Source organism: Sphingomonas sp. Root720 (genome assembly GCF_001428605.1).
In the GTDB taxonomy this organism is placed as follows: Bacteria; Pseudomonadota; Alphaproteobacteria; order Sphingomonadales; family Sphingomonadaceae; genus Rhizorhabdus.
In genome coordinates this window covers 166017-279673 of record NZ_LMID01000001.1, presented here as the reverse complement: position 1 = coordinate 279673, position 113657 = coordinate 166017, and the positions used below count along the sequence as shown (strand labels likewise).

Below are 113657 nucleotides of genomic sequence, written 5' to 3'. Positions count from 1 at the left end.
CGGCACGCACACATCGCTGGAAAAAGCCGGCGAACCAGGCATTAGGCGAAGACATGAATGATAGGCCGCGTGGCGGGCCCGCCAAAGCGCTTGACGACCGTCTGGATCGGAAGCCCAATGGACCGCCTCGGCCCCGTTTTCTGCCGCCACCTGAGCCAAAACCCGTGTTTCCGACTGTACCGCATGTGGTGCTCCGGCCAATTCGATGAACAAAGTGATTCGTTCCGGAAGATCAAGCCTGTTGTCGCGGTTGCAGGCGGCGATGGCGATCTCATCCAGAAACTCGATGCGGGATGCGGATATGCCGAGTTGGACCAGCATCGTGACGCATTCGACCGCAGTTCGTAGATCGGCGAAGCAACAGCGCGCTACCGACATGGCCTCCGGGATCGCGTGGAGTCGAACCGTCAGGTCTACGATTATGCCCAATGTCCCCTCCGAGCCGACAATCAATCGAGTCAGGTCATATCCCGCGGATGATTTACGGGCGCGTCCTGCCGTCCTGACGATCTGAGCATTACCTGTGACGATCGTCGTGCTGACGACATTCTCCCGCATTGTGCCGTAGCGCACGGCATTGGTTCCCGAGGCCCGCGTCTCTGCCATACCGCCGAGGGTGGCATCCGCGCCCGGATCAACAGGGAAGAAATAGCCGCTGTCTCGAAGCTGGGCGTTAAGTTGCAGGCGGGTCACCCCCGCTTCGACGGTAGCATCCTGATCCTCCGGTCGCAGCTTTAGAATCCGATTCATGCGGCTGAGATCCAAACAGAGACCGCCGGCAGGCGCCGTCACTCCGCCTTCGATCGACGTGCCCGCACCGAACGGGATAATCGGGATTTGCGCTTTTCGGCAGATATCTACCGTCTGACACACCTGATCAATCGATGTCGGGAAAAGGACGGCATCTGGCAGCGGGCCGTCATAGTGATGCTCCCCGCGAGCATGTCGCGCGCGGATTGCTTCGACGCAGGTCAACTCGGCACCGGTATCGGCGAAAAGTGCCAACCAATCCCGAGCCATCGCAAAACTGCCTTCACTCACAACAACTCCCATACGAGACTACTTGCAAGACGGATTATGTCAGGTTAGGATATGTTTTACAACTAAAGGAACTAGGTGTGGCCGCTGCGTTGGACGTCAGCCTGAAGGAACGGGGAGCAGGGCGCGAAGGTCGCCTGTTGGCCGTGCTTGCGGCTATCTACGTCCTATCCTTCGCCGATCGCACCGTCCTCAACCTTTTCGTCGACCCGATCCGGGCGGAGCTGTCGCTGTCCGATACCCAGATGGGTATATTGATCGGACCTGCGTTTGCGGCACTTTACCTGGTGCTGAGCCTGCCGCTTGGCATTCTGTCGGATCGGCTGCCCCGGGCGGCGCTGATCTGTTGCGGCTGCCTGCTCTGGAGCGGGGCGACGATCTTCTGCGGCCTGGCTACCAGCTTTGAGGCGCTGCTGGTCGGCCGGATGTTGGTCGGCGCGGGGGAGGCGGTACTTGCCCCTGCGGCTTACGGCCTGATCGCCAGCCATTTTCCGCGACACAAGGTGTCGAGCGCGCTGTCGATGTTCTCGGCCGGCGTGTGGGTCGGGGTCGGCGCCGCGCTGATCCTTGGGGCGGGCAGTTTCGTGTCGCTGCAGAGGGGCGATACGGCGGGGCCGCATTTCAGCAACTGGCGCGTGGTAATGTGCGCGGTCGGTGCTGCCGGGCTTCCGCTCGCGGCGCTGGTGGTCCGGTTCCGCGAGCCACGGCGGCCGAAGCCCGAGGCTGGTTCCGAGACGCGTGCAACCGGTGCCTTCGCCTATCTGCGCGCCAATCGACTCTTCTACATCTGTCATCTGATCGGCTTTGGGCTGTTCGCTCTGGCGGCGCAGGCAGTGATCGCCTGGACGCCAACCGCGTTGGCCCGCGATCACGGCTTCTCGCTCGGTCATGTCGGCCTCGTGCTGGGCTGTCTGCATCTGACCTTCAGCGTCGCCGGCATTGTCGTAGCGGGCGCGCTGGCCGATCGCGGGGTGTCGCGCGGTCGGGCGGCGGCACCGATGACGTTCGGGGCGCTCGGCACCTTGGGCCTGTCGATCTCAGTCGCGACCTTCGCGGTGGGGCAAGGGGCGCTCGTCTATGCCGCGCTCGCCGCTCTCTGCTTCTTCGTCAGCTTCCCGCTGGGGCTGGCCGCTTCCGCGCTGCAACTGTCCGCACCGCCCGAAATCCGGGGCACCGTCTCCGGGCTCTATGTGCTGATGACCGGGATCCTCGGTTCGGCCGCAGGGCCTGCGCTCGTCCCGCTAATCGCGGGCTCGGGGCTGCCGCTGGGAAGCGCCCTCGCGAGTGTCGCTGGTGTCGCCGCGATCGTTGCCACTGGCCTGCTTATTCTCGGCCGGGCGCCGCTGCGGACGATTTCGGCACGCCTCCGTCAGTTTTGAATGAAGTGCACAGGAAAATAATGAGAGAAGGGGACTGAAATGAACAAGGACTACCGGTTGTTCTTCGCGGCGAGCTGTTTTGCCCTCGCGACCGCATTGGCCGGCACCGGTTCGGCGCAGGCGCAGGCTGTCGTTGGAGCGGCGGCTGTACCCCAGACTGCCGAAGTGGACGACTCCGCCGGCCGCATCGGCGACATTGTCGTCACCGCGCGTCGTCGCGAAGAGCGGCTTCAGGACACACCCGTTGCGGTGACTGCGTTGACCGGTGCGGCGCTCGCCCAGCGCGGTGTCACCGACATCACCCAGGTCGCGCAGTTCGCACCGTCGGTGAACATCGGCGCTGCCGCCCGCAGCAACGGCAATTCCACTCAGGCTTCGATCTTCATCCGCGGCATCGGTCAGCTCGACTGGACGCTGACGACTGAGCCCGGTGTCGGCCTCTATGTCGACGGCATCTACGTTGCTCGTTCGGTCGGCGCGCTGCTCGACTTCGTAGACATCGACCGGGTCGAGGTGCTCCGCGGTCCGCAGGGCACGCTGTTCGGCAAGAACGCTGTCGGCGGCGCGATGAACATCGTCACGCGCCGGCCGGGCAACGAGTTCGGCGGTTCGGTCGAGGCGACCTATGGCCGTTTCAACCGCATCGATATGAAGGCATCGGTCGACTTGCCGATCAGCGAGACGCTGAAGTCCCGCTTCTCGATCGCGTCGCTCAACCGCGACGGTTATCAGGATCTGCCGCTGCTGAACGGCAAGGCCGGCGGCTATAAACGCCTGGCGGGCAAGGGCGCGATCAGCTGGGAACCGAGCACCGACTTCACCCTCGACCTCTCGGCCGATTTCCTGCGCGCCCGTGACGATTCGACCGCATCGAGCATCGTCGAGATAGGCGATTGCGTGGCGATCAACCCCTGCGGGCCCTTCGTCGCCACTTTCAACGCGCAACAGCGGGCCGCCGGCCGGCCCGAATATCTGGCATCGAGCTATATCCCGTCGAGCATCAACACCTCCTTCGCGGGCTTCGGCAATTATTCGAATACCGACGTCATCGGCACCTCGGCGATCGCGACCCTGAAGCTGTCGCCGACGGTGACGCTGAAGTCGCTAACCGGCTACCGCACCCTGGACGCGCATTTCGCGCTCGACGGCGACGGCTCGCCGCTTACCGTCGTGCAGACCGAGGATCTCTACGACCAGAAGCAGTTCAGCGAGGAATTGCAGTTGGCCGGCTCGGCCTTCGACAACCGCCTGAACTTCCTGGTCGGCGGCTATTATTTCCGGGAAACCGGCAACAACATCAATCTGGTCACCTTCAACAGCGGCTTCCGCGACTTTTTGTTCCCGGGCGTGTTCAGCGATCCGACCTTCCCGTTCCAGAGCGGCGGCAAGATCCGCAACACCACCTGGGCGGGCTTCACCCAGAACACACTGAAGATCGCCGAGGGCCTCAGCGTGACCGCCGGCCTGCGCTATTCGTGGGAGAAGAAGGAATTCGATCCCGATCAATACGCGTTCGAGGCACGCCGTCGCGGCATCGGCCTGCTCCCGCAGTTCAACGGTGCACTGCGCTGGCTCGATCCGCTGGTTCCCCGGGGTTCGGTCGACCAGACCATCTCGGACTGGTCGCCGAAGGCCAGCGTCGAATATAAGTGGGCGCCGGACATCCTCACCTACGCCTCCTATTCCGAAGGCTATAAGAGCGGCGGCTTCGCACAGCGCATCATGCCGGGTCGAAACGTTGTCGTGAACGGCGTCAACCAGCCCAACCCGGTCCCGGCCTTCGGACCGGAAAAGGTCGCGGTCTACGAAGCCGGCTTCAAGAGCACCCTGTTCGACAAGCGGCTGCGCCTCAACCTGGCGGCCTTTTACACCGACTATTCGGACATTCAGGTCAATTTCTTCGACGGCATCGCCACCCGGCCGCAAAATGCCGGCGACGGCCGCATCAAGGGCTTCGAGGCCGAGGCCGAGGCGACGCCGTTCGACGGCAGCCGCCTCAACGCGGCGGTGAGCTACACCGATGCCAAGCTGACCCGGCTAGATCCAGGCGCGCAGGGCGTCACCCTTGCCACCAAACTGCCCTATGTGTCGAAGTGGCAGTTGAGCGGCGGCGCGTCGCAGGATCTTCCGCTGGCCGATTGGGGACGCATCTCCTTCCGCGGCGACGTGTCCTATCGCTCGGCCTATTCGCCGGACATCGAGAACGCCCCCGTGCTGCGGCAGAGGGGTTATACGATCGTAAATGTCAGCGCGACGCTGCTGCCGGAAGAGGAGCGCTGGTCGTTGCAGGCGGGTGCTCGTAACCTGACCAACAAGCGGTTCATCCAGGGTGGCCTGGCCGACCCGGCGGGGCTGGGGCAGACCAGCGCCTCCTTCTCGGTTGGGGCCGAATGGTATGTGACGGCGCGCTTCCGTTTCAATTGAGGCCGGCGCGGCCCGGCGCCATCCGGCGTCGGGCCGTTCGGGCAAGGAGAGACGATGTCATCCTGGGAAGAGTATTTCGCCGGCACCTATGGGCAGGCGCGTGAACATTTCGAACAGGCGGTGGACAAGAGCGAGCTGACTCTGATCACCCGCCCGCACCCGCTGTCGACTCCGGATCGGCCGCTGTCGATGGACGCGGCCCGGATCGGATCGCCGAACGCGCGGCGCCTGCTGGTGCTGACCTCCGGGGTCCACGGTCCCGAATTGCTGTGCGGATCGGGCAGCCAGGTCGGGCTGCTCGAGGAAGGTGATTTCGCCGCGCTGCCGGCCGATACGGCGGTCCTGCTGGTCCATGCGATCAATCCGTGGGGCGCGGCCAACATCCGCCGCGTCAACGAAGACAATGTCGATCTCTGCCGCAACGGCGTCGTTGCTCTGGCCGATCGGCCGAAGAACGCTGCCTATGATGCGCTCCATACCGAGGTGAGCGGTCCGCACGGCCGCGAATGGGTGGCGGGGCAGGGGGGCGCGAAAGCGGTCGCCACGCGCTACCGCTCGGCGCTGCTGCAAGGTCAATATAATCATCCGGACGGTTTCGCTTATGGTGGCGATCGGCTTGCCTGGTCGAACGCCACCCTGCTGGCGCTGGTGGCGGAGCAGGCGGCGGCGGCGGCTGATGTCGTTTGCATCGACATCCATTCCGGGCTTGGTCCCTATGGCTATGGCTGCCTGGGGTCGTTCCAGTCGCTCGCCGATTTCGAGCGGTCGTGCCGCTGGTTCGGCCCCTGGACGATCGATGCGACCGCTGGCGCCGACAATCCCGAACATTATACCGTGCGCGGCCAGACGACCGAGATCTATGCCGAGGCCGTCGGCTCCGCCCGGCTGACCTCGCTGGTGCTGGAGTTCGGCACGGTCGATGCCGTCGCGATGCTGGGTGCGCTGCTCGACGAGCATTGGCTGTACCATCATGGCGGAGAGGACCATCCGGATGCCGCGGCGATCCGCGCCCGCTTGTTCGCGGCCTTCTACCCCGACGATTCCGAATGGCGCTGGGCCATCCTGCAGCGCACGCGGCAGACCGTTCGCCAGGCGCTGGTCGGATTGGCGGGCTCTTGACCTGATCGTCGATCTCGCAGATATACTCTCATATAAGAGTAATTCTGAAAGAGAAATTATGTCTGATGAAGCCGTTACCCTGGAGGATCGCTACACCCGGCAGGCCGGACCGGCCATGCTGTCGGGCACCCAGGCCCTGGTCCTCCTGATGATGATGCAGCGCCGTCTGGATCACGCCGCCGGGAATGACACCGCTGGCTTCTGTTCGGGCTATCGCGGATCGCCGCTGTCGACGCTGGATCAGGACTTTATCCGGGCGAAACGCCATCTGGAACCGCTCGGCATCCGCTTCCAGGGCGGCATCAACGAAGCGCTCGCCGCGACCGCCGTCTGGGGGACGCAGACGCTCCAGCTTGACCCGAAGGCGCGGGTCGAGGGCGTGTTCGGCATGTGGTACGGCAAGGGCGCGGGGCTCGATCAGAGCGTCGACGTGATCCGCCACGCCAGCAGCGGTGGCACCTCGCCGCTCGGGGGGGTGCTCGCGGTGGTGGGCGACGATCATGCGCTCAAATCCTCGGCGCAGCCGCACCATTGCGAACCCACCTTCGCCGATATGCAGATACCGGTGCTCTACCCGTCGGATATCGGCGAGATCGTCCGCTTCGGGCTGCACGGCTATGCGCTGTCGCGCTTCGCCGGTCTGTGGGTGGGGCTCAAGACCGTGCCCGAAACCGTCAACAGCACCACGATCGTCGACCTGGGGGCGCTGGTCCCCGATCGGCGCCTGCCACAATCCTGCGCCGATCTCGCGGCACCGCATGTCCGCTGGCCCGACCCCTGGCCGGCGGGCGAGCGCCGCTTCCACGAACTGAAGCTGCCCCGGATGCTCGCCTATCTGCGTGAGAACGATATCAACCGGATCGTCGTCGAGGCGAACCGGCCGGTGTTGGGCATCGTTACCGCCGGCAAATCCTATCTCGACACGGTCGAAGGGCTCCGCCTGCTCGGCCTGTCGTTGAACGAAGCCGCGTCGCTCGGTGTCTCGATCCTCAAGATCGGCGCACCCTGGCCGCTCGAGCCCGAGATCGTGACCGGCTTTGCCGGGCGGCATCCCGCACTGATGGTCGTCGAGGAAAAACGGCCGATCATGGAGGAGCAGATCAAGGCATTGCTATACAGCGCGCCCACGCGGCCGATCCTCTATGGCCGCCGCGACGCCGAGGGCGCTGCGCTGTTCACCGATGTTGGGGAAATCTCGCCGGCGCAGATAGCGTTAGCGCTCGCCCGTTTCCTTCCCGATCTGCCTGAAGCTGCGCGCGATCGGGCGCGGCAGCTCGGCGCCCAAGGCGACGTCGCCCGTACTCTGGCTCCGCCCGTCGCCCGCACGCCTTTCTTCTGCTCGGGCTGTCCGCACAACAGCTCGACCAAGGTGCCGGAGGGCAGCCGCGCCATGGCCGGCATCGGCTGCCATGGCATGGCGATGTTCTCGCCCGATCGTAACACCGCGACCCACACCCATATGGGCGGCGAGGGCGCGACCTGGATCGGGCAGGTGCCATTTACCGACCAGCCGCACATCTTCCAGAATCTGGGCGAGGGCACCTATCATCATTCGGGATCGCTCGCGATCCGCGCCGCCGTCTCAGCCGGGGTCAACATCACCTACAAGGTGCTGTTCAACGACGCCGTGGCGATGACCGGCGGACAGGCCGTCGACGGACAGATCACGGTGCCGCAGATCGCCCGCGAGATGGCGGCCGAGGGCGTGAGCCGTATCGCCATCGTCGCCGAACAGCCCGAAGCGTATCGCGCCGTCACGGATCTGCCCCCGGGGACCACGGTCTCGCACCGCGACGATCTCGACGCCGTGCAGCGCGAATTGCGCGAGGTGAAGGGTGTCAGCCTGCTGATCTACGATCAGGTCTGCGCGACCGAGAAGCGCCGCCGTCGCAAGCGCGGCCTGATGGCGGAGCCCGCCACACGCGTCTTCATCAACGACTTGGTGTGCGAGGGCTGCGGCGATTGCGGGCGCAAGTCCAACTGCCTGTCGGTGGTGCCGATCGAGACCGAGTTCGGCCGGAAGCGTCGCATCGATCAGTCGGCGTGCAACAAGGATATGTCCTGCACCAAGGGCTTCTGCCCCAGCTTCGTGATCGTCGAGGGCGGCAAGGTGCGGCAATCCGGCCGGCCGGTCGTCGCCCGGCTCGAAAGCGAATTGGCTTCGCTGCCAGATCCGGTCCACCGCGAGCCGGCCGAAGCCGACCCCTATGGCATCCTGATCGCGGGGATCGGCGGGACAGGCGTCGTGACCGTCGGCGCGATCCTGACGATGGCCGCCCGGCTCGACGGGCTGGAGGGCGTGGTCCACGATCGGATGGGCATGGCCCAGAAATTCGGCGCCGTGACCAGCCATGTCCGCATTGGCGCCGCCGGCGAAGCGATGGGCCCCAGGATCGGTGAGGGGCAGGCGGACTTGATCCTCGGCTGCGACGCGATGGTGACCGCCCAGCCCGACGTGATCTCGACGATCCGGCCGGATCGCACCCATATCCTCCTCAACACCGATGAATCGGCGCCCGGTGCTTTCGCGACCAACCCCGATTTCGATTTCCGGACAGCGCTGACGATCGGCCATGTCCGCAAGGCAGCGGGCACCGACAAGGTCGAGACGATCGATGCTGCCCGGCTGGCCACGGCACTGACGAGCGACTCGATCGCGACCAATTTGTTCATGCTCGGCATGGCCTTTCAGCGCGGATTGGTCCCGCTGTCGATCGACGCGATCCATGGCGCGATCGCGTTGAACGGCGTCGCGGTGGCGGAGACGATCCGGACCTTCGGCCTCGGTCGCTTGGCGGCGCATCGACCATCGGCGATCCGCGACGCGGTGGCGCCGATCCTGCCTGAAGAGGTGCGCTCGCCACCCGCCAAGACCCTGGCCGATGTGATCGATCGCCGCGCCGCCTTCCTGCGCGATTATCAGGACCAGGCTTATGCCGATCGCTACCGCCTGCTGGTCGAGCGCGTCCGGACGGCCACCGCGCATCTGGACAAGGGCGAGGCGATAGGTCTCGCGGTCGCGCGCAATTATTTCAAGCTGCTTGCCTATAAGGACGAATATGAGGTCGCCCGCCTCTATGCGCATCCCGATTTCCGGCGGAAGCTCACCGAACAGTTTGAGGGCGATTATCGGCTGAGCTTCCGGCTTGCGCCGCCGCTGCTGGCGCGGCCCGATCCGGCGACGGGCGAACCGCGCAAGATCAGCTTCGGCGGCTGGATGCTGACCGCCTTCGGCCTGCTCGCCAAGCTGCGCTTCCTGCGGGGCTCGCGCTTCGATCCGTTCGGCTACAGCCACGACCGCGTCGTCGAGCGTCGGTTGATCGTCGACTATGAGCGCGACGTCGAGCGGGTGCTGGACATGGCCGCCAAAACAATGTCCGCTGATTGGCTGACGGACGCCTTGGCGCTGCTGGCTCTTCCGGAGCGCATTCGGGGCTATGGCCCGGTCAAGGACCGGTCGGTCGAGACCGCGGATAAGGAAGCAGAGCTGCTCCGGACCAGGCTGGGTGCCGCCGATGCGATGGCGGTTGCGGAATTATTGCAGGAAGAGACGACCGCCTGAGGAGTAAGGGGGCGTCGCGTGCGTCAGGCACGCGGGCGACGCTTCCGGCCGGCCTGGGTCAGTTCGTCATAGCTCTGCTTCGATCCACGATAGAGCTTGAGCAGCAGCTTGCTGAGCTGGCGCTTCTCGGTGACGGTGAGGTGGCGTTCATAGGAGGCGTCGGCCTCCTCGTCGGCGGGCAGGATCGAGGCGATCCTCTTGGCGCCGGCGGGCGTAACTGAGATCAATGTATGGCGCCGGTCGCTGGGGTTCGGATGCAGTTCGAGGAAGCCGTGCTGGTACAGCGCGGTGATGTTGCGGCTGACCGTGGTCTTGTCCATTGCCAGCGTGTCGATGATATCGACCGCGACGAGCGGCCCGAAGATCTGCACCAGGCGCAGCGTCCGCCACTCGTGGATCGTCAACTCGGCCGAGGCGAGCACCCGCGCGGTGGTGTTGCGCGCGATCATGTTCGACAACACCATGATCGCGAAAGCGAGATTGTCGCCGAAGAACAGCTCGCGCCGGGCGGCCAGATCGGTGGGCAGGGCGGGCGAAACGGCCTCTCCCGAGGCGGTGGTGGTCTTGTCCATGCAGGCGATCATAACCATCCGACAACGGATCGACAACATCTTGCAATTAGTCTCATATAGGAGCAATTGCCCGCCAAAGGGCCGCGTGCTGCGTGGACGGGGGCTGTCGCATCGGTGATCCCCTGTGGCGCCCGCCTGTGAAGTCCGTCGAGGAGAATGAGCCGCATGGAGAAGGAACAGGGCCCCGATGGCCTCGATCGGACGCTGGGACCGATCTCGATCATCGCCCTCGGCGTCGGAGGGATCATCGGGGCCGGCGCGTTCGTGCTCACTGGCGTAGCCGCTGCCTCCTTTGCCGGGCCCGGCATATCGCTGTCCTTTGTGATCGCCGGCATGGCCTGCTTGCTCGCGGGCCTCTGTTATGCCGAATATGCGGCGATGCTGCCTGTCGCTGGCAGCGCCTACAGCTATGTTACCTTCACCATGGGGCGCTTCGCCGGCTGGCTGGTCGGCTGGATTCTAATCCTTGACTATCTCGTGGTGTGCAGCCTGATCGCGGTGGGGTGGTCGGCCTATACCGGCGCCTTCCTGTCCGGCGCCGGCCATCCGCTGCCCGCTCGCTGGTCCGCGCCGCCGATCGCCTATGACGCCGCGACGGGGTTCGGCCTCAGCGGGGCGGTGATCAACCTGCCGGCGATGCTGCTGATCCTGCTCGTCGCCACGGTGCTGACGGGTGGGTTGCGCAAGTCGGTCGCGTTCAACTGGGTCGTCGCGGGACTGAAGGTCGGGGCGATCGCGCTGTTCGTGCTGTTTGGTGCGGCGCAGGTCGACCTGTCCAACTGGCAGCCCTTCATTCCGCCGAATGACGGCAGCTTTGGCAGCTTCGGCTGGAGCGGGGTCGTCCGCGGCGCTGCGGTCGTGTTCGTCGCCTTCCTGGGGTTCGATGCGGTGTCGACCACCGCGCAGGAGGCGAAGAACCCGCAACGCACCATGCCGGTCGCGATCCTGGGCGCGCTGGGCGTCGTGACCCTGACCTATGTCGCGCTGTCGCTGGTGATGACGGGCCTCTCGCCCTATCGCGAACTCGGCGTCGCCAACCCGCTCAACGTCGCGCTGGTTCATGGCGGGCCGAGCCTCGCCTGGTTGCGACCGGTGCTGAGTGTCACCACGATCATCGGGCTCGCTTCGGGGGTGATGGTCGTGATGCTCGGCCAGTCGCGCATCTTCCTGGCCATGTCGCGCGATCGGCTGCTGCCGGCGCTGTTCGGTGAGATCGACCCCAAGACGCGTACCCCGGTGAAGGGCGTGAAGCTGATCGCGGCGATCGCGATCGCTCTGGCGGGCCTGTTTCCGGTCCATCTGCTGGGTGAGATCATCGCGATCGGCACGCTGCTCGCCTTCGCGATCGTCTGCGTCGGTATCGTCGTCCTGCGCCGCGTCCGTCCCGATCTGCCCCGCCCATTCCGGACGCCGCTTTCGCCGCTCGTCCCGCTGGCCGGGGCCTTATGGTGCGGCGTGCTGATGACCTTCCTGCCGGGGGTCACCTGGATCGCTTTCCTGCTGTGGCTAGGCGCGGGCGTGGCTGTTTATTTCGCTTACTCCCGCCCCCGGGCGATGCGCGGCGGTACTTGACATCTGAGAGTCATTTTGCTTGATACTAATCTCATAAGAGACGATTAGGCGGAGTGACGAATGAGCATCCTGGACGTAATTGCGACAGGCGCGGACGAGGCGCCCCGCGCGCGACAGGGGGTCGATCGCGTTCCCGCCTACCTCCCCGGGGAGGCGCCGCCGGGCGGCACCGGCCGGTCGGTGAAGCTCTCGTCGAACGAGTCCCCGCTCGGCTGCAGCCCACTCGCCGCCGCGGCTTTCCAGGCGCATGCCGGGTCGCTCCAGCTCTATCCGGATGCGGGAGCGCAGGCGCTGCACGATGCGATCGCCGCCAAGTTCAGCCTCGATCCCGCACGGGTCGTCACCACCTGCGGATCGGAGGAACTGCTCCATCTGGCCGCGCGAGCGTTCGTCGATACGGACGACGAGGTCGTCGTCAGCCAATATGGCTTCATCGGCCACCACATCGCCGCGCTGGCGGCGGGAGCGGAGCGGATCGTCGTTCCCGAGCGGGACTATAGCGTCGATCTCGACGCGATGGTGGCGGCGGTCGGCCCGCGCACCAAGCTGGTCTTCCTCGCCAATCCGGGCAATCCGACCGGCACCGTCCTGCCCGCGTCGGCGATCGCCGATTTCCACGCCCGTTTGCCGCGTCGCGTGGTGCTCGTTCTCGACGCCGCCTATGCCGAGTTCGCCGAACTCGACCCGGCCTATGGCTGCGGTCTCGACCTCGCCGAACAGTCTGACAATGTGCTCGTCACGCGCACCTTCTCGAAGATGTATGGTCTCGCTGGGCTGCGGATCGGCTGGGGCTATGGGCGGGCGAGCCTGATCGACAATATCAACCGCGTCCGTCCCGCCTTCAACGCCAATGCCGTCGCCCAGGCGGTCGCGATCGCGGCGCTGCAGGATGACGATTTCGTGCGCCGCTCCCGCGATCTCAACTCGGCCGGGCTGGTCCAGCTGAGCGAGGGACTGGCGAAGCTCGGCATCGCCGTGACGCCCAGCGTGTGCAATTTCGTCCTCGCGCATTTCGGGGCGGAAACCCCCGGGGCCGACGCGCTGTTCGAAGCGCTGCGTCTGCGCGGCATCGTCGTCCGTCCGGTCAAGGGCTACGGTCTGCCCGACGCGCTGCGCATCTCGGTGGGGCTGCCCGAAGACAATCAGTTCCTGCTCGACGAATTGGCCGTCATCCTGGCGGGCGCGCGATGAATCCGAGCGGATCGCGCGAGCTGGTCGCGGGGTTGATCGCGGCCTCGCCCTTCCATGCCGCGCTAGGCATCGATCTCGACGAGGTGTCGGTCGAAGAGCAACGGGTCCGCATCGGCCTGCGCTACCGCGACCTGCACCAGCGCGAGCCGGCGTCAGGGCGCCATCATGGCGGCGTCATCGCCGCGCTGGTCGATGTCGCCGGCACCTTCGCTGCGATCGCGACGATCGGGCGCAATGCACCGACCACCTCGCTGTCGATCGATTTCCTGCGCCCGCCCACGCCGTCGAGCGATCTGATCGCGGTCGGCCAGGTCCGCCATGCCGGCCGCACCGTCGGCCGCGCGGATGTCGATGTAACCGACATGGCCGGCCGCCTCGTCGCGATCGGCCGGGTGCGGCTTGCCTGGAGCCCGGCCGATGCCTGATCTTCGGCCGGCTTCCAGCGACGACAGCATCTCGGCGGCGTTCCGGCAGACCGTCGCGCGCTTCCCCGACAACGACTTCGTCCACATCCCCTCGGCGGCCTGCGACTCCTATTCGGACGAGCCGTTGACGATCACTTATGCCGTGGCCGCCCAGGCGGTGGACACGCTCGTCGAACGCTATGCGGTGGCCGGGGTCGGTGACCGTCACCGTGTCGTGCTGATGCTGGAGAATCGGATCGAGTTCTTCGTCCATTTCCTCGCGCTCAACGCGCTCGGTGCCAGTGCTGTGCCGGTCAACAGCGAGGCGGCCCCCGAGGAGATCGCCTATTTCGCGCACCATAGCGGCGCGGCGTTGGCGATCGTGCTGCCCGATCATCTCGACCGCGTGCGCGCCAGCCTGACCTATCCCGATGCGCCGCAGGTCGGCGAGGCGAGCCGCGACTGGGCGGGGTTCCAGTCGCCCATGCCGGTCGTCCGTGCCGATGCGGCGGCCGGCGAAGCGGCGCTTCTCTATACATCGGGTACCACCGGCCTGCCGAAGGGCTGCATCCTCTCCCAGGAATATTTCCTGCACTGCGGCCGGTGGTACAATGCGATGGGCGAGATCGCGGCGGTACGCGATGGGCGTGAGCGGCTGATCACGCCGCTGCCGCTGAACCATTCGAACGCGCTGGCCTGGTCGTTCATGGCGATGCTGCTGTCGGGCGGCTGCGTGGTGCAGCTCGATCGGTTCCGGCCCTCGACCTGGTGGACCTCGGTCCGCGAGTCCCGCGCGACGATCATCCATTATCTCGGCGTGATGCCGGCGATGCTGCTGAAGCAGGCCCCGAATCCTGCCGATCCGATCGGCGCGCAGGTCCGTTTCGGCTTCGGCGCGGGAGTCGATCCTCGCCATCATCTCAGCTTCGAGGAACGCTTCGGCTTTCCGCTGATCGAAGCCTGGGCGATGACCGAGACCGGTGCCGGCGGCATCATCGCCGCCGACCACGAACCGCGTCATGTCGGAACCCGCTGTTTCGGCGTTCCCGGGGGCACCGTCCGCGCGCTGGTGATCGACGATGACGGCCGACCGGTGGCCGATGGCGTCGCGGGTGAATTGCTGGTCAGGCAGGCGGGGCTGCGGCCCGACTTCGCTTTCTTCTCGGGTTATCATGGCGATCCGGCGGCGACCACCGCGGCCTGGACCGATGGCTGGTTTCGCACCGGCGATATCGTCGTGCGCGATCCCGACGGCAGCATGCGCTTCGTCGATCGCGCCAAGAACATCGTGCGTCGCAGCGGCGAGAATATCGCGGCGGTTGAGGTGGAGGGCGTGTTGCTGCGCCACCCGGCGGTGCGATCCTGCGCGGTGATGCCGGTGCCCGACGAGATACGCGGCGAGGAGGTCGGTGCGGCGATCGTGCTGGCACCCGATGGCGTGGGCGGCGAGGCGCTGGCGATCGAATTGTTCGATCTGGTGAACGACAGCCTGTCCTATTTCAAGGCGCCGGGCCATATCGCCTTCGTCGCCGAACTGCCGATGACGGGGTCGCAGAAGATCCGTCGCGGCGAACTGCGCGCGCTGATGACGCGGGAGCAGGAGGGCGGCCGTACCTTCGATCTCACCGCGCGCAAGCGGCGACCGCGTGGCCAGGGGATTGCCGACCGTGCGCAGGCCTGATCCCTATCAGGGCATTGCCCTGATCGCGCCTGTCACCGTACCCTATGAACGGCACAGTCCGCATGGGGCGATGTGGTTCCTGGGCCGATCGCTGGCGCTGGCGCTGGAGGCGTCGGGCCTCGACAAGGACGCGGTGGACGGGATCACGGTCTCCAGCTTCACCTTGGCGCCTGACAGCGTCTCCTCGGTCGCCGAGCATCTCGGTCTGGACGTGCGCTTCGCCGAGCAGATTCCGCTTGGCGGGGCCAGCGGTGTCGCCGCGATCCGCCGCGCCGCGCGGGCGGTGCAGGCGGGCGATGTGGAGGTCGTCGCCTGCCTGGCCGGCGACACCGCCGATCCGGGCAGCTTCACCGGTCTGATAAAGGATTTCAGCCGCTTTTCGCGCGGGGCCGCTTATCGTTATGGCGCGGCGGGTCCCAACGGCGTCTTCGCAATGATCGCCGCCGACTATATGGCGCGCACCGGGGCGACGCGGGAGGATTTCGCCCGGCTGTGCGTCGCGCAGCGGCATAATGCCGCCGCCAATCCCGACGCGCTGCTGCGCAAGCCGCTCACCGTCGACGATTATCTGCAAGCGCGACCGATCGCCGAGCCTTTCCACCTATTTGACTGCGTGATGCCCTGTGCCGGCGGCGAGGCGCTGATCGTCACCACCGAGGATCGGGCCCGCAGCCTGGGGGTTCCCTATGCCACGATCAGCGCCAGCGGAGAGCGGCACAACGCCTTCCGATCCGACCCGATCGCCCGGCGGGGCGGCTGGCGGCTGTACCGGGACGAGCTTTACGAGCAGGCGGGTTTCGGGCCCGACGCGCTGGACCTCGTCCAGACCTATGACGATTACCCCGTCATCTCCTTCGTGCAGTTCGAGGAACTGGGCTTGTGCGGGGAGGGGGAGGCGCCCGCCTTCGTCCGGCGAACCAATATGCAATGGGACGGTGGCGGCTTGCCGCACAACACATCGGGCGGCCAACTCTCCTGCGGCCAGGCCGGCGCGGCCGGCGGCTTCCTGGGGCTGGTCGAAGCCGTGCGTCAGGTGACCGGCACGGCGCATGGCCGCCAGATCCCCGGTGTCGCGCGTGCATTGGTCAGCGGCTATGGCATGGTGAACTTCGATCGAGGCATCTGCACCGCCGCGGCGATCGTCGCGGGGGCCGGCCGATGACCGGCGGCGATGCATTGTTGCAACGATGCCGGACCTGCGGAACCGCGCTCTATCCACGGCGGGAGATTTGCAGCCGGTGCCTGAGCGGCGATCTCGCCGATCTCGATGTCGCCGGTATCCCCGCCACGATGATAGCGCTGACCACGCTGCACATCACCCATGAACCGTCGCTGCGGCCGTTGCTGCCGCTGCGCATCGGCACGGCGGTGCTGGCGGATGGTCTCAAGCTGATCGCCTACGCCGCGCCCGCCGTGGCGACGGGGGATGCCGTGTTGCTGTCGGTGGTCGCCGACCCCGACGGAATGCCGGTGATGATCGCCGCCGGAAGACCGATCGCGGCCACCGGACTGGCGGATGCCTTGAATGAAGGAGAGGAAGGATGAGCGCGACTGCGACCGCCGTCGTGACCGGAGGCAGTGCCGGTATCGGGCTGCAGATCTGCCAGGATCTGCTTGATCGGGGCTATGAGGTGATCTCGCTGGCGCTGGAAGAATCGCCGCTGCGGCATAAGCGGCTGACCTCGATCGCGGTCGACCTGTCGGAAGTCGAGGCGACCCGGCGGACGGTGGCGATGGTGGCCGAACGCGGCCCCACCACGATCATCTGTAACGCCGGCGTCACCCGCTCGGCGCTGCTGGAGGAGGTCACGCTCGACGATCTCGACGATCTGGTGAACCTCTATTTCGCGTCGACGATCCTGCTTGCGCAGGCCTGCCTGCCCGCGATGAAGGCGTCGCGATTCGGGCGGATCGTCATGATCTCCTCGCGCGCCGCCGTCGGCCTCGCGACGCGGACGGTGTATACCGCCACAAAGTCGGGGTTGATCGGGCTGGCCCGGACATGGGCGCTAGAACTCGGCCCCGTCGGCATCACCGTCAATGTCGTGGCGCCGGGACCGGTGCCGACCCAGATGTTCACCGACGTCGTACCGACCGGCAGCGAGCGCGAGCGCAAGCTGATCGAGAGCCTGCCGGTCCGCCGTCTCGGCACGCCGGCCGACATAGCGCGCGCCGTTCTCTACTTCGCCGACCCGCTCAACGGGTTCGTCACCGGGCAGACGCTGTTCGTCTGTGGCGGTGCGAGTGTCGGCTATCTCCAGATCTGAGGAATGACCATGACCGATGTGGAAGGGCCCGCGATCGCATCGCTGATCGAACCGGATCGCGTGCACCGGACGATCTACACCGACCCCACGATTTTCGAGGCGGAGATGTCGCGCATCTTCGAGCGTACCTGGATTTATATCGGCCATGAAAGCCAGATCCCGGCGGCGGGTGACTATTATGCGACGACGATCGGCCGGCAACCGGTGGTGATGGTGCGGCAGCGCGACGGGGCGATCACGGTCCTCCACAATCGCTGCGCGCACAAGGGCGCGCTGCTGGTGCCGAGCGGCGCCGGCAATGTGAAGGCGTTCCGCTGCGCCTATCATGGCTGGTGCTACCATCTCGACGGGCAGATCATGACCATCCCGCGCGAGTCTGGCTATGCGCACTCGGGGTTCGGCAAGCAGTGCCGGGAAGCGAACATGCCACCCATCGCGCGCTACGGCGTTTATCGCGGCTTCGTCTTCGCCAGCCTTGCCGCCGAAGGTCCGGCGCTCGAGGACTGGCTCGTCGGGGTCGACGGTTCGATCGATAATATGATCGACCGCTCGCCTGAGGGTGCGCTGGAGATCGTGGCGCCGCCGATGCGTTATCGCATGCGGGTGAACTGGAAGTTCCACGTCGAGAATCTCAACGACCTGCTCCACCCGATGGTCGCGCATCAATCGGCTACTGAGGCGGGCCATCGCACTGCCGGGCGGCATATCGAGCCGGGCGAGAGGATGCCGATGGCGATCGAGATCCTGGCGCCCTTCTCGAACAGCTATGATTTCTTCGAGGAGATGGGCCTTCATGCCTTTCCATATGGCCATAGCTATTCGGGCGGGCGCACCAGCATCCACGCGGCATATTCCGACATTCCGGGCTACAACGAGGCGCTGGAGCAGAGCTATGGCGACGCTCGGACCCGGGATATCCTCTCGACCAATCGGCACAACACGGTGGTCTATCCCAGCCTGACCCTGAAGGGCGCGATCCAGACGATCCGCGTGGTGAAGCCGATCGCCGTCGACTGCACGGAGATCGAGAGCTGGACTTTCCGCCTGAAGGGGGCGCCGGACGAGCTGCTTAAGCGATCGGTGCTTTACAGCAACCTGATCAATTCATCGGCCGGCCTCGTTCAGCCAGATGATCACGAAGCCTATCGGCGGTTGCAGCATGGCCTGCTGAGCGAAGGGCTCGATTGGGTGAGCATGCACCGCCATCTCGGAGACGAGGAGCTGGACGGTGACGGTGGCCGATCGGCGACGGGATCGAGCGACATGGTGTTCCGTAACCAATATCAGGAATGGCAACGGCTGATGACGGGGGAGGCGGCATGATCGGCGAGGCTGTGGAGACGGCACACGGGCTTGATCGCGCGCAGGCCGAGGACTTCCTCTATTGGGAGGCCGAATTGCTGGACAGCGGCCGATATGACGAGTGGCTGGATTTGTTCACTGCTGACGGCACCTATTGGATCCCGTCCAATCCGGGCCAGACCGATCCGTATCTCGCACCGTCCCATGCGTTCGAAGACGATCTGCTGCGTCGGGTCAGGGTCGAGCGGTTCAGCAGCAAATACTCCTATTCGCTGCAACCCGTGCCCCGCAGCTCGCGAATGCTGTCCAATATTCGAATAGAGTTCCACCAGCCATCATGCTGGACGGTCCGCTCGAATTTCCTCGTCAGTCAATTTCATGGCGACCAGACCCACAGGTTCGCGGGCCACTACGTTCATGAACTGGTCGCCAGTGCTGGCAACTTACGCATTTCATCGAAGAGGATCATGCTGCTCGATGCCGATGGTCCTCTGCCAGATATTCTGACCATCTTGTAACGATAGCCCGATAACATGATTGTGGAGGTTTAATTTTTTGAGATTTTCTAGAGATTTAATGATAGTCGCCGTCCTATTATTTGTCATATAAAGCGCCGCCTGCCGTTGTGATGCACTTTTAACGCGCAATTGCCCAAGCATTCCTCAGCGTGGCGATGGCTGCGGCGTCGGGTTATGGGTCGAGGATGACCATGTACCTGCAGAAAAATGTTGGGTGTTTCATAGGAACGTGAACGGACCTGGGAACTTGACCAAATAAACGATCGATAAGGTATTGGAAATACGGGCATTTTCTACCTCCACTTCCGGAGGTGGACTCCGTGTGCCATACTAGATCAGGCGGGCGGCGATGGCGCGCTCGACCGCTTCGGCCCGGCTGCTAGAGTTCAGTTTCCGGCAACAATGCTGAGGTGAAGCTTTACCGTGTCGACGCTGATGTCGAGCTCGCGGCTGATCTCTTTGTTGGACAGCCCCTGCGCCACCGCTCGAAGCACTTGCCACTCCCCTGGCCGACAGCAGGTTGCCGTCGATCTGTCCTGCCATTCGGCAAGCAGGCGGCGCAGCGCCTCCGCGGTGCGGCTGCAGTCGCGCGCGACAGCCTCGGCAAAGCCTTCCCGGGTGCGGATGTAGGTGAGTGTTGTCGACCGCCAGGGACGGCTTGCCAAATCGAGGCGGCTGTAGACGGTTCAGCCCGGATTGCGGCTGACGAGAATCTTGGAATTTCCGCTTTGAAACCAGTTGCTTACCGGCCGTTCCCGAACGTCGTCGGAAACCACTTGGTGCCCAGGAGAGGACTCGAACCTCCACGGCCTTGCGGCCACTGGCACCTGAAGCCAGCGCGTCTACCAATTCCACCACCTGGGCAATCCGGAGCGGAGGCCGGGCGGATAGCGGTGCTACTCGCACCTTGTCAACAGCTTCTGTGCAGGGCAATGCGACTTCATCTGAACATCAAGGGATTCTCAGGATGAGCCGTCTTGTCACGCTGTTCGGCGGTGGTGGATTTTTGGGCCGCTATGTCGCGCAGGAATTGCTCAAGGCGGGCGCCCGCGTTCGCATCGCGGAGCGCGACCCGTCCGACGCATGGTTTCTGAAGCCGCTGGGCGGGCTGGGCCAGACCCAGTTCGTCCCGGCCTCCGTCACGAAGCCCACCACCGTCGCCCATGCGGTCGAAGGTGCCGATTCCGTGGTGAACCTGGTCGGAATCCTCAAGGGCGATTTCGATTCGATCCACCGCAAGGGTGCCGCCAATGTCGCCGCGGCGGCCAGCGCTGCGGGCGCCCGCGCGCTTGTCCATGTCTCGGCGATCGGCGCCGATCCCGAATCGACGTCGGCATACGGCCGCAGCAAGGGAGAAGGGGAGGCCGCCGCGCGCGCGGCGTTTCCGGCGGCCACCATCATCCGCCCCTCGATCGTCTTCGGTCAGGAGGACGCTTTCCTCAACCGCTTCGCGGCAATGCAGGCAGCGCCGTTCGTGCCGGTGCTGCGCGGCGCGGTGAAGTTCCAGCCTGTGTGGGTCGCCGACGTCGCCAAGACGATCGCGGCGGCCGCGCTCGATCCCGGCGCGCATGCGGGCAACATCTATGAGCTGGGCGGTCCCGAGGTGGTGTCGATGGCCGAGCTCAACGCCTGGCTCGCGAGAGCGACCGGACACAATCCGACTTTCGTGCCGGTGCCCGACAGCCTCGGCGGCATTCTCGCATCGATCGCCGGCGCGCTTCCCGGCGCACCGATCACGCGCGACCAATGGCGAATGTTGCAAGCCGACAACGTCGTTGCACCGGGCGCCAAGGGATTCGAGGCGTTCGGCATCGAACCGACACCGATGGAGGCGGTCGCGTCGGCCTGGCTCGTCCGCTACCGGCCGCACGGGCGTTTCGCCTTGCCCGTCAAGACCGCGGCCTGACGCGCCACCATGGAATTATCGCTGCTGTCCATCGTCCTCCTCGGCATCGTCGAGGGGTTAACCGAGTTCCTGCCCGTCTCGTCGACCGGGCACCTGATCCTCGCCGGAGAGGTCATGCAGGTGCCGCAAGGCACCGAGACCTTCGACATCGTCATTCAGCTCGGCGCGATCCTCGCCGTGGTCGTGCTCTACCGGGGGCGCTTCGCCGCGGTGCTGGGCGGCCTGGCCCGGCGCGATCCGACGGCGATCCGCTTCACCCGCAACGTGCTGGTCGGCTTCCTGCCCTCGGCGGTGATCGGCGCGGTCGCCTATGGCGCGATCAAGGCGATGCTCACCACGCCGATCATCGTCGCCGTGGCGCTGATCGTGGGGGGCATCGCGATCCTCGTGATCGAGCGGCTGGTGCGCCATCCGACTTGCGACAGCGTGGAGGGCATGAGCGTCAGGACGACGCTCGGCATCGGCTTCATTCAGTGCCTGTCGATGATCCCCGGCGTCAGCCGGTCGGGGGCGACGATCATGGGGGCGCTGACGCTGGGGGTCGAGCGGCGCACCGCGGCCGAATATAGTTTCTTCCTCGCCATCCCGACGATGCTCGGCGCGACGACGCTCGCCCTGTGGAAGGCGCGACATGAATTGGGCAATTCCCAGGCCACCGCGATCGCGATCGGTTTCCTGGTGTCCTTCGTCGTCGCAATGGCGGTGATCCGCTGGTTTCTGAACGTCGTCACGCGCCACGGATTCGCACCTTTCGCTTGGTATCGCATCATTGCCGGCTCCATCGCCTTGACATGGCTGGTTTTTAGATAGTCTCAAATCGGTCCTATGTCACACCCGATATGTCTGGCCGTTCATATGCCACGGTGATTTCCACAGAAAATAGGTAAGCAATACTACCATACTGTGCGAAATGCGCGTGACTTGTCGCTGTGATTATGGGAATGCGCCTTCGAACGTGGAGGGCATTTGCCATGGCTGAAGAGCCGATGTTGAAATTCGTGGGCGTGGGGCAGGCGTTTCCGCCCAAGCGCGCGGCCGACGCGCGGATCGCCGATTTCGGCGAGATTTCGCCGCTCTATGCGGATGAAAAGGCCGGCGAGCAGGCATCGCGCTGCTCGCAATGCGGCGTGCCCTATTGCTCGACGCATTGCCCGCTGCACAACCATATCCCGGATTGGTTGCGGCTGACCACCGAGGGCCGGCTGCGCGAAGCCTATGAACTGTCGAACGCGACCTCTACCATGCCAGAGATCTGCGGCCGCATCTGCCCGCAGGACCGCCTGTGCGAGGGCAATTGCGTGATCGAGTTCTCGGGCCACGGCGCGGTGACGATCGGATCGATCGAGAAGTACATCACCGACACCGCCTGGGAGCGCGGCTGGGTAGAGCCGGTGCAGGTCGGCCCGGCGAGGGGCCAGTCGGTCGGAGTGATCGGTGCGGGCCCGGCGGGCTTGACCGTCGCCGAGCTGATGCGCGCGCGCGGCTATGACGTCCATGTCTATGACCGGCACGATCGCGCGGGCGGGCTGCTGACCTACGGCATCCCTGGCTTCAAGCTTGAGAAGCCCGTCGTCATGCGGCGCGTCCAGCGGCTGATCGACGCGGGCATCGTCTTCCACCAGGGTTTCGAGGTCGGTCGCGATGCCTCGCTCGCCGACCTGCGCGAGAAGCATGACGCGGTCCTGATCGCGACCGGCGTCTACAAACCGCGCGCGATCAAGGCGCCCGGGGTCGGCACGCCCGGTATCGTCGAGGCGCTCGACTATCTGACCGCGTCGAACCGCAAGGGATTCGGCGACGCGGTACCCGCCTTCGACGACGGACTGTTGAACGCGGCGGGCAAGTCCGTCGTGGTCATCGGCGGCGGCGATACGGCGATGGACTGTGTCCGCACCGCCGTCCGCCAGGGAGCGGCTTCGGTGAAGTGTCTTTACCGCCGCGACCGGGCGAACATGCCCGGCTCGCAGCGCGAGACCAAGAATGCCGAGGAGGAGGGCGTCGAGTTCGTCTGGTTGTCGGCGCCCGAGGCTTTCGACGGCGGCGAGACCGTCGGCGGCGTCCGCGCGATCAGGATGCGGCTCGGCGAGCCCGACGTCTCCGGCCGCCGCACGCCCGAACCCGATCCGGGTAGCGAATTCCGCGTCGAGGCCGATCTCGTCATCAAGGCGCTTGGCTTCGATCCCGAGGAACTGCCCGTCCTGTTCGGCACGCCCGAATTGTCGGTCACCCGCTGGGGTACGCTGCGAGTCGACCACAGGACGATGCAGACCTCGGTCGACGGCGTGTTCGCGGCGGGCGACATCGTCCGCGGCGCCAGCCTGGTGGTCTGGGCGATCCGCGACGGCCGCGACGTGGCGGAGCGGATGCACGCCTTCCTGAAGGCGAAGGCGAAAACCGCCAGCGCCGAGAAGGTGGCGGCATGAGACGCCTGCTCGCCGTTGCGGCCGCCGAACGCGAGCGGGTTTCCGCGCTGGGAGCGCGCCAGCAGAAGATGCAGCAGATCGCCGTCGATCGGCTGCATGACCAATCCGACGACAGGGCGAAGCTGCGTTCGTCCGCCGTCAGCTAGGATCCGGCAATGTCCTACGAGCATCTGACTCCCGAACATGAACGCCTCGCTCGCGAAGGCATGTACCGGCCCGACTATGAGGGCGATGCCTGCGGCGTCGGCATGGTCGCCGCGACCGACGGCAAGCCGTCGCGCCGCGTCGTCTCGGCCGCGATCGACGCGCTGAAGGCCGTGTGGCACCGCGGCGCGGTCGATGCCGACGGCAAGACCGGCGACGGCGCCGGCATCCATGTCGACCTGCCGATCCGCTTCTTCGACGATGCGATCGAACATGCCGGACACAAGCCCCGGCCGAACCGGCTCGCGGTCGGCATGGTTTTCCTGCCGCGCACCGACCTCGGCGCGCAGGAGAATTGCCGCACCATCGTCGAAAGCGAGATCATCGATTTCGGCTACACCATCTATGGCTGGCGTCAGGTGCCGGTCGACGTGTCGGTGATCGGCGAGAAGGCGCTCCAGACCCGTCCCGAGATCGAGCAGATCATGATCGCCGGGCCGATGCCCGACGAGATGAGCGTCGACGAGTTCGAGAAGAACCTCTATCTGATCCGCCGCCGCATCGAGCGCAAGGTGATCGAGGCGCAGATCCAGGGCTTCTATATCTGCTCGCTGTCGGCGCGCTCGATCGTCTACAAGGGGCTGTTCCTGGCGGAGGAGCTCTCGGTCTTCTATCCCGACCTGAAGGACGAGCGCTTCGTCAGTCGCGTCGCGATCTTCCATCAGCGCTATTCGACCAACACCTTCCCGCAATGGTGGCTGGCCCAGCCGTTCCGCACGCTCGCCCACAACGGCGAGATCAATACGATCCGCGGCAACAAGAACTGGATGAAGAGCCACGAGATCAAGATGGCCAGCCTCGCCTTCGGCGAGCATTCGGACGAGATCAAGCCGCTGATCCCGGCGGGCGCCTCGGATACCGCCGCGCTCGATGCCGTGTTCGAGACGATCTGCCGTTCGGGCCGCGACGCGCCGACGGCGAAGCTGATGCTGGTGCCCGAGGCCTGGCAGCACAGCCCCGACATGCCCGACGCGCGCCGGGCGATGTACAGCTATTTCGGTTCGGTGATGGAGCCGTGGGACGGGCCGGCGGCGCTGGCGATGACCGACGGCCGCTGGGCCGTGGCGGGCGTCGACCGCAACGCGCTGCGCCCGCTGCGCACCACCCGTACCGCCGACAACCTGCTGATCGTCGGGTCCGAGACCGGAATGGTCGTGGTTCCCGAAAGCACCATCGTCGCCAAGGGCCGCATGGGGCCCGGCCAGATGATCGCGATCGACCTCGATGAAGGCCGGATCTACGGCGATGCCGAGATCAAGGACAAGATCGCCGGTGAGAAGCCCTATGGCGAATGGGTGAGGAACTTCCGGACACCGGCCGATCTGCCGCGCCCGACGGAGGACATGATCCCGCGCTGGCCGCGTGCCGAGCTGCTGCGCCGCCAGGTCGCGGCGGGGCAGACGCTCGAGGACATGGAGTTGATCCTCAGCCCGCAGGTCGAGGATGCCAAGGAAGCGATCGGCTCGATGGGCGACGACACGCCGCTCGCCGTCATCTCCGACAACGCCCGGTTGATCAGCCATTTCTTCCGGCAGAATTTCAGCCAGGTCACCAATCCGCCGATCGACAGCTTGCGCGAGACCCAGGTGATGAGCCTGAAGACCCGCTTCGGCAACCTCGCCAACATCCTCGACAACGAGGGGCAGCAGGCCGATGTGCTGGTGCTCGAGAGCCCGGTGCTCCACTGCCGCGACTGGCAGATGCTGAAGGAGCATTTCGGCGCCCAGACGGCCGAGATCGATTGCACCTTCGACGTCCATGGTGGGCCCGACGCGCTGCGCCAGGCGATCGCCCGCGTCCGCGCGGAGGCCGAGACGGCGGTGCGCGAGGGCAAGGCCGAGCTGTTCCTGACCGACGAGCATATCGGACCCGACCGCGCCGCGATCGCGATGGTGCTCGCCGCCGCGGCAGTCCACACCCATCTCGTCCGCAAGGGCCTGCGCTCCTATGCGTCGGTCAACGTCCGGTCGTCGGAATGCCTCGACACGCATTATTATGCGGTGCTGATCGGCGTCGGCGCGACCACGGTGAACGCCTATCTGGCCGAAGCCGCGATCGCCGATCGCCATGCGCGCGGCCTGTTCGGCGATCGTTCGCTCGACGACTGCCTGAAGCGGCACCGCAAGGCGATCGACGACGGCCTGCTCAAGATCATGTCGAAGATGGGGATCGCGGTGATCTCCAGCTATCGCGGCGGCTATAATTTCGAGGCGGTCGGCCTCAGCCGCGCGCTGGTCAACGACTTCTTCCCCGGCATGCCCGCGAAGATCTCGGGCGAGGGCTTCAACTCGCTCCAGTTTGGCCTGATCGAGCGGCACGAGGCGGCGTTCGACGACGTGGTCGTGTCGCTGCCCGTCGGTGGTTTCTACAAGCAGCGGGCTGGCGGGGAGGCGCACGCCTATTCGGCGCAGCTGATGCATCTGCTGCAGACCTCGGTCGCGACCGACAGCTATTCGACCTACCTGCAGTTCTCGCGCGGGGTGCGCGACCTGCCGCCGGTCTATCTGCGCGACCTGCTCGAGTTCAACTGGGCGCGGGAGGGGATCGCGATCGACTCGGTCGAGCCGATCACGGAGATCCGCAAGCGCTTCGTGACCCCGGGGATGTCGCTCGGCGCGCTCAGCCCCGAGGCGCACGAGACGCTGGCGATCGCGATGAACCGGATCGGCGCCAAGGCGGTGTCGGGCGAGGGCGGCGAGGACAAGAACCGCTACACACCCTATGCCAATGGCGACAACGCCAACTCGGTGATCAAGCAGGTCGCCTCGGGCCGCTTCGGTGTCACCGCCGAATATCTCGGTGCCGCCGAGGAACTGGAGATCAAGGTCGCGCAGGGCGCCAAGCCCGGCGAGGGCGGCCAGCTTCCCGGCTTCAAGGTGACCGAGATGATCGCGCGCCTGCGCCATTCGACGCCGGGCGTGACCCTCATCTCGCCGCCGCCGCACCACGACATCTATTCGATCGAGGATCTGGCGCAGCTCATCTACGACCTCAAGCAGATCAACCCGAGCGCGCGGGTGTGCGTGAAGCTGGTCAGCTCGGCCGGCATCGGCACGGTCGCGGCGGGCGTCGCCAAGGCGCATGCGGACGTGATCCTGGTCGCGGGCCATGTCGGCGGCACCGGCGCCAGTCCGCAGACCTCGGTCAAATATGCGGGCACGCCGTGGGAGATGGGCCTCAGCGAGACCAACCAGGTGCTGACGCTCAACGGGCTGCGGCATCGGGTGAAGCTGCGCACCGACGGCGGCCTCAAGACCGGGCGCGACATCGTCATCGCCGCGATCCTGGGCGCCGAAGAGTTCGGGATCGGCACGCTGTCGCTGGTCGCAATGGGCTGCATCATGGTGCGTCAGTGCCATTCGAACACCTGTCCGGTGGGCGTCTGCACCCAGGACGAAGCGCTCAGGAAGAAGTTCGTCGGCACGCCCGAGAAGGTCATCAACCTGATGACCTTCATCGCCGAGGAGGTCCGCGAGATCCTCGCGAAGCTCGGCGTCCGCTCGCTCGACGAGATCATCGGCCGCACCGAGCTGCTCCGCCAGGTCAGCCGCGGCGCCGAGCATCTCGACGACCTCGACCTCAACCCCGTTCTCGCCAAGGTCGACGCACCCGAGGAGAAGCGCCGCTTCAACATCCCGACCTTCCGCAACGAGGTGCCCGACAGCCTCGATGCGCAGATGATCCAGGATGCCAAGGCGGTATTCGAACGGCGTGAGAAGATGCAGCTCACCTACACGGTGCGGAACACGCACCGCGCGGTCGGCACGCGCTTCTCGGCGGAAATCACCCGGCGGTACGGCATGTCCTCGCTCGCCGACGGCCATGTCCATATCCGCCTGCGTGGATCGGCCGGCCAGTCGCTCGGCGCCTTCGCGGTCAAGGGCATCACGCTGGAAGTGTTCGGCGACGCGAACGACTATGTCGGCAAGGGCCTGTCGGGAGCGATCATCGCGGTGCGCCCGATGGTCTCGTCGCCGCTGGAGACCAAGTCGAACACCATCATCGGCAACACCGTCCTCTATGGCGCGACCGCGGGCAAGCTGTTCGCGGCGGGGCAGGCGGGCGAGCGCTTCGCGGTCCGCAACTCGGGCGCGACCGTGGTCGTCGAGGGCTGCGGCGCCAATGGCTGCGAATATATGACCGGCGGCATCGCGGTCATCCTCGGCCGGGTCGGCAGCAACTTCGGCGCCGGCATGACCGGCGGCATGGCCTTCGTGCTGGACGAGCATGGCGATTTCGAGCGCAACGCCAATCCCGACAGCATCGTCTGGCAGCGGCTCGCCTCGGTTCGCTGGGAGATGCGCTGCAAGGCTCTTATCGCCGAGCATGCGGAGCGAACCGACAGCAAGTGGGCGCACAGCGTCCTCGACGATTGGGATCGCTGGAGGAACCGGATCTGGCAGGTCTGTCCGAAGGAGATGATCAACCGCCTCGAATATCCACTGAGCGATACCGAGAGCGAGATCGTCGCCGCCGAATAGGCGCGCGCGCGAAATGACGGGCAGGGGCCCGGGACCTTGGTGCCGCCGGCATCGGGTTCCGGGCCTCTCCTTTCCAGGGTCTTCGTCCGGCGCGCGCCGCTATTCGCATGGCTGTGCGCGGCATCACTCCGCGAATCGTCAAGAAGTGTAAACGCTGTGTTGCCGGATAGGGTGTACCGATCGGTACGCGGCTATCCTATATGGGTGGTAACAGGGATCGTGATGGCGCGATCGGCACAGTGGAGCATGACGATGGCGTATCTGCAATCCGATCTGCCGCCTGCGGCGGCCCCGGCCAAGGCGGTGACCCTTTCCCTCGTCGCACGCGGTATACCGTCGCGTCGGTCGGTAGGGCCGCGGGGCCGTATCTTGCCGTTTCTCGGTGCAATGCTGGCGATCCTGTTTTTCCTGGTCCTCGGCTACCTGGCGGCGCAGGCGACCGAATCGCTCGCGATCGGTGTCCTCGCGGCCGATCTCGCCTTCCTGGTCGTCGTGGCGGGCTGGTCCTCGGTCGCGGGTGGGGATCGCCGCCGCTGATCGTGGCACCATCGGCCGGGCTGGCGCGTATTGCCAGCCATGGCCTTCCAGCGTTTCGCCCGACGTCTTTTTCTGACGGTCGTCGTCGCCGCCCTCGGGCTGGTGCTCTATCATTGGGGGAGGGGCCATCCGCAGGACCTGCCCTGGACGCCCCTCTCGCTCGCCGAACCGGTGGGGCGCTTCACCAACCTCAAGATCGCCGGGCTACGCGACGATTTCCCCGCCTGCCGAAGCGTGCTCGACGCCGCAGCCGAGGATTATGACGCCCTGCCGCCGGTTCGGGGGCGCGAGGCGTGCGGCTATGCCGACGGCGTCGCGCTCGACCAGGCACCCGACTTCTCCTATGCACCGCGCGCCCGGATAGCCTGCCCGGTCGCGCTCGGCCTGTTCCTCTGGGAGAAGCAGGTGCTGCAGCCCGCGGCGCAGCGGCATTTCGGCCAGCCCGTCGTCCGGATCGACAATTTCGGCAGCTACGCCTGCCGTCCCGTCCGCGGCGGCCGCGAGGGGCGCTGGAGCGAGCATGCGCGCGCCAACGCGATCGACGTCGCCGGCTTCCGGCTGGCCGACGGCCGCCGCATCGGCATCGCGGCCGACTGGAAGGGCAAGGGCCCGGAGGCTGCCTTCCTGCACGAAATCCGCGACGGCGCCTGCCGCATGTTCTCGACCGTCCTGTCTCCGGATTATAACGATCTGCACCGGGATCACCTTCATCTGGACCAGGCGCCGAGGGGCGGTTGGTCCTTTTGTCGGTGAGCGGCTTCGACGATTTCTTGACGTATCCGCCTCAGGCTCTGGAGTGGGTGATCTACGATATCGGAGTGTCGTCGATCTGACATTAACGCGCTGATCTGCTATCGCAGCTACGATGTCGGGTTGATGCGGAATGACCTTCACCATCCTGGCCTTTGCTGCGGCTGCGTTTTTCGCTATCTGCTGCGCACTCGAGGATGTGAGCCTGATCAATTCGACCAATAGGGCTGAACGGGATTGTTTCCTCGCGAACTTTTGGTTGCTCTCGCGAGCGTTCGGCAATTCCGCGATGAGTGGCGTGTTGGGGTAGGGCGGCATGAGTATCTTCCGGATCCGCGACTATCTGTCGGTCCTGCTCTATCGGCTCTTCGGATGGTTGTTTGGCAGCTTTGGACGCCGCGTGCGCGTGGTCTGGCCGCTGCGGCTTACCGGCTTGAAGAATATGCACGTCGGCGACGATGTGACGATCGCGCAGGCCGCGTGTATTTTGGTGGTCAGGGATCTCGTCAACGACCCTCGACTATCCATCGGCAACGGGACAAAGATCGGCGAGTTCGCGCACATCGTGTGCTCGCACGACGTCAGTCTAGGCAAGGATGTCCTGATTGCGCACCGAGTTTTCATTAGTGATTGCGGCCATGCTTTCGGAAACGTCGATCTGCCGATCCTGCACCAGGGGCTGGAAAAGGGGGCTTCGGTATCCATCGGAGATGGAACTTGGTTGGGCGAAAACGTCTGCATCTTGTCCGCCACCGTCGGACGGAACTGCATTGTCGGGGCGAACAGCGTCGTTACGGGCGTCATTCCGGATTATTCGGTCGTGGTCGGCGCGCCGGCAAAGATCGTCCGGCGTTTTTGCACATCACGTAGACGATGGCTGCCAACCGACCCAGACGGTCGATTTCGAGATGGTATCATGACGGCACCCGTTGCTGCCGCCGATATGCAAGTGACTAGCTAAGGCGCCTATATGTGGTCTATTACCCTCAACAAGAGCTTCGTAGACGGGCAGTTGCTGCGCCGCACAGCCCTTTTCACTTGCATGTTGCTGAGCGGCGGGAATCTGATATTTCCGCGAATACCTCTCGCCGCTCTGCTTGTGGTTATCTGTATTTTGATTCAGGGAATCCGGTTCCTGACTCGACGCGAGTTCGGTTTTTGTATATTTATACTATTGTTAACATTTGTTTTAGCCATATTAAATGCCGATGACATATTTAATTCCGTAATCGCTGTGCGTTTCGCGAATTTTCTTCTCGGCCTGATGATATTGAGTATTTATATCGATGCTGGCGGGGATGCTTTCGTTGATGACATCTACCCCATTCTTAAATTCATGTGTTTTCAGTCGATCGCTACGACAATCGTTGGCTTGATCGCGCCGGCTGCATTTTCGCCGTTTTATGTGGATGATGCATCCTATTATACGATAGGGCTAATCCTAACCTTCCACACAACAGTCGAAGGGGGTTCGGCATTAGTAAGACCGGATGGATTTTTTTACGAACCCGGCGTATTTCAGCTTTACCTAAATATGTTCGCTTATTTTGCGATGTTCGTCCGCCGTATCCGAAAGGATTTTGCCTTGGCTGTGGTGGCAGTTCTCTGCACACAGTCGACCACCGGTGTATTTATCGTCAGCGGCCTTGTGGGTCTCTATTTTTTGCGTCCTACGAACAACTCACCCAAAATAGCATGGGTAATGCAAATAATTCTCATCGCGCCAATTGTTATGGGAATCCTGTTGGCAATCATATCAACGAATGTGGATAATAAATTCACGGGAGCAAACCGGGGATCTTCCTGGGCGCGCGAATATGATTTGTGGACAGGTCTAGCGATAGCATCAGAATATCCGCTCACCGGTATCGGCTTTGATTATGACCGATATTATCAGGAGGCATATTATTTGGGATACAAGGAAAGCAAACTTGATGACCACACTATAATTAATCGGTCGAGTTCTAATGGGATTGTGGCTGTCTTTTATAGTCTCGGATTCTTGGTCGGATCAATTTACATCTATGGTCTATTTCGCCAAAAATTTATCAGGGGATTAGTTTTTCCATCCATAATTTTTGTTTCGCTATTAACTGAAGCATTTTTCTTTACTCCCATGATATTAATGTTTGTTTTTAGCGGAATGCTGCGCTCTCACCATAAAATTGACCAAGTTTACTAGAAGAAAATGTGTAGTCGGTTTTATGGTCCGGCAATGAGCGATTATTTTCGGGTTAATATAGATGAGAATACTATTTTTCGGGATCGATTACCATCGTTATACGACGGATATAATCGCCGAAATGGAAGCGTTTGGTGCTGCCGTAACATATATAGATATTCAGCCTCGGACGTTATTATTCAAGATATTTAGGACATTGGCGCGCGGCTGGTACGAGGCATTTTTGAAGCGTCACCACGCCAGGGCGCTAAGATCCGTTAAGAATATTCGATTTGATCGGGTTGTTTTTCTTCAGGCTCACCAAATTTCGCCGGGTTACTTGGATATTTTGCGCTCTGTTCAGCCTGGTGCGCGATTTGTACTCTACAATTGGGATTCCTTGTCGACTCATAATTATCTAGCGCAGGCGCCGTATTTCGACGAGATCTTCACATTCGATAGTGTCGACGCTGCCCGGCATGGATTTCGCTATCTGCCGCTATTCGCATCGCGCGATATGCAGCGTCTAAGAAATGACAGAAGCCGTGCGCGCGCCATTTATATGATAGGAAATATAGTAAATCCCAAACGCTATATAGCCGTGTGTGCATTCAAGAATTATTGCAGGGCTAAAGGGATTGATTTCGATTGCTTCGTAAAAATCACGCCGGTCGTCTATTTGCGCTTGCTGCGGGCCGCGCTCATACCACGCGGTTTTTCGTTACGTTCGATTAGCGAAAAAGCTTCTCATGCCATGGCTGAACAATCCATAGCAGTTTTTGACTTCGCCAATCACCAACAATCTGGCCAGACGATGCGGATGATGGAAAATCTTTGCGCTGGCAAGAAGATCGTTACCAACAATAGCTGGGTGCGGGAGGAGCCCTTCTACAGTCCGGACCGTATTCATGTCTTTGAGGACTTGGACTTCTCCGGCGTATCCGAATTTCTGGAGGTACCGCTATTGGATCCGGATGCGAGATTTCCAGAGTATCATATCCAGACTTTTGTACGCCGACTTCTGGGCATTGGCGCGCAATGAATGTATATGGGCCGCAGCGCTGCCTGCTGATTGCGCCGCTCTCATTCTATTCCTTCCACTTGGACGTCGTCGCGGCCTTGGAACGCCGAGGTTATGTCGTTGAAACGCTCAACGAGGAATTTCCAGCCAATGCGCTCGGCAAGGTGCTTGGGAAGATCTGTTTACCGCTGTTGCGACGATTCACTTTGTTCGGACTGCGCAAGAGGCTTGCCGGTAGGCCGCGCTACAATCTAATTGTGATCATCAAAGGTCGCGGGATCGGCAGGGAGGCGATCCGTTGGCTCAAGGAACGAGCGGATTACGTCGTTGGTTATAACTTCGACAGCTTCCGTTTCAATCCGTCGCCGCTTTCTTGGCATGATCTAACCGATCGCTATGCGACATTCGATATAATAGACGCTAAATGCTTTGGGTTGCCTCTGGTTCATCTCTTCTCAGCCGCGGAGGGTACGAAGGAGCAGCGCCGGGACATCGCTTTGTCGGTAGTCATGCGCGTACATTCTGATCGCTTAATCTATGTTGACCGGATACTCCGGGCGCTGCCGGGGCATCCTGTTTCCGTATTCCTTTTCGTATCGAGTCGAATAATTCTTGCCTTGCATGCACTCCGCGCCCCTCTCACGGTCTGGCGACTACGGCATCATATTTCGTTCAAGCCGCTACCTTATCCAGAGGCGATGGGGTTGATAGCTCGCTCGCATACGACACTCGATTATGCACATCCGTTACAGAGCGGCATCACCGTACGTTGTCACGAAGCCCAGAGCTTGGGCGTCGCTGTGATCACCAACAACCCGCATGTAGAAGCCTCCGGCATTTTTCCGGCGGGCTCGATCGGCACTTTCCCGCTCGATGGAGATGTCGGCCGATTGCCAGCGCTTGTTGAAAGCCTGTCTCGGGCCGGTATCGCGCCGAAACAGCGAGGGAGTGATATTTTTATCGCGGAACTCCTGGGCGATCTTTCAGGGCGATCGAGAAGGGGAGACAAATCATGAGGTCTTGCCTAATCGGCTTCGGACGATTCAAGCCGAGATGATGCCTTGTATGTTGAAGTTGTTTTCCATTGAAGCCACGACCCTTTCTGAGGCGGGTGGGCGGAGCGTCAGGAAGGAAGCGCTGTGTCTGACGCGAAACTGAAATTGGCGATCATCGGTGCGGGCCGCATGGGCATCACGCACCAGGCGATCCTCAACACCCATCCGGAAGTCGAGATCGTCGCGATCGCCGACCCCTCGGCGTTGATCAACAAATTGCTTTCGAAATATGCCGGGGTCCGCACCTACAAGGATTATCGGACGCTTCTCGACGGCGAGCAGCTGGATGCAGTGCTGCTCTGCACCCCGCCGGCGGCCAATGACGAGGTGCTGCGCGAGTTGCATGCGCGGCGCCTTCACGCCTTCGTCGAGAAACCCTTCGCATTGTCCGCCGAAGGTGGCGCGGAGCTGGCCCGGTTGTTCGACGAGGCCGGGCTGGTCAACCAGGTCGGCTATGTGAACCGCTTCAACGACATGTTCGTTCGTGCCCATGATTTGATCCGCGCGGGCCTGCTGGGCAAGCCGCTGCGTTTCCGCAGCGAGATGTACAGCCGTACCATCATCGACGAGCAAGGCGAGGAGGGGTGGCGCGCGACCCACGCCAGCGGCGGCGGCGCGATGTACGAGATGGCGAGCCATGCGATCGACTTGATCAACTTCCTGTTCGGTCGGCCGGACCGGGTTGCCGGCACCTGCCTGACCAAGGTCTGGTCGAAGCAGGTCGAGGATATCGTCGCCGGAAACTATTTCTACCGTTCGGGGCTCACCGGTTCGATCAACATCAACTGGAGCGACCCGAGCTACAGGAAACCCACCAACAAGATCGAGCTGTTCGGCACCACCGGCAAGCTGCTCGCAGACCAGCATGGCATGAAGATATTCCTCACCGCACCCGCGCCGGATCATAGCCTCGAAGCAGGCTGGAACCAGCTCTACATCACCGACGTCTTCAGCAGCGTTCCCTTCTATCTCCGCGGCATCGAGTTCACCGCGCAACTCCAACATTTCATCGAGTGCATTCGCGGACGCGCCCAGATGCGCTGCACCTTCGCGGACGGTGCGGCGGTGCTGGCGGTGATCGACGACATGTTCCGCGACGCCGCCGCATTCGACCCGGCTTTCGATGGGGTGCCGGCATGAACCGCATCGATCCCATCGTCTTCGGCGACAACCAGTTCTTCGGCATCAACCACATGTCGCAGGAAAAGGCGCAGGAGCAGGCCGAACGCTTCGCGGATATCGACGCGATCTTCGGCGTCTACGACCAGGCCTTCGACGCCGGCATCCGCGCCGTGATGTTGAACAGCAACGAACGGGCCGTGGCGATCTGCGACCGCTTCCGGTCGCGAAAGTCGGAATATCCGGCAATCGCCTGGTATCCGTCGATCCCCTATCCCCACAAATATGCGAGTCTCGTTGCGGAAAAGGGCATGGTCGGGGCCCTCAACGCGATGCTCTTCGCCGCGGGCACGGGATCCGCGCTGGGCAAGATCGCACGCGGCGGCATGGCATTGGCGACGCTCGACGCGGTGCGGCTGATGAAGCTGCTGGTCGATCAGGAAATGGGAATGTTCCGTGGGCTCGACATCCGTGTCGTGTTTCTCCAGAACATCGTCACCGATCTGATGCTGGGCTACGACCAGGCCGAGATATTGGGCGAATATTGCGCCTATGTGCGCAAGGCCTATGGAGCGCTGCCGGGCCTTATCACGCAGAATATGCCGCTGCTTCGCCGCAAGCTGATCGAATGGGGACTGCGCGACGTCGTGATCTGCTCGTCGATCAACAAGATCGGCTATCTGATGTCGCCCGATGTCGATGCCTATGTCGATGCCCTCGCGCAGAATGACGGCGACGCCTATCCGATGATGGCGATGTCGACCTTGGCCTCGGGTGCGATCCCCGCGCCGGAAGCCTATGAATTCGTCAACCGCCTGGGCATTCAGTCCGTGGTGTTCGGCGCTTCCTCGAGGAAGAATATCGATCAGACCGTGACGTTGATAGGGAAGTAGCATGGCGTTGATCCTGATCACGGGCGGCGCCGGCTTCATCGGCTCCCGGCTCGCGCTGCGGCTGATCGCGCAGGGCCATGCCGTTCGCGTGGTCGATACGCTTTCCCCGCAGGTTCATGGCGATCGGCCCGAACGGTCGGATCTTTACCGCTCGATCGCGGGGAAGGTCGATTTCGCTCGCGCCAGCGTGACCGACCGCGGGGCGATGGCGGCGGCGTTGGCGGATGTCGATGCGGTCGTCCACCTCGCCGCGGAAACCGGAACCGGCCAGTCGATGTACCAGATCGAGCATTATAGCGCGGTCAATATCGGTGGCACCGCGCTGCTGCTCGATATTCTCGCCAATGCGCGCCACCGGGTGAAGCGCTTCGTCGTCGCCTCTTCGCGGTCGGTCTATGGCGAGGGCAAATATCTGTCGGCCGAACTGGGCATCGTCTATCCCGGTTCGCGCAGCGCCGCCGCCATGGAAGCGGGCGACTTCGCGGTCCATTATCCGGGTGCCGTAGCGCCGCTCGAGCTGCTCGCGACCGATGAAGGGTCGAAGCTCCATCCTTCCTCGGTCTACGGCATCACCAAGCAGGTGCAGGAACAGATGGTGATGACCGTCTGTCCGACGATAGGCATCGAGCCGGTCGCCTTCCGCTATCAGAATGTCTTCGGGCCCGGGCAGTCCCTGACCAATCCCTATACCGGCATACTTTCGATCTTCTCGACCCTGATCCTCAACGGCCAGCCGATCAACATCTTCGAGGACGGGGAAGAAAGCCGCGACTTCGTCTTCGTCGACGATGTCGTGCGCGCGACGACGCTGGGGATCGAGCACCCCGGCGCGGCGGGCGGCGTGTTCAATGTCGGTACCGGCGTGCCGACCAGCGTCCTTGCCGTAGCGGAGACGCTGGGTCGCCACCTCGGTCGGCCCGTCGACAGCAGCATCAGCGGCAATTTCCGCCTGGGCGACATCCGCCACAATTACGCCTGCACCGCGCATATCCGCGACAGGCTGGGCTTCTCGCCCGACTGGGACTTCGATCGTGGAATAGAGGCGTTCGCGCGATGGGTGCTGCAATCCTCGCCCGTGGCGAGCACCTATGAGGAATCGCTGGCGGAGATGCGCGCGAAGGGCCTGCTCAAATAGCCTGCGTGCGGCATCTGCAACGCGCTTCGAAAGATGGCTGACAAAGAGAAAGCCGCACCCATCCGGGCGCGGCTTTCTGTCTTGGACGGTGGAGAAGGTCAGATCTTGTTGATCGCGCCCTTCACGTCACCCTTGGCTTTCTGGAGATCGCCCTTGGCTTCCTGGGCGTCTCCTTCGGCGCGAATGTCGGGCCGGTCGGTAGCGTCGCCCACGGCGCGCTTCGCCTTGCCGATCGCTTCATTGGCGTGGCCCTTGGCCTTGTCGAGCATCTCACCCATCGTAAATCTCCTTCGTCATGGTCGAAGATAGAACGGATGAAGTGTTAAAAAGGTCCGATAAGCTTTTGAAGTTATTCGTATCCGTAACGATCTTCAGGCGTTGGTCATCGTTCGCCTGAAGTAGAGCGCCTGGCCGATCGCGGCCTTGATCGTCGACGGTTGAAACGGCTTGGTGATCAGGAAGGCGGGCTCCGGGCGCTCCCCGGTCAGCAGCCGTTCGGGATAGGCGGTGATGAAGATCACCGGCAGGCTGAACTCCTGCAATATCTCCTGCACCGCCTCGATGCCTGAACTCTCGTCGGCCAGCCGGATATCCGCGAGGACCAGGCCCGGCCGCATGGCCCGGGCGGTGGCGACGGCTTCCTCGTGGGTGACGGCGATGTCGGTCACCCGGTGGCCGAGATCTGTCACCAGCTGTTCGAGGTCCATCGCTATCATCGGTTCGTCCTCGATGATCAGGACGTCGATCGGCGGCTGTCGTTCGATCTCGCTACAGGCCTCGGCGGCGAGCCGTTCGACCTCGTTGCGATCGCATCCCATCAGATAGCCGGCGTCCTCCGGCGTGAAACCCTCCATCTCGGTCAGCAGCAGGGCCTGGCGCGGTCGCGAGTCGATGGAAGCGAGGCCCTCTGATTCGCGGTGCAGGTCGCGTTCGCGCTTGAGGTCCCATTGTCCCATCAACGCGGCATAGAGGCCCATCCGCAGGTCGACGTCGCGCGGGAAGCGACCGGGATCGGCGACGATCGTTTCCAGCGCCGTCCGGACCAGCGCGTCGCCGATGCGTTGCGATCCGGCGAGCGCGCGCGCGTAGCGGCGAAGGAACGGCAGATGAGGGGCGAGATCCTTGCCGAGGGTCACGATGGTGCGGCTCCTTTGGAATGTGCTGAAACGAACGCGGCGCCGGTGCGATGGTTGCACCGGCGCCGCCTATGGGACGGTCGGAACGGGATCAGCTTCCGCCGTCCGGTGTTCGAGGTTCGGAGCTCGAAGGAACGGCGGCGCTTCCCCCGACCGTGGCTTTGCCGTTGGCCGTGGTCGCGATATCGCGATGCGACTTGCGCGTTGCCCGCTTCAGATCGGTGCCGGCTTGCTCCGTCTGCGCGTCCGCTTGCGCGTCGACGACCGCACCGGTGCCGGGGGTCTGGACGTTCGCGCCGGCCGAAACCTGGCTGCCGCCGCCTCCCGCGCTCGCTCCGAGCGCGCCGCCGACCTGTGCCGATGCGGTGGTGGCCATGAGGATGAGGGCGATCGTTGCGCCTCCCGCGAAAATGCTCTTCATGTCATTCTCCTCTCGGCTGCCCGCCTCGCTGGGCAACGCATGGACATCGCAATCGATCCTGCCGCAGGCGTTCAGGCCGCGACCGATTCGGCTTCGGCCGGATAGACCCCAATCAGCACCTGGTCGAAATGATCGCGGATACGCTCGTTGCAGTCGCAGGCGGTGGCATGGAGCTGCTCGACGTCGAGGATCACGATGCGCCGGCGACGCGAGGTGAGGATGCCCTTCAGGCCCAGCTGGCGGAGCGAGCGGTTGATGAAGCTGCGTCCGACTCCGAGCATCTCGCCCAATTGCTCCTGGGTGATGACGATCTCATCGCGACGGATGCGGTCGCGCGTGGCGAGCAACCAGCGTGACAGGCGCTGCGCGATGGTATGCGAGGCATTGCACGCCGCTGACTGGAACAGTTGCGCGACCAGGCAGTCGGCATAGCGCGACATCCAGTGGGCAATGTTGGGCGATTGTTGCCGCGCCTGCGCCAGCGCCGAGAGCGGCAAGCGCAGAAAGCGGCCGCCGAACTGGACATGAGCCCGGGCATAGGCGGGGAGGCGGCCCGAGGAAACCAGGCCACACACCGCGCCCTCGCGGCCGATCAGCGCCGCATCGACGAGATGGTTGGCATCGGCGGCAACTACGAAGGATGCGGCGGCATCGCCGAGCGGAAACCAGGAATAGCGAACGTCGACGCCGGCCTCCTGGAGGATCTTGCCCGGTGCGAATTCATGAAGGGTGCAGGACGGTAGCAACAGATCCAGATCGTCGGGCTTGAGAGCGCCAAGCAAACGGTTCTGCACAGCGGTTTCGCGTTCGATCATACTCAACTCCACTGGTCGAATATGAAACGTTGCACCTCCGTACTTGTTCACTCGAACACGTACGGGTCATGAAAAAAATCGGCCGCCGAAACGAAAAGCTAGATTCCGTCGTGACTTAGTTAAGGGTGAAAATCGAGGCCAGGATATGGATATCAGGCGCTGGCGCCCGGCGCGGCGCTGGACATCGGATGATCGGGGAAGCTCCCGGGGCTGTCGGCGTCGCGCGCCTCGGCGATCGCGCGCAGGATCGATGCCTGGTCGAAGGGCTTCCTGACATGACCCAGCGAGAAACGGGCGGCATCGCCGATCTGTTCGGGGTTGGCGGTGACGAACACCACCCTTGCGCCGTAGCGGCGGGCGATTTCGGTTCCGATCGCGGGACCCGTCGCACCGTCGCGCAGGTTTATGTCGACCAGCGCGAGCGAGCAGGCCGGGGCCAGTTCCAGCGCGGTTTCGGTATCGGGTGCTATGCCGACGACCTCATGCCCGGCCGATGCCAGGATATGTTCCAGGTCGAGCGCGACGATCATCTCGTCCTCGACCACAAGAATATGTTCCATGATACGCAACTGCTCCAACCCCGTGGCCGGTCAGAACGCGGAGCGCCGCATCGGGTTCCCCGATGGGCCGATCAGGGCCCTTCGCCGAGCAGGCGCGCGCGCTGGTGGTGGACAAGGGACGACAGCCATTCGACGAACAAAGCGTTGCGCGGCAGATGGCGGCTGTCCTGATGGGTGACGAGCCAGAAGGACCGGGTGATCGCGAGATCGGGCAGGACCTGGACGAGGCTCTGGTCGCGATCGCCGATAAAGCAGGGTAGCACGCCGATCCCCGCGCCGGCGGCGATCATCCGATATTGTGCGTTGATCGAGGAGGAGCGCAGCCGCGCATCGATCGCCGGGCCCAGTTCGTCGAGATAGTTGAGCTCGGGCGAATAGAGCAGGTCGGGGATATAGCCGATCATACGGTGCGCCGACAGGTCGGCGCGCGTCGCGATCGGCGGATGCTGCTCCAGATAACCCGTGGCGGCATAGAGGCGCAGCCGATAGTCGGTCAGCTTCTTGGTGATCAACGGTCCGCGCTGGGGACGGGCGAGCAGGATCGCGACGTCGGCCTCCCGGCGCGACGGGTCGAGGAAACCGCTGTTCGCGGCCAGGTCGATCGTCAGGAGGGGGTGGGCGGTCGCGAACTCGCCGAGATGATGGGCCACCAGCCAGGTGCCGAAGCCTTCCGAGGCGCTGACCCGCAGGCGGCCGCGCACGTCCTCGCCGATCGCCTGGTCGCCGCCCGCAGCGATGGCATCGGCTTCGCGCTCGATCGTCTCGACGCGCCCGAGCAGGCGGCGCCCGGCATCGGTCAGGACATGGCCCTCGCGGCCCTGCACGAACAGCGTCTGCCCGCCCAGGCTGGTTTCCAGCCGACGGATGCGGCGGCCGACCGTCGTCGCATCGACGTCGAGTTGGCGGGCCGCGTTGGTCAGCAGGCCGGTTCGGGCGAGCGACAGGAAAAATTGTAGGTCATCCCAGTGCATCGGCTGCATTATTGCAGGCCAAGGCTGCATTGCAAGGCCTTGCCAGCGCGCTGGCAGGGGTCGATGGGTCGCGGCGACACGCAGGAGATGCAGATCATGGCGACCCAGGTGCGAGAGATTTCCCACTTTTTCGCGGACGGCTCGACGAGCCCCGCTACCCGTTTCAGCGACGTGTTCGATCCCAACAACGGCAGCGTCCAGGCTCGCGTCCCGCTCGGTGCGCAGGCCGAACTCGACAAGGCGGTCGCCCTCGCGAACGCGGCGCAGCCGGCCTGGGCCTCGACCAACCCGCAGCGTCGCGCCCGGGTGATGTTCAAGTTCAAGGAACTGGTCGAGAAGAACATGGAGGAGCTGGCGCATCTGCTCTCCTCCGAACATGGCAAGGTGATCGCCGACTCCAAGGGCGACATCCAGCGCGGGCTCGAAGTGATCGAGTTCGCTTGCGGCATCCCGCACGTCCTGAAGGGCGAGTTCACGATCGGCGCGGGGCCCGGCATCGACGTCTATTCGATGCGGCAGCCGCTCGGCATCGTCGCGGGCATCACCCCGTTCAACTTCCCGGCGATGATCCCGATGTGGATGTTCGGCGTCGCGATCGCGGTCGGCAACGCCTTCATCCTCAAGCCGTCTGAGCGCGATCCGTCGGTGCCGGTGCGGCTCGCCGAGCTGATGAAGGAAGCGGGGCTCCCCGACGGCATCCTCCAGGTCGTCCATGGCGACAAGGTGATGGTCGATGCGCTGCTCGACCATCCCGACGTGAAGGCGATAAGCTTCGTCGGCTCGTCCGACATCGCCCATTATGTCTACCAGCGCGGCGTCGCCGCCGGCAAGCGCGTCCAGGCGATGGGCGGTGCCAAGAACCACGGCATCGTCATGCCTGACGCCGATCTGGACCAGGTCGTAAACGATCTGGCGGGCGCGGCCTTCGGGTCGGCGGGCGAGCGCTGCATGGCGCTGCCGGTCGTCGTGCCGGTCGGCCAGGACACCGCCGATCGCCTGCGCGCCAAGCTGATCCCGGCGATCGAGGCGCTGCGGGTCGGGGTGTCGACCGACAAGGAGGCGCATTACGGCCCGGTCGTCACCGCCGCGCACAAGGCGAAGATCGAAAGCTACATCCAGATGGGCGTCGACGAGGGCGCCGAACTGGTCGTCGATGGGCGGGGCTTTGCGCTGCAGGGGCACGAGAAGGGCTTTTTCGTCGGCCCGACGCTGTTCGACCACGTCAAGCCGTCGATGCAGAGCTACCAGGAGGAGATCTTCGGCCCGGTGCTCCAGATCGTCCGCGCCGCCAATTTCGAGGAGGCGGTCGCGCTGCCCAGCCAGCATCAATATGGCAATGGCGTCGCGATCTTCACCCGTAATGGCCACGCAGCGCGCGAGTTCGCGGCCCGCGTGAACGTCGGCATGGTCGGCATCAACGTGCCGATCCCGGTGCCGGTCGCCTATCACACCTTCGGTGGCTGGAAGCGCTCGGCCTTTGGCGACACCAACCAGCACGGCATGGAAGGCGTCAAGTTCTTCACGAAGGTCAAGACAGTGACGCAGCGCTGGCCCGACGGTGGCGGCACCGGCGACAGCGCCTTCGTCATCCCGACCATGGGGTGATCTGAAAAAGCCTTGGCCCGGACCTCCGTTTCTGGAACGGGTGGCCGGGCCAAAAGCTGTTGGGAGCGGATCCAGGGACCATGACCGATCAGTTCGAACTGACTGAGGACCAGCGCGCGATCCAGGAGATGGCGCAGAAGTTCACCGCCGATGCGATCACCCCGCACGCGGCCGAATGGGACGAGAAGCACATCTTCCCACGCGAGACGATCGAGGCCGCGGCCGCGCTCGGCTTCGGCGGCATCTACGTGTCGGAAGAGTCGGGCGGGATCGGTCTCGGCCGACTCGAGGCCGCTTTGATCATGGAAGCGATGGCCTATGGCTGCCCCTCCACCTCGGCCTTCATATCGATCCACAACATGGCCGCCTGGATGATCGACCGCTTCGGTTCGGCCGATCTCAAGCAACGCTATTTGCCCGACCTGGTCGCCGGCCGGCGCATGGGATCCTACTGCCTGACCGAGCCCGGCTCGGGTTCGGATGCGGCGGCGCTGAAGACCAAGGCGGTGCTTGATGGCGATCATTATGTCGTCACCGGCTCGAAGGCCTTCATCTCGGGCGGCGGCGAAAATGAGGTCTATGTCGTCATGGTCCGTACCGGTGCGGACGGCCCCAAGGGCATCTCCTGCCTCGTCGTCGACAAGGATATGCCCGGCGTGAGTTTCGGCGCGCAGGAGAAGAAGCTGGGCTGGCATTCGCAGCCGACCGCGCAGGTCAATTTCGACGGGGTGCGCGTCCCTGCCGCCAACCGGGTCGGCGCGGAGGGCGAGGGCTTCCGCATCGCGATGATGGGGCTTGACGGCGGCCGCCTCAACATTGGCGCCTGCTCGCTCGGCGGCGCCCAGCGCTGCCTCGACGAATCGATCGCCTACACCAAGGAGCGCAAGCAGTTCGGCCAGCCGATTGCGGACTTCCAGTCGATCCAGTTCACCCTTGCCGACATGGAGACCGAGCTGCAGGCAGCCAGGATGCTGCTCTATACCGCCGCTGCCAAGGTGACGGCGAACGCGCCCGACAAGACACGCTTCGCGGCGATGGCCAAGCGCTTCGCGACCGATACCGGTTCCTCGGTCGTCGATCGCGCGCTTCAGCTCCATGGCGGCTATGGCTATCTGCAGGATTATCCAATCGAACGATTCTGGCGCGATTTGCGCGTCCATCGGATCCTCGAAGGCACCAACGAGATCATGCGTGTGATCACCAGCCGGGAGCTGTTGCGCCAATGAAGAGTGAAACGGCATTCGCCTCGGGGACCGACGAGGTCCTGATCTTCGTCGAGGGGCGGACCGGCCGCATCCGGCTCAACCGGCCCAAGGCGCTCCATGCGCTGACCCACCCGATCTGCACTGCGATGATCGAGGCGCTCAGCGCATGGGCGGCGGACGACGCGGTCGACCTCGTCATGATCGATCATAGCGAAGGCAGGGGTTTTTGCGCGGGCGGCGACATCCGTCACATCGCCGAAAGCGCCAAGGGCGACGGATCGGAAGCGCGGGCATTCTTCCATGAGGAATATCGCCTCAACCATCTGCTCTTCACCTATGCCAAGCCGACGGTCGCCTTCATGGATGGCATCACCATGGGCGGCGGCGTTGGCATCTCGCAGCCCTGCTCGATCCGGATCGTCACCGAGCGGACGATGTATGCGATGCCGGAAACGGGTATCGGCCTGTTCACCGACGTAGGCGGCGGCCGCTATCTGTCGCGCATGCCGGGGCGCACCGGTCAATATATCGGGTTGACCGGCGCCCGGCTCAACGGCGCCGAATGCCTCGCGCTGGCGCTGGGCACGCATTATGTCCAGAGCGACGGCGTCGAGGCGTTGAAGGCCGCGATCCTCGGCAATCCCGGCGCGATCGATGCCGCGCTGCGTAGCGCTGTCTCGGTGGTGCCGCCCGCGCCGATCCTCGACCGGCGGGCAGATATCGACCGGCTGTTCGCCTCGGACCGCTATGAGAACATCATCGCGGCGCTGGCTGCCGATGGCGGCGAATGGGCGCTCGCGACGCTCAAGACGCTGGAGACCAAGTCGCCCCAGGCGTGCAAGGTCGTGCTCCGGCTACTCGCCGAGTCCGCGCGGATCGAAGACTTTGCCGATGAGATGGCGATGGAATATGCGGTCGTCGTGCACGTCATCGAACGGCCCGACATCGTCGAAGGGGTTCGCGCCCTGATCGTCGACAAGGACAATGCGCCGCGCTGGAATCCGCCGACCGCGGCGGGCGTCGGCGATGCCGAGATCGATGCCATCTTCGCACCGCTTCCGCCGGCCGAGGCCTGGTCGCCTCTGCCCAACGCCTGAAAGGTCGCACATGTCCTACGAAACCATCCTCGTCGAAACCCAGGGTCCGGTCACGGTCATCCGGCTGAACCGGCCGCAGGTGCTCAACGCGCTCAACACCCAGGTGCTCGCCGATCTCATCGCGGCCTTCCGCGCCTATGACGCCGATCCCGAACAGCGCTGTGCGATCCTGACCGGCAGCGAGAAGGCATTCGCGGCGGGCGCGGACATCAAGCAGATGCAGGAGAAGGGCTATGCCGAGATGTTCGGCGAGGACTTCTTTGCCGACTGGAGCAAGGTCACCGCGACCCGCAAGCCGTGGATTGCGGCGGTCGCCGGTTTCGCGCTCGGCGGCGGTTGTGAGTTGGCGATGATGGCCGACATCATGATCGCCGCGGACAACGCCAAGTTCGGCCAGCCCGAGATCAAGCTGGGCGTCTGCCCCGGCATGGGCGGCTCGCAGCGCCTGACCATCGCCGTCGGCAAGTCCAAGGCGATGGACATGTGTCTGACCGGCCGGATGATGGACGCGCATGAGGCCGAACGCGCCAATCTGTGCAGCAAGGTCGTGCCGCTCGCCGACCTGATGGACGAGGCGATGAAGATGGCGCAGGCGATCGCCGCTATGCCGCCGCTCGCCGCCATCGCCAACAAGGAGGCGGTAAACGCCGCGTTCGAGACGGGCCTGCATCACGGCCTGCTGTTCGAGCGGCGGACCTTCAACGGCCTCTGCGCCACCCAGGACAAGGCAGAGGGCATGACGGCGTTCGTCGAGAAGCGCGCCGGCGTCTGGAAAGGAAAATAAGCATCATGGCGACGATCGGTTTCATCGGGCTCGGCAACATGGGCGGCGGCATGGCCGCGAACCTGGCCGCCAAGGGGCATGACGTCCGCGCCTTCGACCTTTCGAAGGACGCGCTCGACCGTGCGGTGGCGGCGGGTTGCGTCGCCGCTCCCTCGGCGACGGAAGCCGTCAAGGACGCCGAGTTCGTCGTCACCATGCTGCCGGCCGGGCAGCATGTCCGTGCGGTCTACGAGAATGACGTGTTTGGATCGGTGCCGGCATCGGCGCTGCTGATGGACTGCTCGACGATCGACGTCGGCTCGGCCCGCGCCGTCAACGCCGCCGCCGCAGCCAAGGGGCTGGCGATGGTCGACGCGCCGGTCTCGGGCGGCATCGCGGCGGCGAACGGCGGCACGCTGACCTTCATGGTCGGCGGCAGCGCCGAGCATTTCGCTCGTGCCGAGCCGGTGCTGGCGCTGATGGGCAAGGCGGTGATCCATGCCGGCGGGGCCGGATCGGGCCAGTCGGCGAAGATCGTCAACAACATGATCCTCGGCGCGACGATGGTCGCGACGTGCGAGGCCTTCGCGTTGGCGACCAAGCTCGGCCTCGACCTCCAGACCTTCTACGACATCTCGTCCAAGGCGAGCGGCCAGAGCTGGTCGATGACCAGCTATTGCCCGGTTCCCGGCGTCGGTCCGCAGAGCCCGGCCGACAACGATTATGACGGCGGCTTCGCAGCCGGGCTCATGCTCAAGGACCTCAAGCTCGCGGTCGAAGCGGCGCAGGGCGTCGGAGCCAGCGTGCCGATGGGCGGCGCGGCCGAGCATCTCTACCAGGCCTTCGCCAATCTCGGCGGCGGGGGGAAGGATTTCTCGGCGATCATCAAGCTGCTCGACGGCAGCTTCAAGGCATAAAGCCTATGCGTCATGCCAGCGCAGGCTGGCATCTCGCGCGGCGCCTGCCTCGCGCTCGTCTTCTCTCTCCGGAGATCCCGGTCTCCGCCGGGATGACGTGTTACGCAAAGGTCCCGCGCAGACTGGCATCTAGGAGGCGAGGGGTTCCCTGTCTCACGAAATGCCAGACTGCGCTGGTATGAGGTCTTTGGATGATTACGCCGCCACGTCGCTGAACTGGAGCCGTGCCAGCCGGGCATAGAGACCGTCCTGCGCGCTCAGGCTGGCATGGGTGCCCTCCTCGACGATCCGGCCATTGTCCATCACGATGATCCGGTCGGCCGCGCGCACCGTGGCGAGCCTGTGCGCGATGACGATCGTGGTGCGCTCCTTCGTCAGGCGGTCGAGTGCGTCCTGGACCAGCCGTTCGGATTCGGCATCGAGCGCCGAGGTCGCCTCGTCGAGCAGCAGTAGCGGCGCGTCGCGCAGGATTGCGCGGGCGATGGCGAGGCGCTGGCGCTGGCCGCCCGACAGGCGGGCGCCGGCCTCGCCCAGGAAGCTGTCGAGCCCATCGGGCAGGCCGCGCAGGAAGTTAGCCGCGTTGGCCGCTTCGGCCGCGGCCCAGATCGCTGCATCGTCGGCATCCCAGCGGCCATAGCGCAGATTGTCGCGCGCCGAGGCGCCGAAGATCACCGTGTCCTGCGGCACCACCGCCATGCGCGCGCGGATCTCGGCCGGGTCGGCATCGGGCAGGGCCACGCCGTCGAGTCGGATCACGCCGCCCTCGGGATCGTAGAAGCGCTGCGCCAGCTGCAGGATCGTTGACTTCCCCGCCCCCGAGGGGCCGACCACCGCGACCATCTCGCCCGGCTCGACGGTGAAGCTCACATCGTCGAGCGCCTGCATTTCGGGCCGGGTCGGATAGCGGAAGCCGACATGATCGAACTCCAGCCGGCCGCGCGGCGGCAGAGGGAGCGACACCGGGGCGGCGGGGGCTTTGATCTCGGGTTCGGCGGTCAGGAGCTCGGACAGTCGCGCCGCCGATCCGGCCGCGCGGACGATGTCGCCATAGACTTCGGCCAGCGCGCCGAAGGCGCCGGCGACGAGACCGCCGGTCAGGATGAAGGCGGCGATCGAACCGCCAGACAGGCGGCCGGTCGCGACGTCGATTGCACCCTGCCACATCACCAGCGTGATCGAGCCGAAGATCAGCCCGATGATGATCGCGGTCATCACCGCGCGCACCCGGATGCGGCGCTTCGCGGTATCGAAGCCGCTGCCGACGACGAGGCTGAACCGTGCGGCCTCGCGTGCTTCCTGGTTGAAGCCCTGGACGACCTTCATCGCGCGCAGCGTCTCGGACACTGTGGCGCCGACATCGGCGATCCGATCCTGCGTGCTGCGGGACAGGTTGCGCAGGCGGCGCCCCATCAGGATGACCGGCAGCATCACCACGGGAATGCCGAGCAGCAACATGGCGGCGAGCTTGGGGGCGATCGCGAACAGGTAGATGATTCCGCCGATCGCCAGCACGACGTTGCGCAGCGCGACCGAGATGGTGGTTCCCACCACCTGCTCGATGATCGCGGTGTCGGCGGTCAGGCGCGAGGCGATCTCGGACGGTCGGTTTTCCTCGAAGAATCGCGGCGCGAGGCGGAGCAGATTGGCCTGGACCGCCACCCGTATGTCGGCGACGACCCGCTCGCCCATCCACGACACGAAGTAGAAGCGGGTCGCGGTTGCCAGCGCCAGCACGATGACGATCAGGAAGAGATAGCGGAAATAGGGACCGACATCGCCGCCCGAGGCGATGAAGCCCTTGTCGATCACCAGGCGGAAGCCGCCGGGAATCGCCAATGTCGCGGTTGCGGCGACGACCAACGCCGCCAGCGCCGCGGCGATCTTCCCCGGATAGCGGCGCGCGAAACGCCAGATCATCGTCAGTTCGCCGAGCTTGCGCTCGGATGCGTCGGGATTCTCGTCGCTTGCCATGCGGGGGCCCTAGCAAGTTGGGCGTCGCACCACAATTGAGATGGCGGCGGCAAGCTTATGGCAATATCGCTTTGCTATTCCTACATCGGTGGTTGCAGCCTTCGCATTGCGCGGGGCGTTGTTTTGGCCGTAAAGCCGCACTGTCCATCGGAGAAATGCATGCTGTACGACGCCTATGAGTTTCAGCGGACCATGTTGTCCGCGGCCAGCGCATGGGCCAATCTCGGCGCGCAGTGGCTCCAGAATCCGCTCAATCCGATCGCCTACAGCAACATGGCGCCGATGATGGCGTCGGGTCTCGATGTCTTCGCCCATGCCTCCGCCTCGCGCGGCAAGCCCGACTTCGGTTTCACCGAGGTCGAGGTCGACGGCAAGAAGGTTGCCGTCACCGAAGAGATCATCCTCCGCAAACCGTTCGGGCAGCTCAAGCGCTTCCGCCGCCGCGGCATCACCGGTCAGCCAAAGATGCTGGTCGTGGCGCCGATGTCGGGTCACTATGCGACCTTGCTGCGCGGCACCGTCGAGCGGCTGTTGCCGGGCCACGACGTCTACATCACCGACTGGCGCGACGCGCGCCTCGTGCCGTTGGAAGAGGGCCGCTTCGACCTCGACGACTATATCGACTATCTGATCGAGTTCCTCGAAAAGCTCGGCCCTGGTACCCACATGCTGGCGGTCTGTCAGCCATCCGTCCCGGCCTATGCCGCCGCGGCGCTGATGGCGGCGGACGACAATCCCTCCCGCCCGGCGACCCTCACGATGATGGGCGGTCCGATCGACACGCGCGAGGCGCCGACCGCCGTCAACACCGTCGCTACCCAGCGGCCGCTCGCCTGGTTCGAACAGAACGTCATCCACACCGTGCCGGTCTACTATCCGGGCACCGGCCGACGGGTCTATCCCGGCTTCCTCCAACTGACCGGCTTCATGGCGATGAATCTCGGCAACCACCTCGTCAGCCATTGGAGCATGTTCAAGCATCTGGTCGACGGCGACGAGGAGAGCGCCGATGCGACCAAGGCCTTCTATGACGAATATCGCTCGGTCTGCGACATGACCTCCGAATTCTATCTCCAGACGATCGATCAGGTCTTTCAGCGCCATCTGCTGCCGAAGGGCGCGTTCATGCATCGCGGCCGCCTGGTCGATCCGGGGGCGATCAAGGATATCGGCCTGCTCGCGATCGAGGGTGAACGCGACGACATTTCGGGCATCGGCCAGACCAAGGCGGCGCTGAGCCTCGCCACCGCGCTTCCCGCGGAGAAGAAGAAATATCTGCTCGCCGAACGGGTTGGTCATTACGGCATCTTCAACGGCCGGCGCTGGCGCGATAATATTGCGCCGGTCGTCGACGAGTGGATCGCCGCGCATGCGCGGTAGGAGCACCGTCCTCCTTACCGCCCTCGCGCTGGCGCTCGCCGCTTCGCATCCCGCCCATGCGCAGACCAGCCCCGTCGCCGTCGACAAGCAGGAAGCGATCGGCCGTGCCCAGCAGGCTGCCGCCGCCGATGATTGCGCCGGCGTGCTCGGCGCGCTCGATCCGCTGGTGCCCGATCTCGGCAAAGGCGACGAGCGCACGCTGGTCCAGCGGCTGCGTCTGATCTGCCTCGGTCGCGAGGGTCGCTTCGACGAACTCGCCTCGGTTCAGCACGAGCTGACCGTGGCCCTGCCGCGCGACGGCACCGTGCAAGCGTTCGGGGTCATCATCGCGCTGGGAGAAAACCGCTTCACCGACGCCGCCGATCAGCTCGCGGCGCTGGCGGCATCGTCCCCGTCGTCACTCAACATCCTGACCGGGGCGGCGGTGCGCGAGATCTCGATGCGGCTCCAGCAAAGCAATTCGCTCGAGGCGCGCAACCGGATGATGATCGCGCTGGCCCGCGCCGATTGGGAGCCGTCGGACATCCCCGAGCTTCGTGTCGGTTTCGCCGAAGGCGCGATCACTGCGTTGCTCGACCAGGGGCAGCCCGACGAAGCCGAGGGCCTGCTCGAACGGATCGAGCAGCCCGAACTGCTGAGCGCCATGCTGGTCGATCGCCATTATGCGCCGCTCTGGCGGGCGCTCGAGGCGCGTCTCGGTCCTGGCGGCGCCCTGTCAGTCGACAGTTTCGCGCGCGACAAGCTCGCCGCCTATACCGACATGCCGACATCGGATGCGGCATTGCGCGACGCGGCCAACGCGATGCTCCTCCTCGGGCGCTATCCCGACCTGGTCGACCTGACCAGCGGCGTCGCCGTGACGGAAGGCATGGGCCGCGATGCGGTCCAGACAGTGCTGCTGCGCGCACGCGCGCTCGCGGTCCTCGGCCGCACTGCCGAGGCCGATCGAGCGATGGCGCCTTTCACGACTCTCGATCCCTCGAAATCGCCCGAGATCACCACCGGCCTGATCACCTATGCCGAGTTCCTCGACGAGGCCGGCCAGTCGGCCAGGGCGCTGGAGGTAACGCGCTCGGCCCGGACCCAGGGCGCCGGGGTCATCAACAGCTTCGGCATGCGCTGGCTTGACCGGACCGAGATTTGCGCCCTGAGCGCGCTCGGCCGGACCGCCGAGGCGTCGGCGGCGATCGTGCGGATCAAGCCGCTGGTCGCCGAGAATCATGCGGCGGTGATCGAGGCGTTGCTATGCGCGAAGCGCGATGCCGAAGCATCCGACCTGGCGCTTAAGGCCTTCGCCGACAAGGAGGCCGGGACGGAGCTGATCTATCAGTTCCAGCCCGGCGGCTCGATCTGGGGGGCCGGACCGTCCCGTCTGCGCGATCTGTGGACCGCCTTTCTCGTGAAACCCGCGGTCAGGGCTGCCTTCGAAAAGCGCGGCCGGATTTTGCCCCGCGCCTATTGGCCCGACAGCAAGCCGCGCGCCATCCCGCGCCGGCCGGCGAACGGGGAAAACCTTACCTGATGACGCCCGCCGGACCGCGGCGGCTCGTCGCGCGGATCGAGACCTGGCCGGTCGCCGGCAGCTTCGTGATCGCGCGTGGCGCCAAGAGCCATGTCGATGTCGTGGTGGTCGAGATCGCCGAGGGCGATCATATCGGCCGGGGCGAGGCCACCGCCATCTATTATCACGGCGAGACTGCCCAAAGCGTTGCGGTCCAGGCCGAAGCGATGGCCGGCCGGATCGCCGAAGGGGCGAACCGCGAGGAACTGCTGCACGAAATGCCGCGCGGGGCCGCGCGCAACGCGATCGACGCCGCGCTGTGGGACCTGGAAGCGAGGCGGACAGGCCGGCCGGCCTGGGCGCTGGCCGGCCTGGCTGCCCCGGGGCCGCTGCAATCGGCCTTCACCATCTCGCTCGGCGAGCCGGGGAAGATGGAAGCGGATGCCCGCGCGGCGGCCCCCATCTATCCCCTGCTCAAGCTCAAGCTGGCGGGGGAGGGGGATATCGCCCGCGTGGCAGCGGTGCGCCGAGGCGCACCGCTGGCCCGGCTGATCGTCGATGCCAATGAGGGCTGGACCGGGCGGGACGTGGCGGCCGAAGCCGAGGCGCTGCTACCCTATGGCGTCGAGCTGATCGAGCAGCCCGTCAAGGCCGGCGAGGATCACCTGTTAGACGGGCTGACCTCGCCGATCCCGCTCTGCGCCGACGAAAGCTGCCAGGACCGCGCCGATCTCGCCGGGTGTGGCGGACGCTATGCCGCGATCAACATCAAGCTCGACAAGGCCGGTGGGCTGACCGAGGCGCTTATGCTCGCCGCCGAGGCGCGGTCGATGGGGCTCGAACTGATGGTCGGCTGCATGCTGTCGACCTCGCTCGGCATCGCGCCCGCGATGCTCGTCGCGCAGCAGGCGCGCTGGATCGACATCGATGGGCCCCTCCTGCTCGCGGCCGATCGGGATCACCCGGTCCGCTTCGATCGCGGCACCGCCAGTCCGGCTTCGCCCGAACTCTGGGGTTGATCCGGAACCAATCGCGGATTTCCGCGTCTGTGATGCGACGCTCCAGGATCCGCCGGCTTGTCTCGTTACGGGGCTGGCTGCTATCGAGGAGCATCCGGACCCGTTCGATCTGGGGACGGCGTCGGTCCGTGGAACGAGGCTGCGACCGCCGGTCGCGGCGTCATCATCAGGGACGGCTCGGACGATGGATCTCGAACATATTTCACATGGGAGTGATGGCATGACCCGCCGATCGGTGCTTGCGGCGGGAGCAGCGACCGCCACGCTCGCCGCCACGCCGCCGCTGGAGGCGAAACCCTTGCCGAAGGCCGATCAGCCATCGTCGGTGGCGGTGCGGCTCAAGGTCAACGGCAAGGAGCGCAGCCTGTCGCTCGACCCGCGCACGACACTGCTCGACATGTTGCGCGAGCATCTCCGCCTGACCGGGACCAAGAAGGGCTGCGACCATGGGCAGTGCGGCGCCTGCACCGTCATCGTCGAGGGGCGGCGGATCAACAGCTGCCTGACCCTCGCAGTCATGCACGATGGGGATGCGGTGACGACGATCGAGGGGCTCGGGACGCCCGACGATCTTCATCCGATGCAGAAGGCTTTCGTCGTCCATGACGGCTATCAGTGCGGCTATTGCACGCCCGGCCAGATATGCTCGGCGGTGGCCGTACTCGAAGAGATTGCGGCGGGCGTGCCCAGCCATGCCAGCCCCGATCTGCTCGCCATCGCCTTCTCCGACGACGAGGTGCGCGAACGGATGAGCGGCAATATCTGCCGCTGCGCAGCCTATCCCAACATCATTGCCGCGATCCGCGATGTCGCGGGCGGGCGCGGGACCGGAAAGGGCAAGGCATGAAACCCTTCACCTATGTCCGGGCCGCCGACCCGGTCGAGGCGGCGAAAGCGGTGGCCGAACACCCCGGTGCCCGTTTCATTGCCGGCGGCACCAACCTGCTCGACCTGATGAAGTTGCAGGTCGAGACGCCGACCCATCTGATCGACATCAACCGGCTCGGGCTCGACCGGATCGAGAAGGCCGACCATGGCGGTCTGCGGATCGGCGCACTCGTCCGCAACACCGACCTCGCGGCCGACAAACGGGTCCGGCGCGACTATGCGGTGCTGACGCGCGCGCTGGTCGCGGGGGCCTCGGGCCAGCTCCGCAACAAGGCGACGACGGCGGGCAATCTGCTCCAGCGAACCCGGTGCCCCTATTTCTACGACACCAGCAAGCCGTGCAACAAACGCAAGGCGGGGTCGGGCTGCGCGGCGCTGGGCGGCCTCCACCGTGGCCTCGCCATCCTCGGCACCAGCGAAGCGTGCATCGCCACTCACCCGTCGGACATGACCGTGGCGATGCGGTTGCTCGACGCGACGGTCGAGACGGTCGGTCCCGATGGCGTCGCCCGCGCGATCCCGATCGCCGAGTTCCATCGCCTGCCCGGAACGACTCCGCACATCGAAACCGTACTGAAACCGGGCGAACTGATCACCGGCGTCCTGCTGCCGCCGCCGCTCGGTGGACGGCATATCTACCGCAAGGTCCGCGACCGCGCTTCCTATGCCTTCGCTCTGGTCTCGGTCGCGGCGGTGGTCGGGCCGGACGGGCAGCGCTTCGCCTTCGGCGGCGTCGCCCCGAAGCCATGGCGGGTCGAAGCGGCGGAGAAGCTAAAAGGCGCCGACGCCATCGCCGCATCGGTGACACTCGGCGCGCGGACGACCGGGCAAAATGCCTTCAAGGCGACCTTGCTCCGGCGGACCTTGAGCGCGGTGCTGGCGGAGGCCGAGGCATGAGCATGAAGTTCGACAGCCCCGCCGGCGCCAATCCGATCGATCGCCAGCGCGTGATCGGCCGGCCGCTCGACCGGATCGACGGACCGCTCAAGGTCACGGGTGGCGCACGCTACGCCTATGAGCAGCACGAGGCGGCGCCCAACGCCGCCTATGGCTGGGTGGTCGGCGCGACCATCGCCAAGGGCCGCATCCGTTCGATCGACACCCGCCACGCCGAAGCCGCGCCGGGCGTCCTCGCGGTCGTCACCGCCGCCAATGCGGGGCCGCTCAAGAAATCGTCCTCGCACACTGCCAGTCTGCTCGGCGGCCCCGTCATCCAGCATTATGACCAGGCCGTCGCGCTGGTCGTCGCCGAAACGCTGGAACAGGCCCGCGATGCCGCCCGGCTTGTCGACGTCGATTATGTGGCCGAGACGGGGCGTTTCGACCTCGCGTCGGCGCGGAGCCAGGCGAAGACCGCATCCGACCAGGACGCCGTCACCAGCGCGGGCGATTTCGACACCGCGTTCAAGGATGCGGCGGTCAAGCTCGATCAGGTCTATACGACTCCTGACCAGAGCCACCAGATGATGGAGCCGCATGCCAGCGTCGCGGCGTGGCAGGACGACAAGCTCACCATATGGACCTCCAGCCAGATGGTTGCCTGGGCGGTGCGGGACACGGCGGCGACCCTCGGCATCCCGCGCGAGAATGTGCGGATCGTCTCGCCCTTCATCGGCGGCGGCTTCGGATCGAAGCTGTGGATCCGTGCCGACGCGTTGCTTGCCGCGCTCGGCGCGCGCAAGGTCGGACGCGCGGTCAAGGTTGCGCTGGCCCGGCCGCAGATCGCCAACAACACCACCCATCGCCCGGCGACGATCCAGCGGCTCCGCATCGGGGCCGACCAACGGGGCATCATCGGTGCGATCGCGCATGAGAGCTGGTCGGGCAACCTGCCCGGCGGCGAGCCCGAGACGGCCGCCCAGCAGACCCGTCTGCTCTACCGCGGCGAGAACCGGATGACCGCCCATTACCTGGCCGAGCTCGACCTGCCCGAAGGTAATTCGATGCGCGCGCCGGGGGAGGCGGTCGGCCTGCTCGCGATCGAAGTGGCGATGGACGAGTTGGCCGAGAAGCTGGGCATCGATCCGGTCGAGCTGCGGATCCGCAACGACGTCCAGTTCGATCCCGAGAAGGGGCCGGGACGTCCCTTTTCCAGTCGCAAGTTCGTAGAGTGCCTGACGATCGGCGCCGAGCGGTTCCACTGGTCGCGCCGCAACCCGAAGCCGGGCCAGGTCCGCGACGGGCGCTGGCTGGTCGGCATGGGCATGGCCTCGGCCTTCCGCAACAACCTCGTCCGGAAATCGGGCGCGCGGGCACGGGTCGACGGCCGGGGCATCGTCACGATCGAAACCGACATGACCGACATCGGTACCGGCAGCTACACGATCATCGCCCAGACTGCCGCCGAGATGATGGGCGTGCCGATCGATCGGGTCGAGGTGAAGCTCGGCGACAGCCTGTTCCCGGTGTCCGCCGGATCGGGCGGCCAGTGGGGCGGCAACAGCTCGACCGCGGGCGTTTATGCCGCTTGCGTCGCGCTGCGCGCCGCGGTCGCGCAGAAGGCGGGCTTCAACGCGGCGGACACCGATTTCGTCGACGGTCATGTCGTCGCGGGCAACCGCCGGGTCGGGCTGGGCGAGGCCGCTGGTGCCGATGGCATCACCGTCGAGGACCGGATCGAATATGGCGACCTGGATAAACGCTACGCGCAGGCGACCTTCGGGGCGCATTTCTGCGAGGTCGGGGTCGATGCGCTGACCGGTGAGGTCCGCGTTCGCCGGCAGGGCGGCGCCTTCGCCGCCGGGCGGATCCTCAACCCGAAGTCGGCGCGCAGCCAGGTGATCGGCGCGATGACGATGGGCGTCGGCGCGGCGCTGATGGAGGAACTCGTCATCGACGAGCGTTTTGGCTATTTCGCGACCCGCGACCTGGCCGACTATCATGTGCCGGTCCATGCCGACATTCCCGAACAGGACGTCTTCTTCGTCGAGGAACTGGACGATAAATCGTCGCCGATGAAGGCCAAGGGGGTCGGCGAGCTCGGCATTTGCGGCGCGGGCGCAGCGGTCGCCAACGCGATCTACAACGCCACCGGCATCCGGGTGCGCGACTATCCGCTGACGCTCGACAAGCTGATCGAGAAGCTCCCGATGGCGTGAGGCGATCGAGAGGTCGTTACTTCAGCGAGGGCTGACGTCTCAGGAAAGATGCGGGACATCCCGATCTCGCGAGATGCCGGCCTTCGCCGGCAGGACGATTAGAAGCCGATCGAGCTCAGCGCGATGCGCCCACCGGCACGCCGAACAGGTCGTGCTCGTCGGCATCCTCGATCTCCACCGCGACGATATCGCCGGGGGAGAGATGGCCCGCATCGCGGAGCTGAACCTCGCCGTCGATCTCGGGGGCGTCGGCCTTCGAACGGCCGGTGGCGCCGCCTTCCTCCAGGTCGACCGCGTCGACGATCACGTCGAGCGTGCGCCCGACCTTGGCCTGGAGTTTGGCGGCCGAGATCGCGGCGCACTTGTCCATGATCCGGGCGTAGCGCTCCTCCTTGACCTCTTTGGGCACCGCACCCGGCAGATCGTTGGCGGGAGCGCCGGCCACGGGTTCGAAACGGAAGGCACCGACCCGATCGAGCTGCGCCTCGTCGAGCCAGTCGAGCAGATACCGGAAGTCCTCCTCGGTTTCGCCGGGGAAGCCGACCACGAAGGTCGAACGGATCGCAATGTCGGGACAGATCGCGCGCCAGCCCGCAATCCGCTCGAGCACCCGGGCCTCGTTGGCGGGACGCTTCATCGCCTTCAACACCGATGGGCTGGCATGCTGGAAGGGGATGTCGAGATAGGGCGTGATCACCCCCTCCGCCATCAACGGGATGACATGGTCGACATGCGGATAGGGATAGACATAGTGGAGCCGCACCCAGGCGCCGAGCTTGCCGAGCTCGCGTGCGAGGTCGGTCATGTGCGCGCGAACCTCGCCGCCGCCCTTCAGCGGGAAGCTCTTGTGCCTCAGGTCGAGACCGTAGGCCGAGGTGTCCTGGCTGATGACGAGCAACTCGCGCGTACCCGCCGCGACCAGCTTCTCCGCCTCGCGCAGGATCGCGTCAGGCCGGCGGCTTACCAGGTCTCCGCGAATCGACGGGATGATGCAGAAGCTGCAGCGGTGGTTGCAGCCTTCTGAAATCTTCAGATAGCTGTAGTGGCGCGGCGTGAGCTTGAGCCCCGCTTCGGGCACCAGGTCGATATAGGGCGACGGCGGTACCGGCGCCGCTTCGTGCACCGCGCCGACGACCGCCTCATACTGGTGCGCTCCGGTGATCGCCAGGACCTTGGGGAAGCGCGCGCGGATCGCCTCGGCCTCGTCGCCCATGCAGCCGGTGACGATGACCCTACCATTTTCGGCGATCGCCTCGCCGATCGCTTCCAGGCTTTCCTCCTTGGCGCTGTCGAGGAAGCCGCAGGTATTGACGAGAACGACGTCTGCGCCGGCATAATCGGGCGAGAGGCCATAGCCGTCCGAACGGAGCTTGGTCAGGATGCGTTCGCTGTCGACCAGGTTCTTGGGACAGCCGAGCGAAACCATGCCGATCTTCGGCGGGGAGGGGAGTTCAATTGCCATGGGTGGCGCGCACATAGGGGCTTTCGTTGGAAATTGCGAGGCTCCGCTTGCGGACGGAGCCCGGTCGGTTCGCCAAGCCGGACACCCGCTCATTCAAATTTAGGCTTATACCATCATATATGATGTTCTATACATCAGTTTTGCTATATGATATCGCTTCTATTGAAGATGTGCATTTCATGATCACCGCCGCGCAGATGCGGGCCGCCCGGGCCCTGTTGGGAATCGACCAGCGCCAGCTGGCCGAGATGGCGGGCGTATCGCTGCCGACGATACAGCGCATGGAGGCGAGCGACGGAACGGTGCGGGGTGTGATCGACACGCTGACCAAGATCGTCGAGGCGCTCGACGCGGCCGGGATCGAGCTGATCGGCAACAGCGCCGCGAGCATGGGGCAGGGCCGCGGCGTGCGGCTGAAGTCCGCCGGCGGGCCGAACGGCGGCTGATCGGGGTTGCGACGGAGCGCCGGCCGGCTCCGGCGCGAGGCAAGACGGCGGAAAGACCATGATCGTGCGGGCATCCGGACCCAGTTTCCTCGAACTGTACACGCCCAAGCTGGTAACGATCCTGCGTGACCGCTACGGCCTCGCCGACCTGAAGGCCGATGCGCTGGCCGGCTTCACCGTCGCGATCGTCGCGCTCCCATTGTCGATGGCGATCGCGATCGCCTCTGGCGTGACGCCCGACCGGGGCCTCTATACCGCGATCGTCGGCGGCTTCATCGTGTCGGCGCTGGGGGGGAGCCGGTTCCAGATCGGCGGGCCTGCGGGCGCCTTCATCGTTCTGGTCGCTGCGACGCTCGCCCGGCACGGCATCGACGGTCTGATCCTCGCCACGCTGCTGTCGGGCCTGATCCTTCTCGCCATCGGCTTTCTCCGCTTGGGCACCTTCATCAAATATATCCCCTATCCGGTCACCGTCGGTTTCACCTCGGGGATCGCGGTGGTGATTTTCGCGAGCCAGCTGAAGGATCTGCTCGGTCTCACCCTGGCCGGGCCCGAGCCGGCGGCGATCCTGCCCAAGCTGGCGGCGCTGCACCTGTCGCTGCCGACCCTCAACACCGCGGCGGTGGCTGTCGCGCTACTGTCGCTGGCGATCATCTTCGCCATTCGTCGGTTCCGGCCGCACTGGCCCGCCTTCATCATCGCGATCGTGATCGCGAGCCTCGCCGCCGCGCTGCTCGGCCTGCCGATCGAGACGATCGGGACACGCTTCGGCGGCATCCCGCGCGCGCTTCCCGCCCCGCACCTGCCCGATTTCTCGCTGGAGCGGATCGGCGCGGTACTGCCGGCCGCGCTGTCCTTCGCGTTGCTCGGCAGCATCGAGAGCCTTTTATCGGCGGTCGTCGCGGACAGCATGACCGGCCGTCGCCATCGCTCCAACGCCGAATTGGTGGCGCAGGGCTTCGCGAATATCGGTTCGTCGCTGTTCGGCGGCATCTGCGTCACCGGCACCATCGCCCGGACCGCGACCAACGTGCGCGCAGGCGCGCGCGGGCCGCTGGCCGGCATGTTCCATGCGCTGTTCCTGCTGCTTATGATGCTCGTGGCGGCTCCGCTCGCCAGCTATATTCCCCTTGCGGCGCTAGCCGCCGTGCTCGCCATGGTCTGCTGGAACATGGCCGAGAAGCATGAGGTTGCAACGCTGCTGCGCGCCTCGCGCGGCGACGCTGTCGTGCTGGCGGCGACCTTCCTGCTCGTCGTCTTCCGCGATCTCACCGAAGGCATCCTGGTCGGCTTCGGGCTGGGCGCGCTGTTGTTCCTGCATCGCATGGCCCAGACGGTCGAGGTCGAGAGCGGCAGGCCGGTCGTGGCGGAAGATGTCGCGGATGCGGCGGCAGACGGGAATCGCCCGCGCTACGATGCCGCCCTCTCGACCGATCCCGCAATCATGGTCTGTCGGATATCGGGAGCCTTCTTCTTCGGCGCGGCGGCGACGGTCGGGGCGGCACTCGACGGGATCGGCGATCAGCCGAGAGCCTATGTCGTGGACTTTTCCGAGGTGCCGCTGCTCGATTCGACCGCCGCCGCCACGATCGCGGGGCTGGCGCGCAAGGCGGCACGGCAGGGTGCCGTCCTCTACCTGACCGGGACGCGGCCAGCGATCCGGCGCGTGCTGTTCGCACATGACGTCCGCCCGCCCCATGCGCGCTTCAAGGCAACGATCGAAAGCGCGGTGGCGTCGGCCCGGCGGACGACGGCCGGCGACCTCAGCTCCGGGACGGCAGATAGCCGACCGGATTGACCGGCTTCAGTCCGTTGCGGATTTCGAAGTGTAGCTGGGGCTCACCGCTATACGGGCTGGCGCCGCTCTTCGCGATCGTCTGCCCGCGCACCACCTTTTGCCCGCGGCTGACGGTGATGCTATCGGCATAGCCATAAGCGCTGATCCAGCCGTCGCCATGGCGTACCAGGATCAAGGTGCCGTAGGCTGGAATGTCCTGTCCGACATAGGCGACGACCCCGTCTGCGGCGGCGGCGATCGACGTGCCGCGCGGGGCGCCGATGTTGATGCCCTGGTTGATCTGTCCGCTCGAAAATCGTCCGAAGCCGCGCAGCACCGGCCCGCGCACGGGCCAGTCGAAGCGGCCGGAGAAGCGCGAGGGCTCGGCGACGGCGACGGTCGGGGCGATCGCTTTCGGAGTCGACACCGGCGCGGCCGCCTGCTCGCTGGTGGCGAGCGCGGGTTCGGAGCCGGAGATGAGATCCTCGATGTCGACCCGGAAGGCGGCGGAACGTTCGTCTGCGCTCATGCCGGCAACCTCGCGCTGGCTGGGCAGCAGCAACCGCTGGCCGTCGCGCAGGATATAGGGCTCCTCGAGATCGTTCAGTTCGGCGATCCGTTTCCATTCGACGCCGTAAGCGCGCGCGATAGCGATGCCGGTCTCGGTCTTGCCGACGCGGTGGTAGCGGCCGCCGGGGATCTTGAGCTTCTGGCCCACCAGGATCTTGAATGGTGCCGCGATCCTGTTGATCCGCGCGATCGCCTCTGATGCGGCGCCGGTCTTGTCGGAAATGCCGCGCAACGTGTCGCCGGCCTTCACGATATAGGTCGACGGCGCGACCTCGACCGCCGACGGCGTGACCGACCGCACCTGCCAGGCCGGCGGTGGCGGGGGAGGGGCCGCTTCGGACACGGCAGGCACCGGCGTAGCCGGTACAGTAATGGCAGGCGCCGGCGCCTGCGTGGGCGACGGCGCGCGAGCCGGCTTGTGCGGCGTGCGCGATGGTGGCGACGGTGCGGGCCGCTTGACCGGTGCGGGGCGGTCCGGTGCCGGGATGCATGCCGTCGTCACCAGCAGCAACAGCAGGGCGGGCATCGTCGAGCGTCGGATCAGCGGAGCCATGCCGCCCTGTTAGCAGCCTTGGCGCCTCACGCCACCCCGCGTGCGCCGAAAGCGCGGATTATCGTCGACGGAACGGAAGAGGGCGAACCCTCAGCGGTACAACCCGGTCGTCGCGGTCATCGCGGCGTGGTTGGTGAGGTCGCAATGGAGCGGCGTCACCGTCACCCAGCCATCTGCGGCCGCTTCCAAGTCGGTGCTGTGCGCGGGCGTGTGCGGCATTCCGGCGAGCTTGATCCAGTAATAGTCGAAGCCGCGCGGATCGGTGCGCTGGAGGATCTCGGTCTGGCCATAGTCGCGCAGGCCCTGCGGCACCACGCGGATGCCCAGCACCTGATCGGGTTCGCACGCGGGAAAATTGATGTTGTACAGGCTTCGTGGCGACCAGGGCGCGTCGAGCAGCGGACGCAGCACCTTCTCGCCCCAGGCCTCGGCCGCGGCGAAGCTTATGTTCGGACCGCCACCTTCGCGCGCATAGACCTGGCTCAGCGCGATCGAGGGAATGCCGGCGAGCGCGCCCTCCATCGCCGCCGACACGGTGCCCGAATAGCTGACGTCCTCGCCCAGATTGGCGCCGCGGTTTACGCCCGACAGGATCAGTTCGGGCGGATTATCCTTCATCACATGTGCAAGCGCCATCATCACCGCGTCGGTCGGCGTGCCCGCGACGGCGTGGCGCTTCTCGCCGACCTGCCGCAGGCGCAGCGGACGGGTCAGGGTGAGCGATCGGCCGGCGCCAGAGCGTTCGCTGTTCGGCGCGACGATGGTGATGTCGTCCGACAGCGACCGCGCTATGCGTTCGAGCACGGCCATGCCTGGCGCATGGATGCCGTCGTCATTGGTGAGGAGGATCCTCACGCCGGACGCAGTTCGGTCAGGCCGCCCATATAGGGCAGGAGCGCATCCGGGATGCGCACCGACCCGTCGGCCTGCTGATAGTTCTCCAGCACAGCGACGAGGGTGCGGCCGACCGCGAGGCCGGAGCCGTTTAGGGTGTGGACGAAACGCGTGCCCTTGCTTTCTCCTGCCGGGCGGAAGCGCGCGTTCATCCGCCGTGCCTGGAAGTCGCCGCAGTTGGAGATGCTGCTGATCTCCCGGTAGCAACCCTGACCGGGCAGCCAGACTTCGAGGTCGAAGGTCTTGCGGGCGGTGAAGCCCATGTCGCCGGTACAGAGCAGGACGCGGCGGTAGGGCAGGCCAAGCTCCTCCAGAATCGCCTCGGCCGCGCGGGTCATCTCCGCGTGGATGGCTTCGGACTGCTCGGGTGTGGCGATCGCGACCAGCTCGACCTTCTCGAACTGGTGCTGCCGGATCAGGCCGCGCGTATCGCGCCCCGCCGCGCCCGCCTCGGAGCGAAAGCATTGGGTGAGGGCGGTCAGCCTGATTGGAAGCTCCGCCTCGGCCAGGATCCGCTCGCGGACGAGGTTGGTCAGGCTGACCTCGGCGGTCGGGATCAGCCAGCGGCCGTCGGTGGTGCGGAACAGGTCTTCGGCGAATTTGGGTAACTGGCCGGTGCCGAACACGGCCTCGTCACGCACCAGCAGCGGCGGGATCACTTCGGTAAAGCCGGCGGCGGTCTGCCGGTCGAGCATGAAGGCGCCGAGCGCCCGCTGCAGCCGGGCGATGCCGCCTTTCAGCACCGCGAAGCGCGCGCCCGAGATCGCGGCGGCGGCGTCGAAATCGAGGCCGAGCGGTCCCGCGAAATCGGGATGCTCGCGCGCCGTGAAGTCGAAGTCGGGCGGGGTGCCCCAGCGGGCCTGCTCGACATTGCCGTCCTCGTCGGCCCCGTCAGGCACGTCCGCGGCGGGAAGATTCGGGATCGCGGCGAGCGCCGCTTCGAGCGCGGATTCGACAGCAGCCGCCTCTGCCTCCAGCGCCGGCATGCGTTCCTTGAGCACGGCAACCTCGGCCATCAGTCCCGACGCCGTCGCCTCGTCCTTCTGCGCCTTGGCCTGGCCGATCGCCTTGGAGGCTTCGTTGCGACGGGCCTGCGCGGCCTGCAATTCGGTCGCGATCGCGCGCCGCCGTTCGTCGAGGACGAGCAATTCGGCCGAAGCCGAGCCGGCTCCGCGGCGGGCGATGGCGGCATCGAAGGCGGTCGGATCTTCGCGGATCAGGCGGATGTCGTGCATGGCTCGCCTATGGCGCCGAAGGCCGCGTCGCGCAACCGCCCGCGCGACGCGGGAGACGCCTGCCGAAACGCAGTCAAGGGCGCAAAATGGGCGTTTCGCCCCGCCAGCGCGTCGACTGGCCGAAAAAGGCTGGAACAGGCCCCACCGTCTGAGCGTCAATGGAACGGTAGATTTCATCAGCGAGGAGTATCAACGTGATTTTGCGAGCCGCTTTTCTTGTTACCGCCTTGACGACGGCCGCTGCGGCCCCTGCCTACGCGCAGCAGGCGGCCCCTGCCGCCGCCACGACGGCCACGGCCCCGGCGGCCGCGAAGGCCAACGTGACGGCGGGCGCTACCGTTTCGGATGCCAAGGGAGGGGCCGTCGGCACTATCGCTTCGGTGAACGGCGATGTCGCCGTTATCGATACCGGAGTCGTCAAGGCCAGCGTTCCGACCTCGTCTTTCGCCCAGAGCGACAAGGGCCTGCTGATCGGCATGACCAAGGTCGAACTTGAGGCCGCCGCGCAGGGCGCCGCGCAGCAACAGCAGCAGCAATTTCTGGCATCGCTGACGCCAGGCGTGTCTGTCAGCGACCAGAATGGCGGCGCGGTCGGTACGATCGAGGCCATCGAAGGCGACATGGTGACGATCGCCACGCCGAACGCCAAGGCGAAGCTGCCGAAGACCTCGATTGCTCAGGGCCCCAACGGACCGGTGATCGGAATGACCCAGGACCAGCTCGAAGCCGCGGTCAACTCGACCACGCCGCCCGCCGGCTGATCGGCCCATCGGATAATCCCCAAAAAACTGCGCCCGTGCACAGCCTGTCGGCTTGTGTGCGGGCGTTGTGCTGTCTATAGGCCCGGCGGGCAGTCCATCGCGTCAGGCTAAACGGCCGACGATCGTGGCTAGCGGTGAAGCGGAGAGTCGGATGGCATCGTCGCTGTGTGGCGTATTGATGGTCGGGAACCGGTGAACGTGTCTGCAGTAGAGCTGGACGACGGATACAGGCCTTCGCCCGACGAGCCCTTCATGAACGATCGGCAGCTCGCCTATTTCAAGGCGAAACTGCTCCTCTGGAAAGAGTCGATCCTCAAGGAGTCCGCTGGCACGCTGCAGCAGCTCCAGATCGATTCGCTCCGAGAGCCGGACCTCACCGATCGCGCGTCGAGCGAGACCGACTGGTCGATCGAACTGCGGACCCGCGACCGCCAGCGCAAGCTGATTTCCAAGATCGATGCAGCGCTACGCCGGATCGAGGAAGGCGAATATGGCTATTGCGAGGTGACTGGCGAACCGATCTCGCTGGGTCGGCTCGAAGCCCGGCCGATCGCGACGATGACGGTCGAAGCCCAGGAGCGCCACGAGCGCAACGAGAAGGTCAGCAGGGAGGAATAATTTCCTCCCTCTTGTCTTTGCTCCGATCGCCGGCGCGCATCGATCTTTGCTGCCCTTGCACATTCCTTTGACGGGCGGAATGCTGCGCCCGAAAGCCAACTTAATTACGCGATGATGTCGGGGATCAGCAGATCTTCGAGCTGTGAGATCTCGTCCTTGAGTCGTAGCTTGCGCTTCTTGATACGTGCGAGTTGGAGCTGATCGACCGCCGGGGCTTCCTGCAGCGCTTCGATCGCTGCTTCCAGATCGCCATGTTCCTGACGGAGAACCTGGATACGTCGCGTAATGACTTCGCTGTCCAACCGACTCGCTCCAAGGCCTGCAATGAAGGTGCGATTCTAGCGACAGAGAGGGGCAACGCTCAACCCCGTCGGGCATTTCACGGCGAGACGAAAAGGCCGTTTCCCACGGGGAGCGGCCAATCGTGCATAGGGTCGGTCAAAGCTTTTTTTTCAGCGAGACAGGCGGGGCGAATCGTGATCTATTGATCGACCCAGTCGGAGTGAAAGGAGACAGTCTAGATGTCGACTACCCATTCGTCCGCAATGCTCGCCAAGCATGCCGGTATCGAATCCCGGATCGCTGCGGAGAGCCGCCGGCCAGCACCAGACATGATGCTGATCAGCCAACTGAAGAAGCAGAAGCTTCGAATTAAAGAGGCGCTTGCGCGTCTCTAAACGCCACGCAGGGGATTGAGGGTCAATCGATCCTCAATCCAGGCCTGCGGACCCTTCCGATATCGATGACCTTGCGAAGATGTTCGTTCGATTGAGCGGTCACGGGCAGCCGTGCGCGCTTCGGGTCGATCGTCTCCCGAAAGGTGATCCCCATCCGCCCGTCGCGGACCCAGACGATCTCGCCCGGCACCAAGCCAATGCCGCGCAGGCCGATTTCTACATGCACGCCAAGATCATATTCGACCTTCGAATCGGCCATCAGGCCGGTCGAGGACAGGTTGCGGATACGGATGGGCTGGGTCTCGCGCGCATAATCGCCCGCGGCCTTGATCGTACCCATCAGCAACAGGCTGTCGCGCTTGCGTGCGCGATTACCCGGCTGCGGCGCCTCCCCGGCGATGTCGGCCATGGTCGTCCCTCGATAGAATCAGTGGGACCATTAGACCGTCGATTGATTTAAGGGCGGTTAAAACCGGCGGTTAAGCCGGATTCCGCCCGCCATTCCTGGCTTTCCAGGGCATGGCGGGCGGCGAAGACCGACTTTACCGTTCGATGCACATGGCAATGCCCATGCCGCCGCCGATGCACAGGGTAACGAGGCCCTTCTTCGCGTCGCGCTTCGCCATTTCGTAGAGCAGCGTCGTCAGCACCCGCGCGCCCGAAGCACCGATCGGATGGCCGATGGCGATCGCGCCGCCGTTGACGTTGACGATATCGGTATTCCAGCCGAGTTCCTTGCCAACCGCGAGCGCCTGGGCCGCGAATGCCTCATTGGCTTCGATCAGGTCGAGGTCCGACAGCTTCCAGCCGGCCTTTTCGAGTGCGAGCCTGGACGCCGGGGCCGGGCCGATTCCCATGATCGAAGGGTCGACCCCGCAGGTCGCCCAGCTGGCGATGCGGCCGAGGATCGGCGCGCCGCGCTTCGCGGCGTCGTTCGCCGTCATCAGCACCAGTGCGGCGGCGCCGTCGTTGAGGCCGCTGGCATTGGCGGCGGTCACGGTGCCGTCCTTCTTGAAGGCGGGCTTCAGTCCGGCCATCGCCTCGATCGTCGCGCCGGCGCGGATATATTCGTCGCGCGACACGATGGTGTCGCCCTTGCGGCCCTTGACGGTCACGGCCGCGATCTCGTCGTCGAAACGACCGGCGGTCTGGGCGGTTTCGGCCTTGTTCTGACTGGCGACGGCGAAGGCGTCCTGCTCGGCGCGGCCGATCTGATATTTCTCGGCCAGATTTTCTGCGGTAATGCCCATGTGATAGGCGTTGAAGGCATCGGTCAGGCCGTCGACGATCATCGTGTCGACCAGTGACGCATTGCCCATCTTGAAACCGCCGCGCAGGTTCTGCGCGTGCATCGACAGCGACATGCTCTCCTGGCCGCCGGCGACCACGACCCGCGCATCGCCGCAGCGGATCGACTGGGCGGCCAACGCCACGGCGCGAAGCCCGGAACCGCAAACCTGGTTGACGCCGAAAGCGGTAGCTTCCTTGGGAATGCCCGCGTTGATCGCCGCCTGGCGCGCCGGGTTCTGGCCCTGTCCGGCGGTCAGCACCTGGCCGAGTATGGCCTCCTGCACCTCGCCCGCCTCGACGCCCGCCTGGGCGAGCGAAGCCTCGATCGCCGTCCGGCCAAGCTCATGCGCGGGGGTGGCTGCGAACGCGCCGAGGAAGCTGCCGACCGGCGTGCGCTTGGCGCCTACGATAACGATGTCCGTCATAGATGCTCCTGCCTTTGTTCTGCGTGTGCGAACGGTTCTGCTGACCGGATTCATCGACTCACGCGTGTGTTTTTCGGACGGGACCTATCAGCTATCTTGCAGGTGCGAAAGCCACGTGGCGAGGTGGCTCCAGAGCGATTGGGGCGCTCGGCGCCCGACGACCATGCCCACATGTCCTTCGTCCAGCGCGATCCGTTCGCCGCCTCGCCAGGCGCTGGCGGCGGGGGTGATGCGGTCGGTCGTCGACAGGATGTTGAGCACCGGAATGCGGAGGCCGTCGGGATCGATCGTCCGCCCGCTGATCGTCCATCGGCCCTCGCCGCTCATATTGCCCGCCATCAGCCCTTCCATCAGGTCGCGGCCCGCGGCCAGGGGGAGAGGGGGGCCGTCATTCGCCCAGTCCTCGACCGCGACATAATTCTGGCCCTCGGGGCTGGCCGCGTCCTTGCGGGCGAACTGTTCGAACTTGGCGATCGTGCGGGACGGATCGATGCGCCAGAAGATCTGCTGCAATATTTCCGCAGGCAGCAGGCCGAAACCACGCGAAACCGGTTCCGCGCTGCGCCACAATTCAAGCAGGTCGTTCCGCGTCTGCGAAGAAAATCCGCCGAAATCCCATGGTGCCGCGATCAGGACGAGCGCCTTCGGCGGGCGCAGCACCGCCGCCGCGACGCTCATCGTTCCACCGAGGCAATAGCCCGCCAGCGCGGCGTCCTTGCCGAGCATGTCGAGGGCGGGAAGGATATAACGTTCGACATGGCCGCCAAGGCCGACATCGGCTTCGTCGGGTCCGGGGGTGCCCCAGTCGAGCAACACCGGGTTCAGCCCCCGTGCCGCGAGGCCGCGCATCATCGAGTTTTGCGCGCCCAGGTCGAGGATTTCCGAGCCGTTGATCAACGAAGGCACGAACAGGATCGGCCGCCCTTGAGCACCATGACCGCGCAACGTCACCCGCCCGATCCGGCCGACGACCGCCGCCTCGGGCGGGCGCGCCGGTCGCGGCGCGTTCTGGTAGGAGCGCAGGCCCGCCAGCGCGGCCTTCATCCGCACGGGGTCTTTCGCAGTTTCGTTGCGCAGCATGTCCAGGAACAGCGGCAAAGGCCGCGGCCTGTGTTGCGGCGCGGAAAGATTTGATGCTATGCTGCGGCCGACATTGGTCGGCAGGCGGGGAATCATGGCGAAATCATCGGACGGCTCTGGCACGGTCATCATCAAGAAATACGCCAATCGCCGGCTGTATAATACTGAAACGTCGAGCTACATTACCCTCGACCATCTCGCGGCAATGACGCGGGAGGGCCGGGACTTCAAGGTGATCGATGCCAAGTCCGAGGAGGACATCACCCATAATGTCCTGACCCAGATCATCATGGAGGAGGAGAATCGGGGGCAGACGATGCTGCCGGTCAGCTTCCTGCGCCAGCTCATCTCGCTCTATGGCGATTCGATGCAGTCGATGGTGCCGCAATATCTCGAAGCGTCGATGGACGCCTTCCGGCGCAACCAGACCCAGTTCCGCCAGGCCATGGAGGGCGCCTTCGCCGGCGGTCCCTTCGCTGAGATCGCCAAGCGCAACATGGAGATGTTCGAGGCCGCGGCGAGCGCCTTCAAGCCGCCGCGTGCCGATGCGACGGCCAAGGATGCGCCCGCCGCAGCATCGGCCGCGCCGCCGCCGCGCAGCGAAGTCGACGCGCTGAAGGCGCAGCTCGCCGCCATGCAGGAACAGATCAACAAGCTGAAGTGACGTGCGGTCGGAGCGCCGGTCGCTCCATGATCTACCCGTCATAGCGGAAAGCGGGGCGGATGCGCGTCAAGCGTGACCGCAATCCACCCCGTTCCGTCGCATCACGGCTTGACGAATTTCAGCGTCAGCCGATCGCTTTCGCCGACGGCCTGATATTTCGCCTTGTCGACATCGCCTAGCTTGAGCGTCGGCGGCAGGGTCCAGACGCCCTCGGGCCAGTCATGCATATCCTTGGGGTTGGCGTTGATCTCCGATTCGTCGGCCAGCTTGAACCCGGCGGCGGTGGCGAGGCGGACGACCGTCGAACGCTTGACGTAGCCGCTCTTCTTCTCGAACGCGCTGTCCTTGTCCTCTGGCAGGCGGTGGTCGACCACGCCCAGAATGCCACCCGGCTTCAGGGCAGCATAGAAATCGGCGAAGGCCTTCGCGGCGACCGCATCGCCGCCCATGATCAGGTTGTGTACGTTGCGGAAGGTGAGGACGCGGTCGGCGCTGCCCGGCGCGATGGTCGAGGGCGCGGTGGCGCTGAAGGAGGCGATCGTCACCGGGCCGAACCAGTCCTTGTTGCGATCCAGCATTGCGGTGGTGCCGGGCACGCCCTTTTCGGGCGCAAAGGCGACATAGCGGCCATTGCCCTTCAGTGCTGGCGCTATGATCTCGCTGTACCAGCCGCCGCCCGGATAAAACTCCACCACTGTCTGTCCGGGGCGGACATCGAAGAAGGCGAGCGTCTCCGCCGGATGGCGATATATGTCGCGGGCGCGGTTGGCGTCGCTGCGTCGCGTGTCGGCGATCGCCTTGGCGAGCGCGGGATCGAGCGAGGCGGCGGGGGCGATGGCGGCCGGTACGGCCAACGCCATGGCGATGGCTGCGAAAAGCGGGTAGCGCAAAATCCTTCTCCCGATATGGATCACGCGCGCAATGATGACGGAGCGGCGGGAAGGTGCAATCGGAATACGCGTGGCCGACCCTGTTTTTCGTCGCGCTGGCGGTGCTGTCGGTCGCTGCGGACTGGCGCCGTCATCGCCGCCGCGACGCCGATCGCGCGGCGGGCAGGGCGGGATGGGTGCCGTGGCCGCTCGTCACCATCATCGCGCTGATCCTCGCGGCGGTGTCGATCGCCTGGTGGATCGGCGACCAATAGGTCTTCGGATGCGGGCCGCAGCCGCGTGCCGTCAGAGGCAGGCTTCGAGCAGCGGCTGATCGAAGCCGAACTGCCGGGCCTTCTCGATAGTATAGGGTCGCAGGCCCGACGTCACGAAGTCGCCGATGATCTTCCCTTCCGAATCCTCGGCGTGATATTCGAACTTGAACAGCTCCTGCGTGATGATCACCGGGCCTTCCATGCCCAGCACCTCGGTGATGCTGGTGACGCGGCGCGAGCCGTCGCGCAGGCGCTTCACCTGAACGATCAGGTCGACCGAATCGGCGATCTGCTTCGAGATCGCTTCCTTCGGGACCTTTATGTCGGACATCATCACCATGTTCTCCATGCGCGCCAGCGCCTCGCGCGGGCTGTTGGAGTGGAGGGTGCACATCGATCCGTCGTGGCCGGTGTTCATCGCGGCCAGCATGTCGAAACATTCGGGCCCGCGGATCTCGCCCAGGATGATGCGGTCGGGTCGCATGCGCAGCGCATTGACGACGAGGTCGCGGATCGTGATCGCGCCTTGGCCTTCCAGATTGGCGGGCCTGGTCTCGAGCGGCAGCCAGTGCGGCTGCTGCAGCCGGAGTTCGGCGGCGTCCTCGATCGTGACGACGCGCTCGCCCGGGTCGATCATCTTCGACAGGGCGTTGAGCATCGTCGTCTTGCCCGAACCGGTACCGCCCGAGATCACGATATTGAAGCGGCTTGCACCGGCGATCTTGAGCATCGTCGCCATATGCTCGTTCATCGATCCGCTGCGCGCCATCATGTCGAGGGTGATCGGCTTGGACGAGAATTTGCGGATCGAGATCGCGGTGCCGCGCAGCGACAGCGGCGGGACGATCACGTTGACGCGGCTGCCGTCGGCCAGGCGGGCGTCGGCAAGCGGGGTGGTCTGGTCGACGCGGCGGCCGACCTTCGACACGATGCGCTGGGCGATCTGGAACAGATGTTCCTCGTCGCGGAAGGTGACCTTGGCCAGCTCCAGCTTGCCCTTGCGCTCGACATAGGTCTGTTCGGGACCGTTGACCATGATGTCGGTGATCAGCGGATCGCTGAGCAGTTCCTCAAGGGGCCCCAGGCCGAGCAGCTCATCGATCAGCACCTTCTCCAGCGCGAACTGTTCGCGGCGGTTGAGGGTGATTCGCAGTTCGGCCAGCACCTCGCCGATGATCGGGCGGAATTCCTCGGCCAGTTCGTCCTTGCTCAACGAAGCGGCGGCCTCGGGGTCGACGCGCTCGAGCAAGCGGGGGAGCACCTGTTCCTTGATCTTGTGGATCGACGCCTCGAAGCCCTCGACCCGCGACCGGCCGGCCTCGCCCGACGCGGCTTCCCGGATGGCGAGACGCGCCATCGCGTCGGCATGCTTGGGTAGACTGACATCCTGCTCGCTGATCGCAATGGGATCGTCGAAGCTCGGCAGACCTGCGAAGGGGTCGCTTCCCGCGCCCGGAAAGGCGGTGCTGTCGATCGGCGGGAATTGCAGGCCACCGGTCAGCGGCCCCGGCACATCGACGTGCATGGGGCGGGCCACGCCGAAAGCGGGCTTCGCCCCTTGCGTCATCGATCCACGCTTGCCGAAAGCACTCATACCAGACGTCCCCGACGGCCAGTTCGGCCGAACGCCTATCCAGTAGCCGCAAACCCCTCAAAATCGGTTAATCAGGCGAAATCAGCCGCGCTGATCGATGTCGGCTCTGACAGGCCGGCGATCTTGATCGCCTCGATCGGCGCCGAGGCGCTGGGATCGTAGAACAGGTACAGGTCGCCGCCGACCCTGAGCACCGCCGCGTCGGAGAAGCCAGCGCCGCTATTGAGCAGGGACTGGGCCGCCGCGGCGCCCGCGGCCAGCGTGTCGAACTGGCCATGACCGTAGGCGATGCTGCTCGGAATGCCCGACCCGAGGCGGATATGATCGATGCCGTCGGTGAAATCGGTGATCATGTCGGTCATATAGGCGAGGGGCCCGCTCGTCGCGAAGACCGCATCGCCGGTGGCAAAGACGAAGAGGTCGGCATCGCCGCCGCCGGTCAGAAGGTCGATGCCGGTTCCGCCCGCGAGCGTATCGGTGCCGAGGTCGCCCATCAGGACGTCGTTGTCGGCGCCACCGGCGATGCTGTCGCTGTCCTGGCCGCCGCGCAGCGAATCATTGCCGTCGCCGCCGTCGATCGTGTCGTTGCCCAGATTGCCGTTGACGCTGTCGTTGCCGAGATTGCCGACGATATTGTCATTGCCCTGGCCACCCTGGATGCGGTCCGATCCGGTGCCGCCGTCGAGGCGATCGTCCCCGGCATTGCCCTGGAGATAGTCGTTGCCGGCACCGCCGGTGATCACATCCGCGCCGTCGCCCGATACCGCTTTCGCTGCGGCGCCATAGAGATGGTCGTTGCCGCTGCCGCCGATGATCGAATCGCCGCCCCCGCCGCCCAGGATGACATTGCCATTGTCGTTGCCGGTGATCGTGTCGTTGCCAGGGCCGGTTACGGCCGTGTCGATCCGCGTGCCATAGGCGATGGCGATGTCGTTCCTGAGCCCCGAGACGCTGCTGAAGGCGCCGTCGTGCAGATCGATCGTCGACGATGCGGTGAAGCCCGACACGTCGAGCGTGTTGCCGTCGCCCTTGTTCCACAGCGTGACGATCGGCCGGCTGTTCTGGGTGAAGTCGAAATATTTGGCGATCGGACCGGTGATGTTGCTGTTGAAGCCATAGGTCTGGCCGCCCGACAGGGGCGTGTCCACGGCAACGCCGTACATGCGCTGGATCGCGACGATATCGAGCGGCATCGGCGTGACCGAGGTGTTGGCATAGACCGAGCCGTTGCTCGCCCGCGACGTGCCCCAGAAATATTCGTTGGTCGGGGCATTGTACGACATGATCGTCCAGGCCAGCGTATCGAAGCTGGTGTAGCCGGGCGAGCCGAAGTCGAGACTGTCGTCATAAGGGCCGCCATGGCCCAGGCCCAGGACATGGCCCCATTCGTGGACCAGGGTCGTATAGGGATAACCGCCATATTCGCCGAACGTCGAGCCGAGCGGCCCGAAGCCGGGCGTGCTGGTGTCGATCTCGATCGAGCCGCGTGTGGCGCGGCCGATGTTCGGGGTCCCGGTGGTTCCGGGAAAGAAGCTGTCCTGGCCGCCCGAGGCGCCATCATCGGTGCCGCGGGTGATCGTGACCGCGCCGCCCGTGCTGCTCCGTACGAACCGAACGTTGGCGACAGCCGACCACAGCGCTGCGGTCGAGGCGAATGCCGATCGCTCGACCTCGGTCCAGTTCGATCCGGGATCGAAGCTGTAGGTGATCGTGGCGCCGCTACCCACCGTGCCGGTGCCGAATTTGGCGGTATAATTCTGGGCCGGATCATAGGTGGCGGGGCTGTCGGAGTTCCATGTCCAATAGCTTTCGCCCGCCAGCAGGCCGCTCGCATTGATGCCCGAGAGGAAGGTTGTTTCGGCTTGCTGGACCGAATTGATCGACGCCATATGCTGATGATCCCCGCACGCCTCTGCCTGTCTGCGACCAGCTTATAGCAACAGACGCTGCCATTCTGCTTTATCGGAAACGCGATTTGCCGATTGTTCCCCGTTTGGCCGGGAAGTTTGCACGATTCATCGTAATGCGAATCGATATACGCAACCTTATGGTTGCTAATTTCGAGGCGCGGTATAGACCTGCAACCAGGAGGTTGCATATATGGCCGATAGCATCGTACGGGAAATCGAACTTGGCGCGCCCATCGAGCGCGTATGGCGGGCGCTGACCGACCATCGGGAGTTCGGGCAGTGGTTCCGGGTCGCGATCGACCAGCCCTTCGTCGCGGGCGAGCCGGCGACGGGACATATCACGCTCGAAGGTTATGAGCATGTCCGATGGAATGTGCGCATCGTTGCGATGGAGGAGCCGGATCGCTTCGCCTTCACATGGCATCCCTATGCGATCGATCCGGCGATCGACTATTCGCGGGAGGAGCCGACATTGGTGGAGTTCCGGCTCGAAGTGTCGGGGGCGGGCACGCGGCTGACGGTCACCGAATCCGGCTTCGACCGGGTCCCCGAACATCGTCGCGACGAGGCGATCCGGATGAACAGCGGCGGATGGACCGCGCAGGTCGAGAATATCCGGGCCCATGTCGATGGCTGAAGCTGCCAGGTCGATCGATCCGGCGCCGATCTTCGCGGCGCTGGGCGATCGCACCCGGCTTTCGCTGCTGATGCGGCTCAGCGACGGACGGACGCGATCGATCACGATGCTGGCGGCGGACGGCAGCCTGACCCGGCAGGCGGTGACCAAGCATCTGCGGGTGCTGCAGGAGGCCGGTCTTGTCGAAAATATCCGCCATGGCCGCGAGAGCCGCTTCGCCTGCCGCCCCGAGTCCCTCGAGGTCGCGCGGGCCTATCTCGATCGGGTAGCGGCACAATGGGACGACGCATTGCAGCGGCTGAAGATGTTCGTGGAAGATTGAAACCACGCACGGGTGGGCGCCAAAAAGGAAAGGCCCGGCCGCATCGCTGCGCCGGGCCTTTTCTTTTGCCGTGGGGTGGGGGTCAGGCTTCGGTTGCCTGCTCCGCAAGCACCGTCAGGCCCTTTTCGTTGACCTCGGCGAAGCCGCCTTCGACATGGATACGGGCGCTCACCGTGGTCGCGTTCGAATAGATGGCGAGTTCGCCCGAGCGGACCGTCGACATGAAGGGGGCATGGCCCGCCAGCACGCCGAAGTCGCCCTCGGAGCCGGGGACCACCACCATGTAGACTTCCTCCGAACGGAGGAGCTTTTCCGGGGTGACGAGTTCGAAATGCAGGTCTGCCATGATCAATCCTGTCTGGCCTGTCTGGCGTCCAGGGCAAGGTCGAAGGCCGTTGTAGCCGTGTCGAACTTGTCCCGGCAGCCGGGGTTGCAGAAGCCGACGACCGCGCCCCGGTAGGTGGTCAGCGAGTCCGCCGCGATCGGATCACCCGACCAGGGGCAGGTCTCGTTGACCGCGTCTTCGAGGCGCGGTCCGTCCGGCATCAGGCCGCTTCGGCGGCCAGCTTCTTGGCCTTCTCGACGACCTCGTCGATGCCGCCGACCATGTAGAAGGCCGCCTCGGGAAGGTGATCATATTCGCCCTCGACGACCGCCTTGAACGACTTCACCGTATCCTCGATCGCGACGAACTTGCCGGCGATGCCGGTGAAGACCTCGGCGACGTGGAACGGCTGCGACAGGAAGCGCTGGATCTTGCGGGCGCGCTGCACGGTGAGCTTATCCTCTTCGGAAAGCTCGTCCATGCCGAGGATCGCGATGATGTCCTGCAGCGACTTGTACTTCTGCAGCGTCTCCTGGACGGCGCGGGCGGTCTCGTAATGCTCCTGGCCGACGATGCGCGGCTCGAGCATGCGCGAGGTCGAGTCGAGCGGATCGACCGCCGGGTAGATGCCCAGCTCCGAGATCGCCCGGTTGAGGTTGGTGGTCGCGTCGAGATGGGCGAAGGACGTGGCCGGCGCCGGATCGGTAAGATCGTCGGCGGGCACGTAGATCGCCTGCACCGAGGTGATCGAACCCTTGTTGGTCGACGTGATGCGCTCCTGCAGCGCGCCCATGTCGGTCGACAGGGTCGGCTGATAGCCCACCGCCGAAGGAATGCGGCCGAGCAGCGCCGACACTTCCGAACCCGCCTGGGTGAAGCGGAAGATGTTGTCGACGAAGAACAGCACGTCCTGGCCCTCGACGTCGCGGAAATATTCGGCGATCGTCAGCCCCGAGAGGGCGACGCGGGCACGGGCGCCCGGCGGCTCGTTCATCTGGCCGAACACAAGGGCGACCTTCGACCCTTCCGGGGTCGGGTTGCCGTCGGCGTCCTTGGCGATGACGCCCGCGTCGAGGAACTCGTGATAGAGATCGTTACCCTCGCGGGTACGCTCGCCGACGCCGGCGAACACCGAGGTGCCGCCATGGCCCTTGGCGATGTTGTTGATCAGTTCCTGGATGAGCACGGTCTTGCCCACGCCGGCGCCGCCGAATAGGCCGATCTTGCCGCCCTTCGCATAAGGCGCGAGCAGGTCGATGACCTTGATGCCGGTGACGAGGATGCTCGCATCGGTCGACTGGTCGACGAACAGCGGGGCCTCGGCGTGGATCGGGGCGGTCTGGGTCGCATTGACCGGGCCGCGCTCGTCGATCGGCTCTCCGATGACGTTGAGGATGCGGCCGAGCGTCTGCGGGCCCACGGGAACGCGGATCTGCGAGCCGGTGTCGGTGACTTCCTGGCCGCGGGTCAGGCCGTCGGTGGCGTCCATCGCGATGGTGCGGACGGTGCCCTCGCCGAGGTGCTGCGCGACTTCGAGAACGAGGCGGTTGCCGTTGTTCGAGGTCTCGAGTGCATTAAGGATCGCGGGGAGCTCGCCGTCGAAGCTGACGTCGACGACGGCGCCGATGACCTGCGAGATGCGGCCGACGCTCTTGGGAGTGGTGGGGGCTTTAGCCATGGTCTGTTTCCTGCCTCTGATCTCTTACAGCGCTTCGGCGCCAGCGATAATTTCAATGAGCTCGGTGGTGATCGCGGCCTGACGGGTCCGGTTGTACTGGATCGTCAGCTTGTTGATCATCTCGCCGGCGTTGCGGGTCGCATTGTCCATCGCGGTCATGCGGCTGCCCTGCTCGGACGCCGCATTCTCCAGCATCGCGCGGAACAGCTGGACGGCGACGTTGCGCGGGAGCAGCTCGGCGAGGATTTCCTCCTCGTCGGGCTCATATTCGACCGCGGCCGAAGCGCCTGCCGCCTCGGCGCCGGCGGCCGGGGCGAGCGGGACCGGGATGATCTGGATCTCGGTCGGATCCTGGACCAGCGCCGACTGGAACTTCGCGAAGAACAGGTGCGCGACGTCGAACTCGCCCGCCGCATAGCGCGCGATCAGATCCTCCGACACGCCGTGTGCATCGGAGAAGGCAACGTTCTTGATGTGGGTCTGGTCGACCTGATGGACGATCTTGCCGGGGAAGAGGCGCTGGATGACCGCGCGGCCCTTCTTGCCGATCAGGTAGAACTTCACCGTCTTGCCCTGCGCGATCAGGCCGTCGGCCGTCTTGCGCGCGGCGCGGACGATGTTGGTGTTGAACGCACCCGCCAGGCCGCGTTCCGAAGTCGCGACGACGAGCAGGTGGACCTGGTCGCTGCCGGTGCCGGCGAGCAGCTTCGGGCTTTGCGGCCCGACCGTCACCTTCGAGGCGAGGCTCGACATCACCGTGTCGAGGCGCTCGGCATAGGGGCGGCCGGCTTCCGCCGCCATCTGCGCACGGCGCAGCTTGGCCGCGGCGACCATCTTCATCGCCTTGGTAATCTTCTGGGTCGATTTCACCGAGGTGATGCGGACCTTGAGGGCCTTGAGACTTGCCATCTAGTCTTGTCTCTTCCGTCCTGCTTCGCCCGGCGCGAGGACCGGGCGAAGTATCAGTATGTTACGCGAAGGTCTTCACGAAGGCTTCGAGCGCCGACTTGAGGGCTGCCGTCGAGTCCGCCGACAGATCCTTGCTGTCGCGGATCGCGGTCAGCACGTCTGCATGCTTCGCACGCATTTCCGACAGGAAAGCGGCTTCGAAACGGGTGACGTCCCTGGTCGGGATCGTGTCGAGATAGCCGTTCACGCCGGCGAAGATCGATGCGACCTGCTCTTCGAAGGGCAGGGGCTGGAACTGCGGCTGCTTGAGCAGCTCGGTCAAGCGCGCACCGCGGTTCAGCAGGCGCTGGGTCGAGGCGTCGAGATCCGAGCCGAACTGCGCGAACGCTGCCATCTCGCGATACTGCGCTAGTTCCAGCTTGATCGACCCGGCGACCTTCTTCATCGCCTTGGTCTGTGCGGCCGAGCCGACGCGCGACACCGACAGGCCGACGTTGATGGCCGGACGGACGCCCTGGTAGAACAGGTCGGTCTCGAGGAAGATCTGGCCGTCGGTGATCGAGATCACGTTGGTCGGGATGTAGGCCGACACGTCGCCCGCCTGGGTTTCGATGATCGGCAGCGCGGTCAGCGAGCCGTTGCCATTGGCGTCGTTGAGCTTGGCGGCGCGCTCGAGCAGGCGGCTGTGCAGGTAGAACACGTCGCCCGGATAGGCTTCGCGGCCCGGCGGACGGCGCAGCAGCAGCGACATCTGGCGGTAGGCGACGGCCTGCTTCGACAGATCGTCATAGACGATCAGGGCGTGCATGCCGTTGTCGCGGAAATACTCGCCCATGGCGACGCCGGTGTAGGGCGCGAGATACTGGAGCGGGGCGGGGTCAGACGCGGTCGCGGCGACCACGATCGAATATTCCATCGCGCCATTCTCTTCGAGCGTCTTCACGAGCTGTGCGACGGTCGAGCGCTTCTGGCCGATCGCGACATAGACGCAGTAGAGCTTCTTGCTCTCGTCGGTGCCGGCGTTGGCGGTCTTCTGGTTGATGAAGGTGTCGATCGCGACCGCCGACTTGCCGGTCTGGCGATCGCCGATGATCAGCTCGCGCTGGCCACGGCCGACGGGGACCAGCGCGTCGAGGGCCTTGAGGCCGGTCTGCACCGGTTCGTGGACCGACTTGCGCGGGATGATGCCGGGCGCCTTGACTTCGACGCGGCTGCGCTGCTCGGCGACGATCGGGCCCTTGCCGTCGATCGGGTTGCCGAGACCGTCGACCACGCGGCCGAGCAGGCCCTTGCCGACGGGAACGTCGACGATGGTGCCGGTGCGCTTGACGACATCGCCTTCCTTGATCTGGCTGTCCGAGCCGAAGATCACGGCGCCGACGTTATCGGCTTCGAGGTTGAGGGCCATGCCCTTGATGCCGTTCGAGAATTCGATCATCTCGCCGGCCTGGACGTTGTCGAGGCCGTGGATGCGGGCGATGCCGTCGCCGACCGACAGCACCTGGCCGACTTCGGAGATCTGCGCTTCGCTGCCGAAGCTGGCGATCTGGTCACGGATGACCTTGGAGATTTCTGCGGCGCGGATATCCATGTTCAGCCTTTCATCGCAATCGCGAGGGAGTTCAGTTTGGAGCGGATCGAACCGTCGATCTGGCGCGAGCCGATCTTCACGATCAGTCCGCCGAGAATCGAGGGGTCGACGGTGAGCTCTACCGCGACATCGCGGTCGAGCTGGGTCTTGAGCTTCGCCTTCAGCGCCTTGACCTGGGTCGCGGTCAGCGGATGGGCGGAGGTGACCTCGGCCGTGGTCTCGCCACGGTGCCGGGCGGTGAGCGTCGCGTAGGAGCGGATCACCGCGCCGACCTGGTTGAGTCGACGATTCTGCGCGAGAACGCCGAGGAACTTTGTGGTGATCGGATCGAGGCCGAGGCTGCTCGCCGCGGCGGCAACCGCCTTCATCGCTTCGCCGCGCGAAACGATCGGGCTGGTCGTCAGGCGACGGAAGTCGTCCGATTCGGCCAGCGCCGTCTTGAGCAGCTGCAGGCTCGCGGAGACCGCGTCGATAGCGTTCTCGTCACGCGCCAGGCCGAATAAGGCGGTCGCATAACGTCCGCTGAGGCTAGCCTGAATACCGCCGGAATTCTCCACGCGCTTTCATTCCCCCAAAAAGGTTGGGCCATGCGAAAAAAGGGGCGCCGAAAAGGCGTCCCTGCATGGTTCGCGGGCCGGTTAGCAGGGGAGTTCCCATGATGCAAGGCGGGAAGGGTACAAGATACGGTGACGTTGGGCCGGGCGGGTAATTGCCGGGCTTTTCGGTTCCGTCGCACCGGACGGGGCCGGCGTCACGTCCGTCTTCGCCGACGCGGTTTGGGGGCCGATATGAGGCATTAGGCCCGCGTCTGTCGCCGGGCGACGGTCGTAGAGAATCGGAAAGCCGGACCGCTCGGCCCGGCTTCCCTTCCGATCGGACGATCGGGGTGCGCTACTGTTACGCGGCGGCTTTTGCCGGCTCCGCTTCGATCACCGCCGCAGGCTCGACACCGTCGATCGCGATGCGACGCGGCTTCTTGTGCTCGGGGATCTCGCGGACGAGCTCGACATTGAGCAGGCCGTTTTCATAACCCGCGCTCGTCACCTTGATGGTGTCGGCGAGCTGGAAGCGGCGCTCGAAGGCGCGTTTGGCGATGCCGCGGTGAAGATATTCGCGCTTGTCGGCATCGGTGGGCTCGGCGGCGCGGCCGATGATGATCAGCACATTGTCCTGCACGGTGACGTCGATCTCGTCGCGGGTGAAGCCGGCAAGCGCCATCTGGATGCGATAGGCGCCGTCGCCCGTCTTCTCGATATTATAGGGCGGATAGCTGTCGCCGTCGCCACGCGCGAAATCGGCGAGGCGGTTGAGATTCTCGAATCCGATCGAGGACCGGAGGAGGGGAGCGAAATCAAGGGTACGCATGGATCTGTTTCCTCATGTGAAGCGATGTTGACCCTGTCGGCCCGCGGAGCATCCGCCGGACCATGCCCGCACCGTCCCTTCTGGCGACGGCCGGTGCGATCGAGATAGGAAGGCGGTTCCGCGCTTCAAGGGCTTCGTTGACTGTGGCCGCGCGCCCGCCTAACCGGAGCCGATGGTTGCCTATCTCGAATTCGAAAAGCCCATCGCCGAACTGCAGGCGCGCATCGCCGAGCTTCGGTCGACGGCCGACGCCGGCTCGCTCGACATCGACAGCGAGGTCTCCAAGCTCGAAGCCAAATCCGACAAGCTGCTGCGCGACACTTATGCGAAGCTGACGCCGTGGCAGAAGACACAGGTCGCCCGCCATCCGGAACGGCCGCATTTCAAGGACTATGTCGCGGGCTTCATCGGCGATTTTCTGCCGCTGGCGGGCGATCGCGCCTTCGCCGACGACCAGGCGATCATCGGCGGCTTCGGCCGTCTCGGCGATCGCCGTGTAATGGTGATCGGCCACGAGAAGGGCGACGATACCGCTTCGCGCATCCGCCACAATTTCGGCATGGCCAAGCCCGAAGGCTATCGCAAGGCGATCCGGCTGATGGAACTGGCCGACCGCTTCGGCCTGCCGGTGATCAGCCTGGTCGACACCTCCGGCGCCTTTCCAGGCATCCAGGCGGAAGAGCGTGGCCAGGCGGAGGCGATCGCACGTTCGACCGAGGCCTGCCTCGCGCTCGGCGTACCGATGGTTTCCGCGATCGTCGGCGAGGGCGGTTCGGGCGGCGCCATCGCCGTCGCCGCAGCGAACAAGGTCCTGATGTTCGAGCATGCCGTCTATTCGGTGATCTCGCCCGAAGGCTGCGCCTCGATCCTGTGGCGGACCGGCGACCGGGCGGCGGATGCGGCCGAGGCGATGAAGGTCACCGCCAGCGATCTCCAGAAGCTGGGCGTGGTTGACCGGGTCGTCGCCGAGCCGATCGGCGGAGCGCATCGCGATCCGGCCGCGGCGATCGCCGCGCTGGGTGCCGCGATCGGCGAGGAGCTCGACAAGCTGAGTGCAAAGAAGCCAGCGACCTTGCGCGCCGCCCGACGGGACAAGTTCCTCGCCATCGGTTAGTTTCCGATGGTCGATATCCTGTCCGTGACGGCCCCCCGCACTTCCGCCGCCGGCAATCGGGTTCTGTCGCTCCCGTAACGGAACCGTTCAGCCAGGCTCTGCTTTATGCGTTTCATGGGAGGACGCGCGTGAAGACATTTCTACTCTGGACAAGCCTGTCGCTGGTCGCCGTTCCCGGCGTGGCGCTTGCACAGGTTCAGTCGATCTCCGCCAGCGACAAACGTACGGGTGCCGAGGCGCACCCGCAGCTCGTTCAGGAATTCGGCGGTGCGATGAAAGGGCCCGCTGCCGACTATGTCACCAGGGTCGGCCGCAAGATAGCCGTGCAGTCGGGCCTGTCCAATTCGGAACGGGATTTCACCGTCACGCTGCTCGATTCGCCAGTGAACAACGCGTTCGCGATCCCGGGCGGCTATGTCTACGTGACCCGCGGCCTGCTCGCGATCATGAACGACGAGGCGGAACTCGCCTCTGTGCTGGGGCATGAGGTCGGCCATGTCGCAGCCCGCCACTCCGCGAAGCGGCAGCAGACCGCGAACATCACCTCGGTGCTCGCCGGGATCGTCGGTGCCGTCGCCGGCAATTCGGGTGTCGGCAGCCTGATCGGCCGGGGTGCCGGCGTCGGTGCCGACCTGATCACCAAGGGCTTCTCGCGCACCCAGGAATATCAGGCCGACGATCTCGGCGTCCGCTATCTCGCCAATGCCGGCTATGATCCGGTTGCCTCGTCGGACATGCTGGCCGTGCTCGGCGCCCAACAGGGCCTCGAGGCACGGATCACCGGCAAGGAGAACGCGCTGCCGACCTGGGCCAGCACCCATCCCAACTCGGCCGATCGCGTGCGGCGTGCCCGCGTCAAGGCCGAGGAGACCGGGAGGGCGGGACGCGGTGTCCGCAACAACGACGCGCTGCTCGACGCGGTCGACGGGCTGGTCTGGGGGGACGATCCCGCCAAGGGCTTCCTCGATGGGCAGGAGTTCAAGCTGCCCGCCCAGCGGCTCGCCTTCACCGTACCGCGTGGCTATGCCGTCAACAACGGTGACGATGCCGTGACGATCAGCGGTTCGGGCGGGCAGGCGAGTTTCTCCGGCGGTGCGGTCGGCATGGGCGGGCTGGACGATTATATCGGCCGCATCGCCGCGAAGCTGGGCGCCAATCTCCGCATGGGCCAGGTCCAGGCCGGCAAGGGCAGTGGCGTAGACTTCCGCTATGCCTTCGGCGAAGGGAACAGCAACGCCGGGCCGCTCGATGTCGGTGTGTTCGCCTACCGGCCCGACAACGGGTCGACAGCCTATCATTTCGTGACGCTGACCCGATCGGGCCAGGGGATCGGTCCGTTCGAACCGCTGGTCGAAAGCATGCGGCGCATGTCGGCGGCGGAAGCGGCGGGCGTTCGTCCGCTGCGGGTCAAGGTGCTCAAGGTCAAGGCGGGCGAGACGCCGGATAGTTTTGCGCGGATGATGGCCTTCCCCGATGCGCCGCTCGACCGCTTCTTGGTGCTGAACGGTCTCGAGCGGGGCGATACTCTGCGGGCCGGCGAGCGGGTAAAGGTGATCGTGAAGAATTGAGGTTTTGGTTCTGCCTCGGGCGCCGTTGCCCAGCAACCGAAGTCCTCGAATAAAGCGAAAAGGGCGACGGATTCCTCATCCGCCGCCCTTGGAAGCCAGCCTAAGCCGTTAGATTGGGTTGGTCTTAGCTCGCCTTCATGTTGTTCGAGACGTTGTTGAACGTCTTCTGGAGCTGGTTGCCGAGGCTCGTCATCGCGGTGATCGCGGCGACGGCGATGAGGGCGGCGATCAGGCCATATTCGATCGCGGTGGCGCCCTTGTTGTTCTTCAGCAGCTTAGCAACGAACTTCATAATTCTTACTCCCGCTTCCCGATTTCGGGTGGTGTGTCCGGCCCGGCTGGCCTCCAACCGTCGGCCAACGACCGAAGTGTAGCGAGGGAGTTACTGTTAATTCGTTAATGCGCGGTGATTCGCCTATGCGGCGTCAGATCGACGAGACGCGCTCGGCAATGTTGTTCCAGCGGCTCTGGACCGCGCTGCCGAGGCTGGCGATCGCGCCCATGACGGCGAGGAAGACGAGCGAAAGGATCAGGCCATATTCGACGGCGCTGGCGCCGCGGCTGTCGCGGATCAGGGCGCGAAATGGCTCGCGGCGACGGTCCTTCTTCATCCTGAGTTCCTCTCGGGCGACGGGCGTCCCCAAATCGCTTTGATCTGCACAAGCTTATTTCGTAGGCGTCTCGGATTAAGAATCCCCTAAGGCCGTTATACCAATGGATAAGGAAAAGCCCCTAGTCGTCGTCGCGGCGGCATTGGTCGACGGTGACGGGCGCCTGCTCGTCCAGCAGCGGCCCGAGGGCAAGGCGATGGCGGGGCTATGGGAATTTCCCGGCGGCAAGGTCGAGGAGGGCGAGATCCCCGAGGCGGCGCTGATCCGCGAGCTACGCGAGGAACTGGGCATCGACGTCGAGAAGGCCTGCCTCGCTCCCGCCTGTTTCGCCAGCGAGCCGCTGGGCGAGCGCCACATGATTCTGCTTGTGTTCATCTGCCGCAAATGGCGGGGCATCCCCCAGGCGCTCGAAGCTCCCGCGATCAGGTGGGTCCGTCCGGTCGAACTGCACGAGCTGGCGATGCCGCCCGCCGACAAACCGCTGATCGGTTTGCTTGACGCGCTGATCTAAGGTCCGTCTGGGGTCGGGACGCCCGCACCGGGGGGCGACGCGGCGGAGGCGTCGCCATCGTCGCCGAGCCCCATCCGCACCCCCTTCATCCGTCCCGCCGAAATCTCGGTCAGCAGATCGAGCACAGGCGTGGGATCGACACCGCCCCCGATCGGAAAGACGAGCATCGAACCGCAGGGCATGAGCGACAGCTTCGCCTTCTGGAAGCGGTCGCGTAGCGTCTGAAGCGCGGCCGGCTCGCCCGAGAAGATGATGGCGTCGTGCAGGTCGGTCGCGGCGCATTGCTGCGCGATGCCGGCGGTCATGATCTGCGGCCTCCGGCCCCCTGGCTGGCCCTCGCCATAGGCGGCATCGAGCCGCTCGAGCGCTTCCTGCGCCTCCGCGCGCAACTGGTGGTCCTCGTCCTCCGTCGACGCCCCGGCGCTCTCGACGACCTGGCGCAGCAGGGCGGCTGCCGCCTCGATTTCCGCCGGGTCGCCTTTCGTGCGGGACGGGAGCGCCCTTAGCCCGGCCATCGGGATCAGCGTGCTCAAGGTGATCGGAGACGATCCGCCGAACCGCTGGAAGCGGATGCGGTAGGCCTGTTCATAGGCCATGTCGGTCCAGGGGGCCGGATCGGCGGGATGAAGCAGCCGTTCGACCTCGGCGCGCCGGACCAATGCCGTCGCAACCTCGGGAGCGTCGACACCCAGTACGAGGCGATAGGCGTCGACCGCGCGTTCGAGATGGTCGAGCACCTCGGCCGAGGTCGCATCGTCGAGCTCCGGCGCGTTGAGGAAGAGCTGGACCGCGAAGCTGCCGATCAGATCGGCGCGCGCGCGTGGACTCCGCTGGGCCGCCAGCTTGCGGGAGAATGAGCGTTCGGCTTCGGCCCGCCGTCCCCTGCGGATCATCTCGATCTCCTTCGCCAGCAGGGCTTCGCCGCGCGAGGGGTCGGCGCCCCCGGTCGGCGGAGCGGGAGCGGCACCGATCGCCGCGGCGCACACGTTCCCCGGCGCCGGGCCCAGGACAGCGGTGCATGAAAGAAGCACGGCCCCCCATCTGAGCGGGCGCAAGATCGTGCCTGTCGTTTCGCGGGGCGCCATGGGCGCAGGATGGCGGAACCCCGGGGCCCCTGTCCAGCGCCCCGGCGGCTCGGGACGGTTATTCGGGCTTTTCGAAAGCGACGAAGATTTCCAGCGGCACGGTGTCCGGAACCAGCGGGATGCCGTAACTCACGCCGAAGTCGCTGCGCTTGATCGTCGTCTTGGCGTCGAAGCCGATCGTCCGCTTGCCCATCATCGTGCCGGCGCCGACGAAGACCGCATCGAGCACGACCGGCTTGGTGATACCCTTGATCGTCAGGTTGCCGCTGATCCGCGCGGTCTTTCCAGACGGACGGACCGAGGTCGATTCGAAATGGGCGGCCGGATATTTGGCGGCGTCGAAGAAATCGGCCTTCTTGAGATGTTCGTCGAGTTCGGCGACGGTGGTGGTGATCCCGCTCATCGGGATATCGATCGACACCTTCGCCTTGGCGGGCGCCTTGGGATCGATCGTCATCGAGCCGGTGATCCCGCCGAACAGGCCGCGATAGGTGCTGAAGCCGAGATGATTGACGGTGAAGCTGACCTGGCTGTGGTTCGGATCGACCGTATAGCTGCCGGCGGTCACGCCGCCGATGTCCGGCGTTCCCGGCGGGGTCTTGGGCATCTGGGCCGCGATCGGAAGCGCGACGAACGACAGGCCCAGGACGAGGGCAGTGGCGGAACGGTACATCATCGTCTCCCGACATGAGAAAGGGCGGCAGACTACCGCCTGCCGCCCTCTCGATAAACCGCCTATTCCGAAACCTAGCGTTTCGGATGCGGCCGGATCAGTTCTTGTCCTTGTCGACCAGCTTGTTCTTGCCGATCCAGGGCATCATCGCGCGCAGCTCGGCGCCGACCTTCTCGATCGGATGCTCGGCCGCGAGCTTGCGGCTCGCCTTGAGCTCGGGCTGGCCGGCGCGGTTATCGAGGACGAAGCGCTTGACGAACTTGCCCTTCTGGATGTCGTCGAGCACGCGCTTCATCTCGGCCTTGGTCTCGTCGGTGATGATCCGCGGGCCGGTATGGATATCGCCATATTCGGCGGTGTTGGAGATCGAATAGCGCATGTTGGCGATGCCGCCCTCATACATCAGGTCGACGATCAGCTTCACTTCGTGGAGGCACTCGAAATAGGCCATTTCCGGGGCGTAGCCCGCCTCGGTCAGCGTCTCGAAGCCTGCCATGATGAGGTGGCTGAGGCCGCCGCACAGAACCGCCTGCTCGCCGAACAGGTCGGTCTCGCACTCTTCCTTGAAGGTCGTCTCGATCACGCCCGAGCGGCCGCCGCCGACCGCCGAGGCATAGGAGAGGGCGACGTCATGGGCATTGCCGCTGGCATCCTGGGCGATCGCGATCAGGCAGGGGACGCCGCCGCCGCGCTGATATTCGGAACGGACGGTGTGGCCCGGCCCCTTCGGCGCGATCATGAACACGTCGATGTCGGGGCGCGGCTCGATCAGACCGAAATGGACATTGAGGCCATGGGCGAAGGCGAGCGCCGCGCCCGGCTTCAGATTGTCGCGCAGGTCGTCATTGTAGATCGCGGCCTGATGCTCGTCAGGCGCCAGGATCATGACGATGTCGGCCCACTTGGCGGCATCGGCGTTCGACAGGACCTTGAAGCCGGCGTCCTCGGCCTTCTTCGCGGTGGCCGAGCCGGGGCGCAACGCGATCGCAACCTCGGCGACGCCCGAATCCCGAAGATTCTGGGCATGGGCGTGACCCTGGCTGCCATAGCCGACGATGGCGACCTTCTTGGTCTTGATGAGGCCGATGTCGGCATCACGATCATAATAGACGCGCATATTGTTGCTTCCCTCTGCCGCGGCGGGACATCCGATGACGGAAACCGCCGCCTGTTTGAAATTCGATGGGGCCCCCTAACCGGCAGGCGCCCGTCCGTCGACCCTGCTTTATCGCCTGGGCCCTAAAGCGCCTCTTTGCCCCGGCCGATTGCGGCCACGCCGGTGCGGGCGACCTCGATCAGCCCAACCTCGCGCATCAGCTCGAGGAATTTGTCGATTTTCTCGGTGCCGCCGGTCACCTCGAAGATGAAACTGGAGATCGTCGCGTCGACGACGCGGGCGCGATAGACCTCGGCCAGGCGCAGCGCCTCGATGCGATGGTCGCCAGTGCCCACGACCTTCACCAGCGCCAGCTCGCGCTCGACATGCGGGGCCAGCGCGGTGAGATCGGTCACCTTGTGGACCGGCACCATTCGGTCCAGCTGCGCGACGACCTGCTCGATCACCTGCGGCGTGCCGGTGGTGACGATGGTGATGCGGCTGATCTTCTCGTCCTCGGTGACGTCGGCCACCGTCAGGCTGTCGATATTGTAGCCGCGCGAGGAGAACAGCCCCGCGATCCGGGCGAGAATGCCCGCTTCATTGTCCACGGTCACGGACAGCGTATGCCGCTCGGTGGCTTCCTGCTTGATGTGCATGATGTCGTTTCTCTGTGTCGAAAGGTCGGGGAGGGGATCAGACGAGCGCCTTGGCCTCGTCGTCCATCTCGCCGACCACCGCGTCGGCTTCCAGGATCATGTCGGTGTGCGCCGCGCCGCTGGGAATCATCGGGAAGCAGTTGGCCAGCTTCGCCACCCGGCAGTCGACGATCACCGGCCCGTCATGGTCGAGCATGGCGGCGATGCCGGCTTCGAGTTCCTCCGGCTTCTCGATCAGCACGCCCTTCCAGCCATAGGCCTCGGCGAGTTTCACGAAATCGGGAAGCGCGTCGCTGTAGCTCTGCGAGTAGCGGCCCGCATAGGTCAGGTCCTGCCACTGGCGGACCATGCCCATATACTCGTTGTTCAAGATGAACACCTTGACGGGTAGGCGATACTGGCTTGCGGTGCCGAGCTCCTGGATGTTCATCTGGATCGAGGCTTCGCCCGCGATGTCGATCACCAGCGCGTTGGGATTGCCGAGCTGCGCACCGATCGCGGCGGGCAGGCCGTAGCCCATCGTCCCCAGCCCGCCCGAGGTGAGCCACTTGTTCGGCCCCTCGAAATCGAAATGCTGGGCCGCCCACATCTGGTGCTGGCCGACCTCGGTGGTGATGATCGGTTTCAGCGCATGGGTCGCCTCCCACAGCTTGCGGACCGCGAGCTGGGGCATGATCTCCTTGGTCGATGCCGGGAATTTCAGGCTCTTGCGAGCGCGCCATTCCTCGATCTGGCCGAACCAGCCGCTCAGGTCGCGGCTGCGATGCTGGCCCGCCTTCCACAGCTTCACCATGTCTTCCATCGCCCGGCCGACATCGCCGACGATGCCGACATCGACGCGGACGATCTTGTTGATCGACGAGCGATCGATATCGACGTGGATCTTCTTCGAATGCGGCGCGAAGGCGTCGAGCCGTCCGGTCACGCGGTCGTCGAAGCGCGCGCCGAGGCAGACGACTAGGTCGGCCCGGTTCATCGCCATATTGGCTTCATAAGTGCCGTGCATGCCCAGCATGCCCAGCCACTGGCCGCTGGAGGCCGGAAAGGCGCCCAGGCCCATCAGGGTCGACGTCACCGGCGCGCCGGTGATCCGCGCCAGCTCGCGCAACACCTGGCTGGCGAGCGGACCCGCGTTGATGATGCCGCCGCCCGTGTAGAGGATCGGCCGCTCGGCCGCCGCCATCATCTCCACCGCGGTCTCGATCAGCGCGGGATCGGCCTTCACCTGCGGACGATAGCCCTTGTGCGGCAAGGCTTGCACCGTCGGCTTGCGATAGGCGGCACTGGCCACCTGCACGTCCTTCGGCAGGTCGACGACCACCGGTCCGGGACGGCCCGACGTCGCGATGTGGAACGCCTCGTGGATCACGTCGCCCAGCTTGGCGGGGTCCTTCACCAGATAATTGTGCTTGGTGCAGTGGCGGGTGATGCCCACCGTGTCGCATTCCTGGAAGGCGTCGCTGCCGATCAGCGGGGTGCCGACCTGGCCGGTCAGCACCACCAGCGGGATCGAATCCAGCAGCGCGTCGGCGATGCCGGTCACCGCATTGGTGGCGCCAGGCCCCGACGTCACCAGCACCACGCCGGGCTTGCCGGTCGAGCGCGCATAGCCTTCGGCTGCGTGCACCGCCCCGGCCTCATGGCGCACGAGGATGTGGCGGATGCGGTTCTGCTTGAAGAGCGCGTCGTAGATCGGAAGGACCGCGCCGCCCGGATATCCGAAAATGACCTCGACGCCGAGATCATTCAGCGCCTGGATCAATATGTCGGCTCCCGTCATCTCGGCAGTCATGGCTTCTTCCTCTTGTGCGCCGCAGCGCTTAAAATGAGCGGCGGACCTATAGGTAATAAACTACTCTGTCAACGCCATTGAACGTAATTTAATTGCAATCTTTTCGATCTCAGAGTCATTCAGTTGCGCAGTTATCCGCTCCCAATCGTCGGGTGGCTGATGGCGGAACCAGGTGTATTGCCGCTTGGCATATTGCCGCGTCGCGGCCTGGGCCCTCGCCACCATCGTCGCGCGGTCGACCAGCCCGTCCTGCCAGGCGATGATGTCCCGCACTCCGATAGCCTGCATGGCCGGGAGCGTGGGATCAAGCCCGCGGTCGCGCAACTTCGTTGCTTCCTCGATCGCGCCCCGATCGAGCATGGTTTCGAAACGGCGGTCGCAGCGATCGCGGAGCCAGTCGCGGGGCGGTAGCAGGATCGCGGCGGCCAGTCGGGTCCGATCGATGATCCCGCCGGTCAGTTCGGCCTGCCACTGCGACAGCGACCGGCCGGTCGACCGGATCACCTCCAGCGCCCGGGCGATGCGGGTGGCATCCCGTGGGCGCAGATGCGCCATGGCGGGGTCTTCGGCGGCGAGCGCTTCACGTGCCGCCTCGATCGGTAGCGCCCGCACGGCGGAGCGGATCGCGGGCTCGATCTCGGGCACCGGCGCGATGCCGAAGATCAGCGTCCGGAGATAGAGGCCGCTGCCCCCGACGAGGATCGGCAGCTTGCCCGCCGCCTGCGCCTCGGCGATCTCGCGTTTCGCATCTTCCGCCCAATCGGCAGCGCTGCAGGACTCGGCTGCGTCGCGATAGCCGAACAGCCGGTGCGGCGCGCGGGCTTCCTCGGCTACGTCGGGTCGGGCGCTCAGCACCCGCAGATCGGCGTAGACCTGGCTCGCATCGGCATTGATCACGACACCGTCGGCGATTTCCGCGAGACGCACCGCCAATGCGGACTTGCCGCTGGCGGTCGGCCCCGCAATAAGCGCGACCGGATATTTCGACGGAGACACAGTCTTGTTCATCGCGACGCTGATAGCATCGGACCGGATCGAAGCGGGGGATATTTCGGCGGCGGCCGATCGCCTCGCGGGCGCAGGCGCGGGTCCTGTGGATTGGACGTGGCTGGAGACCGGTGTGGCCTGCGATTTCCGCTTCGATGGTGATCCGGCCGCAGCGCGGGCGGCGCTCGAAGGCGCGTTCGCCGGGGTCGACGTTATCGTCCAGGAGGCCGCCGGCCGCCGTCGCCGCATGCTCGTTGCCGACATGGATTCGACGATGATCACTATCGAATGCATTGACGAACTCGCCGATTATGCCGGAATCAAGCCGCAGATCGCCGAGATCACCGAACAGGCGATGCGCGGCGAACTGGACTTCGAAGGCGCGCTCGACGCGAGGGTCGCGCTGCTCAAGGGGCTCGACGCCTCGGTGATCGACCGTTGCCATGCCGAGCGGGTGGTGATCATGGGCGGTGCCCGCGAGCTGGTCCGGACGATGCGCGCCAACGGCGCCGACTGCTATCTCGTCTCGGGCGGCTTCACCCTGTTCGCCGATCGGGTCGCGACCGAGATCGGCTTCACCCGCGCGCTGTCGAACATATTGGAGTTTGCCGAAGGCAAACTCGCGGGCACGGTGGCCCGGCCGATCATCGGCGCGGAGGCCAAGCGGCAGACCCTGCTGGAGGAGGCCGCCGCGCACGGTCTGTCGCCCGAGCACTGCCTCGCGGTCGGCGACGGGGCGAACGATATTCCGATGATCCAGGCGGCGGGCCTCGGCGTCGCCTTTCATGCCAAGCCGAAGACGGCGGCCGCCGCCGCCGCGCGGGTCGATCATGGCGACCTGACGGCGTTGCTCTACGCGCAGGGTTACGCCCGCAGGGACTGGGTGGTCTGACCGGGAGCGGCAAGCCGATTCCGGGGATCAACCGCCGCTGGTCATATCGGCGGTGATCGCCGCCAGCGCGAAGGCGACCGAGGCCTCGCCGCCGTCGAAGGCGATCCGGATGCCGCCGTCGCCGAACTCGCTGACCCGGGCGCGGATCGCACCCGCTTCGGGGTGGCGCAGTTCGACGGGCGACCGCAGAGCGAGCGGAATCGCGATATCGAGCCGCGCGCCGCGCGCGTCGACATCGCGCAGGGCTACGGGCAGGGCGATTCCGTCGACGATGAGTTGGCATATGCGGCGCCGCCGCCAGGGGCTCGCCATCGCCGCCACGTCATCGAAATTATGCCAGTGCCGCATTCACGCATCCGCCAAGCTACTTTTGGCGAATATCGCCCGAAGTCACCAAGATAGCGTTAACGATGCCATCGGGGCGTCAGGGTGCGACGGGGAAGCAGGTGGTACCTGCGGCCTTTACCGCAGCACAGGCCTGGTTCGCGGCCGTGCGCGATCCGAGCGGTCCGGCCTGGAGACGCGTCAGCGCCCCGGCGGCCGAATAGGTTGGGCTGAGCGCCTTGAGCCCGGCACGGGCCGACAGGCTGTTCCATGCGTTGCGCGCGGCATCGGCGCTCGAAAACGCGCCGAGCTGGATCTTCCATCCGCCGGCGGCGGAGGCGATCACCGCGGGGGCCGGCTGCGGCGCAGGCCTGGATGCGACGGCCGCCCGGGAAATTTCGCCGGCGCGCGGCGGCGTCGCCGCGGGGGCGCTGCTCGGCGCCCTCCAGGGTTGGGGGGCGAGGCCGGCCGGGGTGCCGACGGCTGACGCCGAGGCGGTCGGGTTTGAGGTCGACGGTGGCACGGTCGTCTGCCCGACGGGCCTCGGTGTCACCGAATTGCGCATCGTCAGCGGCGCGCCCGGCGTGGCGACATCGTTCGCCCGGAGCTGCGCGGTCCGTTCCATCTCACGCGCGAGCGATAGGCCGGCCACGCGCTGCTGTTCGGGGACGATCTGGTCCATCTGCTGGAGACTGGCGGTCGCCGCGCCGATGTTCGCGGCCTTGGCACGGGTCATCAACGCATAGGCCTTGACCCAGTCCTTGGACAGCAGATCGCCGTTGAAATAGGCGGTGCCGACAACATATTGCGCGCGCGCCTCGCCCTGGTCGGCGGCCTTTTTGAGCCAGGTCATCGCCTCTTCGCGCTGGCCGTTCTGGAACAGCAAAAGGCCCAGCGTCGCCTGCGCCTGTTCATGGCCCGAGGCGGCCGACTTACGATACCAGTCGAGCGCTGCGGCGGGATCGATCGGTACCCCTCGGCCGAGCTTATAGGCCTGTCCGAGGTTGAACTGCGCGTCGGGATCGCCGGCATTGGCTGGAGCCCGCCATTCGGCGACCGCCTTGGGGTAATCGCCGTTCTGCCAGGCCTCGACCCCTTCCTTGACGCCGGCGATCGCCGGCGAGGCAGCCGCGATCGCTGCCAGAGCACAACCCAGGACAAAGCTTCTCATACTCGGCTAACCCCAATGTTCCCGCATGATGTTTCGGCATGTTTGCAGCGTGATAGCGCGTTCGGCGGGACCGGCGATAGCCCAAACTCGTTGCGTCCGCCCGGCGATTGCTAACTGCCGTTAACCAAAGCTTAGCACCCTGGCGGGCACCTTCGCGGCCGTGAAACGAACCGCGGATCGGGCAGGGGACCGGCGATGAAGATGAACTGGAACGGCCTCACGGCCACCGCACTGGGCCTGGCGCTGGTTTCCGGCGCCGTGGCTGCCGTGGCGGCCCCGGATCGCGGCGGCTCGACCGCCGCGGCGCAGAAGCGCGCGGATCGGCGGATGGCCGGCGCGCGCGAGGCGATGGCCCGCGGCGTTCCCGCCGCCGCCGTCCGGCAGGCCGAGGCCGCCGTGATCCAGGCACCGCGCGACCCGCAGGCCCGCGCGATGCTGGGCCGGGCCTATCTCGCGGCCGGCCGTTTCCAGTCGGCCGAAACCGCGCTGGGCGATGCGCTGGCGCTCGATCCGACGCTGGTGCGGGTCGCGATCAACCGCGCGCTGGCGCAGATTGCCCTGGGCCGGGCGGATGAAGCCGCCACCGCTCTCGACGCCCTGCGCGGCACTGGCAACGACGCCGATGTCGGCCTCGCTTTGGCTTTGCTGGGCAGGCCGGACGAGGCACGACCGTTGCTGCTCGCCGCTGCGCGTGCCCCCGGCGCCGATGCGCGCGTCCGCCAGAACCTCGCCTTCGCCCTCGCCCTCGAAGGCCGCTGGAACGAGGCCGCGACGATCGCCGCCCAGGACGTTCCCCTCGATCTCGTCGCCGACCGGCTTCGCCGCTGGGCAGCGGTCGGGCAGCTTCGAGCCGATCCGGCGAGGCAGGTCGGGGCCATGCTCGGCGTGCTGCCGGTCGCCGATGGCGGCCAGCCGGCCGCGCTGGCATTGGTGGCCGAACCGGCCTCCCGGGCGCCCGTCCTGCTCGCGCAGGTCGCCCCGCCGCCCGCCCCGCCATTGCCGTTCGTCGTACCCCCGCCCGTGCTCCTGCCGGTCGAGGCCCAGGCTCCGGTGCTGCCGGCCGTCATTCCGGTCGTCATGGCGGGCGAGCCGCGCATCGCCGCGTTCGCCGGTCCACCGGTTATGCGCCTCGGACGATCGGTCACGCAGCAGCGCGGCCAGGCGCGGCCCAGGCCCGCGATCGTCCCTGCCGAAGGTCCGATCATGCTCGTGTCGCGTGGCGTGAAGGACCGATCCCCGGCAAAATGGGTGGTCCAGATCGGCGCCTACTCGACTCCGGTCCGCACCGAGATCGCCTGGACCGCGCTGAGCCGGCGGGCGGCGTTCCTTGCCGATTACACGCCGACCGGCTCGGGCTTTCGCCATCGCGGAGCCATGCTCCATCGCCTGTCGATCGGCGGCCTGGCGAGCCGGACCCAGGCCCACAGGCTCTGTGGACGGATCCGTGCGGTCGGCGGACACTGCTTCATCCGCACCGATGGCGGCGACCGGCCAATGCAGTGGACGTTGCGCACCAGGATCGTCGAACCGGCCTGATCCCGGCCTTCAGCGCAGCAGTACCCCGCCCTTTATCGTCCGGAGCACCTTGCCCTGGACCGGCAGCCCGTCGAACGGCGTGTTGCCGGCGCGCGACGCCATGTGATCCGAATCGATCCGCCACGGCATCTTGGGGTCGAACAGCACCAGATCGGCCTCGGCGCCGACCTCCAGCGATCCGCCGGGCAGCCCCAGCAGCCTGGCCGGCGCCATCGACAACAGCTCGATCAATCGCGGCAGGTTTATCAGTCCGTCGCGCACCAGGGTCAGCGACAGCGCGAGCAGCGTTTCCGCACCCGACATGCCGGGCTCGGCATCGGCGAAGGGCAGGCGCTTCGCTTCGGGGCCCTGCGGGTCATGGCTCGAGCAGAGCAGGTCGATCGTGCCGTCGGCCAGCGCCTTGCGCGCCGCCTGCCGGTCGTCCTCGCTGCGCAGCGGCGGCGAGAGCCGGGCGAACGTGCGGAAGCCGCCGACAGCGATGTCCGACAGCATCAGATGCGCCGGACTGATGCCGCAGGTGACGGGCAGGCCGCGGCGCTTGGCCTCACGGACGAGGTCGAACGCGCGCGCGGTCGACAGCTGGCGGAAATGGAGGCGGGCGCCACTCTGCTCGGCGAGCATGATGTCGCGCGCCACCGCCATCGCCTCGGCGACGGCAGGCGCGGCGGACAGGCCCATCCGCGTCGCATATTCGCCCTCGGTCGCGACCGCGCCGGCGGTGACCCCGCCATCCTCGGCATGGGCGACGACCGTCAGGTCCAGCGACCGGGCATAGGACAGCACCCGCAGCATCACGCCCGAATCGGCGATCCAGTCGCGGCCGGTCGCGACGGCGCAGGCACCGCCCGCCTTCATCAGCCCGATCTCCGCCAGTTCTGTGCCCTGAAGGCCCTTGGTCGCGGCGGCGAGCGGATGGATCCAGACATCGGGCTTGCCCGCCGCGGCCGCGCGCTGGACGAGCGCGGCATGGTCGAGCGGCGGAGACTGGTCGGGCATCAGCACCGCGCGGGTGATGCCGCCGGCGGTGAAGGCAGGCATATCGATCGCGAAGATGCCCAGGTCGATCAGGCCGGGCGCGACATGGGCGCCGCCCGCGTCGATCGTCTCGACGCCGGATGGCGTGTCGAAGCTTCCGGTCGCGGCGATATGGCGGTCGCGGATCAGCACGCCGCCGGGCGCGACGGTGCCCGCGACGGGGTCGATCAGCCGGGCGTTGAGGATGGCGAGCGATCCGGTCATGCCCAGCCCTCCACGCCGCGCCGTCCCCGGGTCAGCACGTCGAGGCAGGCCATCCGCACCGCGACGCCCATCTCGACCTGCTCGGTAATGGCGGAGCGGGTCGGGTGGTCGGCGACGCTGCTGGTGATCTCGACCCCCCGGTTCATCGGTCCCGGATGCATGACGAGCGCGTCGGGCGCCGCGCGCTCGAGCCGCTCGGGCGTCAGCCCGTAGAGCGCGTGAAATTCGCGCGGGGAGGGGAGATAGGCTCCGTCCATCCGCTCGTTCTGGAGACGGAGCATCATCACGACGTCGGCGCCGTCGAGCCCGGCGTCGAAATCGTGGAAGGGGATCGCGCCCATCCGCTCGATCGCGGCGGGCATCAGCGTCGGCGGCGCCACGACGCGGACCTCGGCCCCCAGCGTGATCAGCGCGAGGATGTTCGACCGTGCCACGCGGCTATGCAGGATGTCGCCGCAGATCGCGACGACCAGCCCCTCGATCCGGCCCTTGCGGCGACGGATCGTCAGCGCGTCGAGCAGCGCCTGCGTCGGGTGCTCGTGCCGTCCGTCGCCGGCATTGAGCACGGGGCAGTCGACCTTGTCGGCGATCAGCTGCACCGCGCCCGACGACTGGTGGCGGATCACGATCATGTCGGCGCGCATGGCGTTGAGCGTCATCGCGGTGTCGATCAGCGTTTCGCCTTTCTTCACGCTCGACGCGCCGACCTGCATGTTGACCACGTCGGCGCCGAGGCGCTTGCCCGCGATCTCGAACGACAGCAGCGTCCGGGTCGAGTTTTCAAAGAAGGCATTGATCAGGGTCAGGCCGGCGAGACGATCATCATGCTTGCTGGTCGCGCGGTTGAGCGCGATCCACTGCTCGGCTTCGTCGAGCAGGAACAGGATTTCGTGCGGCTGAAGCCCGTAGATGCCGGTGAGGTGGCGGTGCGGGAAGGATGCAGACATTAAAGCCGCGCCATAGGGCAGGCGGCGGCGAAGCTCAAGGGAGGCTTTCATTCCTCTCGAAATCTTGGCTTCAGATCATCGCGTCGATCGCGCCTTGCAGGATGTAGGCGGCGGCCAGCTTGTCCACCAGCTCGGCGCGGCGGGCGCGGCTCGCGTCGGCGTCGAGCAGGGTACGCGTGACCGCCTGGGTCGACCAGCGCTCGTCCCATAGCAGGATCGGGAGGCCGAAGCCCTCCACGTTGCGGGCGAAGGCGCGGACCGACTGGGTGCGCGGGCTGTCGCTGCCGTCGAGATTGAGCGGCAGGCCGATCACCAGCCCCTTCACGAGCTGCGCCGCCAGCAGGGCGCGCAGCTTGGCAGCATCGACGCTGAACTTGGTGCGGCGGATCGTCTCGGCGGGGCTGGCGATCGTCCAACCGGCATCGCAGAACGCTACGCCGATCGTCTTGGTCCCGACGTCGAGTCCGGCCAGCCGGCCGCGATCGGGCAGGGCATCGCGATAGTCGAGGGTGGCTGTGCAGATCACCGGCCCAGGAAGGTCCTGGCGCGCGCCGCCGCATCGGCGCGGATATTGGCCCAGAACAGCGCATAGTCGAAGACATGGTAGTTGTTGCCAGGCATCACGAAGCTGTCGAAGCCCTTGGGCGGGCCGCCGATCAGCAGCAGCCCCGACGGATCGCAGCGCGCCGAGATCGTTCCCGGTCGCAGCTCGGCGCCCATGAAGTCCTTGCCCGGCACCAGCGATCCGAGATTGGCGGAGGGCAGGGCGGCGGTGGCCGGCGCGCCGGTCAGCGGATTGACGCAGAGCATCGCTGTGCCCTTGCGCGGTGCGCCGGCAAGGCCGGGCCCCGCATCGAATATCTCGCGGATCATGCGGGGCTCGGCGGGCTCGGCGAAGCTCTGCCACGACAACAGGCAGCGCGCTTGGCCCGGCGCGGTGCAGGCGGGCAATCCGAGCGCGGGTACGTCGGCCTCGACCGAGATCGGCCAGCCGACCAGATAGGCGGCGACGATGCGTTGCGACAACGCCTTGTCCGCGACCCGGTCGTGCAGCAGCCGCATCAGGTGGATGGTGCCCTGGCTGTGCCCGGCCAGGATGATCGGCCGCGACGCCGGGATCTGGGCGAGAAAGACATCGAAGGCGCGGGCCACGTCGCCATAGGCGAGGTCGAGCGCCTTCGCCGAATCCGGGGCGCCGGTCAGGAAAGCGCCGAGCGCGGCGGAGCGATAGCGCGGTGCCCAGACCGCGCCGACGGCGTTGAAGGCGCTGGCTTCGCTCCAGCCGAAGACGTTAAGCCATTTACGCGATTCGGCGTCGTCGAGAGACGCGTTCCAGCTCGCCTTGCCATAATAGGTCGTCGGCGGGACGTAGAAGACCGCCACTTCGGGCCGGACGGCACGGGTCTCGCCTTTCGGCAACCAGCGCGACGGATCGTCGGCCAGGTCGGGCCGCGCCAGCCACGTCGCCGGCCGCGCATAATCGGGTGCCGGACCGGCGACATTCGCGTCGAAGCGGACCCCGGGCACGAAGGCGAAGCGCATGAGCTGGTCCTGGAACAGGTTCCAGCCGATTCCGGCGGCCAAGGTGAGCACGATCAACCCCGCGATGATGTAGAGGAAACGGCGAGCGAGCAACGGCGGCTCCATGTTGCAGTGCAGTATAAGGGATCGATCGGGCAATTGCGTAGCGGGCAATCGCGCATGCGTCCAATGTCTCCTTCCTCGCCCCTCGGAGGGCGGGGGATAGAAGTGCTGGCGCCAACCCGCCCTTGCCGCCGCGCCGCCTCGATGGTAGCGGCGCGGCCATGTCAGTCGATGCCGCAACCGTCCGCAAGATCGCGAGCCTCGCCCGCATTGCCGTCACCGACGGTGATGTCGAGGCGATGGTCCCCGAACTCAACAATATCCTGGGCTGGATCGAACAGCTTGGCGAGGTCGATACCGACGGTGTCGCGCCACTCGCCGCCGTGATCCCGAACCATCAGCGCCTGCGGGAGGATGTCGTCACCGACGGCAATATCCGCGACAAGGTGCTGGCCAATGCGCCGCAGGCCGAGCACGGCTTCTTCGCCGTTCCCAAGGTGATCGAATAATGACCGGGATCACCGAACTCGGCATCGCCGGCCTGCGCGACGGTTTCCGCGCGGGCGATTTCTCGGCCCGGGAAGTCGCCGACGCCTTCAACGAGGCGGTCGCAGGCGGAAAGGCGCTCAACGCCTTCATCATCGAGACCCCCGATCACGCCATCGCGGCGGCCGAGGCGGCGGACAAGGCGCGCGCGGCGGGCGAATTGCTCCCGCTGTCGGGCATCCCGCTCGGCATCAAGGACCTGTTCTGCACCGCCGGCTACCAGACCACGGCGGCGAGCAACATGCTCGGCGGCTTCGTCCCGCCCTATGAATCGACGGTGACGGCCAAGCTGTTCGCGGCGGGCGCGGGCATGCTCGGCAAGCTCAACCTCGACCAGTTCGCGATGGGTTCGTCGAACGAGACCAGCGCCTTCGGCAATGTCATCTCGCCCTGGCGGCGCAACGACGGCGGCAATGCCCCGCTGGCGCCGGGTGGCTCGTCGGGCGGTTCGTCCTCGGCGATCGCGGCGCGGATCGTGCCCGCGGCGACCGGTACCGACACCGGCGGTTCGATCCGCCAGCCGGCCGCCTTCACCGGCATCGCCGGCATCAAGCCGACCTACGGCCGCTGCTCGCGCTTCGGCATCGTCGCCTTCGCCTCTTCGCTCGACCAGGCGGGCGCGATGGCGCGGGACGTCCGCGACAGTGCGATCCTGCTTGAGGCGATGTCGGGCTTCGACCCGAAGGATTCGACTTCGCTCGATGTCTCCGTACCGCGCTGGGAAGAGAATTTATCAAGCAACCTCAAAGGCAAGAAGGTCGGTATTCCCAAGGAGTATCGAGTCGACAACATGCCTGCCGAGGTCGATGCGTTGTGGAGGAAGGGCATCGAGTGGCTCCGCGACGCGGGCGCCGAGATCGTCGATGTCTCGCTGCCACACACGCGCTACGCGCTACCGACCTATTATATCATCGCGCCGGCCGAGGCCTCGTCGAACCTCGCCCGTTATGACGGTGTCCGCTACGGCCTGCGCGACCTCCCCGATGGTGCCAATCTCCAGGAGATGTACGCCGCGACCCGCGCTGCGGGATTCGGACCCGAGGTCAAGCGCCGCATCCTGATCGGTACCTATGTGCTGTCGGCGGGCTTCTACGATGCCTATTACACCAAGGCGCAGAAGGTCCGCGCGCTGATCGCCCGCGATTTCGAGCAGGCGTTCGCACAGGTCGACGTGCTGCTGACCCCGACCGCGCCTTCGGCGGCCTTCGCACTGGGCGAGAAGAGCGCCGACCCGCTGGAGATGTACCTCAACGACGTCTTCACCGTGCCGGCCAGCCTGGCGGGCGTGCCCGCCATGTCGGTTCCCGCCGGGCTCGACGCCAATGGCCTGCCGCTGGGTCTCCAGATCATCGGCCGCCCGCTCGACGAGCAGGGCGTCCTCAACGCGGGCCTCGCGATCGAACAGCGGGCCGCGTTCAACGCCAAGCCGCAGAACTGGTGGGCGAAATGAGCAGCTATCGTATCCAGGGCGCCACCGGCGAATGGGAGGTCGTGATCGGCCTCGAGGTCCATGCGCAGGTCGTCTCCAAGGCCAAGCTCTTCTCGGGCGCTTCGGCGACCTTCGGCGCCGAACCCAATGCCAATGTGTCGCTGATCGACGCGGCGATGCCGGGCATGCTGCCGGTGCCCAACGAGGAATGCATTCGCCAGGCGGTCAAGACCGGCATGGCGCTGGGCGCGGAGATCCATCGCTGGTCGCGCTTCGATCGCAAGAATTATTTCTACGCCGATCTGCCGCAGGGCTACCAGATCTCCCAGCTCTACCACCCGCTGGTGGGCGAGGGTTCGATCACGATCGACGCCGACGAGAAGAGCGGCATCGCCGAACCCAAGACGATCGGCATCGAGCGCCTTCACGTCGAGCAGGACGCGGGCAAGCTGATGCACGACCAGCACCCGACCCGCTCCTATGTCGACCTCAACCGCTCGGGCGTCGCGCTGATGGAGATCGTGTCCAAGCCGGACATGCGTTCTCCTGCGGAAGCAGGGGCTTATCTCCGGAAGCTGCGATCGATCCTCCGCTATGTCGGTTCGTGCGACGGCAATATGGAAGAAGGCTCGATGCGCGCCGACGTCAACGTCTCGGTCCGCAGGGTCGGCGACGAGCTCGGCACCCGCACCGAGACCAAGAACGTCAACTCGATCCGCTTCGTGATGGCGGCGATCGAGGGCGAGGCCAATCGCCAGGTTGACGTGATCGAGGCCGGCGGCAGGATCGTCCAGGAAACCCGGCTCTACGATCCCGATCGCAACGAGACGCGGTCGATGCGCTCCAAGGAGGATGCGCACGACTATCGCTACTTCCCCGATCCCGACCTGCTGCCGCTCGAGCTGACCGAGGCGTTCGTCGCGGCCTGCGCCGCCGAGCTGCCCGAGCTGCCCGACGCCAAGCGCCGCCGCTACGAGGGCGAATTGGGCCTGCCGATCTACAACGCCGCAGTGATCACCGCCGACGTCGAGACGGCGCGCTGGTTCGAGGCGCTGGTCGCGGCGACCGGCAAGCCCGCGGGCGAAGTCGGCCGCGCTGCGTCCAACTGGCTGATCTCCGACCTGTTCGGGGCGCTCAACCGCCTGGGCAAGTCGATCGAGGAAAGTCCGGTCAGTCCCAAGCAGGGTGCGGAACTGCTCGCGCTGGTCGCCGACGGCACGCTGTCGGGCACGCTCGCCAAGCAGGTGTTCGAGATCATGCTCGAGACCGGCGACGATCCGGGGAAGATCGTCGAGGAACGCGGCCTCAAGCAGACCAGCGATACCGGCGCGATCGAGAAGGTCATCGCCGAGATCATGGCCGCCAACGCCGACAAGGTCGAAGAATATCGCGGCGGCAAGGACAAGCTTTTCGGCTTCTTCGTCGGCCAGACGATGAAGGCCATGGCGGGCAAGGCCAATCCGGGCGTCGTCAACGATCTGCTCAAGAAGGCGCTGGGCTGACCCCGTAACCGTCATGCCGGCGCAGGCTGGCAACTCGGGCGGCTCCCGACTCGCGCTCGTCTCCTCTCTACGGAGACTCCGGCCTCCGCTGGAGCGACGGGTGGGAGGTGATCCGCATATTTCCCGACGTCCAGCTTTCGCTGGAGTGGGCGCGCGGGGAAGGTCTATGCACGCCGCATGATCTACGGCGATCCCGGCAGCATCATCTCGCTCAACCTGCCGGCGGGCGAGGGCGAATATCGATTGTCGGTTCCGCCGGGACTGACGATCGCGCGGCGGGTGGCGACGACGCGGTTCCAGCCGGTCGCCGCGGCCTGGCGTTTCCCGCCACAGGCCAGCTTCGCGATGAGCGATGGCGACGCGCTGCCGGGCCGGGTCCTGCTCGCGACGGCGGGGCCGGGCCGGCCGACGGCGCACGGCGTCGTGCTGGACAGGGCGAGCTTCCTCCAGTCGAAGGCGTTGGGCCTCGACTTCGGTGCCGGCGCCGATCCGGAGCATGGCCAGGCGCCGCGCCGCCTGCGCTGCTCCTTCCGCGGCGTGGTGCCGCCCCGGGCCGATGGGGCGCTGCTCTTCTACATGGTCGGCTGGAACGTCGGCACGATCGCCCTGACGACCCGCTACGGCAGCGACCAGCTCGAATGCACGATCGGACGGGGCGAGCACATCCAGAGGGGCTTCTACAGCACGATGAGCCGCACCCCCGGCGTCGAGCAGCTGCTCGAGGTCGAATGGCGCAACGATCCCGGCCGGCCCGGCGGCACGCTGTCCTTCTTCATCGACGGCAAGGCGGCGGGCGGACCGTTTCGGACGGGGTTCAAGCCGCGGATCACCCCCGAGATGGACGTTTCGGTCAACGCAGCGCTCGGCAATATGCGGCAGGCGATCGACGGGTTGCTGGTTCGCGAGATCGGGATCGGCTTCGACCGGCCGGTGATCGACGAGAGCTATCCGGCCGTTTCCGGCGACATGGTGCGGGGACGCGACCTTCCGGACCTCGTGGTCGACGCGCGCGCCGTGACGGCGCCGCAGCCGGCCCGCACGCTGGCCTGGCGCGGGCCGGACGGCTCGGTCGCTACGCTCGACATCACCGTCGGCCCGCTCGAGGTCTCGCCGGGCCAGCCGTGGAAGGCGGTGCTTGTCGACTGGTCGAGCGGGACGGGCGTGCCGCATCCGAATGTCCTGGAGATGACCCACCCCGCCGTGCAGAATTGCCGGTTCGAGGATGCGGTGCTCGCGGCCGCCCAGCCGGCCTGGATCGAGTGCCTGCCGCAGGGGCCGGTGCCGGTGATCGACGGCATCGCCTATCGCTGCGAGGCGATCCGCGCGGGCGACTATGTCCAGTTCCAGTTCGGCTACGACTGGGACGCGAGCGTCATGCCCGACAATCCGTTCGGCGACCCGAGCGGCAGAAACGCCTATATGGTCCCGCACAAATGGCTGGTCTACGATCGGGAGGACCGGCTTCTCGCGACCGTGCAGCGGCCTGACGGGGGCCCGCTCAACGGTGCCGACGTTCCGGGCGTCTATCAGGGGCCGGTCGATGGACGCGGCTGCGCGATGACCAGCCGCGAACATCGCTGGTATCCGCACGGCACGGTCCGGTCGGGGATCATCTGGCGCAACCGCGACCCCGGCAGCCACGACCAGGCGGACGTTCGCCGCGCCGTGCCGCTGTTCGAGCTCGGCATACCCTTTGGCAGCCGCCTCGATTATTCGGTCAACGGGTTCGACCTGCGTATCTTCATGGGCGGTGCCGGCGGCGACGGGCAGGCCAACGGCTTCGGCAACGTCCGGGTAATGCCCTGGAAGCAGAGCGACTATCGGACGATGCTGAGCCAGGCGGGACGGACCCGCGATCCCTATGGCGGCTCGCTCTGCTCGGCCAACTCGCTGGCCGCCAACGCGGCGCTCTGGCTCGAATATACGCCGTTCAACGTCCACGGCCGCTCGCCCGTCACCGGACCGGGCGGCATGCGCGACGACCGGCAGATCATCCCCGAGCCGGTCGTCTGGCACATGAATCTGCCCGATGGCGTCCGGCCGCACGACCGAATGCCGTGGCGCACCATCGCGCTCGACTATCTGACCGGCTACGTCTCGGATCCGGTTCACGCTTTCGAGAAGGGACGCAACGTCCCTGTCTTCAAGGGCGCCCCCCGCCGTCCGGTCGTGCTGCGCAACCATTATTACGGTGCCGGCGACCGCGCCGTTCCGTCGGCGCGGGCCTGGTACCAGCAGGGCGGGCGTCTCTCCGACTGGCTGCGCGGGTCCAATCCGCTACGAGTCTCGGTGCCTTATGCCGGCGATGCGCCGACCCGGCCCTATTTCGGGACGTTCCAGATCGACAAGCTGCACGGGCACCAGTTCCCGGGCTGGGGCAGCCTGCTGTTCCGGACACCCGAATTCGCCTTTCTCGGCCATCGCTTCTGGGACCAGAACCGGCTCTATTCGAACAGCATCATCGGCAGTCGCTGGCCCCATCTCTGGTCGGCGCGCGAGGGCGCCTGGGCTTTTCTGCACGCGGCGCTTGCCTGGAAGACCGCCAGCGCGACCTCGCAACGGCTCTACAGCCGCCGCGAGGTGCTGGACTTCGCTGTCGTCGACTTCGAGGATTTCCACGACCGCCACTATGCCGCCACGCCCGGCTTCCTGAATCCGCCGACGGACCTGATGCCCGGCGGTCGGGTCGATCTCGACGGCGCGATCTATGCCGCCGCCCAATATTTCGGCGTGGTGGGCAAGGACGATCGGCAGCTGGTCCAGCATGAGTTCAGCATCGGATACTGGCTAAGCGCGCTGGCGGCCGGCGAGAAGCTCGGCTTCAACACGGCCCTGCGTGCCGCATCGCCAAAGGCGAAGGCGGTGCTCGACTGGCTGATCGCGATGCACCGCAAGCGGATTGTCGGCCGGATCGTCGGGGGCGCGAATCTGGCGCCGGTCGGCGGTTACACCTATTTGCAGGGCATCTGGACCGCCGAGCATATCGCCGCCGCCGGGGGCGACGTCGCCCGACTTCCGCACAGCTATGCCGATCTCGAACGACTATGGGGCCGGGCGCCGGGCTGGGACCGCTTCGAGCATGACGGCCGCTCGATCAGCCGCGACGGGCAGGCGATGGACCAGCTGATCGCCGGGCCGTCGCTGCTCAGATATCTGCTCGGCCAGTCGGGCGAGGATCTCGTCTCGGCGCAGGCGATCGCCAATCGCTGGCGCGAGCAGAAGAAGGCGGAGGAGCTGGTGAAGGGGGACCGTGCAGGGCAGGGCTGGTTCGTCTATCTCCAGGCCTCGAACAACCCGGCCAGGCCCGTCCAAAGCTAGGTCGAATCGCGCGGGTTGTGCTGGCTCGCCATGTTGCTATAGAGCGCGCCGACCGGCGGTCCTTATTTGCGGGCGTGGCGGAACTGGTAGACGCGCTGGATTTAGGTTCCAGTATCGCAAGATGTGGGGGTTCGAGTCCCTTCGCCCGCACCAGCTTCGCTTTCCAGTAGCGCGAAGCGGGACCGACACAGATTTTCTCGAGATAGAGGTTGGATGCGACCCATGCAGACTGTCGAAACGCTCAATGAGGGCCTGAAGCGCGCCTATACGGTGACGATTCCCGCCAACGATGTCGCCCAGCGCGTCGAGGCCGAGATCAAGTCGATCGCGCCGCAGATCCGCATGCCCGGCTTCCGCCCCGGCAAGGTTCCCGCGAATCTGGTCAAGAAGATGCACGGGCCGGCGATCGAGCAGGATGCGCTCAACAAGGCCGTCCAGGACGGCGTCCAGCAGCTCCTTTCCGAGCAGAAGCTCCGTCCGGCCATGCAGCCGTCGGTCGAACTGGTCGGTGGCGAATATGAGGCCGGCAAGGACGTCGCCGTCAAGGTCGAGCTGGAAGTGCTGCCCGATGTGCCGCCGCCGGCGATCGACGGCATCAAGCTCGAGCGCCTGACCGTCGCGGCCCCGGACGCCGACATCGAGGCGCAGATCAAGCGCATCGCCGACCAGCAGAAGCGCTATGAGGACGCCCAGGACGGCCATCCGGCGGTCGAGGGCGACCTCGTCGTCCTCGATTTCGCGGGCAGCGTCGACGGCGTCGCCTTCGAAGGCGGCACCGGCACCGACATGTCGGTCGAGCTCGGCTCGGGCCGCCTGATCCCGGGCTTCGAGGATCAGCTCGAAGGCATCAAGAAGGGCGAGTCGCGCTCGCTCAACGTCACCTTCCCGAAGGATTATGGCGAGAAGTCGCTGGCCGGCAAGGCGGCCGTCTTCGAGGTCACCGCCACCGATGTCCGCGTTCCGGGCGAAACCAAGCTCGACGACGAGTTCGCCCAGTCGCTCGGCCTCCAGGGCCTCGACCAGCTCCGCGAGCTGATCAAGGGCCAGCTCGAGCAGGAGCTGAACGGCCTGACCCGCACCCATATGAAGCGCAAGCTGCTCGACCAGCTCGCCGCCGCCCACGATTTCCCGGTTCCGCCATCGATGGTCGAGGCAGAGTTCGGCCAGATCTGGGCGCAGCTCGAGCATGAGGCCGGCCACGAGGAGGATCCCGAGGCCGCCCGCGCCGAGATGGAGAAGGATCGCGACGATTATCGCGCGATCGCCGAGCGTCGCGTCCGCCTGGGCCTGTTGCTGTCGGAGATCGGTCAGCAGAACGGGGTCGAGGTCAGCGCGCAGGAGATGCAGCGTCTCGTCCAGCAGGCCGCGATGCAGTATCAGCCCGCCGACCGCGACCGTTTCGTCCAGTATCTGCAGCAGGACCCCATGGCCGCCGCTCAACTGCGGGCACCGCTCTACGAGGACAAGGTCGTCGACTTCCTGTTCGACAAGGCCGAGATCAGCGACCGCACCGTCAGCCGCGACGAGCTGGAAGCCGCGATCGAGGCCGACGACGATACGATCGGCAAGGGTCATGTCCATGGTCCGGATTGCGGCCACGACCATCACGACCATGACCACGACCACGGCAAGGCGGCTCCCGCCAAGAAGCCAGCCGCGAAGAAGGCCGCTGCCAAGCCGGCCGCCGAGGAGGCTCCCGCGGTCGAGGAAAAGCCTGCCGCCAAGAAGAAGCCGGCGGTGAAGGCCGAGGAGGCGGCCGAAGCCGCCCCAGCGCCCAAGAAGGCCCCGGCCAAGAAGGCCGCCGCGGCCAAGGCCGAGGACGCTCCGGCCGCCGAGCCGAAAAAGGCACCGGCCAAGAAGAAGGCCGCCGCCGAGTAATCGGTCGATCTTCGATCCGTCATGGAGGGGCCGGGCAGCGATGTCCGGCCCTTTCATTTTCTCCTCGTCGGGAGCGAGATGCTTTCCGGGCGATCGAGGGCTCACGCGACCCCCTTGAATCACCGACGGCAAAGGCCGATGTAGGCTCGGCAAGGCAAAGCAAAGGACCAGAACCTCCCATGCACAATCCGTTTGAAACCGGCCAGTTCCTGAATCCGGAAACCGGCGCCCTGGTCCCCGTCGTGATCGAGCAGTCGAACCGCGGCGAGCGCAGCTTCGACATTTATTCGCGCCTCCTGCGCGAGCGGATCATCTTCGTGACCGGTCAGGTCGAGGACCATATGGCCTCGCTGATCACCGCCCAGCTGCTGTTCCTCGAATCGGAAAATCCGAAGAAGGACATCTTCATGTACATCAACTCGCCGGGCGGCGTGGTGACGGCCGGCCTCGCGATCCACGACACGATGCAGTATATCCGGCCGCGCGTCGGCACCGTCTGCATCGGCCAGGCCGCATCGATGGGCAGCTTCCTGCTCGCGGCGGGCGAGCCGGGCATGCGGGTGGCGCTCACCAACAGCCGGATCATGGTACACCAGCCGTCAGGCGGGGCGCAGGGCATGGCGGCCGACATCGAGATCCAGGCCCGCGAGATCCTGCGCATGCGGCACCGGCTCAATTCGCTCTACGCGAAATACACCAAGCAGCCGATCGAGGCGATCGAGGCGGCAATGGACCGCGACAAGTTCCTCGAGGCCGACGAAGCCAAGGCTTTCGGCCTGATCGACGAGGTATTCGACAAGCGTCCGAGCCCCGCCGACGAGGCGATCGCTGCCTGATCGGCGGCCGTCGACGATGGCCCTGGACCTGCCTCTTCCCCGGAAGCAGCGCGGTTCCTTGGCCTCGCCGAGCGGGCGAGTCGCCTGGATTTCCGCCTCCCGATCGGGTGGCGGCGCTTTTCGATGCCGCTATCATGCGGCGGTTGCACCCGGAAAACGGCTTCCCATATCGCTGGGAACCCTCTTCGCGCCCATCGCTTCTTAAGATGCCCATCGCTTCTTAAGATGGTTGTGAGAAGGGGGATGACATGTTTAGGATGCGTTCGATCCCTAGTGGAGTCAGGATCTAGTTTATGACGAAGTTGACCGGCGGCGACTCGAAGAGCACCCTTTACTGCTCCTTCTGCGGCAAGTCGCAGCATGAGGTTCGCAAGCTGATCGCTGGCCCGACGGTGTTCATCTGCGACGAGTGCGTCGAGCTTTGCAATGACATCATCCGCGAGGAGACCAAGGGCGCGCTCGTCAGCAAGAAGGACGGCGGTGTCCCGACCCCGCACGAGATCTGCGAGCACCTCGATCAATATGTGATCGGGCAGGCCAAGGCCAAGCGCGTGCTCTCTGTGGCGGTGCATAACCACTACAAACGGCTCAATCATGGCGCCAAGGGTGCCGATGTCGAGCTGGCCAAGTCGAACATCCTGCTCGTCGGGCCGACGGGCTCGGGCAAGACGTTGCTCGCCCAGACGATGGCCCGTCTCCTCGACGTACCGTTCACCATGGCCGACGCGACCACGCTGACCGAGGCCGGCTATGTCGGCGAGGATGTCGAGAACATCATCCTGAAGCTGCTTCAGGCTTCCGACTATAATGTCGAGCGGGCCCAGCGCGGCATCGTCTACATCGACGAGATCGACAAGATCAGCCGCAAGGCGGACAATCCTTCGATCACCCGCGACGTATCGGGCGAGGGCGTCCAGCAGGCGCTGCTCAAGCTGATGGAAGGCACGACGGCGAGCGTTCCGCCGCAGGGTGGCCGCAAGCATCCGCAGCAGGAGTTTCTGCAGGTCGATACGACCAACATCCTGTTTATCTGCGGCGGCGCCTTCGCCGGCCTGGAGAAGATCATCGGTGATCGACTCCAGGGCAAGTCGATCGGCTTCGGCGCCTATGTGGCGGCACCCGAGGAACGGCGCACCGGCGAGACCCTGCAGCAGTGCGAGCCCGAGGATCTGCTGAAGTTCGGCCTGATCCCCGAGTTCGTCGGCCGCCTGCCGGTGATCGCGACCCTGATGGACCTCGACGAGGCCGCGCTGGTCGAGATCCTGACCGCGCCGAAGAACGCGCTGGTCAAGCAGTATCAGAAGCTGTTCGAGATGGAGGGCGTCAAGCTCGGCTTCACCGACGACGCGCTGGTCGCGATCGCCCGCAAGGCGATCACCCGCAAGACCGGCGCGCGCGGCCTGCGCTCGATCCTCGAAGGTCTGCTGCTCGACACGATGTTCGACCTGCCCTCGATGGACGGCGTCGACGAGATCATGGTCGACAAGGACGTGGTGGAGGGCCGCAAGGATCCGGTCCGGGTCTTCTCCAAGAAGAGCAAGGAAAAGGCCGGCGGCGACGCCGCCTGATCCGACGGGCCACCGCATGAAAAAGGGCCGCCGGAGCGATCCGGCGGCCCTTTTGCTTTGGCGTCAGAACGTCTTTGCTGGGCCTCAGCGCCCCATCCCGAAGGTCTTGGCGGCCTCGTCGAAGCGGGCGAGCTGGCCGGCGTCACCCTTGAAGGCGGCCCGGGCCTTGGAGAGCGCGGCCTGCGCGCCCGGCGCGTCGTTGAGCACCATTCGGGCGCGCATCAGCCTGATCCAGCCGTCGGCGTCCTTTGGATTGCTTTCCAGCCGGGCGGCGAGGCGGGCGACCATCATGCGCGCCATCTCGTCCTGCTGGGACGGGCTCATCGCCGTCGCGGCCTTGAGGTCGGCGGCGTTGGGCCCGGGAATGCCGTCCGTCGCCACGGTGTCGCCACCGCCCACCGCCGCCGCAGGCCCGGCCGGCGGCGCGGCCGGCGGCGGCACGCGGCCGGCGAGGTCGATCTTGTGCTCTGCGGCGACCTTGGCGATCAGTTCGCGAACCGGCTTTGCCCAGGGCGCCCCCGGGGGGCTGTCCTTGAGGATCGCGATCCAGTCCGCGATCGCGCCCTCGTGGTCGCCGTCCTGGTCCTTCTTTACCGCCAGGAAATAGCGGGCGCGGTGGTCGCTCGGGTCGATCGACAAGGCCTTGCGGAACGAGGCTTCGGCGGCCGGAGTGACCCCGCCGGTGCCGGACAGCAGCTGCACTTCGCCCAGCGCCGACCACATCTCCGCATTGGAGGGATCGATCCGGGTCGCCTTCGCATAAGCGCGCGCCGCGTCGGGATAGCGCCCGAGATTATAATAGGACCAGCCGAGCGTCGCCCATCCCTTGAAATCGTTCGGGTTGTCCTCGAGCCGCTTTTCGAGCGCCCCCACCATCGACGCGACGTCGCCGACGGGGCCCGCCTCGTTGCCGGCGGCTCCCGATTCTTCGAAGCCGGACCGCGACCGGGTCACCGCCAAGGCGATCGCGGCCACCGCGATCAGGGCGGCGAGGACCAGCGCGATGCGTGCGAAGGGCAGCGGAAAACCTTTGCTTGCGGTGGCGTCGTTCGTCACATTTCTCTCCGCAATTGAGCGTAATAGCCTTTGATAACCAAATGTAACGAAAGTCTAGCGGAACGCGTCGAAGCTGATAGAGTAGGGAAGGGGCAGACACCAAAATTCGCGCTCGTCGCAGGGGCATGCGCGATCTTTGGTGTCTAACGAACGGCCGCTGGCTCGGCGGCGTCGAAACGGGGCAGGGGGAATCAGTGGCGGAGACCTACCGTGTTGCCATCGTTGGCTCGGGGCCGGCGGGGCTTAGCGCTGCGGCACATGCGGCGCAGCTCGGCATGTCGCACGTCCTGCTGGAAAAGACCGACCATCTTTCCGATACGATCTACAAATATCAGAAGGGCAAGCATGTGATGGCCACGCCGAGCCAGCTCGTGCTGCGCTCGGACATCGACTTCGACGCTGGCAAGCGCGAGAAGATCCTCGGCATCTGGGACGAGCAGACCGCGGGCCGCAAGGTCAACGTCCGGCTCAGGAGCGAGGTCAAGGCGATCGCCGGCCAGAAAGGCGATTTCACCCTCACCCTGACCGACAAGACCGAGATCAGGGCGGAGGCGATCATCCTGGCGATCGGCACGCAGGGCAACCCGAACCTGCTGCGCTGCCCGGGCGCCGACGGCGGCCATCTCCAGCTTCAGTACCAGCTCGACGATCCCGGCGAATATGTCGACGAGCATATCACGGTGATCGGCGCCGGCGACGCGGGCATCGAAAATGCGCTCGGCCTCGCCCAGGACGTGGCCCAGGGCAACATCGTCACGATCATCAACCGCACCGCCGACTTCAGCCGCGCCAAGGGCGCCAACGTAAAGCTGCTGATGCAGGCGCGCGACGAGGGCCGCATCAACGTGGTGACCGATGCGTCGCCCAACCGGATCGAGCCCGGGCATCTGGTGCTGGACACCCGCGACGGCGAGGCGCGGATTCGGTGCGACCGCATCATCGCCCGCATGGGCTCGGCAGCGCCCCGCAAGTTCATCGAGGAATGCGGGATCCAGTTCACCAGCCCGGATCGCGAAGCCTTTCCGACGCTGTCGCCGCAGTTCGAATCGACCAACGACGGCATCTACGTCATCGGCGCGCTCGCCGGTTATCCGCTGATCAAGCACTGCATGAACCAGGGCTATGACGCGGTCGAGTTCATCAACGGCAACACCGCGCTCAAGCCCGCCGACGAGCCGATCCTCGAAAGCAAGTTCGCCAATCTGCCGATCAGGAAGTCGGTCGACGAATGGCTCGAGTTCATTCGTACCAACGTCCAGATCCTCAACGACCTGTCGCCGCTCCAGATGCGCGAGTTCATGCTCGACTCGGATGTGCGCTATTACGGCAAGAACGACATCATCTTCGAGAAGAACGCGCCGGGATCGTCGCTGTTCTGCATCGCGCAAGGATCGGTCGACATTCCGCTGCCCGATGGCCGCTCGACCGGTATCGTCATCCCCCAGGGATCGATCTTCGGCGAGGTCGGCCTCGTTTCGGGCCGCCGCCGCGGGTCGACGATCCGTTCGATCGCCGAGACCGTCGTCGTCGAGATACCGCGCAACGCGATCCTGAAGCTGATGGCGTCGGTGCCGGGCGTGAAGCGCGCCGTAACCCGCATCTCGACCGAGCGCCAACTGCTGCAGATGTGGCAGTCGGGCCTCCAGTCCGCTGACCTTGCCGAGGTACTGGAAACGGCCGAAATCAAGGCCGTCCGCGCCGGCGAGGCGATCTTCCGCGAAGGCGAGGAGGGCAACGACGTCTTCGTGATCCGTTCGGGATCGGTCGTCGTCGAGAAGTCGATCGGCGGCAAGCCGGTCTTCCTGTCCTATGTGCCGGCCGGCAACTATGTCGGCGAGCTCGAACTGTTCGACAACGGCATCCGCAAGCAGACGGTGCGCGCGGCGGTGAAGTCCGAGGTCATCAAGCTCGGCGGCGACGCGTTCCGGCGATTGCTCGAAGCCAAGCCGCAATTCTTCGCCAAGGCGAAGAGCGCGATGGGCGAGCGCGAGGATCTCGCGGCCTTCATCGAAGCGAAGAAGGACAGCTTCGCCACCGTCGTCGACATGTACAGCTCGGTCGCCAATTTCCTGGTCGACAACGGCGTCGGAGAGGCAACCGACGTGTTGCTGATCGACGAGAATCTCTGCGTTGGCTGCGACAATTGCGAAAAGGCGTGTGCCGACAGCCATGAAGGCATTTCGCGGCTCGACCGCGAGGCGGGGCGGACCTTCGCGCATCTCCATGTCCCGACGAGCTGCCGGCACTGCGAGCATCCGCACTGCATGGCCGATTGCCCGCCGACCGCGATCCATCGCGGCCAGGACGGCGAGGTCTATATCGACGATACCTGCATCGGCTGCGGCAATTGCCAGCGGAACTGCCCTTATGGGGTGATCCGCATGGAGAAGGAGCCGCCGAAGAAGCCGTCCCTGTGGAAGTGGTTCCTGTTCGGTCAGGGGCCCGGCCCCGGGGAACCCAGCCACGAATGGGCCTATGCCCATGCGACGCCGGGCGTCGAGAAGGCGAAACGCGCGGTCAAGTGCGACATGTGCTCGGGTATAGAGGGCGGCCCGAGCTGCGTCCGCGCCTGTCCGACGGGGGCGGCCATCCGCGTCGCTCCGGAAGAATTCCTGACGGTCGCCCGGCTGCAACGGGACGACGCCTGATGGCCAGCAAATCGCTACGGCAAGCGACCACCGGTCGCGAGCGCGCTTCCGAGCATGAGGGGTTCCTGCGTCATCAGGGCTATAAATGGCTCAAGATCGCGCTCGGCATCAGCTTCGTCGCGTTGATCGTCTATGCGTTCAACGACGTCCAGCCCAAGCCTAATGGCGGCAGCATCTATGGCTATGTCACCGGCACGATCGGGGTCCTGCTGATCCTCTGGCTGACCATGCTCGGCCTGCGCAAGCGTTCGATCACCCCGGGACGCTGGTCGCTCAAGAGCTGGACCTCGGCGCATGTCTATCTGGGCCTGTCGCTGATCGTCATCGCGACGCTCCACACCGGCTTCGACTTCGGATGGAACGTCCATACGCTGGCCTATGCGCTGATGATGGTCGTCATCGTCTCGGGCATCTTCGGCATCGCCGCGTATGCGAGCCTGCCGCAAGCGCTCTCGGCGAACCGCGGCGAGACGACCCAGATACAGATGCTCGACAATCTGCGGATGATCGATCGCCAGCTCAACGAGGCGGCGCAGCCGCTCGATGCCGACGGCGCGGCGATGGTGCGCATGTCGCTCGACGACGATCCGTTCGGCGGCGGGCTGATCGCCCGGCTGACCGGCCGTTACGGCAAGTGCGGCAATCGCGCCGCGCTGGCGGCCGTCCGGGCCGCGCAGAGCCGGAAGGAAGGCGAGGCCGATCCACTCGACCATGTGGAAGTGCTGCTGGAGCGCAAGCGTTCGTCGCTATCGCGGATCCGCAAGCATCTGCGGCTGAAGGCGCTGCTGGAGGTGTGGCTTTATGTCCACGTCCCGCTGACCTTTGCCCTGATAGCGGCGCTGTTCGTCCACATCGTCTCCGTCTTCTATTACTGGTGAGAACGCGCCAATGAGCTTCATCGTTCGCACGGTAGCGCGCACCGCCGACGGGCGGGACATCGTCCGCCCCAAGAGCTTCGACAAGGCCGAACTGACCATCGGCCGCAGCCCTTCGAGCGACATCCACCTCCCCGATCTGGCGGTGACCCTGAACCATGCCGTGATCCGCACCGTTGCGGGCGGTGCGGTCGAGATCGTCGCGACCGCGGGCATGCCTTTCG

The 113657-nt window shown here is 65.6% G+C and carries 106 protein-coding genes and 2 tRNA genes (2 of these 108 cut by a window edge); 64 read left to right on the top strand and 44 right to left on the bottom strand.

From position 1 onward, the window contains the following. Nucleotides 1-1041, bottom strand: the 5' portion of a protein-coding gene (locus ASE22_RS01345; protein WP_200933257.1) for an FAD-binding oxidoreductase. Its footprint begins 345 nt before the window's first position; 1041 of the gene's 1386 nt are visible here — the first part of the coding sequence; it begins with the start codon at nt 1039-1041; its stop codon lies off the left edge, out of view. Between the two features lie 77 nt (nt 1042-1118). On the opposite strand from ASE22_RS01345, the gene ASE22_RS01340 reads away from it, so the two are divergent. From ASE22_RS01340 to ASE22_RS01325, 4 genes are read left to right on the top strand one after another with little or no spacing between them, the layout of a single operon-like run. Further along, nucleotides 1119-2417: an MFS transporter gene (locus tag ASE22_RS01340; protein ID WP_162257085.1), complete on the top strand. Its 1299-nt coding sequence runs from the start codon at nt 1119-1121 to the stop codon at nt 2415-2417. A gap of 39 nt (nt 2418-2456) precedes the next feature. Beyond that, complete coding sequence (locus tag ASE22_RS01335) at nt 2457-4841, top strand: TonB-dependent receptor (RefSeq protein ID WP_056353910.1); 2385 nt, start codon at nt 2457-2459, stop codon at nt 4839-4841. A gap of 54 nt (nt 4842-4895) precedes the next feature. Next, nucleotides 4896-5960: a DUF2817 domain-containing protein gene (locus ASE22_RS01330; protein ID WP_056353907.1), complete on the top strand. Its 1065-nt coding sequence runs from the start codon at nt 4896-4898 to the stop codon at nt 5958-5960. A gap of 58 nt (nt 5961-6018) precedes the next feature. Next, nucleotides 6019-9522, top strand: a complete 3504-nt coding sequence (locus ASE22_RS01325) for an indolepyruvate ferredoxin oxidoreductase family protein (RefSeq protein WP_056353904.1) — start codon at nt 6019-6021, stop codon at nt 9520-9522. Nucleotides 9523-9545: 23 nt separating this feature from the next. Here ASE22_RS01325 and ASE22_RS01320 read toward each other — a convergent pair whose 3' ends face one another. After that, entirely contained in the window at nt 9546-10094 is a 549-nt protein-coding gene (locus ASE22_RS01320; RefSeq protein ID WP_162248276.1) for a MarR family winged helix-turn-helix transcriptional regulator, read from the bottom strand. A gap of 165 nt (nt 10095-10259) precedes the next feature. On the opposite strand from ASE22_RS01320, the gene ASE22_RS01315 reads away from it, so the two are divergent. Genes ASE22_RS01315 through ASE22_RS01275 form a run of 9 tightly spaced genes read left to right on the top strand, consistent with a single transcriptional unit; the run spans nt 10260 to nt 19029 of the window. Beyond that, nucleotides 10260-11666, top strand: coding sequence for an amino acid permease (locus ASE22_RS01315; protein ID WP_056550258.1), 1407 nt, complete (start codon nt 10260-10262; stop codon nt 11664-11666). A gap of 60 nt (nt 11667-11726) precedes the next feature. Next, complete coding sequence (gene hisC / locus ASE22_RS01310) at nt 11727-12857, top strand: histidinol-phosphate transaminase (RefSeq protein WP_056353896.1); 1131 nt, start codon at nt 11727-11729, stop codon at nt 12855-12857. After that, a complete protein-coding gene (locus tag ASE22_RS01305; protein WP_056353894.1) occupies nt 12854-13282 on the top strand; it encodes a PaaI family thioesterase in 429 nt (142 codons plus the stop codon). The genes hisC and ASE22_RS01305 overlap by 4 nt, the downstream gene beginning before the upstream one ends. Then, nucleotides 13275-14942 carry an AMP-binding protein gene (locus ASE22_RS01300; protein ID WP_082545753.1) on the top strand — a complete coding sequence of 556 codons (1668 nt, stop codon included), beginning with the start codon at nt 13275-13277 and terminating at the stop codon, nt 14940-14942. Before ASE22_RS01305 ends, ASE22_RS01300 begins: the two co-directional genes overlap by 8 nt. Beyond that, a complete protein-coding gene (locus ASE22_RS01295; protein WP_056356179.1) occupies nt 14929-16104 on the top strand; it encodes a thiolase family protein in 1176 nt (391 codons plus the stop codon). Before ASE22_RS01300 ends, ASE22_RS01295 begins: the two co-directional genes overlap by 14 nt. Beyond that, the gene (locus ASE22_RS01290) at nt 16101-16487 is read left to right on the top strand and encodes a Zn-ribbon domain-containing OB-fold protein (RefSeq protein WP_056353891.1); all 387 of its coding nucleotides are present in this window, start codon (nt 16101-16103) and stop codon (nt 16485-16487) included. The genes ASE22_RS01295 and ASE22_RS01290 overlap by 4 nt, the downstream gene beginning before the upstream one ends. Next, nucleotides 16484-17209 carry an SDR family NAD(P)-dependent oxidoreductase gene (locus ASE22_RS01285; RefSeq protein WP_056353888.1) on the top strand — a complete coding sequence of 242 codons (726 nt, stop codon included), beginning with the start codon at nt 16484-16486 and terminating at the stop codon, nt 17207-17209. Before ASE22_RS01290 ends, ASE22_RS01285 begins: the two co-directional genes overlap by 4 nt. A gap of 9 nt (nt 17210-17218) precedes the next feature. Further along, nucleotides 17219-18532, top strand: a complete 1314-nt coding sequence (locus ASE22_RS01280) for an aromatic ring-hydroxylating oxygenase subunit alpha (protein ID WP_056356177.1) — start codon at nt 17219-17221, stop codon at nt 18530-18532. Beyond that, nucleotides 18499-19029: an aromatic-ring-hydroxylating dioxygenase subunit beta gene (locus ASE22_RS01275; RefSeq protein WP_082545752.1), complete on the top strand. Its 531-nt coding sequence runs from the start codon at nt 18499-18501 to the stop codon at nt 19027-19029. Before ASE22_RS01280 ends, ASE22_RS01275 begins: the two co-directional genes overlap by 34 nt. 386 nt (nt 19030-19415) lie before the next feature. Here ASE22_RS01275 and ASE22_RS25955 read toward each other — a convergent pair whose 3' ends face one another. Both ASE22_RS25955 and ASE22_RS01270 read right to left on the bottom strand, forming a co-directional pair. Then, a complete protein-coding gene (locus ASE22_RS25955) occupies nt 19416-19694 on the bottom strand; it encodes a response regulator transcription factor (RefSeq protein ID WP_056601339.1) in 279 nt (92 codons plus the stop codon). A 112-nt stretch (nt 19695-19806) separates the two neighbouring features. Then, nucleotides 19807-19893: transfer RNA gene (locus ASE22_RS01270), tRNA-Leu, on the bottom strand. Nucleotides 19894-19996: 103 nt separating this feature from the next. On the opposite strand from ASE22_RS01270, the gene ASE22_RS01265 reads away from it, so the two are divergent. The 15 genes from ASE22_RS01265 (at nt 19997) to ASE22_RS01215 (ending at nt 36714) form a co-directional block, all read left to right on the top strand. After that, a complete protein-coding gene (locus ASE22_RS01265) occupies nt 19997-20935 on the top strand; it encodes a complex I NDUFA9 subunit family protein (protein ID WP_056353881.1) in 939 nt (312 codons plus the stop codon). A 9-nt stretch (nt 20936-20944) separates the two neighbouring features. Then, nucleotides 20945-21745, top strand: coding sequence for an undecaprenyl-diphosphate phosphatase (locus tag ASE22_RS01260; protein WP_056353878.1), 801 nt, complete (start codon nt 20945-20947; stop codon nt 21743-21745). Between the two features lie 161 nt (nt 21746-21906). Next, entirely contained in the window at nt 21907-23358 is a 1452-nt protein-coding gene (locus tag ASE22_RS01255; RefSeq protein WP_056353875.1) for an NAD(P)-dependent oxidoreductase, read from the top strand. Next, nucleotides 23355-23504, top strand: coding sequence for a hypothetical protein (locus ASE22_RS26565; RefSeq protein WP_156397444.1), 150 nt, complete (start codon nt 23355-23357; stop codon nt 23502-23504). The genes ASE22_RS01255 and ASE22_RS26565 overlap by 4 nt, the downstream gene beginning before the upstream one ends. Before the next feature lie 9 nt (nt 23505-23513). After that, nucleotides 23514-28043: a glutamate synthase large subunit gene (gene gltB / locus ASE22_RS01250; protein ID WP_056353871.1), complete on the top strand. Its 4530-nt coding sequence runs from the start codon at nt 23514-23516 to the stop codon at nt 28041-28043. Between the two features lie 252 nt (nt 28044-28295). Further along, nucleotides 28296-28580: a hypothetical protein gene (locus ASE22_RS01245; RefSeq protein WP_056356175.1), complete on the top strand. Its 285-nt coding sequence runs from the start codon at nt 28296-28298 to the stop codon at nt 28578-28580. A gap of 39 nt (nt 28581-28619) precedes the next feature. After that, nucleotides 28620-29333: an extensin-like domain-containing protein gene (locus ASE22_RS01240; protein WP_056353868.1), complete on the top strand. Its 714-nt coding sequence runs from the start codon at nt 28620-28622 to the stop codon at nt 29331-29333. 130 nt (nt 29334-29463) lie between these two features. Next, on the top strand, nt 29464-29640 hold the full coding sequence (locus ASE22_RS26560) for a hypothetical protein (protein ID WP_156397443.1): 177 nt from the start codon (nt 29464-29466) through the stop codon (nt 29638-29640). 6 nt (nt 29641-29646) lie between these two features. Next, nucleotides 29647-30291, top strand: coding sequence for a DapH/DapD/GlmU-related protein (locus ASE22_RS01235; protein ID WP_056353867.1), 645 nt, complete (start codon nt 29647-29649; stop codon nt 30289-30291). 9 nt (nt 30292-30300) lie between these two features. After that, nucleotides 30301-31512 carry an O-antigen ligase family protein gene (locus ASE22_RS26555; RefSeq protein ID WP_156397441.1) on the top strand — a complete coding sequence of 404 codons (1212 nt, stop codon included), beginning with the start codon at nt 30301-30303 and terminating at the stop codon, nt 31510-31512. 61 nt (nt 31513-31573) lie between these two features. Then, complete coding sequence (locus tag ASE22_RS26550; protein WP_156397439.1) at nt 31574-32533, top strand: hypothetical protein; 960 nt, start codon at nt 31574-31576, stop codon at nt 32531-32533. Then, nucleotides 32530-33528 carry a hypothetical protein gene (locus tag ASE22_RS26545; protein WP_156397437.1) on the top strand — a complete coding sequence of 333 codons (999 nt, stop codon included), beginning with the start codon at nt 32530-32532 and terminating at the stop codon, nt 33526-33528. Before ASE22_RS26550 ends, ASE22_RS26545 begins: the two co-directional genes overlap by 4 nt. A 123-nt stretch (nt 33529-33651) precedes the next feature. After that, a complete protein-coding gene (locus ASE22_RS01225) occupies nt 33652-34707 on the top strand; it encodes a Gfo/Idh/MocA family protein (RefSeq protein WP_156397435.1) in 1056 nt (351 codons plus the stop codon). Then, the gene (locus tag ASE22_RS01220) at nt 34704-35579 is read left to right on the top strand and encodes a hypothetical protein (RefSeq protein WP_056353858.1); all 876 of its coding nucleotides are present in this window, start codon (nt 34704-34706) and stop codon (nt 35577-35579) included. The genes ASE22_RS01225 and ASE22_RS01220 overlap by 4 nt, the downstream gene beginning before the upstream one ends. Nucleotide 35580: 1 nt before the next feature. Then, nucleotides 35581-36714, top strand: coding sequence for an NAD-dependent epimerase/dehydratase family protein (locus tag ASE22_RS01215; protein WP_056353855.1), 1134 nt, complete (start codon nt 35581-35583; stop codon nt 36712-36714). 98 nt (nt 36715-36812) lie between these two features. Here ASE22_RS01215 and ASE22_RS01210 read toward each other — a convergent pair whose 3' ends face one another. The 6 genes from ASE22_RS01210 to ASE22_RS01185 all read right to left on the bottom strand — a co-directional run bounded on the left by ASE22_RS01210 (nt 36813) and on the right by ASE22_RS01185 (nt 40647). Then, nucleotides 36813-36992, bottom strand: a complete 180-nt coding sequence (locus tag ASE22_RS01210; RefSeq protein ID WP_056353852.1) for a CsbD family protein — start codon at nt 36990-36992, stop codon at nt 36813-36815. A 93-nt stretch (nt 36993-37085) separates the two neighbouring features. Next, on the bottom strand, nt 37086-37850 hold the full coding sequence (locus tag ASE22_RS01205) for a response regulator (protein ID WP_056353849.1): 765 nt from the start codon (nt 37848-37850) through the stop codon (nt 37086-37088). A gap of 91 nt (nt 37851-37941) precedes the next feature. Beyond that, nucleotides 37942-38271 (bottom strand): hypothetical protein, encoded by a 330-nt coding sequence (locus ASE22_RS01200; RefSeq protein ID WP_056550256.1) that lies wholly within the window; start codon nt 38269-38271, stop codon nt 37942-37944. Between the two features lie 71 nt (nt 38272-38342). Then, nucleotides 38343-39137, bottom strand: coding sequence for a Crp/Fnr family transcriptional regulator (locus ASE22_RS01195; protein ID WP_235536183.1), 795 nt, complete (start codon nt 39135-39137; stop codon nt 38343-38345). Nucleotides 39138-39238: 101 nt separating this feature from the next. Further along, nucleotides 39239-39646, bottom strand: coding sequence for a response regulator (locus ASE22_RS01190; protein WP_056353841.1), 408 nt, complete (start codon nt 39644-39646; stop codon nt 39239-39241). Nucleotides 39647-39717: 71 nt separating this feature from the next. Further along, the gene (locus tag ASE22_RS01185; protein ID WP_056353839.1) at nt 39718-40647 is read right to left on the bottom strand and encodes a LysR family transcriptional regulator; all 930 of its coding nucleotides are present in this window, start codon (nt 40645-40647) and stop codon (nt 39718-39720) included. A 66-nt stretch (nt 40648-40713) separates the two neighbouring features. On the opposite strand from ASE22_RS01185, the gene ASE22_RS01180 reads away from it, so the two are divergent. From ASE22_RS01180 to mmsB, 5 genes are all read left to right on the top strand, one after another. Further along, on the top strand, nt 40714-42222 hold the full coding sequence (locus ASE22_RS01180; protein ID WP_235536204.1) for a CoA-acylating methylmalonate-semialdehyde dehydrogenase: 1509 nt from the start codon (nt 40714-40716) through the stop codon (nt 42220-42222). Between the two features lie 80 nt (nt 42223-42302). Continuing rightward, nucleotides 42303-43448 carry an acyl-CoA dehydrogenase family protein gene (locus ASE22_RS01175; protein ID WP_056353835.1) on the top strand — a complete coding sequence of 382 codons (1146 nt, stop codon included), beginning with the start codon at nt 42303-42305 and terminating at the stop codon, nt 43446-43448. Beyond that, nucleotides 43445-44524 (top strand): enoyl-CoA hydratase/isomerase family protein, encoded by a 1080-nt coding sequence (locus tag ASE22_RS01170; protein WP_056353834.1) that lies wholly within the window; start codon nt 43445-43447, stop codon nt 44522-44524. Before ASE22_RS01175 ends, ASE22_RS01170 begins: the two co-directional genes overlap by 4 nt. A gap of 10 nt (nt 44525-44534) precedes the next feature. Continuing rightward, entirely contained in the window at nt 44535-45308 is a 774-nt protein-coding gene (locus ASE22_RS01165) for an enoyl-CoA hydratase-related protein (protein ID WP_056353831.1), read from the top strand. A 5-nt stretch (nt 45309-45313) separates the two neighbouring features. After that, nucleotides 45314-46204, top strand: coding sequence for a 3-hydroxyisobutyrate dehydrogenase (mmsB, locus tag ASE22_RS01160; protein ID WP_056353829.1), 891 nt, complete (start codon nt 45314-45316; stop codon nt 46202-46204). 195 nt (nt 46205-46399) lie between these two features. On the opposite strand, the gene ASE22_RS01155 is transcribed toward mmsB, so the two are convergent. Next, complete coding sequence (locus ASE22_RS01155; RefSeq protein ID WP_056353826.1) at nt 46400-48175, bottom strand: ABC transporter transmembrane domain-containing protein; 1776 nt, start codon at nt 48173-48175, stop codon at nt 46400-46402. A 159-nt stretch (nt 48176-48334) separates the two neighbouring features. Here ASE22_RS01155 and ASE22_RS01150 point away from each other — a divergent pair, with 159 nt between their 5' ends. The 6 genes from ASE22_RS01150 (at nt 48335) to paoC (ending at nt 56061) form a co-directional block, all read left to right on the top strand. Next, complete coding sequence (locus ASE22_RS01150) at nt 48335-49555, top strand: polyhydroxyalkanoate depolymerase (protein WP_056353824.1); 1221 nt, start codon at nt 48335-48337, stop codon at nt 49553-49555. Continuing rightward, nucleotides 49545-51077 carry a hypothetical protein gene (locus ASE22_RS01145; protein ID WP_056353821.1) on the top strand — a complete coding sequence of 511 codons (1533 nt, stop codon included), beginning with the start codon at nt 49545-49547 and terminating at the stop codon, nt 51075-51077. Before ASE22_RS01150 ends, ASE22_RS01145 begins: the two co-directional genes overlap by 11 nt. Next, nucleotides 51077-52075: an N-acetyl-D-Glu racemase DgcA gene (gene dgcA, locus ASE22_RS01140; protein WP_056353818.1), complete on the top strand. Its 999-nt coding sequence runs from the start codon at nt 51077-51079 to the stop codon at nt 52073-52075. Before ASE22_RS01145 ends, dgcA begins: the two co-directional genes overlap by 1 nt. Before the next feature lie 220 nt (nt 52076-52295). Beyond that, on the top strand, nt 52296-52922 hold the full coding sequence (paoA, locus tag ASE22_RS01135) for an aldehyde dehydrogenase iron-sulfur subunit PaoA (protein ID WP_056353816.1): 627 nt from the start codon (nt 52296-52298) through the stop codon (nt 52920-52922). After that, nucleotides 52919-53860: an FAD binding domain-containing protein gene (locus ASE22_RS01130; RefSeq protein WP_056353813.1), complete on the top strand. Its 942-nt coding sequence runs from the start codon at nt 52919-52921 to the stop codon at nt 53858-53860. Before paoA ends, ASE22_RS01130 begins: the two co-directional genes overlap by 4 nt. A gap of 2 nt (nt 53861-53862) precedes the next feature. Further along, complete coding sequence (gene paoC, locus ASE22_RS01125; RefSeq protein WP_056353810.1) at nt 53863-56061, top strand: aldehyde oxidoreductase molybdenum-binding subunit PaoC; 2199 nt, start codon at nt 53863-53865, stop codon at nt 56059-56061. A gap of 115 nt (nt 56062-56176) precedes the next feature. Here the strand turns inward: paoC and rimO are convergent, their stop codons facing one another. Continuing rightward, nucleotides 56177-57523, bottom strand: coding sequence for a 30S ribosomal protein S12 methylthiotransferase RimO (gene rimO / locus ASE22_RS01120; protein WP_056353808.1), 1347 nt, complete (start codon nt 57521-57523; stop codon nt 56177-56179). A gap of 179 nt (nt 57524-57702) precedes the next feature. On the opposite strand from rimO, the gene ASE22_RS01115 reads away from it, so the two are divergent. Continuing rightward, nucleotides 57703-57969, top strand: coding sequence for a helix-turn-helix domain-containing protein (locus ASE22_RS01115; RefSeq protein WP_056356171.1), 267 nt, complete (start codon nt 57703-57705; stop codon nt 57967-57969). A 58-nt stretch (nt 57970-58027) separates the two neighbouring features. Further along, nucleotides 58028-59767, top strand: coding sequence for a SulP family inorganic anion transporter (locus tag ASE22_RS01110; protein WP_056353805.1), 1740 nt, complete (start codon nt 58028-58030; stop codon nt 59765-59767). On the opposite strand, the gene ASE22_RS01105 is transcribed toward ASE22_RS01110, so the two are convergent. The 3 genes from ASE22_RS01105 to serS all read right to left on the bottom strand — a co-directional run bounded on the left by ASE22_RS01105 (nt 59733) and on the right by serS (nt 62998). Then, on the bottom strand, nt 59733-60869 hold the full coding sequence (locus ASE22_RS01105; RefSeq protein WP_056353803.1) for a M23 family metallopeptidase: 1137 nt from the start codon (nt 60867-60869) through the stop codon (nt 59733-59735). The two genes, ASE22_RS01110 and ASE22_RS01105, sit on opposite strands and share 35 nt — an antisense overlap. A gap of 90 nt (nt 60870-60959) precedes the next feature. Continuing rightward, nucleotides 60960-61724, bottom strand: coding sequence for a 5'/3'-nucleotidase SurE (surE, locus tag ASE22_RS01100; RefSeq protein ID WP_056353799.1), 765 nt, complete (start codon nt 61722-61724; stop codon nt 60960-60962). Next, on the bottom strand, nt 61721-62998 hold the full coding sequence (gene serS, locus ASE22_RS01095; protein ID WP_056353797.1) for a serine--tRNA ligase: 1278 nt from the start codon (nt 62996-62998) through the stop codon (nt 61721-61723). The genes surE and serS overlap by 4 nt, the downstream gene beginning before the upstream one ends. Nucleotides 62999-63225: 227 nt before the next feature. Between serS and ASE22_RS01090 the strand changes: the two genes are divergently transcribed. Then, nucleotides 63226-63759 carry a hypothetical protein gene (locus ASE22_RS01090; protein ID WP_056353794.1) on the top strand — a complete coding sequence of 178 codons (534 nt, stop codon included), beginning with the start codon at nt 63226-63228 and terminating at the stop codon, nt 63757-63759. Nucleotides 63760-64011: 252 nt separating this feature from the next. Further along, nucleotides 64012-64377 (top strand): RNA polymerase-binding protein DksA, encoded by a 366-nt coding sequence (gene dksA, locus ASE22_RS01085; protein ID WP_235536187.1) that lies wholly within the window; start codon nt 64012-64014, stop codon nt 64375-64377. 104 nt (nt 64378-64481) lie between these two features. Here the strand turns inward: dksA and ASE22_RS01080 are convergent, their stop codons facing one another. Beyond that, nucleotides 64482-64679 (bottom strand): YdcH family protein, encoded by a 198-nt coding sequence (locus ASE22_RS01080; protein ID WP_056353790.1) that lies wholly within the window; start codon nt 64677-64679, stop codon nt 64482-64484. 219 nt (nt 64680-64898) lie between these two features. On the opposite strand from ASE22_RS01080, the gene ASE22_RS25950 reads away from it, so the two are divergent. Further along, on the top strand, nt 64899-65054 hold the full coding sequence (locus ASE22_RS25950; RefSeq protein WP_082545749.1) for a YdcH family protein: 156 nt from the start codon (nt 64899-64901) through the stop codon (nt 65052-65054). A 22-nt stretch (nt 65055-65076) separates the two neighbouring features. Here ASE22_RS25950 and ASE22_RS01075 read toward each other — a convergent pair whose 3' ends face one another. From ASE22_RS01075 to ASE22_RS01065, 3 genes are all read right to left on the bottom strand, one after another. Further along, complete coding sequence (locus ASE22_RS01075) at nt 65077-65463, bottom strand: PilZ domain-containing protein (protein ID WP_056353788.1); 387 nt, start codon at nt 65461-65463, stop codon at nt 65077-65079. 133 nt (nt 65464-65596) lie between these two features. Further along, nucleotides 65597-66769, bottom strand: coding sequence for an acetyl-CoA C-acetyltransferase (locus ASE22_RS01070; RefSeq protein ID WP_056353785.1), 1173 nt, complete (start codon nt 66767-66769; stop codon nt 65597-65599). Between the two features lie 87 nt (nt 66770-66856). Then, entirely contained in the window at nt 66857-67813 is a 957-nt protein-coding gene (locus tag ASE22_RS01065) for an alpha/beta fold hydrolase (RefSeq protein WP_235538118.1), read from the bottom strand. A 130-nt stretch (nt 67814-67943) separates the two neighbouring features. Here ASE22_RS01065 and phaR point away from each other — a divergent pair, with 130 nt between their 5' ends. Continuing rightward, nucleotides 67944-68513, top strand: a complete 570-nt coding sequence (phaR, locus tag ASE22_RS01060; RefSeq protein WP_056353781.1) for a polyhydroxyalkanoate synthesis repressor PhaR — start codon at nt 67944-67946, stop codon at nt 68511-68513. A 101-nt stretch (nt 68514-68614) separates the two neighbouring features. Here phaR and ASE22_RS01055 read toward each other — a convergent pair whose 3' ends face one another. Further along, nucleotides 68615-69403 carry a class I SAM-dependent methyltransferase gene (locus ASE22_RS01055; protein ID WP_056353778.1) on the bottom strand — a complete coding sequence of 263 codons (789 nt, stop codon included), beginning with the start codon at nt 69401-69403 and terminating at the stop codon, nt 68615-68617. Nucleotides 69404-69456: 53 nt separating this feature from the next. Between ASE22_RS01055 and ASE22_RS01050 the strand changes: the two genes are divergently transcribed. Next, nucleotides 69457-69657 carry a hypothetical protein gene (locus ASE22_RS01050; RefSeq protein WP_056353775.1) on the top strand — a complete coding sequence of 67 codons (201 nt, stop codon included), beginning with the start codon at nt 69457-69459 and terminating at the stop codon, nt 69655-69657. Between the two features lie 31 nt (nt 69658-69688). On the opposite strand, the gene ASE22_RS01045 is transcribed toward ASE22_RS01050, so the two are convergent. Beyond that, nucleotides 69689-71251 (bottom strand): CpaF family protein, encoded by a 1563-nt coding sequence (locus ASE22_RS01045; protein ID WP_082545748.1) that lies wholly within the window; start codon nt 71249-71251, stop codon nt 69689-69691. 71 nt (nt 71252-71322) lie between these two features. Beyond that, nucleotides 71323-73140 carry a M10 family metallopeptidase C-terminal domain-containing protein gene (locus ASE22_RS01040; protein ID WP_056353772.1) on the bottom strand — a complete coding sequence of 606 codons (1818 nt, stop codon included), beginning with the start codon at nt 73138-73140 and terminating at the stop codon, nt 71323-71325. A 211-nt stretch (nt 73141-73351) separates the two neighbouring features. On the opposite strand from ASE22_RS01040, the gene ASE22_RS01035 reads away from it, so the two are divergent. Next, nucleotides 73352-73798, top strand: a complete 447-nt coding sequence (locus ASE22_RS01035; protein ID WP_056353769.1) for an SRPBCC family protein — start codon at nt 73352-73354, stop codon at nt 73796-73798. Next, a complete protein-coding gene (locus tag ASE22_RS01030) occupies nt 73791-74120 on the top strand; it encodes an ArsR/SmtB family transcription factor (RefSeq protein ID WP_414886057.1) in 330 nt (109 codons plus the stop codon). The genes ASE22_RS01035 and ASE22_RS01030 overlap by 8 nt, the downstream gene beginning before the upstream one ends. An 82-nt stretch (nt 74121-74202) precedes the next feature. On the opposite strand, the gene ASE22_RS01025 is transcribed toward ASE22_RS01030, so the two are convergent. From ASE22_RS01025 to ASE22_RS00995, 7 genes are all read right to left on the bottom strand, one after another. Then, nucleotides 74203-74466 carry an ATP synthase F1 subunit epsilon gene (locus ASE22_RS01025; RefSeq protein ID WP_056353764.1) on the bottom strand — a complete coding sequence of 88 codons (264 nt, stop codon included), beginning with the start codon at nt 74464-74466 and terminating at the stop codon, nt 74203-74205. Between the two features lie 2 nt (nt 74467-74468). Further along, complete coding sequence (locus ASE22_RS01020) at nt 74469-74666, bottom strand: hypothetical protein (protein ID WP_056353762.1); 198 nt, start codon at nt 74664-74666, stop codon at nt 74469-74471. Next, entirely contained in the window at nt 74666-76123 is a 1458-nt protein-coding gene (gene atpD / locus ASE22_RS01015) for a F0F1 ATP synthase subunit beta (RefSeq protein WP_056353758.1), read from the bottom strand. Before atpD ends, ASE22_RS01020 begins: the two co-directional genes overlap by 1 nt. A 24-nt stretch (nt 76124-76147) precedes the next feature. Then, the gene (locus ASE22_RS01010; RefSeq protein WP_056353755.1) at nt 76148-77032 is read right to left on the bottom strand and encodes a F0F1 ATP synthase subunit gamma; all 885 of its coding nucleotides are present in this window, start codon (nt 77030-77032) and stop codon (nt 76148-76150) included. Nucleotides 77033-77093: 61 nt separating this feature from the next. Beyond that, nucleotides 77094-78623 (bottom strand): F0F1 ATP synthase subunit alpha, encoded by a 1530-nt coding sequence (gene atpA / locus ASE22_RS01005; protein WP_056353752.1) that lies wholly within the window; start codon nt 78621-78623, stop codon nt 77094-77096. Nucleotides 78624-78625: 2 nt separating this feature from the next. Next, the gene (locus ASE22_RS01000) at nt 78626-79180 is read right to left on the bottom strand and encodes a F0F1 ATP synthase subunit delta (protein WP_056353749.1); all 555 of its coding nucleotides are present in this window, start codon (nt 79178-79180) and stop codon (nt 78626-78628) included. Nucleotides 79181-79520: 340 nt separating this feature from the next. Next, nucleotides 79521-79988: an Hsp20 family protein gene (locus ASE22_RS00995; protein WP_056353746.1), complete on the bottom strand. Its 468-nt coding sequence runs from the start codon at nt 79986-79988 to the stop codon at nt 79521-79523. Nucleotides 79989-80160: 172 nt separating this feature from the next. On the opposite strand from ASE22_RS00995, the gene ASE22_RS00990 reads away from it, so the two are divergent. Together ASE22_RS00990 and ASE22_RS00985 are read left to right on the top strand one after the other, a co-directional pair. Beyond that, entirely contained in the window at nt 80161-81102 is a 942-nt protein-coding gene (locus ASE22_RS00990; RefSeq protein WP_056353743.1) for an acetyl-CoA carboxylase carboxyltransferase subunit alpha, read from the top strand. Between the two features lie 128 nt (nt 81103-81230). Continuing rightward, nucleotides 81231-82670, top strand: a complete 1440-nt coding sequence (locus tag ASE22_RS00985) for a M48 family metalloprotease (RefSeq protein ID WP_056353740.1) — start codon at nt 81231-81233, stop codon at nt 82668-82670. Between the two features lie 124 nt (nt 82671-82794). Here the strand turns inward: ASE22_RS00985 and ASE22_RS00980 are convergent, their stop codons facing one another. Together ASE22_RS00980 and ASE22_RS00975 are read right to left on the bottom strand one after the other, a co-directional pair. Beyond that, nucleotides 82795-82962, bottom strand: a complete 168-nt coding sequence (locus ASE22_RS00980; RefSeq protein ID WP_011951464.1) for a Flp family type IVb pilin — start codon at nt 82960-82962, stop codon at nt 82795-82797. A gap of 133 nt (nt 82963-83095) precedes the next feature. Further along, nucleotides 83096-83281 carry a Flp family type IVb pilin gene (locus ASE22_RS00975; protein WP_056353737.1) on the bottom strand — a complete coding sequence of 62 codons (186 nt, stop codon included), beginning with the start codon at nt 83279-83281 and terminating at the stop codon, nt 83096-83098. Nucleotides 83282-83384: 103 nt separating this feature from the next. On the opposite strand from ASE22_RS00975, the gene ASE22_RS00970 reads away from it, so the two are divergent. After that, a complete protein-coding gene (locus ASE22_RS00970) occupies nt 83385-83792 on the top strand; it encodes a (deoxy)nucleoside triphosphate pyrophosphohydrolase (protein ID WP_056353735.1) in 408 nt (135 codons plus the stop codon). On the opposite strand, the gene ASE22_RS00965 is transcribed toward ASE22_RS00970, so the two are convergent. From ASE22_RS00965 to miaA, 6 genes are all read right to left on the bottom strand, one after another. Next, a complete protein-coding gene (locus ASE22_RS00965) occupies nt 83789-84685 on the bottom strand; it encodes a hypothetical protein (protein ID WP_156397433.1) in 897 nt (298 codons plus the stop codon). The genes ASE22_RS00970 and ASE22_RS00965 overlap by 4 nt on opposite strands. A 250-nt stretch (nt 84686-84935) precedes the next feature. Then, on the bottom strand, nt 84936-85550 hold the full coding sequence (locus ASE22_RS00960) for a YceI family protein (protein WP_056353731.1): 615 nt from the start codon (nt 85548-85550) through the stop codon (nt 84936-84938). A gap of 97 nt (nt 85551-85647) precedes the next feature. Beyond that, complete coding sequence (gene ilvC / locus ASE22_RS00955; RefSeq protein WP_056353728.1) at nt 85648-86667, bottom strand: ketol-acid reductoisomerase; 1020 nt, start codon at nt 86665-86667, stop codon at nt 85648-85650. A 122-nt stretch (nt 86668-86789) separates the two neighbouring features. After that, entirely contained in the window at nt 86790-87305 is a 516-nt protein-coding gene (ilvN, locus tag ASE22_RS00950; protein ID WP_056353725.1) for an acetolactate synthase small subunit, read from the bottom strand. A 37-nt stretch (nt 87306-87342) separates the two neighbouring features. Beyond that, nucleotides 87343-89097: an acetolactate synthase 3 large subunit gene (locus ASE22_RS00945; RefSeq protein ID WP_056353722.1), complete on the bottom strand. Its 1755-nt coding sequence runs from the start codon at nt 89095-89097 to the stop codon at nt 87343-87345. A 60-nt stretch (nt 89098-89157) separates the two neighbouring features. After that, nucleotides 89158-90105 carry a tRNA (adenosine(37)-N6)-dimethylallyltransferase MiaA gene (miaA, locus tag ASE22_RS00940; RefSeq protein ID WP_056353719.1) on the bottom strand — a complete coding sequence of 316 codons (948 nt, stop codon included), beginning with the start codon at nt 90103-90105 and terminating at the stop codon, nt 89158-89160. Here miaA and serB point away from each other — a divergent pair. Further along, nucleotides 90098-90976: a phosphoserine phosphatase SerB gene (serB, locus tag ASE22_RS00935; RefSeq protein WP_056353716.1), complete on the top strand. Its 879-nt coding sequence runs from the start codon at nt 90098-90100 to the stop codon at nt 90974-90976. The two genes, miaA and serB, sit on opposite strands and share 8 nt — an antisense overlap. A gap of 27 nt (nt 90977-91003) precedes the next feature. On the opposite strand, the gene ASE22_RS00930 is transcribed toward serB, so the two are convergent. Next, nucleotides 91004-91324: a hypothetical protein gene (locus tag ASE22_RS00930; protein WP_235536189.1), complete on the bottom strand. Its 321-nt coding sequence runs from the start codon at nt 91322-91324 to the stop codon at nt 91004-91006. A 76-nt stretch (nt 91325-91400) separates the two neighbouring features. Then, a complete protein-coding gene (locus tag ASE22_RS00925) occupies nt 91401-92471 on the bottom strand; it encodes an SPOR domain-containing protein (protein WP_056353713.1) in 1071 nt (356 codons plus the stop codon). Nucleotides 92472-92666: 195 nt separating this feature from the next. Here ASE22_RS00925 and ASE22_RS00920 point away from each other — a divergent pair, with 195 nt between their 5' ends. Continuing rightward, entirely contained in the window at nt 92667-94007 is a 1341-nt protein-coding gene (locus ASE22_RS00920) for an SPOR domain-containing protein (protein WP_056353710.1), read from the top strand. 9 nt (nt 94008-94016) lie between these two features. On the opposite strand, the gene ASE22_RS00915 is transcribed toward ASE22_RS00920, so the two are convergent. The 4 genes from ASE22_RS00915 to ASE22_RS00900 all read right to left on the bottom strand — a co-directional run bounded on the left by ASE22_RS00915 (nt 94017) and on the right by ASE22_RS00900 (nt 97840). Continuing rightward, on the bottom strand, nt 94017-95246 hold the full coding sequence (locus ASE22_RS00915) for a dihydroorotase (protein ID WP_056353707.1): 1230 nt from the start codon (nt 95244-95246) through the stop codon (nt 94017-94019). Then, nucleotides 95243-96193, bottom strand: a complete 951-nt coding sequence (locus tag ASE22_RS00910) for an aspartate carbamoyltransferase catalytic subunit (protein WP_056353705.1) — start codon at nt 96191-96193, stop codon at nt 95243-95245. Before ASE22_RS00910 ends, ASE22_RS00915 begins: the two co-directional genes overlap by 4 nt. A 70-nt stretch (nt 96194-96263) precedes the next feature. Further along, a complete protein-coding gene (gene ruvX / locus ASE22_RS00905; RefSeq protein ID WP_056353702.1) occupies nt 96264-96719 on the bottom strand; it encodes a Holliday junction resolvase RuvX in 456 nt (151 codons plus the stop codon). Further along, nucleotides 96716-97840: a DUF3089 domain-containing protein gene (locus tag ASE22_RS00900; RefSeq protein WP_235538111.1), complete on the bottom strand. Its 1125-nt coding sequence runs from the start codon at nt 97838-97840 to the stop codon at nt 96716-96718. Before ASE22_RS00900 ends, ruvX begins: the two co-directional genes overlap by 4 nt. Nucleotides 97841-97998: 158 nt before the next feature. Here ASE22_RS00900 and gatC point away from each other — a divergent pair, with 158 nt between their 5' ends. The 8 genes from gatC to clpX all read left to right on the top strand — a co-directional run bounded on the left by gatC (nt 97999) and on the right by clpX (nt 108854). Then, complete coding sequence (gene gatC, locus ASE22_RS00895) at nt 97999-98286, top strand: Asp-tRNA(Asn)/Glu-tRNA(Gln) amidotransferase subunit GatC (RefSeq protein WP_029995304.1); 288 nt, start codon at nt 97999-98001, stop codon at nt 98284-98286. Continuing rightward, complete coding sequence (gene gatA / locus ASE22_RS00890) at nt 98286-99773, top strand: Asp-tRNA(Asn)/Glu-tRNA(Gln) amidotransferase subunit GatA (RefSeq protein ID WP_056353699.1); 1488 nt, start codon at nt 98286-98288, stop codon at nt 99771-99773. The genes gatC and gatA overlap by 1 nt, the downstream gene beginning before the upstream one ends. After that, on the top strand, nt 99770-101254 hold the full coding sequence (gene gatB, locus ASE22_RS00885; RefSeq protein WP_056353697.1) for an Asp-tRNA(Asn)/Glu-tRNA(Gln) amidotransferase subunit GatB: 1485 nt from the start codon (nt 99770-99772) through the stop codon (nt 101252-101254). Before gatA ends, gatB begins: the two co-directional genes overlap by 4 nt. A gap of 177 nt (nt 101255-101431) precedes the next feature. Continuing rightward, nucleotides 101432-104572 (top strand): hypothetical protein, encoded by a 3141-nt coding sequence (locus ASE22_RS00880; RefSeq protein ID WP_056353695.1) that lies wholly within the window; start codon nt 101432-101434, stop codon nt 104570-104572. Between the two features lie 68 nt (nt 104573-104640). Then, nucleotides 104641-104725 (top strand) — tRNA-Leu (locus ASE22_RS00875). A 69-nt stretch (nt 104726-104794) separates the two neighbouring features. Continuing rightward, complete coding sequence (gene tig, locus ASE22_RS00870) at nt 104795-106450, top strand: trigger factor (RefSeq protein ID WP_056353692.1); 1656 nt, start codon at nt 104795-104797, stop codon at nt 106448-106450. A gap of 179 nt (nt 106451-106629) precedes the next feature. Beyond that, complete coding sequence (locus tag ASE22_RS00865; protein ID WP_056353689.1) at nt 106630-107286, top strand: ATP-dependent Clp protease proteolytic subunit; 657 nt, start codon at nt 106630-106632, stop codon at nt 107284-107286. A 293-nt stretch (nt 107287-107579) separates the two neighbouring features. Beyond that, on the top strand, nt 107580-108854 hold the full coding sequence (gene clpX / locus ASE22_RS00860; protein WP_056353686.1) for an ATP-dependent Clp protease ATP-binding subunit ClpX: 1275 nt from the start codon (nt 107580-107582) through the stop codon (nt 108852-108854). Nucleotides 108855-108938: 84 nt separating this feature from the next. Here the strand turns inward: clpX and ASE22_RS00855 are convergent, their stop codons facing one another. Further along, nucleotides 108939-109910, bottom strand: a complete 972-nt coding sequence (locus ASE22_RS00855) for a tetratricopeptide repeat protein (RefSeq protein WP_056353682.1) — start codon at nt 109908-109910, stop codon at nt 108939-108941. Nucleotides 109911-110104: 194 nt separating this feature from the next. Between ASE22_RS00855 and ASE22_RS00850 the strand changes: the two genes are divergently transcribed. The 3 genes in view from ASE22_RS00850 to ASE22_RS00840 are tightly spaced (at most 10 nt apart) and all read left to right on the top strand, a layout consistent with a single transcriptional unit that may run on beyond the window. Further along, nucleotides 110105-112558, top strand: coding sequence for a cyclic nucleotide-binding domain-containing protein (locus ASE22_RS00850; RefSeq protein ID WP_082545792.1), 2454 nt, complete (start codon nt 110105-110107; stop codon nt 112556-112558). Beyond that, nucleotides 112558-113436: a hypothetical protein gene (locus ASE22_RS00845; protein ID WP_056353676.1), complete on the top strand. Its 879-nt coding sequence runs from the start codon at nt 112558-112560 to the stop codon at nt 113434-113436. Before ASE22_RS00850 ends, ASE22_RS00845 begins: the two co-directional genes overlap by 1 nt. A 10-nt stretch (nt 113437-113446) precedes the next feature. After that, a protein-coding gene (locus ASE22_RS00840; RefSeq protein WP_056353673.1) for a cytochrome c3 family protein crosses the window boundary here: on the top strand, nt 113447-113657 show its 5' end (the start). The gene runs 1613 nt beyond the window's last position; the window shows 211 of its 1824 coding nt (coding positions 1-211); it begins with the start codon at nt 113447-113449; the stop codon falls past the right edge of the window.

Coding starts and splice junctions, on each gene's coding strand:
- ASE22_RS01335 (WP_056353910.1), top strand. CDS start 2,457: ATGAACAAGGACTACCGGTTGTTCTTCGCGGCGAGCTGTTTTGCCCTC.
- ASE22_RS01330 (WP_056353907.1), top strand. CDS start 4,896: ATGTCATCCTGGGAAGAGTATTTCGCCGGCACCTATGGGCAGGCGCGT.
- ASE22_RS01325 (WP_056353904.1), top strand. CDS start 6,019: ATGTCTGATGAAGCCGTTACCCTGGAGGATCGCTACACCCGGCAGGCC.
- ASE22_RS01320 (WP_162248276.1), bottom strand. CDS start 10,094: ATGGACAAGACCACCACCGCCTCGGGAGAGGCCGTTTCGCCCGCCCTG.
- ASE22_RS01315 (WP_056550258.1), top strand. CDS start 10,260: ATGGAGAAGGAACAGGGCCCCGATGGCCTCGATCGGACGCTGGGACCG.
- hisC (WP_056353896.1), top strand. CDS start 11,727: ATGAGCATCCTGGACGTAATTGCGACAGGCGCGGACGAGGCGCCCCGC.
- ASE22_RS01305 (WP_056353894.1), top strand. CDS start 12,854: ATGAATCCGAGCGGATCGCGCGAGCTGGTCGCGGGGTTGATCGCGGCC.
- ASE22_RS01300 (WP_082545753.1), top strand. CDS start 13,275: ATGCCTGATCTTCGGCCGGCTTCCAGCGACGACAGCATCTCGGCGGCG.
- ASE22_RS01290 (WP_056353891.1), top strand. CDS start 16,101: ATGACCGGCGGCGATGCATTGTTGCAACGATGCCGGACCTGCGGAACC.
- ASE22_RS01285 (WP_056353888.1), top strand. CDS start 16,484: ATGAGCGCGACTGCGACCGCCGTCGTGACCGGAGGCAGTGCCGGTATC.
- ASE22_RS01280 (WP_056356177.1), top strand. CDS start 17,219: ATGACCGATGTGGAAGGGCCCGCGATCGCATCGCTGATCGAACCGGAT.
- ASE22_RS01275 (WP_082545752.1), top strand. CDS start 18,499: ATGGCAACGGCTGATGACGGGGGAGGCGGCATGATCGGCGAGGCTGTG.
- ASE22_RS01265 (WP_056353881.1), top strand. CDS start 19,997: ATGAGCCGTCTTGTCACGCTGTTCGGCGGTGGTGGATTTTTGGGCCGC.
- ASE22_RS01260 (WP_056353878.1), top strand. CDS start 20,945: ATGGAATTATCGCTGCTGTCCATCGTCCTCCTCGGCATCGTCGAGGGG.
- ASE22_RS01255 (WP_056353875.1), top strand. CDS start 21,907: ATGGCTGAAGAGCCGATGTTGAAATTCGTGGGCGTGGGGCAGGCGTTT.
- ASE22_RS26565 (WP_156397444.1), top strand. CDS start 23,355: ATGAGACGCCTGCTCGCCGTTGCGGCCGCCGAACGCGAGCGGGTTTCC.
- gltB (WP_056353871.1), top strand. CDS start 23,514: ATGTCCTACGAGCATCTGACTCCCGAACATGAACGCCTCGCTCGCGAA.
- ASE22_RS01245 (WP_056356175.1), top strand. CDS start 28,296: ATGGCGTATCTGCAATCCGATCTGCCGCCTGCGGCGGCCCCGGCCAAG.
- ASE22_RS01240 (WP_056353868.1), top strand. CDS start 28,620: ATGGCCTTCCAGCGTTTCGCCCGACGTCTTTTTCTGACGGTCGTCGTC.
- ASE22_RS26560 (WP_156397443.1), top strand. CDS start 29,464: ATGACCTTCACCATCCTGGCCTTTGCTGCGGCTGCGTTTTTCGCTATC.
- ASE22_RS01235 (WP_056353867.1), top strand. CDS start 29,647: ATGAGTATCTTCCGGATCCGCGACTATCTGTCGGTCCTGCTCTATCGG.
- ASE22_RS26555 (WP_156397441.1), top strand. CDS start 30,301: ATGTGGTCTATTACCCTCAACAAGAGCTTCGTAGACGGGCAGTTGCTG.
- ASE22_RS26550 (WP_156397439.1), top strand. CDS start 31,574: ATGAGAATACTATTTTTCGGGATCGATTACCATCGTTATACGACGGAT.
- ASE22_RS26545 (WP_156397437.1), top strand. CDS start 32,530: ATGAATGTATATGGGCCGCAGCGCTGCCTGCTGATTGCGCCGCTCTCA.
- ASE22_RS01220 (WP_056353858.1), top strand. CDS start 34,704: ATGAACCGCATCGATCCCATCGTCTTCGGCGACAACCAGTTCTTCGGC.
- ASE22_RS01215 (WP_056353855.1), top strand. CDS start 35,581: ATGGCGTTGATCCTGATCACGGGCGGCGCCGGCTTCATCGGCTCCCGG.
- ASE22_RS01210 (WP_056353852.1), bottom strand. CDS start 36,992: ATGGGTGAGATGCTCGACAAGGCCAAGGGCCACGCCAATGAAGCGATC.
- ASE22_RS01200 (WP_056550256.1), bottom strand. CDS start 38,271: ATGAAGAGCATTTTCGCGGGAGGCGCAACGATCGCCCTCATCCTCATG.
- ASE22_RS01190 (WP_056353841.1), bottom strand. CDS start 39,646: ATGGAACATATTCTTGTGGTCGAGGACGAGATGATCGTCGCGCTCGAC.
- ASE22_RS01185 (WP_056353839.1), bottom strand. CDS start 40,647: ATGCAGCCTTGGCCTGCAATAATGCAGCCGATGCACTGGGATGACCTA.
- ASE22_RS01180 (WP_235536204.1), top strand. CDS start 40,714: ATGGCGACCCAGGTGCGAGAGATTTCCCACTTTTTCGCGGACGGCTCG.
- ASE22_RS01175 (WP_056353835.1), top strand. CDS start 42,303: ATGACCGATCAGTTCGAACTGACTGAGGACCAGCGCGCGATCCAGGAG.
- ASE22_RS01170 (WP_056353834.1), top strand. CDS start 43,445: ATGAAGAGTGAAACGGCATTCGCCTCGGGGACCGACGAGGTCCTGATC.
- ASE22_RS01165 (WP_056353831.1), top strand. CDS start 44,535: ATGTCCTACGAAACCATCCTCGTCGAAACCCAGGGTCCGGTCACGGTC.
- mmsB (WP_056353829.1), top strand. CDS start 45,314: ATGGCGACGATCGGTTTCATCGGGCTCGGCAACATGGGCGGCGGCATG.
- ASE22_RS01155 (WP_056353826.1), bottom strand. CDS start 48,175: ATGGCAAGCGACGAGAATCCCGACGCATCCGAGCGCAAGCTCGGCGAA.
- ASE22_RS01150 (WP_056353824.1), top strand. CDS start 48,335: ATGCTGTACGACGCCTATGAGTTTCAGCGGACCATGTTGTCCGCGGCC.
- ASE22_RS01145 (WP_056353821.1), top strand. CDS start 49,545: ATGCGCGGTAGGAGCACCGTCCTCCTTACCGCCCTCGCGCTGGCGCTC.
- dgcA (WP_056353818.1), top strand. CDS start 51,077: ATGACGCCCGCCGGACCGCGGCGGCTCGTCGCGCGGATCGAGACCTGG.
- paoA (WP_056353816.1), top strand. CDS start 52,296: ATGACCCGCCGATCGGTGCTTGCGGCGGGAGCAGCGACCGCCACGCTC.
- ASE22_RS01130 (WP_056353813.1), top strand. CDS start 52,919: ATGAAACCCTTCACCTATGTCCGGGCCGCCGACCCGGTCGAGGCGGCG.
- paoC (WP_056353810.1), top strand. CDS start 53,863: ATGAAGTTCGACAGCCCCGCCGGCGCCAATCCGATCGATCGCCAGCGC.
- rimO (WP_056353808.1), bottom strand. CDS start 57,523: ATGGCAATTGAACTCCCCTCCCCGCCGAAGATCGGCATGGTTTCGCTC.
- ASE22_RS01115 (WP_056356171.1), top strand. CDS start 57,703: ATGATCACCGCCGCGCAGATGCGGGCCGCCCGGGCCCTGTTGGGAATC.
- ASE22_RS01110 (WP_056353805.1), top strand. CDS start 58,028: ATGATCGTGCGGGCATCCGGACCCAGTTTCCTCGAACTGTACACGCCC.
- ASE22_RS01105 (WP_056353803.1), bottom strand. CDS start 60,869: ATGGCTCCGCTGATCCGACGCTCGACGATGCCCGCCCTGCTGTTGCTG.
- serS (WP_056353797.1), bottom strand. CDS start 62,998: ATGCACGACATCCGCCTGATCCGCGAAGATCCGACCGCCTTCGATGCC.
- dksA (WP_235536187.1), top strand. CDS start 64,012: ATGAACGATCGGCAGCTCGCCTATTTCAAGGCGAAACTGCTCCTCTGG.
- ASE22_RS25950 (WP_082545749.1), top strand. CDS start 64,899: ATGTCGACTACCCATTCGTCCGCAATGCTCGCCAAGCATGCCGGTATC.
- ASE22_RS01075 (WP_056353788.1), bottom strand. CDS start 65,463: ATGGCCGACATCGCCGGGGAGGCGCCGCAGCCGGGTAATCGCGCACGC.
- ASE22_RS01070 (WP_056353785.1), bottom strand. CDS start 66,769: ATGACGGACATCGTTATCGTAGGCGCCAAGCGCACGCCGGTCGGCAGC.
- ASE22_RS01065 (WP_235538118.1), bottom strand. CDS start 67,813: ATGAAGGCCGCGCTGGCGGGCCTGCGCTCCTACCAGAACGCGCCGCGA.
- phaR (WP_056353781.1), top strand. CDS start 67,944: ATGGCGAAATCATCGGACGGCTCTGGCACGGTCATCATCAAGAAATAC.
- ASE22_RS01045 (WP_082545748.1), bottom strand. CDS start 71,251: ATGAGTGCTTTCGGCAAGCGTGGATCGATGACGCAAGGGGCGAAGCCC.
- ASE22_RS01040 (WP_056353772.1), bottom strand. CDS start 73,140: ATGGCGTCGATCAATTCGGTCCAGCAAGCCGAAACAACCTTCCTCTCG.
- ASE22_RS01035 (WP_056353769.1), top strand. CDS start 73,352: ATGGCCGATAGCATCGTACGGGAAATCGAACTTGGCGCGCCCATCGAG.
- ASE22_RS01030 (WP_414886057.1), top strand. CDS start 73,791: ATGGCTGAAGCTGCCAGGTCGATCGATCCGGCGCCGATCTTCGCGGCG.
- ASE22_RS01025 (WP_056353764.1), bottom strand. CDS start 74,466: ATGGCAGACCTGCATTTCGAACTCGTCACCCCGGAAAAGCTCCTCCGT.
- ASE22_RS01020 (WP_056353762.1), bottom strand. CDS start 74,666: ATGCCGGACGGACCGCGCCTCGAAGACGCGGTCAACGAGACCTGCCCC.
- atpD (WP_056353758.1), bottom strand. CDS start 76,123: ATGGCTAAAGCCCCCACCACTCCCAAGAGCGTCGGCCGCATCTCGCAG.
- ASE22_RS01010 (WP_056353755.1), bottom strand. CDS start 77,032: ATGGCAAGTCTCAAGGCCCTCAAGGTCCGCATCACCTCGGTGAAATCG.
- atpA (WP_056353752.1), bottom strand. CDS start 78,623: ATGGATATCCGCGCCGCAGAAATCTCCAAGGTCATCCGTGACCAGATC.
- ASE22_RS00995 (WP_056353746.1), bottom strand. CDS start 79,988: ATGCGTACCCTTGATTTCGCTCCCCTCCTCCGGTCCTCGATCGGATTC.
- ASE22_RS00990 (WP_056353743.1), top strand. CDS start 80,161: ATGGTTGCCTATCTCGAATTCGAAAAGCCCATCGCCGAACTGCAGGCG.
- ASE22_RS00980 (WP_011951464.1), bottom strand. CDS start 82,962: ATGAAGTTCGTTGCTAAGCTGCTGAAGAACAACAAGGGCGCCACCGCG.
- ASE22_RS00975 (WP_056353737.1), bottom strand. CDS start 83,281: ATGAAGAAGGACCGTCGCCGCGAGCCATTTCGCGCCCTGATCCGCGAC.
- ASE22_RS00970 (WP_056353735.1), top strand. CDS start 83,385: ATGGATAAGGAAAAGCCCCTAGTCGTCGTCGCGGCGGCATTGGTCGAC.
- ASE22_RS00965 (WP_156397433.1), bottom strand. CDS start 84,685: ATGATCCGCAGGGGACGGCGGGCCGAAGCCGAACGCTCATTCTCCCGC.
- ASE22_RS00960 (WP_056353731.1), bottom strand. CDS start 85,550: ATGTACCGTTCCGCCACTGCCCTCGTCCTGGGCCTGTCGTTCGTCGCG.
- ilvC (WP_056353728.1), bottom strand. CDS start 86,667: ATGCGCGTCTATTATGATCGTGATGCCGACATCGGCCTCATCAAGACC.
- ilvN (WP_056353725.1), bottom strand. CDS start 87,305: ATGCACATCAAGCAGGAAGCCACCGAGCGGCATACGCTGTCCGTGACC.
- ASE22_RS00945 (WP_056353722.1), bottom strand. CDS start 89,097: ATGACTGCCGAGATGACGGGAGCCGACATATTGATCCAGGCGCTGAAT.
- miaA (WP_056353719.1), bottom strand. CDS start 90,105: ATGAACAAGACTGTGTCTCCGTCGAAATATCCGGTCGCGCTTATTGCG.
- ASE22_RS00930 (WP_235536189.1), bottom strand. CDS start 91,324: ATGCGGCACTGGCATAATTTCGATGACGTGGCGGCGATGGCGAGCCCC.
- ASE22_RS00925 (WP_056353713.1), bottom strand. CDS start 92,471: ATGAGAAGCTTTGTCCTGGGTTGTGCTCTGGCAGCGATCGCGGCTGCC.
- ASE22_RS00920 (WP_056353710.1), top strand. CDS start 92,667: ATGAAGATGAACTGGAACGGCCTCACGGCCACCGCACTGGGCCTGGCG.
- ASE22_RS00915 (WP_056353707.1), bottom strand. CDS start 95,246: ATGACCGGATCGCTCGCCATCCTCAACGCCCGGCTGATCGACCCCGTC.
- ASE22_RS00910 (WP_056353705.1), bottom strand. CDS start 96,193: ATGTCTGCATCCTTCCCGCACCGCCACCTCACCGGCATCTACGGGCTT.
- ASE22_RS00900 (WP_235538111.1), bottom strand. CDS start 97,840: ATGGAGCCGCCGTTGCTCGCTCGCCGTTTCCTCTACATCATCGCGGGG.
- gatC (WP_029995304.1), top strand. CDS start 97,999: ATGTCAGTCGATGCCGCAACCGTCCGCAAGATCGCGAGCCTCGCCCGC.
- gatA (WP_056353699.1), top strand. CDS start 98,286: ATGACCGGGATCACCGAACTCGGCATCGCCGGCCTGCGCGACGGTTTC.
- gatB (WP_056353697.1), top strand. CDS start 99,770: ATGAGCAGCTATCGTATCCAGGGCGCCACCGGCGAATGGGAGGTCGTG.
- ASE22_RS00880 (WP_056353695.1), top strand. CDS start 101,432: ATGATCTACGGCGATCCCGGCAGCATCATCTCGCTCAACCTGCCGGCG.
- tig (WP_056353692.1), top strand. CDS start 104,795: ATGCAGACTGTCGAAACGCTCAATGAGGGCCTGAAGCGCGCCTATACG.
- ASE22_RS00865 (WP_056353689.1), top strand. CDS start 106,630: ATGCACAATCCGTTTGAAACCGGCCAGTTCCTGAATCCGGAAACCGGC.
- clpX (WP_056353686.1), top strand. CDS start 107,580: ATGACGAAGTTGACCGGCGGCGACTCGAAGAGCACCCTTTACTGCTCC.
- ASE22_RS00845 (WP_056353676.1), top strand. CDS start 112,558: ATGGCCAGCAAATCGCTACGGCAAGCGACCACCGGTCGCGAGCGCGCT.